At 65.3% G+C, this 111,871-nt stretch carries 104 protein-coding genes and 1 riboswitch (2 of these 105 cut by a window edge); of the genes, 48 read left to right on the forward strand and 56 right to left on the reverse strand.

Features of this window, described 5'->3' with window-relative positions:
- The 6 genes from J2X19_RS17810 to J2X19_RS17835 all read right to left on the reverse strand — a co-directional run.
- Positions 1-481 carry the 5' portion of an IclR family transcriptional regulator gene (locus tag J2X19_RS17810; protein WP_116607578.1) on the reverse strand. 296 nt of this gene lie to the left of the window's left edge, so only the first 481 of its 777 coding nucleotides appear in the window; the start codon lies at positions 479-481; its stop codon lies beyond the left edge, outside the window.
- Between the two features lie 25 nt (positions 482-506).
- A complete protein-coding gene (locus J2X19_RS17815; RefSeq protein WP_310375359.1) occupies positions 507-905 on the reverse strand; it encodes a RidA family protein in 399 nt (132 codons plus the stop codon).
- A gap of 21 nt (positions 906-926) precedes the next feature.
- Positions 927-1,697 carry an amino acid ABC transporter ATP-binding protein gene (locus J2X19_RS17820; RefSeq protein WP_310375170.1) on the reverse strand — a complete coding sequence of 257 codons (771 nt, stop codon included), beginning with the start codon at positions 1,695-1,697 and terminating at the stop codon, positions 927-929.
- A gap of 10 nt (positions 1,698-1,707) precedes the next feature.
- Positions 1,708-2,376, reverse strand: a complete 669-nt coding sequence (locus J2X19_RS17825) for an amino acid ABC transporter permease (protein WP_310375171.1) — start codon at positions 2,374-2,376, stop codon at positions 1,708-1,710.
- A gap of 5 nt (positions 2,377-2,381) precedes the next feature.
- Positions 2,382-3,044, reverse strand: coding sequence for an amino acid ABC transporter permease (locus J2X19_RS17830; RefSeq protein WP_310375172.1), 663 nt, complete (start codon positions 3,042-3,044; stop codon positions 2,382-2,384).
- 90 nt (positions 3,045-3,134) lie between these two features.
- Positions 3,135-3,971 (reverse strand): transporter substrate-binding domain-containing protein, encoded by an 837-nt coding sequence (locus J2X19_RS17835; protein WP_310375173.1) that lies wholly within the window; start codon positions 3,969-3,971, stop codon positions 3,135-3,137.
- 526 nt (positions 3,972-4,497) lie between these two features.
- Here J2X19_RS17835 and J2X19_RS17840 point away from each other — a divergent pair.
- Positions 4,498-4,947, forward strand: a complete 450-nt coding sequence (locus J2X19_RS17840) for an Lrp/AsnC family transcriptional regulator (protein WP_310375174.1) — start codon at positions 4,498-4,500, stop codon at positions 4,945-4,947.
- Between the two features lie 13 nt (positions 4,948-4,960).
- Here the strand turns inward: J2X19_RS17840 and J2X19_RS17845 are convergent, their stop codons facing one another.
- On the reverse strand, positions 4,961-5,857 hold the full coding sequence (locus tag J2X19_RS17845) for a LysR family transcriptional regulator (RefSeq protein ID WP_310375175.1): 897 nt from the start codon (positions 5,855-5,857) through the stop codon (positions 4,961-4,963).
- A 108-nt stretch (positions 5,858-5,965) separates the two neighbouring features.
- On the opposite strand from J2X19_RS17845, the gene J2X19_RS17850 reads away from it, so the two are divergent.
- The 5 genes from J2X19_RS17850 to J2X19_RS17870 all read left to right on the forward strand — a co-directional run bounded on the left by J2X19_RS17850 (position 5,966) and on the right by J2X19_RS17870 (position 15,087).
- Complete coding sequence (locus J2X19_RS17850; protein WP_310375176.1) at positions 5,966-6,400, forward strand: PACE efflux transporter; 435 nt, start codon at positions 5,966-5,968, stop codon at positions 6,398-6,400.
- A gap of 94 nt (positions 6,401-6,494) precedes the next feature.
- Positions 6,495-6,578: riboswitch (S-adenosyl-L-homocysteine riboswitch) on the forward strand.
- A gap of 25 nt (positions 6,579-6,603) precedes the next feature.
- Positions 6,604-9,351, forward strand: a complete 2,748-nt coding sequence (metH, locus tag J2X19_RS17855; RefSeq protein WP_310375177.1) for a methionine synthase — start codon at positions 6,604-6,606, stop codon at positions 9,349-9,351.
- A gap of 105 nt (positions 9,352-9,456) precedes the next feature.
- Positions 9,457-11,685, forward strand: coding sequence for an EAL domain-containing response regulator (locus J2X19_RS17860; RefSeq protein WP_310375178.1), 2,229 nt, complete (start codon positions 9,457-9,459; stop codon positions 11,683-11,685).
- Positions 11,682-12,782 (forward strand): ABC transporter substrate-binding protein, encoded by a 1,101-nt coding sequence (locus tag J2X19_RS17865; protein ID WP_310375179.1) that lies wholly within the window; start codon positions 11,682-11,684, stop codon positions 12,780-12,782. The genes J2X19_RS17860 and J2X19_RS17865 overlap by 4 nt, the downstream gene beginning before the upstream one ends.
- Position 12,783: 1 nt before the next feature.
- On the forward strand, positions 12,784-15,087 hold the full coding sequence (locus J2X19_RS17870; RefSeq protein WP_207776360.1) for an ATP-binding protein: 2,304 nt from the start codon (positions 12,784-12,786) through the stop codon (positions 15,085-15,087).
- Positions 15,088-15,167: 80 nt separating this feature from the next.
- Here J2X19_RS17870 and J2X19_RS17875 read toward each other — a convergent pair whose 3' ends face one another.
- Positions 15,168-16,700 (reverse strand): YifB family Mg chelatase-like AAA ATPase, encoded by a 1,533-nt coding sequence (locus J2X19_RS17875; protein ID WP_310375180.1) that lies wholly within the window; start codon positions 16,698-16,700, stop codon positions 15,168-15,170.
- 277 nt (positions 16,701-16,977) lie between these two features.
- Here J2X19_RS17875 and glnK point away from each other — a divergent pair, with 277 nt between their 5' ends.
- From glnK to J2X19_RS17895, 4 genes are all read left to right on the forward strand, one after another.
- Complete coding sequence (glnK, locus tag J2X19_RS17880) at positions 16,978-17,316, forward strand: P-II family nitrogen regulator (protein ID WP_092762173.1); 339 nt, start codon at positions 16,978-16,980, stop codon at positions 17,314-17,316.
- Positions 17,317-17,352: 36 nt separating this feature from the next.
- Positions 17,353-18,906 (forward strand): ammonium transporter, encoded by a 1,554-nt coding sequence (amt, locus tag J2X19_RS17885; protein WP_116607566.1) that lies wholly within the window; start codon positions 17,353-17,355, stop codon positions 18,904-18,906.
- Positions 18,907-19,045: 139 nt separating this feature from the next.
- Positions 19,046-19,945 (forward strand): SMP-30/gluconolactonase/LRE family protein, encoded by a 900-nt coding sequence (locus J2X19_RS17890; protein ID WP_116607842.1) that lies wholly within the window; start codon positions 19,046-19,048, stop codon positions 19,943-19,945.
- 78 nt (positions 19,946-20,023) lie between these two features.
- Positions 20,024-20,773: a YoaK family protein gene (locus J2X19_RS17895; protein WP_116607565.1), complete on the forward strand. Its 750-nt coding sequence runs from the start codon at positions 20,024-20,026 to the stop codon at positions 20,771-20,773.
- Positions 20,774-20,841: 68 nt separating this feature from the next.
- On the opposite strand, the gene J2X19_RS17900 is transcribed toward J2X19_RS17895, so the two are convergent.
- The gene (locus J2X19_RS17900; RefSeq protein WP_310375181.1) at positions 20,842-21,483 is read right to left on the reverse strand and encodes a glutathione S-transferase family protein; all 642 of its coding nucleotides are present in this window, start codon (positions 21,481-21,483) and stop codon (positions 20,842-20,844) included.
- Positions 21,484-21,655: 172 nt separating this feature from the next.
- Between J2X19_RS17900 and J2X19_RS17905 the strand changes: the two genes are divergently transcribed.
- From J2X19_RS17905 to xylA, 6 genes are all read left to right on the forward strand, one after another.
- Positions 21,656-22,054 (forward strand): hypothetical protein, encoded by a 399-nt coding sequence (locus J2X19_RS17905; RefSeq protein WP_310375182.1) that lies wholly within the window; start codon positions 21,656-21,658, stop codon positions 22,052-22,054.
- 254 nt (positions 22,055-22,308) lie between these two features.
- Positions 22,309-23,337 carry a D-xylose ABC transporter substrate-binding protein gene (xylF, locus tag J2X19_RS17910; protein ID WP_116607562.1) on the forward strand — a complete coding sequence of 343 codons (1,029 nt, stop codon included), beginning with the start codon at positions 22,309-22,311 and terminating at the stop codon, positions 23,335-23,337.
- 90 nt (positions 23,338-23,427) lie between these two features.
- The gene (locus J2X19_RS17915) at positions 23,428-24,615 is read left to right on the forward strand and encodes a sugar ABC transporter permease (RefSeq protein WP_310375183.1); all 1,188 of its coding nucleotides are present in this window, start codon (positions 23,428-23,430) and stop codon (positions 24,613-24,615) included.
- The gene (locus tag J2X19_RS17920; protein ID WP_310375184.1) at positions 24,615-25,403 is read left to right on the forward strand and encodes an ATP-binding cassette domain-containing protein; all 789 of its coding nucleotides are present in this window, start codon (positions 24,615-24,617) and stop codon (positions 25,401-25,403) included. The genes J2X19_RS17915 and J2X19_RS17920 overlap by 1 nt, the downstream gene beginning before the upstream one ends.
- A 33-nt stretch (positions 25,404-25,436) precedes the next feature.
- Complete coding sequence (locus J2X19_RS17925) at positions 25,437-26,603, forward strand: ROK family transcriptional regulator (RefSeq protein WP_092762156.1); 1,167 nt, start codon at positions 25,437-25,439, stop codon at positions 26,601-26,603.
- Between the two features lie 22 nt (positions 26,604-26,625).
- Positions 26,626-27,942: a xylose isomerase gene (xylA, locus tag J2X19_RS17930; protein ID WP_092762154.1), complete on the forward strand. Its 1,317-nt coding sequence runs from the start codon at positions 26,626-26,628 to the stop codon at positions 27,940-27,942.
- 69 nt (positions 27,943-28,011) lie between these two features.
- Here xylA and J2X19_RS17935 read toward each other — a convergent pair whose 3' ends face one another.
- Positions 28,012-29,187, reverse strand: a complete 1,176-nt coding sequence (locus J2X19_RS17935) for an alpha/beta hydrolase family protein (protein WP_310375185.1) — start codon at positions 29,185-29,187, stop codon at positions 28,012-28,014.
- A 113-nt stretch (positions 29,188-29,300) separates the two neighbouring features.
- On the opposite strand from J2X19_RS17935, the gene J2X19_RS17940 reads away from it, so the two are divergent.
- Both J2X19_RS17940 and J2X19_RS17945 read left to right on the forward strand, forming a co-directional pair.
- Positions 29,301-29,966 carry a response regulator gene (locus tag J2X19_RS17940; protein WP_310375186.1) on the forward strand — a complete coding sequence of 222 codons (666 nt, stop codon included), beginning with the start codon at positions 29,301-29,303 and terminating at the stop codon, positions 29,964-29,966.
- Positions 29,963-31,339, forward strand: a complete 1,377-nt coding sequence (locus J2X19_RS17945; protein ID WP_310375187.1) for a sensor histidine kinase — start codon at positions 29,963-29,965, stop codon at positions 31,337-31,339. The genes J2X19_RS17940 and J2X19_RS17945 overlap by 4 nt, the downstream gene beginning before the upstream one ends.
- 65 nt (positions 31,340-31,404) lie before the next feature.
- On the opposite strand, the gene J2X19_RS17950 is transcribed toward J2X19_RS17945, so the two are convergent.
- Together J2X19_RS17950 and J2X19_RS17955 are read right to left on the reverse strand one after the other, a co-directional pair.
- Positions 31,405-31,917, reverse strand: coding sequence for a GAF domain-containing protein (locus tag J2X19_RS17950; protein ID WP_310375188.1), 513 nt, complete (start codon positions 31,915-31,917; stop codon positions 31,405-31,407).
- Between the two features lie 148 nt (positions 31,918-32,065).
- Positions 32,066-33,070, reverse strand: coding sequence for a zinc-dependent alcohol dehydrogenase family protein (locus J2X19_RS17955; RefSeq protein ID WP_310375189.1), 1,005 nt, complete (start codon positions 33,068-33,070; stop codon positions 32,066-32,068).
- A 98-nt stretch (positions 33,071-33,168) separates the two neighbouring features.
- Between J2X19_RS17955 and J2X19_RS17960 the strand changes: the two genes are divergently transcribed.
- Positions 33,169-34,044: a LysR family transcriptional regulator gene (locus tag J2X19_RS17960; protein ID WP_310375190.1), complete on the forward strand. Its 876-nt coding sequence runs from the start codon at positions 33,169-33,171 to the stop codon at positions 34,042-34,044.
- A gap of 76 nt (positions 34,045-34,120) precedes the next feature.
- Here the strand turns inward: J2X19_RS17960 and J2X19_RS17965 are convergent, their stop codons facing one another.
- The 6 genes from J2X19_RS17965 to J2X19_RS17990 are packed head-to-tail and all read right to left on the reverse strand — an operon-like array spanning position 34,121 to position 41,202.
- Complete coding sequence (locus J2X19_RS17965) at positions 34,121-35,254, reverse strand: C45 family autoproteolytic acyltransferase/hydrolase (RefSeq protein ID WP_310375191.1); 1,134 nt, start codon at positions 35,252-35,254, stop codon at positions 34,121-34,123.
- A gap of 2 nt (positions 35,255-35,256) precedes the next feature.
- Positions 35,257-36,819: an ABC transporter substrate-binding protein gene (locus J2X19_RS17970; RefSeq protein WP_310375192.1), complete on the reverse strand. Its 1,563-nt coding sequence runs from the start codon at positions 36,817-36,819 to the stop codon at positions 35,257-35,259.
- Positions 36,820-36,849: 30 nt separating this feature from the next.
- A complete protein-coding gene (locus J2X19_RS17975; RefSeq protein ID WP_310375193.1) occupies positions 36,850-38,514 on the reverse strand; it encodes an ABC transporter ATP-binding protein in 1,665 nt (554 codons plus the stop codon).
- Positions 38,511-39,332 carry an ABC transporter permease gene (locus J2X19_RS17980; protein ID WP_310375194.1) on the reverse strand — a complete coding sequence of 274 codons (822 nt, stop codon included), beginning with the start codon at positions 39,330-39,332 and terminating at the stop codon, positions 38,511-38,513. Before J2X19_RS17980 ends, J2X19_RS17975 begins: the two co-directional genes overlap by 4 nt.
- Positions 39,329-40,273, reverse strand: coding sequence for an ABC transporter permease (locus tag J2X19_RS17985; protein ID WP_310375195.1), 945 nt, complete (start codon positions 40,271-40,273; stop codon positions 39,329-39,331). The genes J2X19_RS17980 and J2X19_RS17985 overlap by 4 nt, the downstream gene beginning before the upstream one ends.
- 41 nt (positions 40,274-40,314) lie before the next feature.
- Entirely contained in the window at positions 40,315-41,202 is an 888-nt protein-coding gene (locus J2X19_RS17990) for an alpha/beta hydrolase (protein WP_310375196.1), read from the reverse strand.
- 162 nt (positions 41,203-41,364) lie between these two features.
- Between J2X19_RS17990 and J2X19_RS17995 the strand changes: the two genes are divergently transcribed.
- Complete coding sequence (locus J2X19_RS17995; RefSeq protein WP_310375197.1) at positions 41,365-42,249, forward strand: LysR family transcriptional regulator; 885 nt, start codon at positions 41,365-41,367, stop codon at positions 42,247-42,249.
- On the opposite strand, the gene J2X19_RS18000 is transcribed toward J2X19_RS17995, so the two are convergent.
- Positions 42,246-43,160: a glutaminase gene (locus J2X19_RS18000; protein ID WP_310375198.1), complete on the reverse strand. Its 915-nt coding sequence runs from the start codon at positions 43,158-43,160 to the stop codon at positions 42,246-42,248. The two genes, J2X19_RS17995 and J2X19_RS18000, sit on opposite strands and share 4 nt — an antisense overlap.
- A gap of 262 nt (positions 43,161-43,422) precedes the next feature.
- The gene (locus tag J2X19_RS18005) at positions 43,423-44,391 is read right to left on the reverse strand and encodes a LysR substrate-binding domain-containing protein (RefSeq protein ID WP_310375199.1); all 969 of its coding nucleotides are present in this window, start codon (positions 44,389-44,391) and stop codon (positions 43,423-43,425) included.
- Positions 44,392-44,542: 151 nt separating this feature from the next.
- Here J2X19_RS18005 and J2X19_RS18010 point away from each other — a divergent pair, with 151 nt between their 5' ends.
- The 3 genes from J2X19_RS18010 to J2X19_RS18020 all read left to right on the forward strand — a co-directional run bounded on the left by J2X19_RS18010 (position 44,543) and on the right by J2X19_RS18020 (position 48,739).
- Positions 44,543-45,544 carry a TRAP transporter substrate-binding protein gene (locus J2X19_RS18010; protein WP_116607548.1) on the forward strand — a complete coding sequence of 334 codons (1,002 nt, stop codon included), beginning with the start codon at positions 44,543-44,545 and terminating at the stop codon, positions 45,542-45,544.
- Between the two features lie 202 nt (positions 45,545-45,746).
- Complete coding sequence (locus J2X19_RS18015; RefSeq protein ID WP_310375200.1) at positions 45,747-47,537, forward strand: IlvD/Edd family dehydratase; 1,791 nt, start codon at positions 45,747-45,749, stop codon at positions 47,535-47,537.
- A gap of 20 nt (positions 47,538-47,557) precedes the next feature.
- Complete coding sequence (locus tag J2X19_RS18020) at positions 47,558-48,739, forward strand: fumarylacetoacetate hydrolase family protein (protein WP_116607546.1); 1,182 nt, start codon at positions 47,558-47,560, stop codon at positions 48,737-48,739.
- A gap of 83 nt (positions 48,740-48,822) precedes the next feature.
- Here the strand turns inward: J2X19_RS18020 and J2X19_RS18025 are convergent, their stop codons facing one another.
- Genes J2X19_RS18025 through lplT form a run of 3 tightly spaced genes read right to left on the reverse strand, consistent with a single transcriptional unit; the run spans position 48,823 to position 51,531 of the window.
- A complete protein-coding gene (locus J2X19_RS18025; RefSeq protein ID WP_310375201.1) occupies positions 48,823-49,311 on the reverse strand; it encodes a glutathione peroxidase in 489 nt (162 codons plus the stop codon).
- A 33-nt stretch (positions 49,312-49,344) separates the two neighbouring features.
- Complete coding sequence (locus tag J2X19_RS18030; RefSeq protein ID WP_310375202.1) at positions 49,345-50,220, reverse strand: DMT family transporter; 876 nt, start codon at positions 50,218-50,220, stop codon at positions 49,345-49,347.
- A gap of 30 nt (positions 50,221-50,250) precedes the next feature.
- Positions 50,251-51,531, reverse strand: coding sequence for a lysophospholipid transporter LplT (gene lplT / locus J2X19_RS18035; RefSeq protein WP_310375203.1), 1,281 nt, complete (start codon positions 51,529-51,531; stop codon positions 50,251-50,253).
- A gap of 155 nt (positions 51,532-51,686) precedes the next feature.
- On the opposite strand from lplT, the gene alr reads away from it, so the two are divergent.
- Both alr and J2X19_RS18045 read left to right on the forward strand, forming a co-directional pair.
- Positions 51,687-52,808, forward strand: coding sequence for an alanine racemase (alr, locus tag J2X19_RS18040; protein ID WP_310375204.1), 1,122 nt, complete (start codon positions 51,687-51,689; stop codon positions 52,806-52,808).
- A gap of 166 nt (positions 52,809-52,974) precedes the next feature.
- Positions 52,975-54,408: a lipopolysaccharide biosynthesis protein gene (locus J2X19_RS18045; RefSeq protein ID WP_310375205.1), complete on the forward strand. Its 1,434-nt coding sequence runs from the start codon at positions 52,975-52,977 to the stop codon at positions 54,406-54,408.
- On the opposite strand, the gene J2X19_RS18050 is transcribed toward J2X19_RS18045, so the two are convergent.
- Positions 54,398-56,311, reverse strand: coding sequence for an alpha-amylase family glycosyl hydrolase (locus J2X19_RS18050; RefSeq protein WP_310375207.1), 1,914 nt, complete (start codon positions 56,309-56,311; stop codon positions 54,398-54,400). The genes J2X19_RS18045 and J2X19_RS18050 overlap by 11 nt on opposite strands.
- 461 nt (positions 56,312-56,772) lie before the next feature.
- Here J2X19_RS18050 and J2X19_RS18055 point away from each other — a divergent pair, with 461 nt between their 5' ends.
- The gene (locus J2X19_RS18055; protein ID WP_116607540.1) at positions 56,773-57,135 is read left to right on the forward strand and encodes an HPF/RaiA family ribosome-associated protein; all 363 of its coding nucleotides are present in this window, start codon (positions 56,773-56,775) and stop codon (positions 57,133-57,135) included.
- A 104-nt stretch (positions 57,136-57,239) separates the two neighbouring features.
- Here the strand turns inward: J2X19_RS18055 and J2X19_RS18060 are convergent, their stop codons facing one another.
- On the reverse strand, positions 57,240-58,205 hold the full coding sequence (locus tag J2X19_RS18060) for an ornithine cyclodeaminase family protein (RefSeq protein ID WP_310375209.1): 966 nt from the start codon (positions 58,203-58,205) through the stop codon (positions 57,240-57,242).
- A gap of 144 nt (positions 58,206-58,349) precedes the next feature.
- Between J2X19_RS18060 and J2X19_RS18065 the strand changes: the two genes are divergently transcribed.
- Entirely contained in the window at positions 58,350-58,970 is a 621-nt protein-coding gene (locus tag J2X19_RS18065) for a helix-turn-helix transcriptional regulator (protein WP_310375211.1), read from the forward strand.
- 3 nt (positions 58,971-58,973) lie between these two features.
- On the opposite strand, the gene J2X19_RS18070 is transcribed toward J2X19_RS18065, so the two are convergent.
- A complete protein-coding gene (locus J2X19_RS18070) occupies positions 58,974-59,765 on the reverse strand; it encodes a transglutaminase domain-containing protein (protein ID WP_310375213.1) in 792 nt (263 codons plus the stop codon).
- A 99-nt stretch (positions 59,766-59,864) separates the two neighbouring features.
- A complete protein-coding gene (locus J2X19_RS18075) occupies positions 59,865-60,899 on the reverse strand; it encodes an MBL fold metallo-hydrolase (RefSeq protein WP_310375215.1) in 1,035 nt (344 codons plus the stop codon).
- Between the two features lie 105 nt (positions 60,900-61,004).
- Here J2X19_RS18075 and J2X19_RS18080 point away from each other — a divergent pair, with 105 nt between their 5' ends.
- Complete coding sequence (locus J2X19_RS18080; protein WP_310375217.1) at positions 61,005-61,634, forward strand: TetR/AcrR family transcriptional regulator; 630 nt, start codon at positions 61,005-61,007, stop codon at positions 61,632-61,634.
- Positions 61,635-61,852: 218 nt separating this feature from the next.
- On the opposite strand, the gene J2X19_RS18085 is transcribed toward J2X19_RS18080, so the two are convergent.
- The 5 genes from J2X19_RS18085 to J2X19_RS18100 form a co-directional block, all read right to left on the reverse strand.
- Complete coding sequence (locus J2X19_RS18085) at positions 61,853-62,773, reverse strand: hypothetical protein (RefSeq protein WP_310375219.1); 921 nt, start codon at positions 62,771-62,773, stop codon at positions 61,853-61,855.
- Between the two features lie 566 nt (positions 62,774-63,339).
- On the reverse strand, positions 63,340-63,507 hold the full coding sequence (locus J2X19_RS18090) for a hypothetical protein (protein WP_310375221.1): 168 nt from the start codon (positions 63,505-63,507) through the stop codon (positions 63,340-63,342).
- Positions 63,508-63,637: 130 nt separating this feature from the next.
- Positions 63,638-63,862 carry a zinc-ribbon domain containing protein gene (locus tag J2X19_RS25930; protein ID WP_405048684.1) on the reverse strand — a complete coding sequence of 75 codons (225 nt, stop codon included), beginning with the start codon at positions 63,860-63,862 and terminating at the stop codon, positions 63,638-63,640.
- A gap of 192 nt (positions 63,863-64,054) precedes the next feature.
- Positions 64,055-64,369, reverse strand: a complete 315-nt coding sequence (locus tag J2X19_RS18095; RefSeq protein WP_310375223.1) for a DUF805 domain-containing protein — start codon at positions 64,367-64,369, stop codon at positions 64,055-64,057.
- 86 nt (positions 64,370-64,455) lie between these two features.
- Complete coding sequence (locus tag J2X19_RS18100) at positions 64,456-65,379, reverse strand: LysR family transcriptional regulator (RefSeq protein ID WP_310375225.1); 924 nt, start codon at positions 65,377-65,379, stop codon at positions 64,456-64,458.
- A 96-nt stretch (positions 65,380-65,475) separates the two neighbouring features.
- Here J2X19_RS18100 and J2X19_RS18105 point away from each other — a divergent pair, with 96 nt between their 5' ends.
- Entirely contained in the window at positions 65,476-66,669 is a 1,194-nt protein-coding gene (locus J2X19_RS18105; RefSeq protein ID WP_310375227.1) for an MFS transporter, read from the forward strand.
- Between the two features lie 41 nt (positions 66,670-66,710).
- On the opposite strand, the gene J2X19_RS18110 is transcribed toward J2X19_RS18105, so the two are convergent.
- Positions 66,711-68,531: an AfsR/SARP family transcriptional regulator gene (locus tag J2X19_RS18110; protein ID WP_310375229.1), complete on the reverse strand. Its 1,821-nt coding sequence runs from the start codon at positions 68,529-68,531 to the stop codon at positions 66,711-66,713.
- A gap of 20 nt (positions 68,532-68,551) precedes the next feature.
- Positions 68,552-68,827 (reverse strand): DUF4242 domain-containing protein, encoded by a 276-nt coding sequence (locus J2X19_RS18115; RefSeq protein WP_310375231.1) that lies wholly within the window; start codon positions 68,825-68,827, stop codon positions 68,552-68,554.
- Positions 68,828-69,330: 503 nt separating this feature from the next.
- Here J2X19_RS18115 and J2X19_RS18120 point away from each other — a divergent pair.
- The 9 genes from J2X19_RS18120 (at position 69,331) to J2X19_RS18160 (ending at position 77,596) form a co-directional block, all read left to right on the forward strand.
- Positions 69,331-69,903: a helix-turn-helix domain-containing protein gene (locus tag J2X19_RS18120; protein ID WP_310375233.1), complete on the forward strand. Its 573-nt coding sequence runs from the start codon at positions 69,331-69,333 to the stop codon at positions 69,901-69,903.
- Between the two features lie 43 nt (positions 69,904-69,946).
- On the forward strand, positions 69,947-71,158 hold the full coding sequence (locus tag J2X19_RS18125; RefSeq protein ID WP_310375236.1) for an MFS transporter: 1,212 nt from the start codon (positions 69,947-69,949) through the stop codon (positions 71,156-71,158).
- A 94-nt stretch (positions 71,159-71,252) separates the two neighbouring features.
- The gene (gene radA / locus J2X19_RS18130; protein ID WP_116607528.1) at positions 71,253-72,623 is read left to right on the forward strand and encodes a DNA repair protein RadA; all 1,371 of its coding nucleotides are present in this window, start codon (positions 71,253-71,255) and stop codon (positions 72,621-72,623) included.
- Positions 72,624-72,655: 32 nt separating this feature from the next.
- Positions 72,656-73,078 carry a glycerate kinase gene (locus J2X19_RS18135; protein WP_116607527.1) on the forward strand — a complete coding sequence of 141 codons (423 nt, stop codon included), beginning with the start codon at positions 72,656-72,658 and terminating at the stop codon, positions 73,076-73,078.
- Positions 73,079-73,126: 48 nt separating this feature from the next.
- Positions 73,127-74,071, forward strand: a complete 945-nt coding sequence (locus J2X19_RS18140; RefSeq protein ID WP_310375238.1) for a branched-chain amino acid transaminase — start codon at positions 73,127-73,129, stop codon at positions 74,069-74,071.
- Positions 74,068-74,274, forward strand: a complete 207-nt coding sequence (locus J2X19_RS18145) for a zinc-finger domain-containing protein (RefSeq protein WP_310375239.1) — start codon at positions 74,068-74,070, stop codon at positions 74,272-74,274. Before J2X19_RS18140 ends, J2X19_RS18145 begins: the two co-directional genes overlap by 4 nt.
- Positions 74,264-75,271, forward strand: a complete 1,008-nt coding sequence (gene waaF, locus J2X19_RS18150; protein WP_310375240.1) for a lipopolysaccharide heptosyltransferase II — start codon at positions 74,264-74,266, stop codon at positions 75,269-75,271. The genes J2X19_RS18145 and waaF overlap by 11 nt, the downstream gene beginning before the upstream one ends.
- A 191-nt stretch (positions 75,272-75,462) precedes the next feature.
- Complete coding sequence (locus J2X19_RS18155) at positions 75,463-76,485, forward strand: GGDEF domain-containing protein (RefSeq protein ID WP_116607523.1); 1,023 nt, start codon at positions 75,463-75,465, stop codon at positions 76,483-76,485.
- Between the two features lie 82 nt (positions 76,486-76,567).
- Positions 76,568-77,596 (forward strand): glycosyltransferase, encoded by a 1,029-nt coding sequence (locus J2X19_RS18160; protein WP_310375243.1) that lies wholly within the window; start codon positions 76,568-76,570, stop codon positions 77,594-77,596.
- A 35-nt stretch (positions 77,597-77,631) separates the two neighbouring features.
- Here the strand turns inward: J2X19_RS18160 and J2X19_RS18165 are convergent, their stop codons facing one another.
- Complete coding sequence (locus J2X19_RS18165; RefSeq protein WP_310375244.1) at positions 77,632-78,372, reverse strand: carbonic anhydrase; 741 nt, start codon at positions 78,370-78,372, stop codon at positions 77,632-77,634.
- Between the two features lie 190 nt (positions 78,373-78,562).
- Between J2X19_RS18165 and J2X19_RS18170 the strand changes: the two genes are divergently transcribed.
- Positions 78,563-79,057, forward strand: coding sequence for a GNAT family N-acetyltransferase (locus J2X19_RS18170; protein ID WP_310375246.1), 495 nt, complete (start codon positions 78,563-78,565; stop codon positions 79,055-79,057).
- A gap of 57 nt (positions 79,058-79,114) precedes the next feature.
- Here J2X19_RS18170 and J2X19_RS18175 read toward each other — a convergent pair whose 3' ends face one another.
- From J2X19_RS18175 to J2X19_RS18195, 5 genes are all read right to left on the reverse strand, one after another.
- The gene (locus J2X19_RS18175; RefSeq protein WP_310375248.1) at positions 79,115-80,266 is read right to left on the reverse strand and encodes a GGDEF domain-containing protein; all 1,152 of its coding nucleotides are present in this window, start codon (positions 80,264-80,266) and stop codon (positions 79,115-79,117) included.
- Between the two features lie 169 nt (positions 80,267-80,435).
- Complete coding sequence (mgrA, locus tag J2X19_RS18180; protein WP_116607519.1) at positions 80,436-81,485, reverse strand: L-glyceraldehyde 3-phosphate reductase; 1,050 nt, start codon at positions 81,483-81,485, stop codon at positions 80,436-80,438.
- Positions 81,486-81,583: 98 nt separating this feature from the next.
- Positions 81,584-82,870, reverse strand: a complete 1,287-nt coding sequence (locus J2X19_RS18185) for a sensor histidine kinase (protein ID WP_116607518.1) — start codon at positions 82,868-82,870, stop codon at positions 81,584-81,586.
- Positions 82,871-82,938: 68 nt separating this feature from the next.
- The gene (locus J2X19_RS18190) at positions 82,939-83,655 is read right to left on the reverse strand and encodes a response regulator transcription factor (RefSeq protein WP_116607517.1); all 717 of its coding nucleotides are present in this window, start codon (positions 83,653-83,655) and stop codon (positions 82,939-82,941) included.
- 293 nt (positions 83,656-83,948) lie between these two features.
- Positions 83,949-85,301, reverse strand: a complete 1,353-nt coding sequence (locus tag J2X19_RS18195) for an AmpG family muropeptide MFS transporter (protein WP_310375252.1) — start codon at positions 85,299-85,301, stop codon at positions 83,949-83,951.
- 38 nt (positions 85,302-85,339) lie between these two features.
- Here J2X19_RS18195 and J2X19_RS18200 point away from each other — a divergent pair, with 38 nt between their 5' ends.
- Genes J2X19_RS18200 through J2X19_RS18210 form a run of 3 tightly spaced genes read left to right on the forward strand, consistent with a single transcriptional unit; the run spans position 85,340 to position 87,176 of the window.
- Positions 85,340-86,152: a M48 family metallopeptidase gene (locus tag J2X19_RS18200; protein WP_405048686.1), complete on the forward strand. Its 813-nt coding sequence runs from the start codon at positions 85,340-85,342 to the stop codon at positions 86,150-86,152.
- A gap of 42 nt (positions 86,153-86,194) precedes the next feature.
- Positions 86,195-86,500, forward strand: coding sequence for an NIPSNAP family protein (locus J2X19_RS18205; RefSeq protein WP_116607514.1), 306 nt, complete (start codon positions 86,195-86,197; stop codon positions 86,498-86,500).
- A 13-nt stretch (positions 86,501-86,513) separates the two neighbouring features.
- A complete protein-coding gene (locus J2X19_RS18210) occupies positions 86,514-87,176 on the forward strand; it encodes a VOC family protein (protein ID WP_310375363.1) in 663 nt (220 codons plus the stop codon).
- Here J2X19_RS18210 and garD read toward each other — a convergent pair.
- Complete coding sequence (gene garD, locus J2X19_RS18215) at positions 87,154-88,764, reverse strand: galactarate dehydratase (protein ID WP_310375255.1); 1,611 nt, start codon at positions 88,762-88,764, stop codon at positions 87,154-87,156. The two genes, J2X19_RS18210 and garD, sit on opposite strands and share 23 nt — an antisense overlap.
- A 65-nt stretch (positions 88,765-88,829) precedes the next feature.
- Positions 88,830-89,546 (reverse strand): FadR/GntR family transcriptional regulator, encoded by a 717-nt coding sequence (locus J2X19_RS18220; RefSeq protein WP_092762056.1) that lies wholly within the window; start codon positions 89,544-89,546, stop codon positions 88,830-88,832.
- A 201-nt stretch (positions 89,547-89,747) separates the two neighbouring features.
- Here J2X19_RS18220 and J2X19_RS18225 point away from each other — a divergent pair, with 201 nt between their 5' ends.
- From J2X19_RS18225 to J2X19_RS18235, 3 genes are read left to right on the forward strand one after another with little or no spacing between them, the layout of a single operon-like run.
- Positions 89,748-90,704, forward strand: a complete 957-nt coding sequence (locus J2X19_RS18225; protein WP_310375258.1) for a Bug family tripartite tricarboxylate transporter substrate binding protein — start codon at positions 89,748-89,750, stop codon at positions 90,702-90,704.
- Between the two features lie 32 nt (positions 90,705-90,736).
- The gene (locus J2X19_RS18230; protein ID WP_310375260.1) at positions 90,737-91,705 is read left to right on the forward strand and encodes a Bug family tripartite tricarboxylate transporter substrate binding protein; all 969 of its coding nucleotides are present in this window, start codon (positions 90,737-90,739) and stop codon (positions 91,703-91,705) included.
- A 20-nt stretch (positions 91,706-91,725) separates the two neighbouring features.
- Positions 91,726-92,667, forward strand: a complete 942-nt coding sequence (locus J2X19_RS18235; protein WP_310375365.1) for a 2-hydroxyacid dehydrogenase — start codon at positions 91,726-91,728, stop codon at positions 92,665-92,667.
- A 55-nt stretch (positions 92,668-92,722) separates the two neighbouring features.
- On the opposite strand, the gene J2X19_RS18240 is transcribed toward J2X19_RS18235, so the two are convergent.
- From J2X19_RS18240 to J2X19_RS18250, 3 genes are read right to left on the reverse strand one after another with little or no spacing between them, the layout of a single operon-like run.
- Entirely contained in the window at positions 92,723-93,703 is a 981-nt protein-coding gene (locus J2X19_RS18240) for a Bug family tripartite tricarboxylate transporter substrate binding protein (protein ID WP_310375261.1), read from the reverse strand.
- Positions 93,700-95,088: a sensor histidine kinase gene (locus J2X19_RS18245; protein ID WP_310375263.1), complete on the reverse strand. Its 1,389-nt coding sequence runs from the start codon at positions 95,086-95,088 to the stop codon at positions 93,700-93,702. Before J2X19_RS18245 ends, J2X19_RS18240 begins: the two co-directional genes overlap by 4 nt.
- Positions 95,054-95,734: a response regulator gene (locus J2X19_RS18250; protein ID WP_310375265.1), complete on the reverse strand. Its 681-nt coding sequence runs from the start codon at positions 95,732-95,734 to the stop codon at positions 95,054-95,056. The genes J2X19_RS18245 and J2X19_RS18250 overlap by 35 nt, the downstream gene beginning before the upstream one ends.
- Before the next feature lie 95 nt (positions 95,735-95,829).
- Here J2X19_RS18250 and J2X19_RS18255 point away from each other — a divergent pair, with 95 nt between their 5' ends.
- Positions 95,830-96,837, forward strand: a complete 1,008-nt coding sequence (locus J2X19_RS18255; RefSeq protein ID WP_116607835.1) for a Bug family tripartite tricarboxylate transporter substrate binding protein — start codon at positions 95,830-95,832, stop codon at positions 96,835-96,837.
- Between the two features lie 73 nt (positions 96,838-96,910).
- On the opposite strand, the gene J2X19_RS18260 is transcribed toward J2X19_RS18255, so the two are convergent.
- The 9 genes from J2X19_RS18260 to J2X19_RS18300 all read right to left on the reverse strand — a co-directional run bounded on the left by J2X19_RS18260 (position 96,911) and on the right by J2X19_RS18300 (position 107,840).
- Positions 96,911-97,927, reverse strand: coding sequence for an imelysin family protein (locus J2X19_RS18260; RefSeq protein ID WP_310375269.1), 1,017 nt, complete (start codon positions 97,925-97,927; stop codon positions 96,911-96,913).
- Between the two features lie 8 nt (positions 97,928-97,935).
- Positions 97,936-99,315: an acid phosphatase gene (acpA, locus tag J2X19_RS18265; RefSeq protein ID WP_116607508.1), complete on the reverse strand. Its 1,380-nt coding sequence runs from the start codon at positions 99,313-99,315 to the stop codon at positions 97,936-97,938.
- Between the two features lie 43 nt (positions 99,316-99,358).
- Positions 99,359-100,735 (reverse strand): esterase-like activity of phytase family protein, encoded by a 1,377-nt coding sequence (locus J2X19_RS18270; protein ID WP_310375272.1) that lies wholly within the window; start codon positions 100,733-100,735, stop codon positions 99,359-99,361.
- 46 nt (positions 100,736-100,781) lie between these two features.
- The gene (locus tag J2X19_RS18275; RefSeq protein WP_310375274.1) at positions 100,782-101,570 is read right to left on the reverse strand and encodes an inositol monophosphatase family protein; all 789 of its coding nucleotides are present in this window, start codon (positions 101,568-101,570) and stop codon (positions 100,782-100,784) included.
- Positions 101,567-102,643 (reverse strand): ABC transporter ATP-binding protein, encoded by a 1,077-nt coding sequence (locus J2X19_RS18280; protein WP_116607505.1) that lies wholly within the window; start codon positions 102,641-102,643, stop codon positions 101,567-101,569. Before J2X19_RS18280 ends, J2X19_RS18275 begins: the two co-directional genes overlap by 4 nt.
- The gene (locus J2X19_RS18285) at positions 102,640-104,811 is read right to left on the reverse strand and encodes an ABC transporter permease (RefSeq protein WP_310375276.1); all 2,172 of its coding nucleotides are present in this window, start codon (positions 104,809-104,811) and stop codon (positions 102,640-102,642) included. The genes J2X19_RS18280 and J2X19_RS18285 overlap by 4 nt, the downstream gene beginning before the upstream one ends.
- Before the next feature lie 36 nt (positions 104,812-104,847).
- Positions 104,848-105,873 (reverse strand): ABC transporter substrate-binding protein, encoded by a 1,026-nt coding sequence (locus J2X19_RS18290; protein ID WP_116607503.1) that lies wholly within the window; start codon positions 105,871-105,873, stop codon positions 104,848-104,850.
- A 107-nt stretch (positions 105,874-105,980) separates the two neighbouring features.
- Positions 105,981-107,009 (reverse strand): LacI family DNA-binding transcriptional regulator, encoded by a 1,029-nt coding sequence (locus J2X19_RS18295; protein WP_310375280.1) that lies wholly within the window; start codon positions 107,007-107,009, stop codon positions 105,981-105,983.
- A 15-nt stretch (positions 107,010-107,024) separates the two neighbouring features.
- Positions 107,025-107,840 carry an exodeoxyribonuclease III gene (locus J2X19_RS18300; protein WP_116607501.1) on the reverse strand — a complete coding sequence of 272 codons (816 nt, stop codon included), beginning with the start codon at positions 107,838-107,840 and terminating at the stop codon, positions 107,025-107,027.
- A gap of 11 nt (positions 107,841-107,851) precedes the next feature.
- On the opposite strand from J2X19_RS18300, the gene pyrE reads away from it, so the two are divergent.
- Together pyrE and J2X19_RS18310 are read left to right on the forward strand one after the other, a co-directional pair.
- Positions 107,852-108,535, forward strand: coding sequence for an orotate phosphoribosyltransferase (gene pyrE, locus J2X19_RS18305; RefSeq protein ID WP_116607500.1), 684 nt, complete (start codon positions 107,852-107,854; stop codon positions 108,533-108,535).
- Between the two features lie 32 nt (positions 108,536-108,567).
- Positions 108,568-109,167, forward strand: a complete 600-nt coding sequence (locus tag J2X19_RS18310) for a DUF4124 domain-containing protein (protein WP_310375284.1) — start codon at positions 108,568-108,570, stop codon at positions 109,165-109,167.
- A gap of 111 nt (positions 109,168-109,278) precedes the next feature.
- On the opposite strand, the gene gatB is transcribed toward J2X19_RS18310, so the two are convergent.
- Positions 109,279-110,742, reverse strand: a complete 1,464-nt coding sequence (gene gatB / locus J2X19_RS18315; protein ID WP_310375286.1) for an Asp-tRNA(Asn)/Glu-tRNA(Gln) amidotransferase subunit GatB — start codon at positions 110,740-110,742, stop codon at positions 109,279-109,281.
- Position 110,743: 1 nt separating this feature from the next.
- A protein-coding gene (gene gatA, locus J2X19_RS18320) for an Asp-tRNA(Asn)/Glu-tRNA(Gln) amidotransferase subunit GatA (RefSeq protein WP_310375288.1) crosses the window boundary here: on the reverse strand, positions 110,744-111,871 show its 3' portion. Its footprint extends 345 nt past the window's final position; the window shows 1,128 of its 1,473 coding nt (coding positions 346-1,473); its start codon lies beyond the right edge, outside the window — the gene reads right to left on this strand; the stop codon is at positions 110,744-110,746.

Raw genomic sequence — 111,871 nt, forward strand, 5'->3', positions numbered from 1 at the left:
TTTCGCCGTCCGATAAATGCCCCAGCAGCAGGCGCCCGGATGCGGTCCAGGGAATCGGCATGGCTTCGCCCACGTTGGACGAGATGCGGAAAGGGCGTATGCCTTCTTTCATCAGCGCCACCGTGTATTTGTTGCCGTCCAGCATGCAGAGCTGGGCGGTTTCGCGGGTTTCCTGGGTGATGCGGACCAGCGACTTTTCGCATTCGCGCATCAGGTCGAAATGCTCTGCATACGCGCTGCCCAGGAAGTGCAGCTTGCGGCCCAGAAACACCTGGCCTTCGCTGCCGGAATATTCCAGCACCCCGTGCTTGAGCAGCAGATTGATCAGCTCGTAGACGGACGAGCGCGGCGCGCCCAGCAGCGCTGCGATTTCATTCGGCCGGGCCGGTTTGCGGTGCGATCTGAAAAAGTCGAGGATCTCGAAAGCGCGGTCCAGCCCCCTGGAGCGGCGATTGGAGAGACTGTCATCGACAACCGTCATGGATAAGGGCTTCCGTTGCTGGATTTCAGGGGTTTGTGTTGTTGCCACTTTTGAGCTTGTAGGCAACGCAATCGACTTCGACCTTGCAGTCGACCATCATCTGCGCCTGTACGCAGGCACGGGCTGGCGGATTATCCCCAAAATACCCGGCGTAGATTTTGTTGAAGGTCCAGAAGTCGCGCGGATCGTCCAGCCACACGCCGACCCGCACCACGTCTTCCACGCCATAGCCGGCTTCGGTCAGGATGGCGATGAGGTTCTCAATGGTTTTGTGGGTCTGGGCGACGATGCCGCCGGCGATGATTTCGCCACCCTCCATGGCCACTTGGCCGGAGACATGCAGCCAGCCGTCTGCCTCTACCGCGCGGGCAAAGGGCAATACCTGGCCGCCCGCGCCGCGCTCGCCGGCGCCGTATCGAATGATGCTCACAGATGTCCTTTCAATTTAGTTGAAGGCAGAGCTTTTGAGGAACTCGGCCAGCCGTTCGGTTTGGGGTTGGACGAACATCTCGCGCGGATTGCCTTCCTCGGCAATGCGGCCCTGGTTCATGAAGATCACCCGTGTCGAGACCTCGTAGGCAAAGCGCATTTCATGCGTGACCAGCAGCATGGTCATGCCCTCGCGGGCCAGGTCCTTGATGACCAGCAGGACTTCGTTCACCAGCTCCGGGTCCAGCGCGGATGTCACCTCGTCGAACAGCATCAGCTTGGGCTCCATGGCGATGGCGCGGGCAATCGCCACCCGTTGCTGCTGGCCGCCCGACAGCTGGCCGGGGTAGTGGTTGCGGCGGGCCAGCAGGCCGACGCGGTCCAGCCAGCGCTCGGCCACCGCCACCGCTTCGTCCCGGCCCATTTTTTTGACCTTGATCAGGCCCAGTGTGACGTTCTCGGTGGCGGTCATGTGCGGGAACAGATTGAACTGCTGGAAGGCCATGCCGGTGAGTGCGCGCTGGCGGGCAATCTCCAGTTCGCTCTTGCGCCGCCGCGTGCCGCCGCGCATTTCGTAGCCAATCTCTTGCCCGGCGATGCGGATCGACCCGTCGTTGAATTCCTCCAGCATGTTGATGCAGCGCAGCATGGTCGTCTTGCCCGACCCGCTGGAGCCGATGATGCAGACTACGTCGCCCTGCTGCATGGCGCAGTCCACGCCCTTGAGCACTTCCACATCGCCGAAGCGCTTGTGCAGATTGCTGATTTCCAGAATATTGCTGCTCATCAAGAGGTCCTCACGATGGAATGGTCGTTTTTCTTTCCACAAAACGCCCGAAGCGCTCGATGGAGAAATTGATGCTGAAGTACAGAAACCCGGCCAGGAAGTAGAACGGCAGGTTCATGAAGGTGCGGGCAATGATTTCCTGCGAGGCCAGCAGCAAGTCGCCCACGCCGATCACCGACAGCAGGGTCGATGCCTTGACGATTTCTGCCGCGGTGTTGACCCAGGCGGGCAGTACCTGCCGCAGGGCCAAGGGCATCAGCACCGAGGCAAAGGTTTGGCGGAATGTCAGGCCGATGGCTTTGGCGGCATCCATTTGTCCCTTGGGGATGGCTTGTAGCGCGCCGCGCACGATCTCGCCTACGTGGGAGCTGCAGAACACCGCCAGGGCCAGCACGCCGGCCTGCAGCGGGCTGAGCCCGATGCCGATGGCGGACGGCACGTAGTAGCCGGCCAGCACCAGCACCAGCACCGGTGTGCCGCGCAGAAAGTCGGTGTAGCCACGCGCCAGCCAGCGCAAGGGGCGGCCCCCATAGGTCAGCGCCAGGCCCACGCCTATGCCCAGTACCGTGCCAAGGACGATGGCGCTGGCGGCGATCGCCATGGTCACCCCGAGCCCGTAGGCAATCGAGCCGCGCGCGATCCAGAGCTGCTGGATGAATTCTGAGAATGTGAAGTCCATGGCGGTCACCGGGGGATGGAGAGTTGCCGCTCGATGCGCCGGAACACGGCGGCCAGCAGGGCGCAGGTGCACACGTAGATCAGGCTGACCACCACCCAGGTCTCAATCACGCGGAAGGATTCCACATTGATCTTGCGGGCCTGGAAGGTGAGCTCGGGCACCGCGATCACCGCCGCCAAAGAGGTGTCTTTGAACAGCGAAATCACCGTGTTGCCTAGCGCGGGCAGCACGTTTCTGAACATCAGCGGCAGGATGATGGATGTGCGGATCTGCATCTTGCTCAGGCCTATGGTCTGGCCGGCTTCGCGCAGGCCGGCCGGCACCGACAGCAGCCCTGCGCGAAACACCTCCGCCAGATAGGCGCCTGAATAGATCGCCAGCGTGGCCACGAAAGAGGGGATTTCGTCCAGCCGCAGGCCCACATTGGGCAGCGCGAAATAGGTAAACAGCACCAGCACCAGAATCGGCGTGTTGCGGATGACCGTGACGTACAGGCCGGCGGTGCGGCGCAGCACGCCCAGCTTGGAGATCAAGGCAAAGCTGACCAGCAATCCGATCAGCATGCCGATGGCAATGCTCTCAGCCGCCAGCACCAGGCTCAGGCCCAGCCCGTCCAGCAAGGGCATGAAGCTGCGCCAGACGGCGGCGAAATTCAGTGTGTAACCCATGTGCAGCCTCGGCTAAGCAGTTGGTGGTTCGCGGATCGGGCCATTGCCCTGCCTGGGCAATGGTTGCCGCGTGTCTGTTCAGACGGGGCTTTATTGGAATTCGACCGGGAAGCCGATCTTGGGCGGTGCCAGCTTCACGCCGAACCAGGTGTTGAAGGACTTGGCGTAGCTGTCGAATTCCACGCCGGTCATGGCTTCGTGCAGGGCCGTGTTGACGAAGTTCAGCCAGTCCTGGTCGCCGCGCTTGACGGCGCAGGCATAGGTTTGCGGGTTCCAGCCGTAGCCCGAGTCGATGTACTTGCCGGCGTTCTGTTTGACGAACCAGGCGATCGACGATTGGTCCGTGGCGACCGCATCCACACGGCCTGAATTCAGGGCCTGGTAGATCAGGTCTTGCGAGTCGAACTGGGCCACCTTGGCGTTGGGCAAGGCCGCGCGCACCATGGCTTCGGCATAGACGTTTTGCAGCACGCCCACCTTGACCGAAGCGTCGGCCTTTTTCAGCGCGGCGTAGTTGGCATACGGGCTCTTGGCCTTGAGCATCAGGCCCACGCCTTCGCGGTAGTAGGGAATGGTGAAGGCGACCTGCTGCGCGCGCGCGCCGGTGACGGTCAGGAACTGGCAGGTGATGTCCACCTTGCCGGTGGTGATGTTGGGAATGCGCGCGTCCGACGACTGGTTGACGAATTCCACTTTCTCGGGGTCGTCAAACAAGGCCTTGGCAATGATCTTGGCCATGTCCACGTCAAAGCCCTGCAGCTTGCCGTCCTCTCCCTTGAAGTGCCAGGGCGCGTTGGTGCTGCCGGTGCCCACCACCAGACGGCCTCGCGCAAGAGCCTGTTCCAGGGTGCCGGCGGCAAAAGCCGTTCCCGTTGCAAACACGGAGGTAGCGGCCAATGCCGCCAATGCCAGAAGTCGAAACGCCATGTTGATACTCCTAAATGCCTAAGTGATGGGTGGGTTGTGTCTGCAATAATGGACATGTATCTGCAATCGCGGACGTGCTCAATTATTGTTACTTTTTAGTGACTGTCAACAAGACGTGCGCGGGCGTTGGAATTTCCACCACGGGTGGTTTGGGGCAGCAGTGGCTGCACGTTGATGCGAGCTTGATCTGGTTGCTATGCAATCAATAGCTACTGGCGCAGATACTTCCTGCGTAAGCAGTCGATTTCTGATGAGGGCTCGGGGAGGTTCTGGCAGCGGCTGGCTGGTCGATCAGCCGGTGTGGACCAGCGCGATGAGGCTGCCGGCCGAGTGATGGCGCAATCCCAAGCACCCCGGCGGGCGGTAACCCGCAGGGGCCTTGCTAACCCGGCAGGGCTGATAAACCCCGCCTGACAGGCTAAAGTTTGCCTGCCGGGGAGCGAAAAATCTTGCTGAAGTTTTTGTGCTAGCGCGCAAATGCAGAAGATTTTTCTGTTCAATCGCAAATTGTCCATAATCCATCGCCATGGACGCCCTTGACCGAAAAATCCTTGCCGTGCTGCAGACCAACGCGCGGGCCAGCCTGCAGGAGGTGGGCCAGGCCGTGGGCCTGAGCAGTTCGCCCTGCTGGGAGCGCATCCGCAAGCTCGAAGCGGCGGGCGTGATCGAGGGCTACACCGTGCGGCTGAACGCCCAGGCCCTGGGCCTGCACGAGACGGTGCTGGTGCAGCTCACGCTGGACAGCCATACCGACAACACCTTGGAGAAATTCGGTGAAACCCTGGCGGCCATCCCCGAGGTGGTCGAGGCCTATCTGGTCTCCGGCGAGTACGACTACCTGCTGCGGGTGGCCGTGAAGGACACGCGCGACTACGAGCGCCTGCTGCGCGAGCGGCTGTACAAAATCAAGGGCATCCGCCACAGCAAGTCCAGCTTTGTGCTGCGCACCCTTAAAAAGGCCGATTTGCCGCTATAGCGCGGGCTGCCGCTCAGGTGGGCGTTTTCGCCGCGGCGATGCGCTCTATGAAGCGCCGCGCCGCCAGGCCTAACGGCCTTTCCTTGGACCAGACCACGTCCACCCACAGCTCCATGTGGTTGGTCAGGTTGTCGAACGGCATCTCCACCAGGCTGCCGGCGGCGATCTGGTTGCGCACAAAGGACTGCGGCAGCCAGCCCCAGCCTATGCCGGCCTCGATCAGGCCCAGGGCGGCGATGTGGTTGTCGGTGCGCCAGCAGTGCCGGGCATAGGCGAAGCGCCGGTCTATGGTGGCCAGGTCGCGGCTGGCCAGCACGATCTGCCGGGTGTTGGTCAAATGCTCTTCGCGCAGGCCTGTCGCGCTGGGCAGGGTGCGTGCCAGCAGCGCGGGCGCCATCACCGCCACCAGGGTTTCGCTGCTGACCTCCTGGAAGCCCTCGCGGCCGTCCAGGCTGGGCCGCTCGAACACCAGCGCCAGATTGGCCCGGCCGGCGTGCAGCATGCTGAGCGCATCGGGTTGGGGTGCGGCCAGCACCTCCACCTCCAGCAGCGGGTATTCCTGCGCCAAAGTCGCCAGCGGGCCGCGCCATTGGGCGGCCAGCAGTTCGGGGGCGATGGCCAGGGTCAGGCGGTTCTCCAGGCCCTGCGTCAGGCCCAGGGCCTGGGCTTTCAGCTGCTGCAGCTGACTGGCCAGCAGCCGCGCCTGTGGCTCCAGCGACAGGGCGGCGGCCGTGGGCCGGGGCTCGCGGCCGCTGCGGTCAAACAGCGGCAGGTCCAGCTCGGCCTCCAGCTGCGCAATCGCCATGCTGACCGCCGACGGCACCCGCCCCAGCGCCCGCGCGGCGGCCGAGAACGAGCCGTGGTCCAGCACGGCCAGAAAGACTTGCACGCTTTCGGAAGTGAATGCCATCGTTCAACCTATCAGTAAAACTGAAACAACCTGACTTTATATATCAGAGTCTAAGACATACAGTGGCGGCATTCGCAATTCAGCGGCTGCAAAGCCCAGAGGTCTGCCATGCAAGGTATCAAGCGCAAAGTGGTGTACGTAGGTTTGTTCGAAGGCATCGCCATCCTGGCGACCACCTTTGGGCTGTCCGGCATCACCGGCCACGGCATGCAGGATTCCAGTGTGGTGGCGGTTGCGGCTTCCAGCATCGCCATCGCCTGGAACCTGGTCTTCAACACCGTGTTCGAACGCTGGGAGGCGCGGCAGGCGGTGCGTGGCCGCAGCGTGGGCCGGCGCATCGCGCATGCCATCGGCTTCGAGGGCGGGCTGACGGTGTTTCTGGTGCCGCTGATGGCCTGGTGGTTCGACGTCTCGCTGCTGCAGGCGCTGGCGATGGACTTTGGCCTGCTGCTGTTCTTCCTGGTCTATGCCTTTGTTTTCAACTGGATTTTTGACCGGGTGTTTGGCCTGCCCGCGTCGGCGCTACAGGTGCAGCCCGCCTGAGCCATTTGCTATTCAATACATAGCTGCCTGCGCAGGCAGAATGTGCGCTGGAGGCGTATTTCTTTTGAATTCTGGCCGGCCCTTAAAATAATCGCCTCCCAAGGAGCGTTGCAGCGGGCTTGCCCCCGTCAGGCTTGGGAACCTCGCCATCCTGAGATTGCAACGACGCTCACCTGAACCATGCCCCTCCACAGGTGAGTCGAATGTCCGAACCCGTCGCAAATTCCGTCCCCCCCATGCTGTTGTCCGGCCTGGAGCCCGTGCTCATCGGCCCCGGCACGCTGTTCGTCAACATCGGCGAGCGCACCAACGTCACGGGCTCCAAGGCCTTCGCCCGCATGATCCTGAACGGCGAGTTTGACCAGGCCTTGTCGGTGGCGCGCCAGCAGGTGGAAAACGGCGCCCAGGTGATCGACATCAACATGGACGAAGCCATGCTGGACAGCAAGGCGGCCATGGTGCGCTTCCTGAACCTGATCGCCAGTGAGCCCGACATCGCGCGCGTGCCGATCATGATCGACAGCAGCAAATGGGAGGTGATCGAGGCCGGCCTGCGCTGCATCCAGGGCAAGGGCATCGTCAACTCGATCAGCATGAAGGAGGGCGTGGAGCAGTTCAAGCACCACGCCAAGCTGCTGCGGCGCTACGGTGCGGCCGCGGTGGTGATGGCCTTTGACGAAAAAGGCCAGGCCGATACCTACGAGCGCAAGATCGAGATCTGCGAACGCGCCTACCGCATCCTGGTGGACGAGGTGGGTTATCCGCCCGAAGACATCATCTTCGACCCGAACATCTTTGCCGTGGCCACGGGTATCGAGGAACACAACAACTACGCGGTGGACTTCATCGAAGCCACGCGCTGGATCAAGCAAAACCTGCCGGGCGCCAAGGTGTCGGGCGGTGTGTCGAATGTGAGCTTCTCGTTCCGCGGTAACGACCCGGTGCGCGAAGCCATCCACACCGTGTTCCTATACCACGCGATCCAGGCCGGCATGGACATGGGCATCGTCAACGCCGGCATGGTCGGCGTGTATGACGATCTGGAGCCGGTGCTGCGCGAACGCGTCGAAGACGTGGTGCTGAACCGCCGGCCCGACGCCGGCGAGCGTCTGGTCGAGATCGCCGAAACCGCCAAGAGCGGCGCCAAGGACGAGAGCAAGCGCCTCGACTGGCGCGGCACGCCGGACCATCCGGTGACAGTGGAGCAGCGCCTGAGCCATGCCATGGTGCATGGCATCACCGACTTCATCGTGCCCGATACCGAAGAGGCCTACCAGGCGATTCTGGCCAAGGGCGGCCGTCCGCTGCACGTGATCGAAGGCCCGCTGATGGCTGGCATGAACATCGTGGGCGACCTGTTCGGCCAGGGCAAGATGTTCCTGCCGCAGGTGGTGAAGTCAGCGCGGGTGATGAAGTCCGCGGTGGCCCACCTGATCCCCTACATCGAGGAAGAAAAGCGCCTCGACGAAGCCGCCGGCCGCGATGTGCGCACCAAGGGCAAGATCATCATCGCCACCGTCAAGGGCGATGTGCACGACATCGGCAAGAACATCGTCACCGTGGTGCTGCAGTGCAATAACTTTGAGGTGGTGAACATGGGCGTGATGGTGCCCTGCCATGAGATCCTGGCGCGCGCCAAGGTCGAGGGCGCCGACATCGTCGGCCTGAGCGGCCTGATCACCCCCAGCCTGGAAGAAATGCAGTACGTGGCCGGCGAGATGCAAAAGGACGACCACTTCCGCATCAAGAAGATCCCGCTGATGATAGGCGGCGCCACCACCAGCCGCGTGCACACCGCGGTGAAGATCGCCCACCACTACGACGGCCCCGTCGTGTACGTGCCCGATGCATCGCGTAGCGTGGGTGTGGCGCAGAGCTTGCTTGGGGATGGCGCTGCAAACTTCATAGCAGAGCTGAACGCCGACTACGACAAGGTGCGCCAGCAGCACGCCAACAAGAAGCAGACCCCGCTGTGGCCGCTGGCCAAATGCCGGGCCAACAAGACGCCGATCAACTGGACCGGCTATGCACCCAAAACGCCCAAGTTCATCGGCCGCCGCGTCTTCAAGAATTTCGACCTGGGCGAGCTGGCCAAGTACATCGACTGGGGCCCGTTCTTCCAGACCTGGGACCTGGCCGGCCCGTACCCCGCGATCCTGACCGACGAGGTGGTCGGCATAGAAGCCACCCGTGTCTACAAGGACGCGCAGGCCATGCTGAAACGCGTGGTCGAGGGCCGCTGGCTCACTGCCAACGGTGTGATCGCACTGTACCCGGCGAACACGGTGAATGACGACGACATCGTCTTCTACACCGACGAATCTCGCAGCGAAGTCGCCATGACCTGGTACGGCCTGCGCCAGCAGACCGAGAAGCAGGCGGTCGATGGTGTGATGCGCCCCAGCCGCTGCCTGGCCGATTTCGTGGCCCCCCAAGCCAGCGGCGTGGCCGATTACGCCGGCATGTTTGCCGTCACCGCCGGCCTGGGCGCCGAGAAGAAGGAAGCCCAGTTCATGGCCGAGCTGGACGACTATTCCAGCATCATGTTCAAGGCCATCGCCGACCGCCTGGCCGAGGCCTTTGCCGAATGCCTGCACCAGCGCGTGCGCACCGACCTCTGGGGCACGGCGCCGCAGGAGGCGCTGAGCGTCGAGGACATGATTGGCGAAAAGTACACCGGCATCCGCCCCGCGCCCGGCTACCCGGCCTGCCCGGACCATAGCGCCAAGCAGGACATGTTTGCGCTGCTGCAATGCCATGAGATCGGCATGGAGCTGACCGAAAGCCTGGCCATGCTGCCGGCCGCCAGCGTCAGCGGCTTCTACCTGGGGCACCCGGACAGCGTGTACTTCAACGTCGGCAAGATCGCCGAAGACCAGCTGAAAGACCTGGCCCAGCGCCGGGGCCTGAACGAGAAGGACTTGCAGCGTCTGCTGGCCCCGAACTTATAAGCGTTGTAGCAGCCCCATTTAGGGCTATTGCGGGCTTGTTACATACGGGGCTTTGTAAGAAACTAAAGTTCTACTTTGTGAGGTGCGCTTGTCGCTGGACCACTGATGGATGAAGATCTTCTAGAGTTCCTGGACGCCGCACCGGCCGCCGTGCCCGGCGCTGCGCTGCCCGAGCCGTGGCGTATTCTGATCGTCGACGACGACCCCGATGTGCACGAAAGCACGGCCTATGGTTTGCGGGGGCTGGAGATCGAGGGCCGCGGCCTGCTGCTGCTGCATGCGCATACTGCGGCCCAGGCCCTGGACACCTTGCGCCGCGAACCCGATATCGCGGTGATCCTGCTCGATGTGGTGATGGAAACCGACGACGCCGGCCTGGCCACGGTCGGCGCGATCCGCGAAACCCTGGGCCTGGCGAATGTGCGCATCATCCTGCGCACCGGCCAGCCCGGCCAGGCGCCCGAGATGGACACCATCCGCCGCTACGACATCAACGACTACAAGACCAAGAGCGAGCTCACGCGTACCAAGCTGTATACCGCGCTGACCACCGCCATCCGCTCCTACGACCAGCTGCGCCGGCTGGACGCCAGCCGGCGCGGGCTGCAGAAGATCGTCGCTGCCAGCAACCAGTTCATTGCAGAACAGGGCCTGCAGACCTTTGCCGAAGGCGTGATCACCCAGATCGCCGGCCTGGTGGGTATTGCGCCCGAGGGCCTGGTCTGCGCCTGCACCGGCAGCCGTACCGCGGGCGATGGCCTGCAGTGCCGGGTGATCGCCGCGGCCGGGCAATTCGCCCACCTGATCCAGCATGCGATCGGCGAGATCGGCGATCCACACATCGTGGCCAGCCTGCGCCAGTGCCTGACCGAGCGCCGTAATCTGCTGGGCGAACGCAGCGTGACCCTGTTCTTCCAGGGCCACGAAGGCGGCGACTTTGCGGCTTTTGTCTACAGCGCGGCACCACTGCGCGAGGTGGACATGCATCTGCTGCAGGTGTTCTGCACCAATATTGCCTTGTGCGCCGCCAATGTGGAGCTGGTGGCGCGGCTGCGCGACCACGCGTTCGTCGACCGCCTGCTGGGCCTGCCGAACCGCACCGCCTTTGTCCAGCATCTGGACGATGCGGCCCGTAGCGGCAGCCTGGGCGGCTGTGCGATTGGCCTGATGGACGTGGACCAGTTCGCCGAGACCAACGACATGTTTGGCCATGTGTATGGCGACCTGTTGCTGGCCGCGATTGCCCGGCGCCTGGGCGAGGTCCATGGCGGCGACGGCCTGCTGGCGCGGGTGGCGGGCGATACCTTTGGCCTGTTCGGCCTGGAGTCGGTGGTCAACCCTGAGGTGCTGCGGGCGGTGTTCGTCCAGCCTTTCGAGATCGAGGGCGTGCAGCGCCCGGTATCCATCTGCATGGGCTTTGCGCGCTGCGGCGAGGCCAGTAGCAGCGGCCTGGAGTTGCTGAAAGACGCGTCGATCGCCCTGAAGCGCGCCAAGGAGTTGGGCCAGGGCCGCAGCGCCTATTACTCGGCCGAAGTCGGTGTGGTGACGCGCGAGCGCACCCGCTTGCTGCACGGTCTGCAGCGCGCCTTTGACCACGAGCGCCTGTTCGTGGTCTACCAGCCGCAGATCAGCCTGCTGAGCGGCCAGACTATTGGGGTCGAGGCCTTGCTGCGCTGGCGCACCGAAGACGGCCAGTTCGTGCCGCCCGACCGGTTCATTCCGGTGGCCGAGCAGTCGGGGCTGATCGTGGCCATTGGCGCCTGGGTGCTGCGCACCTCCCTGTATGCGCTGGGGCAGCTGCGGGCCGGGGGCGCGGGCGATTTGCGCATGGCGGTCAACGTCTCGTCGGTGCAGCTGGCGCAGCCGCAGTTCCTGCAGATCGTCGACCAGGCTTTGCGGGACACCGGCATGCCGGCCGACTGCCTGGAACTGGAGATCACCGAATCGGTGGCGGTGATGGGCATGGAGCGCGTGGCCACGCTGCTGCGCGATATCAAGTCGCGCGGGATTGCGGTGGCGATTGACGACTTCGGCACCGGTTTTTCTTCGCTGTCCTACCTGGACCGTTTGCCCGCCGACCGGCTGAAGATCGACCGCGCGTTCGTGATGTCGCTGGACTCGGGCCGGCTGGGCGCGCGCATTGCCGAAATGATCGTACCGCTGGGCCACCAGCTGGGCATGAAAGTGCTGGCCGAAGGAGTGGAAAACGAAACCCAGGCCAGCCTGCTGCGCGACCTGGGCTGTGACGAAGCCCAGGGCTATCTGTACGCCAAACCCATGCCGCTGGAAGAGCTCGGCCCCTGGCTGGCGCAGCGCCGCGGATGGGCGCCATGAAGCTGCGGCCCTGGCTGGCGGGGCTGGCCTTGTTGCTGCTGCTGGGTTGCAGCCCCGACAAGCCGATCCGCATTGGCTTGCTGACCGGCTTGTCGGACCGGGTGTCGGACACCGGCGAAGCCGGGCGCAACGGCACCATCCTGGCGGTGGAGCAGCGCAACCAGGCTGGCGGCATCCATGGCCGCAATATCGAAATCGTGGTGCAGGACGACGGCCAGGAGCCCGCCAAGGCCGTGGTGGCGGTCCAGGCGCTGGTGGATGCGCGGGTCGATGCCGTGATCGGCCCGTTTACCAGCGCCATGGCCGAGGTGACGGTGCCGGTGGCCAACCAGGCTCGTCTGCTGATGATCAGCCCCACCGTCACCTCCAGGGACTTCTTTGGCCTGGACGATTATTTCATCCGCATCAACCGCACCACCAGCGAGAACGCGCGGGAATACGCGCAGCGTCTCTACCAACGCGGCCAGCGGCGGGTGGCGGTGGCCTACGACACGCGCAACAGCAACTTCACCCTGTCGTGGCTGAAGGAATTCAAGGCTGCGTATGCGGCACTGGGCGGCCAGATCGGCATTGCCGTGCCGTTTGCCTCGCAGGCCGAAACCGGGTTGGGCGACGTGGTGCGCAAGATGCTGACCGCGCAGCCCGATGGCCTGCTGCTGATCGCCAGCGCCATCGATGCGGCGCGGCTGGCCCAGCAGGCCGAAAAGCTCGCGCCCCAGCTGCCCAAGACCGCGGCCGAATGGGCGGCCAGCGAAACCTTGCTGGAGCTCGGAGGGCAGGGGGTCGAAGGTCTGCTGATCGCCCAGGCCTACGACCGGGACGACCGTTCCGAGCGCTTCCGCCAGTTTGTCGACGCCTATGTGGCCCGCTTCGCCCGCGAGCCGGGCTTTGCCTCGGTGCTGGCCTATGACGCAACCACGGTGCTGCTGCAGGCGCTGGAGCGCCAGCAGCGCGGCGAGTCGGTCAAGGACGCGGTGCTGAAGTACGGCCCGTTCGAGGGTTTGCAGCAGAGCATCCAGTTCGACCGCAATGGGGACACGCTGCACCAGGTGTACTTCACCGAGGTGCGCGGCGGCCGTTTCGTGCTGGTCAAGTGATATGGTGAATTTGCGGGTCTGGCGCTTGCGCAGCTATATGACGGCCTTGCTGCTGATCACCATGCTGGTGACCTTTGGCATTGTCGGCAGCGCGATCTTGCTGGTCAGCATTCCGTACATCGAGCAGAACAACAAGGAAGAGGTGGCGCGCGAGACCGAGGAGCTGCAGGAGCGGGTCGAGGTGCTGCTGCGTTCGCTGGAAGCGCGCATGGAGCTGCTCAGCGAGGCGCTGGAAACCATGGATCCGGCGCTGGCCAACGGTATGCTGGAGCGCGCCGCCTGGGATGGCGAGGCCATCCGCGCCATCTACCTGGCATCCAACGAGGGCACGGTGCTGGCCGCCGGCGTGGTGCCGGCGCTGCGGGTGCGACGTACCGATCTGCTGGGCAGCGACCTGTCGACCACCCCCTTGTTTCGCCGGGTCGTGGAGTCGCGCCAGATGGTCTGGGGCGACAAATACCTGTCTTCGATGTCGGGTGCGGTCACCGTGGGGCTGGCCTATCCCGTGGGCCGCCAGCACATCCTGCTGGCCGAGGTGCCGATGCGCTATCTGCTGGACACCTTCCAGATCGCCGCCGGCAAGCGCACCTCGTCCATCTGGCTGGTCGACCGCAGCGGTGAGATCGTGGCCGACACCAATGGCGGGCGGCAGGTGGGCACGGCCAATGTGCTGAACTGGCCGCTGATGCAGGCGGTGAAAAACTACCAGCTGCTGCCGGAGGTGTTTGCCTTCAACGGGCAGCGCTTCCACCCGGCGGTATCCCATTCCAACGATCTGGACTGGTATTTCATCGGCGGCATGCCGGCCGGGCTGGAGAACGAGAGCATCCGTGCCACCGTGCTGTTCGTGCTGGTCGGCTTCACCGGCTCTTTGCTGGTCGGCCTGCTGATGGCGCCGTTCTGGGCCTCGTGGCTGACCCGGCCCTTGCGCGGCATCGTGGCGCGGGCCGCGCAGATCACCCAGGGCGCACCCGCCGGGCCGTGGCCACGGGGCGCGGTGGCCGAGTTCAACAACCTGTCGGCCGACCTGGAGGCCATGGCTTCCACCCTGCAGGAGCGCGAGCAGAAATCGCTGGCGGTGTTCAACGCCTCGCCGGTGCCGATGTCGGTGACCGACATGGAGCGCTTTGCGCTGCTGGATGTCAACGACGCCTGGTGCAAGACCTTTATCCGCCGGCGCGAGGATGTGCTGGGCCGGACCTCGGTCGAGCTGAACTTCTGGCGTTCGGATGCCGAACGCGATGCCATGCGCAACCAGCTGCAGGCCACCGGCTCGGCCGAGGCCTGGATGCTGCGCGGCGATGGCCAGGAGGTGCTGCTGCAGTTCAGCCGGCAGCAGGCCCAGATCGGCAATACCCGGCTGCTGGTCTGGGCAGCGGTGGAGGTGACCCAGACGCGGCGCATCGAGCAGCAGCTGCGCGAGCTGAACGCCGAGCTGGAGGAGCGTGTGGATCGCCGCACCCAGGCCCTAGCACAGGCCAACGAGGAGCTGTCCGGGGCGCTCAGCAACCTGCAGCAAACCCAGGGCGAGCTGGTCCAGGCCGAGAAAATGGCGGCCCTGGGCAACCTGGTGGCCGGCGTGGCGCACGAGCTGAACACCCCCTTGGGCAACGGCCTGATGGCGGTCAGCGCGTTGAGCGACGACGTGCGCCAGTTCCGCCTGTCCATGCAAGACGGTGTGCGCCGCTCCGCGCTGGACGCCTTGCTGGTGAGCGCGGAGCAGGCCACCAGCATCGCGGTGCGCAATCTGCACCGCGCGGCGGACCTGGTCACCAGCTTCAAGCAGGTGGCGGTGGACCAGACCAGCGCCCAGCGCCGCCGCTTCGAACTGGCCGAGGTGGTAGACGAAATGGTCGCCAGCCTGCGCCCCTCGTTCGCCCGTTCGGCCTACAAGATCGAGGTCGAGGTGCCGTCCGGTCTGGTGCTGGACAGCTACCCGGGGGCGCTAGGCCAGGTGATAGGTAACCTGGTGAACAACGCCGTGCTGCACGGCTTCGAGGACCGCAGCTGGGGCACCATCCGCATCGGCGGCGAACGCGCCGACGATGGCAGCATCGTGATGCGCGTGGCCGACGATGGCCATGGTGTGCCGCCGGCCCTGCTGGAGCGGATTTTCGACCCCTTTGTCACCACCAAGATGGGCCGCGGCGGCACCGGCCTGGGCCTGCACATCGTCTACAACGCGGTCACCAATGTGCTGGGCGGCAGCCTCACCGTGGCCAGCGTGGTGGGCGAGGGCACGGTGTTCGAGCTGCGCCTGCCGGACGCCGCGCCGCGCGTCACCAGTCTGATGCCGCTGGTGTAAACCGCCCGCCAGATTTATAAGAAATGGGGCTCTGGCGCTGGTTCTATCAGCGCCAGAAGCTACTAAATATGTAGCATTACCTAGGCCGTGGCCCGCAGCGCGCGCCGGTACTGCATGGCCTCGGCCACATGCGCGACCTGGGTGCTGGCCGCGCCGTCCAGGTCGGCAATCGTGCGCGCCACCTTCAGGGCCCGGTGGATGCCGCGCGCCGACCAGCCGAGCCGGGCGGCGGTCAGGTTCAGGAACTTGGCGGCGGCCGCGTCCAGCGCCACATGCTGGTCGATGTCCTGCCCTTGCAGCGCCTGGTTGGTCATGCCCTGGCGGTCCATGGCGCGCTGGCGTGCCGCACTGCTGCGGCTGCGGATGGCCTGGGTGGATTCGCCGGCCGGGGCGTGCAGCAAGTCGTCGGCGGGCAGGGCCGGCACCTCGATGTGCAGGTCGATGCGGTCGATCAGCGGGCCGCTGAGCTTGCTCTGGTAGCGCAACACCTGGTCGGGGCTGCAGCGGCAGGCCTGCTGGCGCGAGCCCAGGTAGCCGCAAGGGCAGGGGTTCATGGCGGCGATCATCTGGAAGCGCGCCGGGAACTGGGCCCGGCGTGCGGCCCGGGAGATGGTGATGTGGCCGGTTTCCAGCGGTTCGCGCAGGGCTTCCAGCGCGGCGCGAGGGAACTCGGGCAGCTCATCCAGGAATAAGACGCCGAAGTGGGCGAGCGAGATTTCACCCGGCCGCGGCGGCGAACCGCCACCGACCAGGGCCACGGCGCTGGCCGTGTGGTGCGGGCTGCAGGTCGGCCGGGTCGCCCAGCGCTCCAGCGCAAAGCTGCCGCCCAGGCTGGCGATGGCCGCGCTTTGCAGGGCTTCGTCTACCGTCATCGGCGGCAGCAGGCCGGCAAAACGCTGGGCCAGCATGGATTTTCCGGAGCCGGGCGGACCAACCAGAAGTAGGCTGTGGCCGCCAGCCGCCGCGATCTCCAGCGCCCGCTTGGCCGCGGCCTGGCCTTTGACATCGGCCAGGTCGGCATAGTGGGCCGTGGCCGGCAGGGTGGTGGTGGTCAGCTGCGACCAGCCGTCGCTGGGCTCGGCCGCACCCTCGGACAGCGGCAGGAACTGCTGCACCACGTCCAGCAGATGCTGGGCGCAGAACACCTGGGCACCGGGCACCAAAGCGGCTTCCTCGGCGCTGCCCGGCGGTAGCACCAGCCGGGTGCGTACCTGCAAGGTGTGCAGGGCCAGGCTCATGGCCAGCGCGCCGCGGACCGGACGCAAGGCACCCGAAAGCGACAATTCGCCCGCAAACTCATGCCCGGCCAGCCGCTCGGTATCGATCTGTCCGCTGGCTGCCAGAATGCCCAGCGCGATCGGCAAATCGAAGCGGCCCGAGTCCTTGGGCAGGTCGGCCGGGGCCAAATTCACCGTAATTCGCTTGTTATGGGGGAATTCCAAGCCTGAATTCTGGATCGCCGAGCGCACCCGCTCGCGCGCCTCCTTGACCTCCACCTCGGCCAGACCGACCAGCGTGAAGCTGGGCAGGCCGTTGGTCAAATGCACCTCGACGGTGACTGCAGGAGCCTCCAGGCCCAGCAAGGCCCGGCTTTGCACCAAACATAAGCCCATAGTCAGATGACTCCCCATATCGGTGCATCTGTGTGGGGGGGCGAAATTTGCCTACCCACACGCACCATTTGTGTGCGATAAATATCTACCCAAACCCGTGCACTGCCGAAAAGCCGGTCTGGGCGGTGCTGGTGCCAAAGTAACACCAATTTGGCACGCTACATGCTTAAACCTTCCGCGATTCCCCTATTAATTTGGAGAAGCACATGAACCAGCCTGCGCCCAAGGCCGCCCGCCTTGCAGCCCTCTATTGCTACAGCCTACTGAAAGAGCAGCCATGAAACTTGTCACCGCCATCATCAAACCCTTTAAGTTGGACGAAGTGCGCGAAGCCTTGTCCGGCATTGGTGTGCAGGGTATCACCGTGACGGAAGTCAAAGGCTTCGGTCGCCAAAAAGGCCATACCGAGCTGTACCGCGGTGCCGAGTACGTGGTTGACTTCTTGCCCAAGGTCAAGATCGAAGCCGCCATCTCCGACGAGCTGGTCGACCGCGTGATCGAGGCCGTCGAAGGCGCAGCCCGCACCGGCAAGATCGGTGACGGCAAGATTTTTGTCTACAACCTCGAACAGGTCGTACGCATCCGTACCGGTGAAACCGGCAAAGAAGCGCTGTAAGCCGCAGCATCGTCTTTCTGAAAGAGTAAAGCAAACATGAAAAAACTAATTGCATCCTTTGCGCTGGGTTTGGGGTTGCTGTGGGGCAGTTCTTTGGCCCAGGCACAAGCACCCGCTGCGGAACCTGCCGCCAGCGCAGTAGAGGCGGCCGCTCCGGCCGAAGCCAAGCCTGCTGACGCGGCTCCGGCCCCTGCGGCTGCCGCGGCGCCTGCTGCCGCTGCCGCTTCGGCCGAAGCAGCACCTGCTGCAGCGCCCGTACCCAACAAGGGCGACACCGCCTGGATGATGCTGTCCACCCTGCTGGTCATCCTGATGACCGTGCCCGGCCTGGCCCTGTTCTACGGCGGCCTGGTGCGCAGCAAGAACATGCTGTCCGTGCTGATGCAGGTCATGGTCACCTTCTCGCTGATCGTGGTGCTGTGGTTCATCTACGGCTACAGCCTGGCTTTCACCGAAGGCAATGCCTTCGTCGGTGGCTTCGACCGGCTGTTCATGAAGGGCATCTGGGACAACGCCGCCGGCACGTTTGCCAACGGCGCGACTTTCAGCAAGGGTGTGTACATCCCTGAAATCGTGTTCGCCGCCTTCCAGGCGACCTTCGCCGGTATCACCTGCTGCCTGATCGTCGGCGCCTTCGCAGAACGTATCAAGTTCTCGGCGGTTCTGCTGTTCTCGGCCATCTGGTTCACCTTCAGCTACGCTCCTATCGCCCACATGGTGTGGTTCTGGATGGGCCCTGATGCCTACTCCTCCAAGGAAGTGGTCGACGCGATGAACGCCAAGGCGGGCTACATCTGGCAATCGGGCGCGCTGGACTTCGCCGGCGGCACCGTTGTGCACATCAACGCTGCTGTGGCCGGCCTGGTCGGTGCCTACATGCTGGGCAAGCGCGTGGGCTACGGTAAGGAATCCATGGCTCCTCACAGCCTGACCCTGACCATGGTCGGTGCCTCCCTGCTGTGGGTGGGCTGGTTCGGTTTCAACGCCGGCTCCGCTCTGGAAGCCAACGGCTTCGCTGCTCTGGCCTTCATCAACACCCTGGGTGCTACCGCGGCTGCAGTGCTGGCCTGGTGCGTTGGCGAATCGCTGATGAAGGGCAAGGCTTCGATGCTGGGTGCTGCATCCGGTGCGGTGGCAGGCCTGGTGGCTATTACGCCCGCAGCCGGCAACGTCGGTATCGGCGGCGGCCTGGTGATCGGTTTCATCGCTGGCTTCGCTTGCTTGTGGGGTGTGACCGGCCTGAAGAAGATGCTGGGCGCAGACGACTCGCTCGACGTGTTCGGTGTGCACGGCGTGGGCGGCATCATCGGTGCTCTGCTGACCGGCGTGTTCAACTCGCCTAGCCTGGGTGGCCCATCCACCGTGGCCGACTGGGTTTCCGTGGGCATGACCCCCGCAGACGCTTACTCGGTGGGCGCACAGGTGTGGATCCAGCTGAAGGCTGTGCTGATCACCATCGTCTGGTCCGGCGTTGTGGCTTTCATCGCCTACAAGCTGGTCGACCTGACCATCGGCCTGCGCGTGTCGGAAGAAGAAGAACGCGAAGGTCTGGACATCAGCTCGCACGGCGAAACTGCCTACAACCGCTAAACCAGCCCTGTGCTGCGGCCTGGGTGCCGCAGCCTGTCTGGTACAGGATCTTCCAAAGAGATTCGCCCACCCGCTCCCGCCGGTGGGTTTTTTTTCGCCCGTTCACAATACGGGCATCACAAGCTTCCCCATTTTCAGCATGACCTGGCACACCGTTACCACCGAACCCAACGCACTGGGCGAATCCCCCTTCTGGCATCCGCAGGAAAAGCGCCTCTACTGGGTCGATGTGCCCGGCAAGCTGCTGCAGCGGCTGGACGTGGCCAGCGGCGCGGTCGAGCGCTGGGCCATGCCGTCCGAGCCCGGCTGCATTGCCCCAGCGGCCAGCGGCGGCCTGGTGGTGGCGCTGCGCGACGGCATCTACCGCGCCAAGGTCTGGGGCGGTGACTTGCAGCTGCTGGCGGCCGCACCGTATGACCCGGCCACCACCCGCTTCAACGACGGCAAATGCGACCCGCTGGGCCGCTTCTGGGCCAGCACCATCTACGAGCCGCGCGATGCGCGCAAGGCCCAGCTGTATTGCCTGGAGGCCGGTGGCCTGGTCAGCAAGGCCGGCAACGCGATTACCGGCAACGGCCTGGCCTGGTCGCCGGACGCGAAGACCCTGTACTGGTCGGACACGCCGCACCACATCGTCCACGCCTGGGACTGGGATGCCCAGGCCAATCTGCTGTCCGAATACCGCGAGTTCCTCAGCATGGCGCCCAAGCCCGCCGGCTGGCAGCCCGGCATGCCCGGCTACGGTGGCCGTCCCGACGGCGCGGCAGTGGACGTGCAGGGCAACTACTACTCGGCCCAGTTCGAAGGCCAGCGCCTGTGCAAGTTCTCGCCCGATGGCGACCTGCTGAAGGCCTATGCGTTGCCGGTGCGCTGCCCCACCATGCCTTGTTTCGGCGGCGACGATCTGCAAACCCTGTACCTCACCAGCGGCCGTCATGGCCGCCCTGCGGCCGAGCTGGAGGCGCTGCCCGCCTCCGGCTGCGTGCTGTCCATGCGCGTCGATGTGCCCGGCCTGCCGGTGAATTTCTTCAAAGATTGAGCTTGCTATTGTTTATGTAGCTGCTGGTGCTGGTACTCTCTGCGCCAGAGCCTCATTTTCTTCAAACCCTCAGAGCCTATGCGCCGCCTGCGCCATCTTGCCAGCCAGCACCGCACTGCCGCCACCAATCGGCTGCTCGGCGGCCTGCTGGCGTTCAATGCGGGGGCCATCAATGCCGGGGGCTTTCTGGTGGTCGGCATGTACACCTCGCACATGACCGGCTTTGCGTCCATGCTGGCCGACAACCTGGTGCTGGGCAACATCACCCTGGTGCTGGGGGCTTTGGGCACGGTGCTGGCCTTTACCGTTGGTGCGGGCACCACGGCCATCCTGGTCAACTGGGCGCGCCAGCACCATCTGCGCAGCGAATACGCGCTGCCGCTGCTGGTCGAAGCCCTGTTGCTGCTGGTGTTCGGCCTGATCGGCGCGGCGCTGAACCGGCAGACCCCGTTTGCCGTGCCGCTCACGGTGCTGGTACTGGCCTTCACCATGGGTTTGCAGAACGCGCTGGTGACCAAGATTTCTGCCTCGCAGATCCGCACCACCCACATGACCGGGGTGATCACCGACCTGGGCATCGAGCTCGGCAAGCTGGTCTACATGAACCGGCAGGACAGCCCGCTGGAATCCCGGGTGCGCGCCAACCGCGTCAAGCTGCGGCTGTACGGCAGCCTGCTGGGGGCGTTTGTGGGCGGCGGCCTGGTGGGCGCCACCGGTTTCCGCTACGTGGGCTTCATCTGGGTGCTGCCGCTGGCCTTGCTGCTGCTGGCCTTGTCGCTGCCGCCGCTGGTGGCCGATCTGGTGCGGCCACGGCACCGGCACTTGTAGCTACTGTTTTCGTAGCTGCTTGCGCAGGTGGATACTGCGCCAACGGTCGATTTGATGCCTGATCCCGCTTAGGCGGCCAGATCCTGCGGCCGGGGGTGGCCGGGCATCAGTGCGTAGGGCGCGACCCAGCCCGGCTGGCTCTGGATGCGCTGCAGCCATGCGCCAATCGCCGGGTAATCGGCCCAGTCCACGCCGAATTCCGCCGGCCAGAACAGGTAGCCGCAGAGCGACAGATCGGCCGTGGTCAGGCGTTCGCCCACCACGTAACTGCGGTCGCCCAGGTGCTGCTCCAGGATCTTCAGTGCCGCCTGCATGCGGCCGCGCAGAAACGCCGTCACCGGGGTTTCACCGGTCTTGGCAAACTGCAGCTGGAAGCGCAGCGTGGCGATGTTGCTGGTCAGCTTGTGGTTGTCGAACAGCTGCCAGCGCAGCACTTCGCGGCGCTCGTCCTCGCCCTGCGGGCCGAACTGCGGAAACTGCCCGGCCAGGTAGTCGAGGATCACGCCCGACTGGCTGAGCCGCAGGCCGGCATGCTCCAGCACCGGCACCTCGCCCATCACATTGATCTCGCGGTAGGCGGGGGTACGGGTTTCGCCGTTGAAAAAATCGACGAAGCGCGGCGTCCAGTCGGCCCCGGCGAGCTGCAGCAGCAGCGCCACCTTGTAGGCATTGCCGGACTGGGCGAAACAATACAGTTGGTACGGGGCCATGCGGTCTCCAGGAAAGCGGTGAAAAAAAAGCGTTCGGGCCGGCCATCGTAACGGAGACGCAGGCTTAAATGGCCGGGGCAATGGCCGCTTTTCCGGCCATTGCCTGGCGGCCATCTGGCTACCCTTGAACTGTCGTGTTTGCCTGTCTGCAAGCACCTGTTGAGGGAAGCGTATGAACATCCAAGCCAGCCGCATGGCAGCATCTATGGCCCCGCCGGCCTATGCGCCTGCACGCCTGGCTGCCGGGGCTGCGGCTACCCCCGGCGCGGCTGCACCCAATGCAGCCCTGGGCGGCGACACGGTCACTATCTCCCAGGCCGCGCGCGATCTGGCCGAGCGCGATGCGCCGATCCGCCCGGTGCTGGCGGTCGGCCTGGCACCGGTGGCCAGCGAGCGCAGCGCAGCCGACGGCCCGGTGAACGCCATTGCCAGCTCCAGCCAGGACTACAAGGCCGCCATCGACCAGGCCATCGACAGCCTGGAATTCCAGCGCAACAGCAAGCTGATCACCGAAGCCCAGTTCCGCCACGACATGGCTTTTTACACCCGCGTAGCCAACGCCGTCGCCTGATCCGCAAATGCTACGGATTTGAGAGCTGCTGGCGCATATTCCATATGCGCTGAAAGCCAATTTAATCCATAAATTTTCGATTCCCTGGCAGGCCAACCTGCGCCTGCCTGCCGTCTCCGCTGCGCAGGACGATGGGGTAAGTCCCAATAAGCCAAAGCCAAAAATGTTGGATAGTTCGTGCGGAAGTCGAACTAAAGCAAAGAGCGCTGGCACTTCCTAGACCCGCCTCAAGCAGGCACCCAATGGAGACAAGCATGCAAAACACATTCAAGAAAACCCTGTCCGTCCTGGCCCTGGGCCTGGTCAGCAGCGCAGCTTTTGCGCAAATGACGGTGGGGGTGAGCTGGTCCAACTTCCAGGAGGAACGCTGGAAAACCGACGAGGCCGCCATCAAGACCCAGCTGGAAAAGCTGGGCGCCAAGTACATCAGCGCCGATGCCGGCGGCTCGCCCGAAAAGCAGCTGGGCGACATCGAAGGCCTGATGACCAAGGGCGCCAAGGTGCTGATCGTGCTGGCCATGGACAAGGACGCGATCCTGCCCGCCGTCAACAAGGCCACCAAGCAGAAGGTACCCGTCATCGCCTATGACCGCCTGATCGAAGCGCCCGGCGTCTACTACATCACCTTCGACAACAAGGAAGTCGGCCGCATGCAGGCCCGCGCCGTGTTCAAGGCCCAGCCCAAGGGCAACTACGTGATGATCAAGGGCTCGCCCACCGACCCGAACGCCAACTTCCTGCGCGAAGGCCAGCAAGAGGTGATCGACGCTGCCGTCAAGTCCGGCGCCATCAAGATTGTTGGTGAGGAATACACCGACGGCTGGAAGCCCGAAGTCGCGCAAAAGAACATGGAGCAGATCCTGACCAAGAACGGTGGCAAGGTCGATGCCGTGGTGGCCTCCAACGACGGCACCGCCGGCGGTGTGGTGGCAGCGCTGACCTCCAAGGGCATCAAGGGCATTCCGGTGTCCGGCCAGGACGGCGACTTCGCCGCGCTGAACCGCGTGGCCCTGGGCTCGCAAACCGTCTCGGTGTGGAAGGATGCACGCGACCTGGGCCGTGAAGCCGCAACGGCTGCTGTCGACCTGGCCGGCGGCAAGAAAGTGCCCGGCACCGTCAGCTGGAACGGTGGCGAAAAGAAGATCGCACTGGACTCGCACTTCCTCAAGCCCGTGGCCATCACCCGCGACAACCTCGACGTGGTGGTGAAAGCTGGCTGGATCAAGAAGGATGAGCTGTGCAAGGGTGTCGATGCAGCTGCAGCCCCGGCCGCCTGCAAGTAAGCAGCTTCTGCACACACACGCTGATGCGCACCGTCCCGGCACCGGGGCGGGCGCCAGCGTGCAGCATGTTCTCCATTCCGGACGCTTGATATGAACCCTTCTTCCCCTGCCTGGCGCAATGCCGCCATCGACTGGCGGTTGGTGCTGATGAGCCTGGTGCTGGCTGCATTGGCATCGGCCTTCGGCCTGATGACCGACGGCCTGTTTTTCTCGCCAGAAAATCTCTACAACATTGCCCAGCAGACGGCGGTGGTGGGCATCGTCTCCACCGTGATGGTGCTGGTGATCGTGGCCCGGCATATCGACCTGTCGGTGGGCTCGGTGATGGGGTTTGTCGGCGTGTTGATCGCCTATTTGCAGTACAGCGCCAACTGGTCCTGGCCCGCGGCCTGCCTGGCCGGGCTGGCCGTGGCGATGGCGGTGTCGATCTACCAGGGCTGGCTGACGGCGGTGCTCGGCGTGCCCTCGTTCGTGGTCACGCTGGGGGGACTCATGTCGTTCCGCGGCGCGGCCTTTCTGGTGGCCGACGGCAAGACCCAGCCGGTCACCAACGACTTTTTTCTGCGCCTGGGTGGCGGCTACGACGGTGGCATTGGCACCACGGCCAGCTGGGTGGTGGTCGGGCTGGTCAGCCTGGCGCTGCTGTTGCGGGCGGTGCAAAAGCGCCGCTCCCGCCAGCGCCACGGCGTGGCCACCGATCCGCTGTGGATGGAGGCGCTGCTGGTCGGCGCGCCCATCGCCCTGCTGCTGGCCTTTGCCGGCACCATGAACCATTACCAAATCTCCAGCAAGACCGAGCCGCAAGGCATCCCCGTGCCGGTGCTGATCTGGGCGGTGGTGGCCGGTGGGCTGTCGTTTCTGGTGCACCGCACCCGTTTCGGCCGCTACGTCTACGCCATGGGCGGCAACCCCGACGCGGCGGCGCTGGTGGGCATTCCTGTCAAACGCGTGACCTTGCAATTATTCGCGCTGCTGGGCGTATTGATTACGGTTGCAGCTATTGTTTCCATAGCGCGGCTGAACGCCGGCACGAATTCGCTGGGTACCGGCATGGAGCTGTACGTGATCGCCGCGGCGGTGATAGGCGGTACGGCGCTGGCCGGCGGCAGCGGCTCGATCTTCGGCTCTGTTTTGGGCGCGCTGATCATGCAGTCGCTGGACAGCGGCATGCTGCTGCTCGACGTGTCCATCGGCAAACGCATGGTCATCATCGGCCAGGTGCTGATCATCGCCGTGGTGTTTGACGTGCTGTACCGCAAATTCACGGGAGATCGCTGATGGCCGATCACTCCCAACCCCTGGCCCAACCTTTGGTCCAGCTGCGCGACATCCGCAAGGCCTTTGGCGGCGTGGTGGCTGTCGATGGCGTCAGCATCAACCTGTATCCCGGCGAAGTCGTCGCCCTGCTGGGCCACAACGGCGCGGGCAAGTCCACGCTGATGAAGATGCTGGCCGGCGCCTACCCGATCGATTCCGGCGACACCCTGGTGGCCGGCGAAAAAGTCCATATCCGCACCCCGTCCGAGGCCCAGGCCCAGGGCATAGAAACCATCTACCAGACCCTGGCCTTGGCCGACAACCTGGACTCGGTGGCCAACCTGTTCCTGGGCCGCGAAAAGCTCACGCCCTGGAACACGCTGGACGACCATTTCATGGAGGTCAACGCCCGCAAGGTGTTTGCCCGTCTCAACAAGAACTTCAGCAACATCCGCGTGCCCGTGCGCCGCCTGTCGGGCGGCCAGCGCCAGGTGGTGGCGATCTCCCGCGCGCTGTATTTCAACGCCCGCATCCTGATCATGGACGAGCCCTGTGCGGCCCTGGGCCCGGAAGAAACCGCCATGGTGGGCCGCCTGGTGCAGCAGCTGAAAAGCGAGGGCGTGGGCATCTTCCTGATCACCCACGACATGCCCGATGTGTTCGGCCTGAGCGACCGTTTGGCGGTGATGAAGAACGGCAAGCTGGTCGGCACCTACAACACCGCCGATGTGACGGAAGACGAGGTGCTGGGCATGATCATTACCGGTAAACGGCCCGAGGGGAAGGTACAGGCGGAGCGCAGCATCTAGACTGCTGCCATCTCTGTTTACAACGTGCCCGCTATGAAAACCACCGGTGACCAACAACTCGTCAAGCGCATCAACCGCAGTGTGCTGCTGCGGCTGCTGCGCGCCCAGCCCGGCCTGTCGCGGGCCCGGCTGGCGACCGAGAGCGGCCTGACCAAATCGACAGTCAGCCTGCTGGTGCGCGAGCTGCTGGACGACGGCTGGCTGACCGAAGCCGGCGAGACCGTCAACGAAGGCCTGGGCCGGCCGTCCACCCCGCTGCGCATCCACGAAGGCCGGCGTGCGCTGATCGGCGTGGAAATCGCGGTGCAGGTGGTGCGCGTGGTCTGCGTCACCCTGCAGGGCGAAATCCTGCATTCCGAAGAACAGCCGCTGGCCAGCACCACCCCAGCCCGGGCCTGCCAGCAAACCGCCCGCATGGTGGCCACCGCCTACCAGGGCATCACCGCGCTGGGCTTGCAGCTGGTGGGCGTGGGCGCCTGCACGCCGGGCGCCATCGACCACGACACCGGCAAGGTGCTGTTCGCCCCGAATCTGGGCTGGCGCCAGCTGGACTTGCTGAGCCTGCTGACCCGCGCACTGGCCGAAGTTGGCCTGCCGCCCGTGCCGGTGCAGCTGCAAAACGATGCCGACGCCGGCGCGCTGGGTGAATACGAATTTGCCGACGGCGAGGGCGAAGACCCGCTGATTTTCGTGAGCTGCGACGTCGGCGTGGGCGCGGGTATCGTGTCGAACGACCGCTTGTTCAGCGGCGCGCAAGGCATGGCCGGCGAAATCGGCCACACCATCATGCAGATCGACGGCCCGCTGTGCTCGTGCGGCCGCAAGGGCTGCGCCGAGGCCTTCATCGGTCTGCGCGCGCTCAGCGGCCAGAACGGTGCAGCGGTAGACCTGAGCCGCTCCGGCCACTACCTGGGCGTGCTGCTGCAAAACCTGTGGACCACCTTCAATCCACGCGCCATCGTGGTCGGCGGCAAGTCGTGTGACCACCACCCCGAATTTCTGCAAAGCGCCATCGACACCGTGGCCCAGTACGCGGCCAGCGCCGGCATGCCGCCGCCCAGCGTGCGCACCGCGCGCTACGGCCAGCTGGCCTCGGCCGTGGGCGCCGCCGCGCTGACCCTGCACGAATACCTGCGCCCCATGCACCCCAATTCCGAAGCCCGGCGCGCGCGCGCTGGGCAGACGGCTCCACCCCCTTAAACCCAACCCAAAAGGATCTTCCATGCCCTCCTATTTCTCCGAAATCGCCCCCGTCCAATTTGCAGGCCCTGCATCGACGGACCCGCTGGCCTTCAAGTGGTACGACCGCGACAAGCTGGTACTGGGCAAACGCATGGAAGACCATCTGCGCTTTGCCGCCTGCTACTGGCATAGCTTCTGCTGGAACGGCTTCGACCCGTTTGGCTACGACGGCACCTTCGAACGCCCCTGGCAGCATGTGGCCGACCCCATGGCCGCGGCCCGCGCCAAGGCCGATGCGGCGTTTGAATTCTTCGCCAAGCTCGGTGTGCCCTACTACTGCTTCCACGACCGTGACGTGGCCCCCGAAGGCGCGACTCCGCGCGAGAGCGTCAACCATTTGCACGAGATGGTCGACGTGCTGGGCGAGAAGCAGCAGCAAACCGGCATGAAGCTGCTGTGGGGCACAGCCAACCTGTTCAGCCACCGTCGCTTCATGTCCGGCGCGGCCACCAACCCCGATCCGGCCCTGTTCGGCATGGCCGCCTTGCAGGTCAAGGAAGCCATGGACGCCACCCTGAAACTGGGCGGCGAAAACTATGTGCTGTGGGGCGGCCGCGAAGGCTACGAGACCCTGCTGAACACCCGCATGGGCCAGGAGCTGGACCAGATGGGCCGTTTCCTGAACATGGTGGTCGAATACAAACACAAGATCGGCTTCAAGGGCACGATACTGATCGAACCCAAGCCGCGCGAACCCACCAAGCACCAGTACGACTACGACGTGGCCACCGTCTACGGCAGCCTGTGCCGCTTCGGCCTGGAAAAGGAAATCAAGGTCAACATCGAAGCCAACCACGCCACCCTGGCCGGCCATAGCTTCGAGCACGAAATCGCCACCGCCATCGACCTCGGCATCTTCGGCAGCATCGACATGAACCGCGGCGACATGCAATGCCAGTGGGACACCGACCAGTTCCCCAACAGCATCCCCGACACCGCGCTGGCCATGTATCTGATCCTGCAAGGCGGCGGCTTCAAGACCGGCGGCGTGAACTTTGACAGCAAGGTGCGCCGCCAGTCCATCGACCCGCAAGACATGTTCTACGGCCACATCGGCGGCATGGACGTGACCGCCCGCGCGCTGCTGATCGCCGAAAAGATGATCACCGACGGCCGCGTCGAGAAGGCCATCGCCGACCGCTACGCCGGCTGGAAGTCCCCCGAAGCGCAGAACATCCTGGCCGGTAAAGTCAGCCTGGACGACCTGGCCGCGCAGGTGCTGGCCGGTGGTGCCGATCCGCGCCCGGTGTCGGGACGGCAGGAATACATGGAGAACCTGCTGAACGCGTTTATTTGAAGTTGCTATTAAATTAGTAGCTTCTGGCGCAGGTAATATCTGCGCCAGAGCCCGATTTCATGCGTTTACTCAAAGCCCGATGAACTGCTGAAGAAAGGACAAGCTCTCCTGCCGCGTGGCTTGCAAGGCTTTCGATGCCTCCACGATGCCCAAACCCTGCGTAGCCAGCGCCCTGGCCGAAAGGCCAGGCGCATAAAAATGGAGCAGCCATTTCAGATCGCTGAAGTCCAGGTGCCCGGCATCTTGCACCGTGGCGCTGCGGGTGGGGCCGGTGGCCAGCCGCAGTACCGTGTCGATGCTCGGGTCCGCGACGTGGTTGGAGGCCAGCAGGAACACCAAGGGCTTTTGCCAGGGGCCTGCCGTGCCGCCGTAGACGGTGCCGTCGATATCCAGGCCGGCCTTGGCGCGTGCATCAGACCGTGCTGTCTGGACCGCGGCCGCGCCGCCTATGGAATGCCCCAGGAGCCCGATACGCGCCAGATCCAGGTGGCCAGCCAGCAGGCCCGTGTGGGGGCCCTGCAACCAGTCGAGCACATAGCGCTGGTCCGCGACCAGCGTGGCCACCGCGCCGTCCAGGAATGCCGGCAATTGCTGCGTTGGTGCAGGCCCGGCCAAGGCCTGCACCAGCTGCCCGCTGGCCGTGGACGTGACCCCGGAGATGTAGGGGTGGTCGATTGCCACCACGACGATGCCATGGCTGGCCAGGTCTTCCAGCAGGGTGGAGTAGGCTTCCACCACCATGCCATAGCCGGGCGAGAAAATGAGCACCGGGTAGACACTTCCCGGTTGCAGCGGAGTCCCCGGTTTGGCATTGGTCAGCACGTCGGCCGCTGTAGGCGGGATAGACAGTTGCGCCTTCACCAGCGGGGCGATGGCCGGCCCCAAATAGTCGGCCCGTGTACCGCCCGCGGTGGCCGCCGTGGGATACCAGACCTTGACGTTCAGCTCCCGCCGGTCGCTTTGTTCGGCCGTATAGGCCTCCGCGCGTGCGGCGTCCAGCAAGCGGAATCCGGCCTTGCCTATGCAGTGCTCCCCGGTGGGCGCCGGTAGCAGCAGGGCGTTGGACGCACCGGGTGGCAGCAGGCAGCGGCTGGCGTAGCCTTGCGGTGCCGCCGTGCTGGCGGCCTCTTCAGCGCCACCGCCGCAGCCACCCAGGCTGAGCAATGCGGCGCAGCAGGCGCTTAAAGTGGGCCGGGCCAATGCCGCTGGAATGCGCTGCGGCCATCGGATTTGGGGATGTTTCATGGCGGTGTGGATTCTGCAAAGTTGAGGAGCGAAGACGGTTCCCGTCGACCGTGCGCATTTTTGAACCACCAACCTTTGGCTTAGCCAAAGCTGGGTCGCAGACAATCCACCGCATGCACGTATTGCTGATCGAAGACGACCTGGACCTGGGGCCCGCCTTGCAGAAATCCCTGAAGCTGGAGGGCATCAGCAGCGAGTGGCGCAGGCGCGCCGCGGACGCCCCCCGTACGCTGGAGGACGAGGGCTTCGACTGCGTCCTGCTGGACCTGTCTCTGCCCGACGGCGACGGCCTGGACCTCCTCACCCGATGGCGCCGCCAGTCTGCCCGGACGGCCCAGGTGCCCGTCATCATCATCACCGCCCGAGAGGCGCTGTCGGAGCGCCTGGCCGGGCTCGACAACGGGGCGGACGACTTCATCGTGAAGCCCTTTGCCCCCGAGGAACTGGCGTCTCGGCTGCGCGCCGTCCTGCGGCGCTGTGCCAAGCAAGCCAGCGATGTCTGGTCGGTGGGCGATCTGGAGATCGAGCCGCGCAGCCACCGCGCGCGGCTGTGTGGCGAAGCCCTGGCCTTGTCGCACCGTGAATTTCAGTTGCTGCTGGAGCTGGCCCGTGAGCCCAACGCGGTGGTGGTCAAGGGCACGCTGGCCCGCCGCCTGGAACCTTTGGGCGAGCCTTTGGACTTCGGACTGATCGAGGTGCACGTGTCCAACCTGCGGCGCAAGGTCGGTGCCGAGCGCATCAAGACCGTGCGCGGCGTCGGCTACATGCTCGTTCCGTGAAGGCGCTGTGGAACCCCACCTTGGTACGCCGCATTGTGGCCGCGCTGTTGCTGGCGTTTGCGCTCGCGTGGTGCGCGGTGGCGAGCTATAGCTACCTGGATTTTCGCGCCAGGCTGCGCACCCATTCCGGTTTGCAGCAGGCGGGCCGCGGCCTGCTGGATGCGCTGGCCGGCATGCAACGCGACGAGCTTGCGATCAACGCGGTGCAGGTCACGGCCCAACAGTTCAATGCGGCACGCAGCCAAGACAGCCAGCTGCCAGGAGACTTGCTGTTCCAGCTACGCTCCATGGACGGGCAAGAGCTTTTTGCATCGCCGGAAATCGCCGGCAAGACATTGCAGGGCGCGTCCGGCCAGGTCGTGGACACCCGCTTGAACGGCCAAGCGTATTGGCTGTTTGCCGGCCCCTCCGGTCGCTGGCAGCTGTGGATCGCCGAACCGCAGGTCAGCACGCAGTGGGTGCTGCGGTGGATATTCGATTCGCTGGCGCTGCCGTTTCTGGTGGCCTTTCCGTTTGCGCTGCTCCCTGTGTGGATTGCCGCGGCTCGCGGCCTCAGACCCCTGCGCATGCTGGGCCAGTCGATAGAGCAGCGCGCGGCCGGGGACTTGTCGCCGCTGGGTGTTGTGCCCCGGTACGCCGAACTGACACCGTTGGTGAACGCGTTGGACGACATGCTGTTGCAACTGCGGGGCAAGGTGGCGCGCGAACGCTCGTTCGTGCACGACGCGGCGCATGAGCTGAGAACGCCGCTCGCGGTGATCAGTGCCCAGGCCCATGTGCTGTCCCGGACCACCGATCTGCAGGAGCGCGAAGAGGCCACCGTGCATTTGCAGCAGGCCGTGGCCCGCGGCTCGCACCTGGTGCAGCAGCTGCTGGAACTCGCAACCATGGACGCGGCCACCCACGCGCCGGCCCAGTTTGTCGACGTCGCCGATCTGACCCGGCAACACCTGGCGCAAGCCACGCCCCATGCGGCCAGCCTGGGCGTGGAACTCATTTTGGACGCGCCGGACAGCCTGCCCCTTGCGCTGCCCGTCGCCTTGTACGAGTCCGTTTTGCGCAATCTGCTGGACAACGCCGTGAAGTACGCGGGCGGCGCGGGCGAGGTCACGCTGACACTGGCTTTGCGCGACGGCGCACTGCAACTGGCGGTCGCCGACAGCGGCCCCGGCATCCCGGCGCACGAGCACGCGCTGGTGTTCGAGCGCTTCTACCGCGGCGCGGGCGCGTCTGCATCGGGCACAGGCCTGGGCTTGGCCATCGTCCGCCAGGCATGCGTGCGCATGGGCGGCGACATCGCGCTGCACAGCCACAACGGCGGCGGCTGCGTGTTTGTGGCAACGATGCCGGTAGCTGCTACGGCAGGAGGCTAAATCAATGGACTACGGGGTTCGGCGCGCAGCTTGTCTTTATCCGCTGGCGCATGCGGATACTGCTGCTAAGGTGCAACCGGCCCCGGCGCCAGCCGGGCTGCGAGCAGGCTCGCCGTATACCGCAGGCGGTCGATGTCGGCTCCTGTTCGGATGCCGCGGCTGAAGCAGCACAAGGTGCCGTACACCGTGCCTCCCGAGAGGCGCACGGGCGTACTCAGGTGGGTGCCGATGGGGAAGCCCGGGTCAGGCGCCTGTCCGGACGCAACGTAGGGAGCGGCGTCTTCCATCCGCTCGGGCAACCGGCCTTCGACAACCCGTTGGCACCAGCTCTCTTCGACCGGGTCGGACATGCCGGCCTCCAGCAGCGGGAAGTCCGGCACCTGGTCCACCGCCATGAAGGTACGGCGGTCGTTGCTGATTTGGGACACGAAAGCCACGTCCATGCCCAAGCACGTGCGCAGCAATTTCAGAACCTCGGGTACGGCTGCCGGAAGTTCGGGGTCGGCGGAGTCGCTGGTGGCGACCAGCAACTCCGAAATCTTGACGTCCACGTCGTCGGGTTCGTAATCCAAGTACATGTCCGCCAGTCTAAGCGCTCGCCCAAGCCACATCTTGTTGCGGGGGAATAGCGCGTTGGCCTGCGTAGTTTGCTATAGAAGAAATAGCTGGTAGCGCAGAAACCATCTGCGCTAGCGCCCGATTTTTTGTGGATCTTCTGGCTCTGGCTCAGTGCACGATGGCCAGCTTGCCGAAGTGGCGTCCGCCGGCGCTGAGTTCGGCATAGGCTGCGCCGGTGTCGGCGATATCGAAGATCCGGTCGATCACCGGCACGATGCGGTGGGCGGCAATGGCGCGGGTGGCTTGGGCCAGGTCGGCGACCGAACCGGTGTTGTTTCCGACGATGCGCAAGGCCTTGACGATGATGGGCATCAAGTTGATGGACGCTGCCGTGCCGGAGAGAAAGCCCACCGTGAATACCGTGCCGCCCATCGCCGCTGCGTTGAGCGAGCGGGCGATGGTGGCCTCGCCCACCGTCTCCACCACCAGGTCCGCGCCACGCCCGTCGGTGAGCTTGAGCACTTCTGCGTCCCAGCCCGGGGTGGCGCGGTAGTTGATCACGTGGTCAGCACCGAGCTGGCGTGCGCGCTCCAGCTTTGCATCGGAGGAGGAAGCGAGGATCACCGTGGCGCCCGACGCCTTGGCGAACTGCAGGGCGAATATGCTGACGGCACCCGTGCCCAGCACCACCACCACCGACCCTGGCCGCAGCGTTGCCGAGCGCACAGCGTTCCAGGCCGTGGTGGAGGCGATGGGCAGCGCCGCGCCCTGGACGAAATCCAGGTGCGCAGGCAGGGCAACCAGGCTGTGGGCGGGCACGGCCACGTAGTCGGCCAGCGAGCCCGGCAAGTTGATACCCCGCATCGCGGCTATCTTGTGCGGCGCCATGGCGCCGTCTTGCCAGCCCGGCATGAAGTGCGGCACCACGCGGTCGCCCACCGCCCAGCCGCTGACGCCTTCGCCCAGGGCCACGACTTCGCCCGCGCCATCGGCTACCGGCACCATGGGGAAAGTCACGCCGGGTATGGCGCCAAGGGCGACGGCTACGTCGAGGTAGTTCAGCGTGGCGGCGCGCATGCGCACCAGCACTTCGCCATGGCCGGCCTGGGGGTCGGGCAGCTCGGTGAGGTGAAAGGCGCTGAGGGAATGGGCGGTGAGTTGGACTGCGTGCATGGTGTTTTCTCTGGAATGAAGGAAGTCGATAGTGTTATTAATAAATTAACAGAGATAAACTGTGATTTAGTTGATAGATTTGAAATCAGGAGTGATGAATGGATGTGTTCGACAGCATGCAGGTCTATGTGCACGCCGTGGAAAAAGGCAGCCTCAGCGCGGCCGCCACGGCCTGCGGCATTTCGGCGACCATGGCGGGCAACCACCTGCGCACGCTGGAAAAGCGCCTGGGCATGCAGCTGCTGCAACGCACTACCCGGCGCCAGCATCTCACCGCCTTTGGCGAGGACTACTACCTGCGCTGCAAGGAAATCCTCCGACTGGTGGCTGAAACCGATGCCCAGGCGCAGAACCAGCAGCTCGCGCCGGCCGGCAAGCTGCGCATCACCGCACCCGTGAGCTTTGGCGCCGAAGCCTTGATGCCGGCCCTATCGGACTACATGGCGCGCTACCCCGAGGTGAGTGTGGATGTGGCCTTAAGCGACCACACGGTGGATCTGGTGGAGGAGGGTTTCGAGGCCGCCATCCGCATTGGCCCGCTGCCGGATTCGCTGATCGCCCGACCGCTGGCGCCATACCGTCTGATGGTCTGCGCATCGCCCGACTACCTGGCGCGCCGTGGCATGCCGGTCCGGCCTGAGGATCTAGCCCAGCATGAATGTCTGTCGTTTTCGCTCGCCGCCTTGCAGCACTGGCCCTTGACAGGGGAGGAGGGCACCTGCCAGGTACCGGTGTCGGGCCGTCTGCAGGTCAATAACGGGCAGGCGCTGCGGGTGGCGGCGCTGCACGGCTTGGGCATCGTGCTGCAGTCGGCCTTTCTGCTGCAGGCCGATGTACAGGCTGGTCGCCTGGTGCAACTGTTTCCCAGCTACACCCTGCCCAGCCGGCCGATGAGCCTGGTCTATCTGCCCGACCGCTACCGCTCGCCCAAGCTGCGCAGCTTTGTGGATTTTCTGGTGGAGCGCTTCGGTTAGCTCACCATCGCGCTATAGTAAATATAGCTGCCAGCGCAGTTAGTATCTGCGCTAGAGCCCGATTCTTCTTGAATTCTCAGGCCGCCAACTGCTGCGGCTCGGCTGTCAGGCTGTAGCGGGTGAACACCCGGTTCAGCGCCGGCAGCGGCGTCACGTCCATCTCGCCGACCGCCGGCTCCATGATGACCATGGCCACGGTGGCCGACAGGTTGTCGTTGCTGCCGATGCGCGGCGGGCGGCACACGGCGTACTGGCCGCCAAAGCTGTCGAAGAACGCATCTTTCAAATCCTGCCGGCCCAGCCGGTCCTTCTGGTTCAGCAGCTTGCGCACCCGCCAGTCGCGGTAGTGGCTGTCGGGCGAATTGGCGATGCCGCCGTCCACCAGCTTGCCCAGCGCCACCGGGCTCATCCAGTGGTTGGCGTGGACGATCAGCTGGTCGGCGCCCGGGTAGATCGGGAAGGCCTCGTTGGTGGTGCATTCGAAGTCGATGCCAAAGCCCTCGGCCATGCCCAGCATGATGTTGTTCGAGCAGGACTTGGGCGTGGTGGCCACGGCCTTCATCGCCAGCGAGAAATGGGTCTGCTCGAGCACCTTGCGGCGGATCAGCGACAGCGGTACGCCCAGCTGGGTGAAGTCGCGGTCGGACTCCAGGTAGTTGGCGGTGATGGAGACGCCGGCGCTGTTCATGCCGCTGCGCGCCAGGCCACCGGCCTCGACGAAGGTCAGGAAGTCCGGCCCATCGTCATTGCGCACGCGCAGCACGATGGAGGTGTCCACGCATTCGGCGCGCCAGTCCCAGTTCTGCCCATGCAGCAGGTTGCCGCTGGCCGAGCGCTCGGGCAGGATTAGTGCGCCGGTGCAGCCGTCGCCGGGCTCGGCGTCCACGGCTTGGACCTTTTCGGCCCGGGCCTTGGCCAGCACCTCGGTACGGGCGTTGACCATCACAATGTCTTCGAACGGCACATTCGCACCTTGGGCGATGCCGCGCATCTCTTCCAGATAGTGCGGCGCGAAGTCTGCTATCTGCTTTTCGAAGTAGCCGATCAGCTGGGCCCGCGCGCTGTTGCTGTAGCCCAGGTTCACCAGGGTCTGGCCGTAGAGGCGGGCGCTGCCGCGCACCCGGTCGGCGACCTGCTGGCCGTATTGCAGGCCGCGCTCAAACGGCGTGCCGGAGACCGACACGAAGGGGAATTGTTGGGGCTTCTGCATGCTTATTTGGCGGCGATCTTGGTGTTCCACAGCAGTGGCTTGCCTTCCCATACCGAGAAGCCGGTGACGCGCTTGCGCACTGCCCAGGAATCGGTGATGTTGTAGAAGACGATCAGCGGGGTTTTCTCCAGCATCACGGTGTGCAGCTGGTCGAACAGGAACTGGCGTTTCTTCACGTCGGATTCGACAAAGCTCTGGTCGATCAGCTTCTGTACGTACGGGTCGTCCCAGACCTTGCGCGGCTGCTTGGCCTTGGGGCCGGAGAACTGCTCGTAGGCCAGCGCCGGGTCCAGCCGCGACGAATACGAGAACGAGCTCATCTGGTAGTTGCCGCTGTTGTAGCGGTCCAGCTGGGTGGCCCATTCCAGCACCTCGATCTGCGCATTGATGCCCACGGCCTGCATCATGGCCTGGCTCAGCACCGCCACAGAGAAGCTGGGCACGTGGGCGCGTTTGTTGGCCAGGATGACGATGGGCTGGCCCTTGTAGCCGGCCTCCTTGAGCAACTGCTTGGCCTTGGCCGGATCGTATTTGTAGCCCTTTTTCTGGATCTGGCTGTAGAAGGCCGACGACTCGGGGATCGCCGAATTGTTGACCTTGGCCAGGCCTTCGGACGAGGCTTCGACGATCTGCTTCATGTCCAGCGACAGCGCAATCGCCTGGCGGATGCGTTCGTCCTTCAGCACCGGGTCGTTGGTCTGCATCAGCAAGGTGTTCTTGCCGGCGTCGGTCACGCCCATCACCGTCAGATTCTTATTGCTCTTCAGTTCCTGCACGTCGGAGGAGGTGATCTGGCCGGCGTCGATGGCACCCGACTGCAGGCCGGCCTTGGAGGTCGACATGTCGGGCACGACCAGGAACTTCACCTGCTCGACCAGCGGCTTCTTGTTGCCCAGGTAGCCGTCGACCTTGGCGCCGGGCGGCGACACATAGTCCTTGAAGGCGCTCATGGTCAGGTACTCGCCGCGTTTCCATTCCTCGAACTTGAACGGGCCGGTACCTATGGGTTTGTCCCAGCTGCCGTCTTCCTTCACCGACTTCTTGCTGAGGATGGCCATCATGCCGCAGTCGGTGCGGGCCAGCGTGTCGAGGAACACCGCAGACGGTTTTTCCAGTGTCATCACAAAGGTCTGCGGGTCCGGCGCCGTGGCCGATACGACCTTGGCACCCGAGCGGCCGTCCAGGTCGCTCAGGCAGCGCCAATCGGTCTTCGGGTCGGCATAGCGCTTCCAGCTCCACAGCACATCGGCCGAGGTCAACACGTCGCCGTTGTGGAACTTCAGGTTCGGCCGCAGCTTGAAGGTATAGGTCAGGCCATCGGCGCTAGTGGCCACGCTCTGGGCCAGCAGCGGGCCGACGGTGCCGTTCTGGTGGTAGCCGACCAGGCCTTCGACCATGTTCAGCACCACGCCGTCGGTAGTGTTGTCGCGGTTCACGCCGGGGTTGGTGGAGCGCACATCGGCGGGTTGGGCCACCACCATCTGTGCCGTCTGGGCCTGGGCCAGTCCGCAGACTGCCAGCAAGGCGGGTAGCAGCGCACGGGTACGCAAGGGATTCAATCGCATAGCAGTCACTCCATTGAAAAAGCTAGGGGGTTACATCAGGGCGGGTGCCGCATCCAGCAGGTCATGGCGCCATTTCAGCTGTACGCCACCGGTGTCGGTAGCTGTTAGCGCGGGAATCGCCGACAGCAATTTGCGGGTGTAGGCATGCTGCGGCTGGTCGAACACCGTGTCGCGCGTGCCTTGTTCGATGATCCGGCCGGCCTGCATCACGATGACCCGGTCGGCCACCTGCTCGACCACGCCCAGGTCGTGGCTGATGAACAGGCAGGAGAAGCCATAGCGGTCCTGCAGCTCAGCAAACAGCTCGAGCACCTGGGCGCGCACCGTCACGTCCAGCGCCGACACCGGCTCGTCGGCAATCACGAAGGACGGACGGCGCACCAGGGCGCGGGCAATCGCCACGCGCTGGCGCTGGCCGCCCGAGAGTTCGTGTGCATAGCGCTCGGCGTATTTGCCGTCCAGGCCGACTTCCAGCAGCATCTGGCTGACGCGGGCGCGCTTGTCGGCGTTGCTCATGGCGGGCAGCAGGCGCAAGCCTTCGCCGACCAGTTGGCCAATCGTCATGCGCGGGTTCAGCGAGGAATACGGGTCCTGGAACACCATCTGGCAGTTCAGCCGATAGTCCTGCCAATCTACAGAACTGGCCGCACCCCGGGTGGTGGATCTGCCGCGGAACTGGATGTCGCCGCCGGTGGGCTGCAGCAGTCCGGCAATCGCCCGGCCCAGCGTGGTCTTGCCCGAACCCGAGCCACCGACCACGGCCACCACTTCGCGCGGCCGGATCACCAGGTCGATGCCATGCAGCACGCGCTTGGCCGCGGCCTTGGCGAACAGCTTGCGCTTGCCGGGGTAGTCGAACACCAGGTTGCGCACGGCGATCACCGGTGCCTCTTCGGCCACGCTGCGGGCCGCCTGCCGGCGCGGTATCGCCTCCAGCAGCTTGCGGGTGTAGTCCTGCTGCGGCGCGGCCAGCAGCTGCGCGGTAAGGCCGGTCTCGACCACCACGCCGTGCTGCATGACGATGACTCTGTCGGTGTAGCGCGCCACCATCGGCAGGTCGTGGCTGATCAGCAGCACGGCGGTGTGGCGCTCGCGGGTCAGGCTGACAATCAGCTCCAGCACATCGCGCTGCACCACGGCGTCGAGCGCGGTGGTGGGCTCGTCGGCAATCAGCAGCGCCGGCTCCAGCAGCATCACCGAGGCCAGCATCATGCGCTGGCGCATGCCGCCGGAAAACTCGTGCGGCCAGGCGGCCAGCGCGGCCTGCGGGTCGGCAATGCCGACGCGGGCCAGCATCGCCAGCATCATCTCTTGCCGCTGCGCCGGCGTCAGTTCGCGGCGGTGCAGGGCCAGGCCTTCGTCGAGCTGCCGGCCTATGGTCATCGACGGGTTCAGCGACGTCATAGGCTCCTGGAACACCATGCCGATGCGCGCGCCGCGCAGCTCGCGCAGCCGGGCCGGGCTGGCCTGGGTCAGCTCTTCGCCTTCGAAGCTGATGCTGCCGGCGGTGCGCAGCAGAGGCAATGGCGTCAGGCCCATGATGGCGCGGGCCGCCTGGGTTTTGCCGCTGCCGGATTCGCCGACGATGCCGACGAATTCGCCGGGGGCTATCGACAGCGACACATCGCGGACGATCTGGCGGCCGGCCTGGCCCAGCGCCAGGGTCAGGTGGGAGACTTCGACCAGCGGCTTCATGCAACACCCCGCATGCGTGGGTCCAGCAGGTCGCGCACCGCGTCGCCCAGAAAGTTGATGCCCAGCAGGGTCAGCGCAATGCACAAGCCGGGGAAGATCGACAGATAAGTGGCCTGCGCCATATAGGGCCGTGCCGCGGCCAGCATATTGCCCCAGGTGGGCGCCGGCGGCGGCACGCCCAGGCCCAGGAAGGACAGCGCGCTTTCCGACAGGATGACCCAGCCGAACATCGAGGTGGCCAGCACCGTCAGCGGCGCCACGCAGTTGGGCAGCACATGGCGGAACATGGTGTACAGCTCGGAATTGCCCAGCACGCGCGAGGATTCGATGAACTCCTTTTCGCGCAGCGACAGAACCGTGCCGCGCACCACCCGGGCGACGGACGGCGTGTAGGCCAGGCCCAGCGCCAGGATGATGCCGTACTGGTTGGCGCCGAACACCGCCAGCAAGGCCAGCGCGAGCAGCAGGCCGGGAAAGGCCAGCAAGGCATTGATGAAGGCCATGACGATGTGGTCGGTCCAGCCGCGGATGAAGCCGGTGAGCACACCGATGGTCGTGCCTATGGTGACCGAGAACAGCACCGTCAGGCAGCTGATCCAGACGCTGTTGCCGGCACCGGCCATCAGGCGCGACAGCTCGTCGCGGCCGAACTCGTCGGTACCCAAGAGATACAGCGCGCTGGGCGATTTCAGGCGGGCCGAGAAGTTGATCTTCAGCGGATCAAACGGCGTCCAGAACAGGCCGATCAGCGCGGCGGCCAGGATCAGGCCGACCACCAGCAGGCCGATCAGCGCTTGGGGGGATAGAGAGCGTTTCATTCCGCGAGCACCCTTGGATCAAAGAGGGGATAGCACAGGTCAATCAGCAGATTGGTGAGCACGTAGATGACGGCGACAAACAGCAGGCAGCCCTGGATCACCGGGTAGTCGCGGGCGAAGATCGCGTCCACCAGCAGCCGGCCCAGGCCGGGGATGGTGAAGACGGTTTCGACCACCGCCACACCGCCCAGCAGATTGCCCAGCACCAGGCCGATCAGGGTCCAGGTCGGGCCGAAGGAGTTCTTGAATGCGTGGTGCAGCAGCACCGCCGATTCCGACAGGCCCTTGGCCCGCGCATGGGTGATGTAGTCGAGCCGCAGCACTTCCAGCGTGCTGGCCCGCGCCATGCGGATCAACACGCCGATCTCGTGCAGGAACAGGGTCAGTATCGGCATCACCAGGTACAGCAGGCCGTTCTGCCAGTCGCTCCACACCGAGACATAGCCAACCACCGGCAGCCATTCGAGCTTCAGGCCGAAGAACAGCAATAGCAGCAGGCCGAGCCAGAAGGTGGGTATCGACACCAGCAGGGTGGCGGTTCCGACCAGCAGCAGATCGGGCGTGCGGTTCTGCTTCCAGGCGGCGACCATGCCGGCTGGCACGGCCACCAGGGTGGCCAGCAGTACGGCGACCAGCACGATCTGCGCGCTGACCAGGAAGCGGCTCCACACCAGGTGCATCACCGGCTCGCCGGTGGTGATGGATAGGCCCAGATCGCCTTGCAGCGCATGGCCGGCCCAGAGGCCGAACTGCACCCACCAGCTCTGGTCCAGGCCCAGGCGGGCCCGCAGCTCGCCCAGGCGCACCGGGTCGGCCAGGTCGCCCAGCAGCAACTGGGCCGGATCGCCGGGGATCAACCGTATCAGCACGAACACCGCCACCGCCACGATCAGCAGGGTCGGCAAGGCCATGGTCAGACGGGACAGTACAAAACGCAGCATGGTGGGGCTCTTCCGTTTCGTTGCGCTAGCGGTGCGGCCGTTTAGCGGCGGGCCGCCCGCAGGCGGCGCAGGGTGGCGGCAAAGAAGTCCTGTACCTTGTCGACGCAGGCCAGGCCGTTGTGCGGCACGTTGTCCACCAGGTCCAGATGCACTTGCACGCCGGCGGCTTCGAAGGACTGGCGCAGGGTTTCCAGCCGCTCGGGCCGGGTACGGCCGGCGTCATTCGCGCCGGGCATGAAGAACTTGCCATCAGGGCGGTGGGTGATTTCCCAGGTCTCGATATCGGCCTTGCCAACCACCATGTGCACCGGCAGGGCTTGCAGCGCATCCAGGTTCAGCGGCTGGCCAAACTGGCTGGCAAAGTCGCGTACGCCGACCCACCAGTCCTGGTTGAAGTCCAGCAAGGTGACCGAGCCCGGCGCGCCAATCGACAAGGCCCACAGGCGATCCGGGTGCAGCAGACCGAAGCGGTTCACGAACTGGCCGCCGCCCGAATAGCCAAACAGCGCGAATCGGGAGAAGTCGGCGCCGAACTTTTTGGCGACTTCATCGACCATGTCCAGCAGGATCTGGTCGTAGCGGATCGCGCCTTCCTGCAGGAACTTGAAGCCATCGCGGTTGCCGTCGCCCTGCGGGCCGGCGGGGAACAACGGGCACAGCACGATGCAGTCGTTCCATTTGGCGAATTCGGCAAAGGCGTCGCGGTACTCGGTGAAGGCCCGGCCGGTGCCGTGCACCACGACCACCAGCGCTTTCGGGTGCTGCTCGTTGCCGGTCTGCGGCGGCGCGTAGGTGCAATAGGAAAAGCGCGGGTCGCTGCGCGACGCAAAGATGGTGCTGTGGCCCAGGTCGTAGATGGCTTCGGCACGCATCGCGCCAAAGGATGCATCTGCTGTGGGGCCGTCGGTTGGGGAGAGCAAATCAGGCATAAATCTTCGCAGTGGAATGGTCGTTGGCTTAGCACAACTGCATGTCACAGCAGTGGCTGCTGGCGAATTGTTCTCCATCCACTCTAAAAATAATATCTATATTTTGTTTTGTAATAATAAAGTTATCCTTTTGTTTTTGGACCCCCAAACCGGGGGCCTGCCATGAGCACCATCCGATTTCTCCGCACCTTTCTGGTTGTCGCGCAAGAGGGCTCGTATGCGGGGGCCGCGGAGCGCGTGGCCTTGACGCAGGCAGCGGTCGGCTTGCAGATGCGGGCGCTGGAGGCTGAGCTGAAGACCGGGCTGTTCGAGCGTTCAGGCCGCGGCGTGCTGTTGACCGTGGCCGGGCGCGCATTGATCGCCCATGCGGAAAAGATCATCGCCAGCTACGACCAGATGCGCGAAGGCCTGGAGCAGGACGGCGAGATTGCCGGCACCGTGACGGTGGGCTCGACGGTATCGGCCATGGGCCTGCTGTCGAATACCGTGGTGGCGATGAAGCCGCGCTTTCCGCGCCTCAATGTGCGGTTGGTGGTGCAGGAGTCCAGCGGTCTGGCCCAGAGCGTGATACGCGGCGCGCTGGACGCCGCGGTGCTGATCGAAGGCACGCCGCTGGAACGCCAGGGCCTGCTGTGGACGCCGCTGTATGTGGAGCCGCTGGTGCTGGTGGCGAGTGCGTTGGTGGCCAAGCCGGACAGCGACATCAAGCAGCTGCTGCGCGAGAACCCGTTTCTGCGCTTCGACCGGCGCACGCCCAGCGGTATCCGCATCGAGCAGACCCTGCGTAAGCTGGGCCTGATGCCGCAGGACTTTCTGGAGCTCAGCTCGGTGTCCAGCATCGTCGATCTGGTGCGGCAGAACGTCGGCGTCACCGTGGTGCCGCATTGGCGCAATGCCGACTGGGTGAACGACCCGACCCTACAGGTACTGCCCCTGCCGGGCCGCCCTGCGACGCGCCAGGTGGGCATGCTGGAGCACGGCCGGCGCGAGCACATCACCACCCAGATCCGGCTGCAGATGCTGGCCCTGCTGGCCCGCAAAGCCTAGAAAATCGACAGTCCCGTGCGCGCCGCAAATAGCTCCAGCGCCTGCATGCCGAGCAGCGAATTGCCGCTGGCGTCCAGCGCCGGCGACCAGACGCACAGGGTCAGCTGGTCGGGCACCACGGCGACGATGCCGCCGCCGACACCGCTCTTGCAGGGCAGGCCGATGCGGTAGGCGAATTCGCCGGCCGCGTCGTAGGTGCCGCAGGTCAGCATCAGCGCGTTGACGCGGCGCGCCTGGCTGGCGCTGACCACGGCCACGCCTGGGCGGTAGGGATGGCGGCCGTCGCGGCACAGGTAGCCGGCGGCGCGGGCCATTTGCTGGCAGCTCATGCGGATCGCGCACTGGTGGAAGTACAGGTCCAGCACGGCGGCCACGGGGTTGTCCAGCTTGCCAAAGCTCTTCATGAAGTTGGCCAGCGCGTGGTTGCGGAAACCGGTCTCGGCCTCGGATTGGGCCACCTCGGGGTCGAGGTGCACCGGCTCGTTGCACAGCGCGGACAGCAGCTCCAGCAGCTGGCCCACGCCGTCGCCGTGCGACAGCAGCCGGTCGGCCACGGCGATGGCGCCGGCATTGATGAACGGGTTGCGCGGCTTGCCATGCTCGTTTTCCAGCTGCACCAGCGAGTTGAACGGGTTGCCCGAGGGCTCGCGGCCGATGCGCTGCCACAGTGCGTCGCCCAGGTGCTGCATCGCCATGGTCAGCGAAAACAGCTTGGACATGCTCTGGATGGAGAACGGCGTGGCGAAGTCGCCGCTGGCCGCCTCCAGCCCGTCGCAGGTGCGCAGGGCGATGCCGAATTGCTGCGGCGAGACGCGGGCCAGCGCCGGGATGTAGCTGGCCACCTGGCCTTGCGCGCCGAGCTGCGGCTTCACGGTGGCAACGATGTCGTCGAGGATGGCTTGGAAGTTCACACAGGGCTCCACACAGAATAGAGCCCGGATTGTCCTGCATCCCGGTTGCTGCGTAGAAGCCTGTTTGCTATTAAATAAATAGCTGCTAGCGCAGATGGAATAGGCGCCAGGGACTGATTTTCTTCGAGTTCTCGCAACCGCTCGCCTTCGGGCGGCAGGGTGGCCTCGCCCCGCTAGATTGCAATAACCAATGGTTATCCGTGGGTGAGAGGCCGGCCCAGACGGTCGTGCGGCTGGTTGGTAGCTGGTGGGGCACCGCAGTTCACACGGTTTCGATGGCGTTGCCCGCCATGCCGTGCAGTATGTCCATGAAGGCCCGCGCCGCCGGTGCCACGGGTTCGCCCAGGCGGGTGATCAGGCCGTAGTCGGGCATGCGGTCTGGCAGGTCGATGGGGATGCGGCCCAACAGGCCTTTCTTCACGTAGCGCTCGACCAGGGCGGCGGGTTGCAGCGACAGCATGTCGGTGGTCTGCATCAACTCCAGGGCAAACAGGAAGGACGGGGTTTCAACCATGCCCGACGTGAGCGCCAGACTGGCGCTGCTGAAGAAGGCATCCGACACCTTGCGCACGGCCGTGGAGCTGGGGTAGAGGATCCAGGGCCAGCGGGCCAGTTCGACCAGGTCCAGGGCCTGGGCGCCGCGCAAAGGGTGGTTCAGCCCGGCCACCACCTGCAGCGGTTCGCTGGACAAACGCTCGTACTGGAACTGGGTTTTCTGGGCCTCGTCGGTGAAGCGGCCGATCATCAGATCGATCTTGCGCTCGGCCAGCCAGACGATCAGCTGGTCGCTGCTTTGCTCCAGAATCTTGAGCACCAGCAGAGGTCGCAGGCGCTGGATTTCCGCGACCGCGGCAATCAGCAGGTGCGCGGCCGAGCCGGTGATGGCGCCAATCGCCAGGTGGCCGTGGCCGCCTTGCCGCAGGGCATTGAATTCATCGACAAATTTGCGGTGTCCGGTCAGCGCGCTGCTCGCATACCGCAGCGTGAACAGGCCCAGTTCGTTGGGCCGCATGCCGCGCGACAGGCGGTCAAACAGCCGCGAGCCGAGGATGTCCTCGATGTCCATCAGGATCTTGGTGGCCGCCGGTTGGGTGATGTGCATTTGCTCGGCGGTCAGCCGCAAATTGCGGGTGTGGCCGAGGATGTCTAAAAACTGGAGGTGCCGGAAGCGCAGGCGCCCGCAGGCCTGTGCGATGGATAAGGGTTTACCCAGGAAATCGTCCGTACTCATAACTGTTTGGAATGGATTCTAGCGAAAAATTCAGTGGACCTCCGCAGGTGCCTGGCCTAATCTCGGCTCTGCGCCATGCCAGCTCTGGACAGGGCTGGCGAGGGGCCGATGGGCGAACCATCGCAACAAAACTATGAGATTGGAGACATTCATGAAGCTGAAATCCCTCGCCCTGGCCGCCACGCTGTTGGCCGCACTTACCGGCCCGGTGGCTGCGCAAATCAAGGAGCATGTGTTCAAGGTCGGCATCGGCCTGAGCGACGACCATCCACAGGCTTTGGCCGTCAAGTATTTCGGCGAACAACTCATGGCCAAGAGTGGCGGCAAGATGAACGCCAAGCTGTTTGCCAGCGGCTCGCTGGGCAACGACGTGAGCATGACCTCGGCCCTGCGCGGCGGCACGTTGGAGATGACCGTGCCCGACAGCTCCACCCTGGTGTCGCTGATCAAGCCGTTTGGCGTGCTCAACCTGCCGCTGACCTTCAACACCGAACAAGAGGCCGATGCCGTGCTGGACGGCCCCTTTGGCCAGAAACTGCTGGCCAAGCTGCCGGAAAAAGGCCTGATCGGCCTGGGCTATTGGGAAAACGGCTTTCGCCACGTGACCAACTCGCGCCGCCCCATCACCAAGGCCGACGACATCGCCGGGCTGAAGCTGCGCGTCATCCAGAACCAGTTGTTCCTGGACACCTTCAGTGCCCTGGGTGCCAACGCCACGCCAATGCCGTTCACCGAGCTGTATTCGGCCATGGAGAGCAGTGCCGTGGATGGCCAGGAAAACCCGCCCGCCACCATCCTTGCCAGCAAGTTCTTCGAGGTGCAAAAACACCTGGTGCTGTCGCGCCACATGTACAGCGCCTGGGTGCTGCTGATGTCCAAAAAGACCTGGGACGGCCTGAATGCACAAGAGCAAAAAATCGTGCAGGATGCCGCCCGCGAAGCCACGTTGTATGAGCGCAAAACCATCCGCGCCTTCAGTGAAAAGGCCGTGGGCGAGCTGAAGAAGGCGGGCATGCAGGTCACCGAGCTACCCGCTGCCGAGCAAGCCAAGATGCGCACCAAGCTGCAACCCGTGCTGGCCAAGTTCAGCAAAGAGTTTGGCGAAGACACCACCGCCGAGATGGCGGGCGAGCTGGCCAAGCTGAGGAAATAGGTACACCCCCAGGCTACAGCACAAGCGCTTTTCGCCAACCCCCCTCGTATCTGTTTGAAAAACAGATACGACATGCAGGGGGCAACACCAGCAGTCTGGCAAAGCCAGTTCTGCGGTGTTTCTGGAAGGTGTGCGTTCTGCCTGTAGCCGGGTGCCGCGCCCATCGACCCAATTTGCCCCACTTTTCACAAGAAGCCACGCCATGGACACGCCAGAACGTCAACCTATCCGCCCGTTCCGCTCCCGCGAATGGTTCGCCGACCCGCAACGCTCGGACATGACCGCGCTGTACCTGGAGCGCTTTATGAACTACGGGCTCACGCCCGAAGAACTGCGGTCGGGCCGCCCCATCATCGGCATTGCGCAAACCGGCAGCGACCTGTCGCCCTGCAACCGCATCCACGTCGACCTGGCGCGGCGGGTGCGCGAGGGCATCCGCGATGCGGGCGGCATCCCGATGGAGTTTCCGGTGCACCCCATCTTCGAGAACTGCCGCCGCCCCACCGCTGCGCTGGACCGCAACCTGGCTTACCTGGGCCTGGTGGAGATTCTGTACGGCTACCCCATCGATGCCGTGGTGCTGACCACCGGCTGCGACAAAACCACGCCCGCGGGCATCATGGCCGCCAGCACCGTGGACATCCCGGCCATCGTGCTGTCGGGCGGTCCGATGTTGGACGGCTGGCACAACGGCGAGCTGGTGGGCTCGGGCACGGTGATCTGGCGCAGCCGTCGCCAGCTGGCTGCGGGCGAGATCGATGAAGAAGAATTCTTGCAGCGGGCCTGCAGCAGCGCCCCGTCGGCGGGCCACTGCAACACCATGGGCACGGCCTCCACCATGAATGCGGTGGCCGAAGCCCTGGGCCTCTCCTTGCCCGGCTGCGCCGCCATTCCGGCGCCGTACCGCGAGCGCGGGCAGATGGCCTATGCCACCGGGCGGCGCATCGTGGAGATGGCCTTTGAGGACCTGCGACCTTCGCGCATCCTGACGCGCGAGAGCTTTTTGAACGCCTTGTCGGTGGTGAGCTGCGCGGGCGGCTCCAGCAACGCCCAGGTGCACATCATGGCCATGGCGCGCCACGCCAGGGTGGATTTGCGTCCCCAGGACTGGACCACCCATGGCTACGACCTGCCCCTGCTACTGAATATGCAGCCCGCGGGCAAGTTTCTGGGCGAGCGCTTCTTCCGCGCCGGCGGCGTGCCCGCACTGATGTGGGAGCTGCAACAGGCAGGCCGCTTGCACGGCGATGCCTTGAGCGTTACCGGCCAGCCCATCGCCGCCAACCTGCAAGGCCGCGAAACCAACGACCGCGAGGTGATTTACCCGTTTGCCGCGCCGCTGATGGAGAAGGCGGGCTTCTTGGTGCTGAGCGGCAACCTGTTCGACTTCGGCATCCTGAAAACCTCGGTGATCTCGGCGGCATTCCGCGCACGCTACCTGAGCCGCCCGGGTTCCGAGGGCATCTTCGAGGCGCGCGCCGTGGTGTTCGAGGGCGCCGACGACTACCACGCCCGCATCAACGACCCCACGCTGGACATCGACGAAGGCTGCATCTTGGTGATGCGCGGCGCGGGGCCGATTGGCTGGCCGGGCTCGGCCGAGGTGGTCAACATGCAACCGCCGGACGCGCTGATCCAGCGCGGCACCATGACGCTGCCGACCCTGGGCGATGGCCGCCAGTCTGGCACCGCCGACAGCCCCTCCATTCTCAACGCCTCGCCCGAGAGCGCCGTGGGTGGCGGCCTGAGCTGGCTGCTCAGCGGCGACACGATCCGCATCGACCTGAACGCGGGAAGCTGCGATGCCCTGGTGTCTGCGGAAGAAATCGCCCGCCGCCGCCGCGAGCTGCCCGCTCCGCCCATCCCGCCCAGCCACTCCCCCTGGGAAGCGCTGTACCGCGAGAAAACCGGCCAACTGGCCGATGGGGCCACGATGGACTTTGCGCTGGACTACCAGCGCATTTCCGAAAAGACACCGCGCCATAACCACTAATTAGCCATTGAAAGAACAACATGAGCGAAGCTAACAACATACTTCCCCAAGACGGTCTGGCCGGCACCCTGGTGGGTCGCGTCTGGCTGGGCGGTACCCTACCTGGCCCGGCCGTGGTGGCCCTGCGGCCTGAGGGCGTGTTCGACCTGAGCGCGCAGTACCCGACCATGAGCACCCTGCTCGATACCGCCCAACCGGCCGAGGCGGTGCGCAAGGCCCCGGGCCAGCGGCTGTGCAGCGTCGATGCCCTGCTGGCCAACAGCCTGCCTGGCAGCCGTGACACCGGCCTGCCCTACCTGCTGGCCCCTTGCGACCTGCAGGTGGTGAAGGCGGCGGGCGTGACCTTTGCCGCCAGCCTGATCGAGCGCGTGATCGAAGAGCAAGCCCGGGGCGATGCCAGCCGGGCCCAGAGCCTGCGCAGCCAGGTCACCGGCCTGATCGGGGCCAGCCTGGCCGATATGCGCCCCGGTTCACCGCAGGCCATGGCGCTGAAGGCGCTGCTGCAGGAAAAAGGCCTGTGGTCGCAGTACCTGGAGGTGGGCATCGGCCCGGATGCCGAGGTGTTCACCAAGGCTCCGGTGCTGGCCTCGGTGGGCTGCGGTGAAGACATCGGTATCCGCTCCGACTCGGCCTGGAACAACCCCGAGCCCGAGGTGGTGCTGGCCGTCAACAGCCGCGGCGACATCGTGGGGGCGGCCCTGGGCAACGACGTGAATCTGCGCGACATCGAGGGCCGCAGCGCTCTGCTGCTGGGCAAGGCCAAGGACAACAACGCCTCGTGTGCCATCGGCCCGTTTATCCGCCTGTTCGACGCAGGCTTTGGGCTGGACGCGGTGCGCAACGAGACCGTGCACCTCCACGTGGCCGGTGCCGACGGCTACCAGCTGCGCGGCATCAACACCATGGCCAGCATCAGCCGCGACCCGGTGGATCTGGTGGCGCAAACCCTGTCGGCCCACCAGTACCCCGACGGTTTCATGCTGTTTCTGGGGACGCTGTTTGCCCCCATCGAAGACCGCGACCAGCCTGGCAGCGGCTTTACCCACAAGCTCGGCGATGTGGTCACCATCCGCAGCGCCTGGCTGGGGGCATTGCACAACCGCGTGGCGCACAGCGAAACGGCGGCCCCCTGGCGTTTTGGCCTGCGCGCCTTCATCAGCAACCTGGCCCAACGCGGCCTGCTGCAAGGCCAGACGCTCTGAATTAGCATGAACTTTAATATGTGCTTGCTACATAAAAAGTAGCTGCTGGCGCAATCAGTTACTGCGCCAGGGCCTGGTTTTCTTTAAATTCCCAAGGCCGCCTCTATGTCTTTTTCCAGGCTCTTGGGCGTGTCGTTCGGGGCGTAGCGCTTGAGTACCTGGCCGTCCTTGCCGACCAGGAACTTGGTGAAGTTCCATTTGATGAACTGGGTGCCGAGCAGGCCCGGGGCTTCGGATGTCAGCCACTGGTACAGCGGATCGGCGCCGCTGCCATTGACCTCGATCTTGGCCATCATCGGAAAGCTCACGCCGTAGTTCCGCTGGCAAAAGCTGGCGATCTCGTCGTTGCTGCCCTTGTCCTGCGCACCGAACTGGTTGCAAGGGAAGCCCAGCACCGCCAGGCCCTTGGCGCCATAGCTTTGGTGCAGCGCTTCCAGCCCGGCAAACTGCGGCGTGAAGCCGCAGGCGCTGGCGGTGTTGACGACCAGCAGAACCTGGCCCTTGAATTGCGCCAGGGCGACGGGCTGGCCGTCGATGCCGGTGGCGGTGAAATCGTAGATGGAGGTGCTCATACCGCCATTGGAGCAGAAGCGCGCCGAGTTTGCTCAGTCGCTGCGTGCCGCCAATAGCGATGCCAGCAGAATCAGCGCCGCCCCGACCAGGGTGCGCAGTGACAGCGTGGCAGCGCCCAGGGCGATCGACGAGACGCTGGCGAACACGATCTCGGTCAGCATCACGATGGAGCTGTTGCTGGACGACAGCCGCGCCGCGCCGTACTGCAGCCCCATATTGCTGATGAAGAACAGCAGGCCCATCGCCAGGATGGCGCTGGCCCAGCCGGCGTGCACGGTCGGCAGCGCGCTGGCCACGCCGAACTGCCCGCCGACCAGCGCCGCCAGCCCGGCCATCAGCACGCCGCCGCCAAACATCGCCACCATGCGCTCGGTGCCGGGCACATGCTGCTGGCGCCGCAGCAGCACCGTGGTCAGCGCAAAGCTGAAGCCGCCGAACAAGGCCAGCGCGTCGGCGGCCGAGAAACCCAGGCTGGCGACACTGGCCATGCCGTCTGCCGGCCACAGCACGATCAGCACCCCGGCCAGCGCCAGGGCCAGCCGCAGCAGCGATGCGCGCGTGGGCCGCTCGCCCAGCAGCAGCCAGGCCAGCAAGACCGCCCAGCCGGGCATCAGATAGAACAGCAGCACGACGCGCACCACGTCGCCAATCGCCACCGCCCAGTTGAAGCCCACATTGGTCATGCCGGTGGCCAGCAGCAGCCACCACAGGCCGGGCCGGCGCCACATGCCTTGCCAGGCGCGCGGCCGCCAGACCAGCAGGCCGAGCAGCGCGACCGCATACAGCAGCGAGGTCGACCACAGCGGGTGCAGGCCCGCATGCTGCAGCTGGCGGAACGGCCACCAGGACACGCCCCAGATGAAGGCGTTGAGCAGCAGAGCGAGAACGGGGAGCAGGGCGGAGGGCATGCAGATGCCCTAGCTATAGGGCGCTGAGAGTCAGTGCGTGTTGTCGGTGCGGGCCAGCATGAGTAAGTGGTCGACTTCGTCCTTGTGTAGGATGCAGTTGCTGGCGTGCCAGCGCTGGATCAGCCACATGAAGCCGGCGACCACCAGGCCGAAGGCGGTGATGGCACCGAACGACGACAGCCCCATGCCGGTGGACACGCTGTAGAACGCACCCAGGCCCAGGATGCACAGTTGCTCGTTGAAGTTCTGTACCGCAATCGAGCGGCCTGCGCCCATCAGGTTGTGGCCGCGGTGCTGCAGTAGCGCATTCATCGGCACCACCATGAAGCCGCCCAGGCCACCCAGGATGATCAGAAAGGGCACGGCGATCCACACGTTGTGGATGAAGTTCATCAGTATCACCAGCAAGCCCATGGCCAGGCCCAGCGGGATCACCTTGGTAGCCGTGTCCAGCCGCATGCGCATGGAAGCGGCAACTGCACCCACGGCGGTACCAATGGCCACCACGCCCAGCAGGCTGGTCGACTGGGTGATGCTATAGCCCAGGGCGGTGGCGCTCCAGGCCAGCACGATGTACTTCAGATTGCCGCTGACACCCCAGAACAAGGTGGTGGTGGACAGGGTGATCTGGCCCAGCTTGTCGCTCCACAGCCGCGAGTTGCAGCGCCAGAAGTCGGGCAGCAAGGCCAGGAAGTTGGACGGCATGGGCCGCATCTCGACGCCGGTGTCGGGGATGCGGGTGTTGAACCAGGCGGCCAATGCGTAGACGGCGATCAGCACGCTGATGGCGGCTTCGGGTGCGGTGTCGATGCCGGTGTTGATCAGCGGGATGTCGATGGCCAGCAGCTTCATCGACAGCATCGGGCTGACCAGCTGGCCGCCGAACAGCACGCCCAGGATGATGGAGGCAATCGTCAACCCCTCGATCCAGCCATTCGCCTTGACCAGCTGCGAGGCCGGCAGCATCTCGGTGAGGATGCCGTACTTGGCGGGCGAGTAGGCGGCGGCACCCAGCCCGACCACCGCGGTGGCCAGCAGGGGGTGCACGCCGAACAGCATCATCAGGCAGCCGACCACCTTGATGCTGTTGCTGACCAGCATCACCCGGCCCTTGGGAAAGGCATCGGCCAGCGCGCCCAGCCAGGGGGCCAGGATCACATAGAACAGCGCAAACATCGGCACCAAAGCCGCCTGCTGCCATTGGGCTCCGCCCGAACCCCGGATCATGGCCACCGACGCTACGAAAAGCGCTTGGTCGGCCAGTGACGAGAAGAACTGGGCCGACATGAGGGTAAAGAAACCGCGCTTCATTAAATACTTGTGGCGGCATCAGCTGGACTGATGCAGGTTGATTTAAGACATGTCTCCAGGGACAGCGGGTTATATCACGCGCTGGAATGCCAAAATCCGCAATAACCCCGGACCTAGCCCGCAACTCCGCCCCCCGACCCGAACGGACCCACCCCATGCCCCGCCCCATCCTGGCCACCATCCACACCGAATCCTTGCGCCACAACCTGGCCCGGGCCCGTGCCGCTGCGGGTGATGCCCGGGTCTGGGCGGTGGTCAAGGCGAATGCCTACGGCCACGGCATCGAGCGGGTGTTCGACGGCCTGCGCGGCGCCGACGGCTTTGCCCTGCTCGACCTGAACGAGGCCGAACGCGTGCGCGCCCTGGGCTGGCGCGGCCCGGTGCTGCTGCTGGAGGGCGTGTTCGAGCAGCGCGATCTGGAGCTGTGTTCGCGGCTGGACCTCTGGCATACCGTGCACTGCGACGCCCAGATCGACATGCTGGCCATCCACAAGACCAATGTGCCGCACCGCATCTTCCTGAAGATGAACACTGGCATGAACCGCCTGGGCTTTGCGCCGGAGCGCTACCGCTCGGCCTGGACCCGGCTCAACCTGCTGCCCCAGGTCGACGAGATCTCGCTGATCACCCATTTCAGTGACGCCGACGGCCCGCGCGGCGTGGCCGAGGCCATGGCCATCTTCAATGCCGTCACCGAAGACCTGCCGGGCGAGCGCAGCGTGGCGAATAGCGCGGCCACCCTGCGCCACACGCCGGGCGGCCCGCTGCAGCAGCCGGCACTGGCAGCCCAGGTGGCCGGCGACTGGGTGCGCCCCGGCATCGCCATCTACGGCAGCGCGCCGGACTTTCCGGCTTATAGCGCGGCCGACTGGGGGCTGCAGCCGGCCATGACGCTTGCTGCGAAAATCATAGCTACACAAGATTTACAGCCGGGCGCCAGCGTCGGATATGGCTCCAACTTTGTGGCCGGCGAGGCGATGCGCATCGGCATCGTCGCCTGCGGCTACGCCGACGGCTACCCGCGCATCTGCCCGACCGGCACCCCGGTGCTGGTCGACGGCGTGCGCAGCCGCACACTCGGCCGTGTCAGCATGGACATGCTGGTGGTCGACCTCACCCCCACGCCCCAGGCCCAGATCGGCACACCCGTCACCCTGTGGGGCCGGGCCGCCAACGGCGCGCTGCTGTCCATCGACGAAGTCGCGCAGGCTGCGGGCACGGTGGGCTACGAGCTGATGTGCGCGCTGGCGCAGCGGGTGCCGGTGGTGGTGGAGTAGGGCGGCGGTTGTCGCACAGCAAGGTGCTGTGCGATACTTTATCGATAGCGCGAGTACCAGCCTTCATCGGTGTCCCCCGCCCTTTTGGGATGCAAAACTGGGTGCTCAGTCCGCCGTTCCCTACGCCTTTTTATAAGCTTGCGGACTATTCCAGCATGTATTGACTATGTCCACTCGCAAATCGCTGTTCTTTTCCTTTCTGGACCGCTATGCGAGTCTGGCGATTTCCGTGGGTTCTTCTATGGTGATCGCCCGGCTGCTGACGCCTGCCGAAATCGGGGTGTTCTCCGTCACCATGGTGTTGCTGACCTTGGTGGCGTCGGTACGGGACATGGGCGCCGGCCAGTACCTGGTGCAGGAGCGCGAGTTGACCACCGAGCGCATACGCGCGGTGTGGGCGGTGCAGCTGGGTCTGGGGGTGGGTCTGGCGTGCCTGGTGGTGCTGGCCAGCTATCCGGTGTCCTTGTTCTACAAAGAGCCCCGCATGCGCGACATCATGTTGGTGATCGCCTTGAACTACGCCATCAACCCTTTTGGTTCGCTCACCTATGCCTGGCTGATGCGCGAAATGCGCTTTGAGAGCGTGGCCTTGATGCGGTTTTCGTCGGCGCTGCTCGGTGCGCTGGTGTCTATGGTCTTGGCCTGGGGTGGCCATGGTCCGATCAGTCTGGCTTTTGGCTCGCTGACGGCGACCGTGGTTGGTGCCCTGATGGCCAGCCACTACCGCCCCAAGTCGTTTCCCTGGATGCCGGGCCTGGGCGAGGTGCGTCGCGTGCTGAGCTTTGGCTCCAAGCTCACGGTCAGCTCCATCATCGGCGTGGTTTCCGGCGGAGCCCCCGAGCTGCTGCTCGGCAAGCTGCAGAACTTGACAGCTGCCGGTCTGTATTCGCGCTCCAACGGGCTGGTACAGATGTTCAATCGGCTGGTGATTGATGCGGTCGGTTCGGTTTGCCTACCGTGGTTTGCCAAACAGTCGCGCGAAGAAGGCGACTTCATCGCACCGTTTCTGAAAGCCACCGCCTACGTCACCGTGGTGGGTTGGTCTTTTTGTGTGGTGATCATTTGCCTGGCCCATCCCATCGTGCGGGTGCTGTATGGCACCCAATGGGACCAGTCGGTGGACCTGGCGCGCTATCTGTCGGTGGCGATTGCCTTCAGCGTGCCCGCATCGCTGTGCAATATTGCGCTGCTGTCGTCAGGCGCTGTGGCAAAGATTGCGCGGCTGACCGTTGTGAACGCACTCCAGACGGTGGCGTTTGTGGCGCTGGGCGCTTCGCAAGGCCTGGTGGCCTTGAGTCTGGCTGTCATCGTATCTGCAGCCATTAGCGCGGCGTATGCATTGCAGGTGACGGGGAAGCACCTCAAGTTGCCTTTGCGTGGCTTGTTGCACGCCGTGCGTCTGAGCGGGCAGGTGGCCTTGCTGACCGCTGTAGGCCCGGTGCTGGTGGTCGCCGAATTCGGTCTGTATCCAGAGACTTCCTTGCTACCCCTGGCATTGGGCGGTGCCAGCGCGCTGCTGGGGTTTGTGGCGGGTGTGATGGTGTTCAAGCACCCGTTGCAAGAAGAGCTGTTGTCGATCTGGGGCAAGATCAAGCGCTAATTCTGCAGTCCAGCCATAGCACCTCGTAAGGCGCCAGCGCCAAGCCCTCGCGCAGGCTGCGCACCGTGCCGCTGAGCAGGTCCACCGCCGTCTTCGGCTGGGCCGAAAACACCAACGCGGGGCAGTGCTGCGGCTGTTCGCTGAAGTTGGCCAGCACCAGCACGTGGGCGCCCCCTTTGCCGCGCATATAGCCGAGCACGCTGGGGTTGCCGGCGCGGAAGCCGGTCAGTTGGCCGCCGGCAAATACCTCCAGGCTGGACCGCACTTCGACCATGCGGCGCAGGCCCTGGTAGATCTGGCCGGGCACGCTGCTCTTTTTATTCCGCTGGCTGTACAGGCTGGCGCTGCGTGCCGGCCGATGTACCCAGCGGCTGTCACTGGCCTTGGCCGGGTCGTCCAGATAGCTATGGTCGTTCGGCGTGCCGACCTCGTCGCCCAGGTAGATCAGCGGCATGCCGCCGGTACTCAGGGCCACGCTGTGCAGCAGCAGGATGCGCGCCGGCGCCAGCGGGTCGCCTTGCTCGATGCCGGTCAGCGAGGCGCAGGTGCCGCTGATGCGGCAGTCACCGGTCGCAGGGTTGTCCTGGAACGGCACGCCGCGGGCAAAGCTGCCCTCGAAGCGGTTCACGTAAAACCGGTTCAGAAACTGCCGGTGCGGAAAGCCGTGGATGCCGAGCTGTATCGCGTCCTCGTCGGCAAATGTCCAGCCTATGTCGTCGTGGCTGCGCACATAGTTGACCCAGCTGGTGTCCGGGTCCAGGTTGTGGCGCTGCTCCAGCGCCTGCTGCAGCAGGTTCACCTCGCGCGTCGCCAGGCTGTTCCACAGCAAGGCCATCTGCAGTGGGTTGTAGGAGAGCTGGCATTCCTGCGGTGAGATGTACTTGACCACATCGTCCGGGTGCACGATGGCTTCGCTCTTGAACAGCATGCTGGGCGCGGCAATCCGCACCAGCGCGCTGAAGGCGCGGATCACCGTGTGCGCTTCCGGCAGGTTCTCGCACACCGTGCCGAGTCGCTTCCACACAAAAGCCACCGCGTCCATGCGCAGGATTTCGGTGCCCAGGTTGGCGATGGCCAGCATCTCGCCGGCCATGGCGGTGAACACCGCGGGGTTGCTGTAGTTCAGGTCCCACTGGAAGCTGTTGAAGGTGGTCCAGACCCAGCGGCCGTCGGCCAGCTGCGAGAACGCGCCCGGGTGCTGGTCGGGGAAGATCTCGCGCACGGTTTGGTCGTAGGCGTCGGGCAGCGTGCGGTCGGGAAACAGGTAGTAGAAGTCGGCGTACTGCGGGTCACCGGCCACGCAGGCGCGGGCCCAGTCGTGCTCATCTGAGGTGTGGTTGAAGATGAAGTCCAGCACCAGGCTGATGCCCTCGGCGCGCAGTGCGGCGGCCAGGGTCTGCAGGTCGGCCATGGTGCCCAAGGCCGGATTCACCTCGCGGTAGCTGCTGACCGCGTAGCCGCCGTCGCTGTTGCCGTCCGGGCATTTGAACAGCGGCATCAGGTGCAGATAGGTCAGCCCGAGTTCCTTGAAATAGGGGATCTGCTTCAGCAGCCCTTTCAGATTGCCGGCATACAGGTCCACGTAGCAGACGCCGCCCAGCATCTTCTGCGACTGGAACCAGCGCGGGTTCTTCTCGCGCTGCAGGTCCAGCGCCTGCAGGTCGGCCGGGCGCTCCAGCCAGGCGTCGAAGCCCACGGCCAGCAGCTCGACCAGGAAGTCCAGAAAGTCGGGCCGCGCACCGTACAGCGGGGCCAGCTCCTGCAGCAGGGTGGGGAAGTGGGCGTCCAGCCGGCTGGCAAACGCCTTCCAGGCCTTGCGCGCGGCCTTGGCCGCCGGGCGGGCCGCCAGCTGGGCGGTGACGTGCTGCTGGGACAGCTGAACTTGGTGGGCAACAGAAAGCATGGTGCGGCCAGTGTGTGGATGGAAAGAACGGCCGCGAGTGTACGCTCCAAAGCGCTTTGAGGCCCCCGCCGATTGAAGCCGCAAACACCTGGGCCGCGTACAGGGGAAACACTAGGCCGGCGCGGGCAACCTGCCCGATCAGCCTGCCGCTGCGCCCGCTATCCGGCCGGAGACGGCATGGCAATTCCATCAAAAGGGCTTTTGCCCATGACACCGGCCTGGCTACTATGGGCACTGGACGGTGCCGCCGGTGGATCGCAGCGGACGACTTATTTTTAAATAGAAAATGCTTGTAGCGCAGGCAGTACCTGCACTAGCAGCTATTTAAATCATAGTAGGCAGCCATTGTTTGAACCCCCGCGGGGAACTCACAGTCCCACCGGCCCTCCATCTAGAACAGCGGTGGCGGCCGATGCGGAGCATCATGGCCACCACGACCACAACAAAACTAGGAGGCTCGCATGCAGATCCAGATCAATACCGACCACAACATCGAAGGCCATGAAGGCCTGGCCAGCCACGTCACCGGCGTGGTACAGCATGCCTTGCAGCGCCTCAGCCCCCATATCACCCGCGTCGAGGTGCACCTGAGCGACGAAAACAGCGACAAGAACGCCCACCACGACAAGCGTTGCATGCTCGAAGCCCGGCTCGAAGGCCGGCCACCGGTCGCCGTGACCCACCATGCCGACACCTTGCACAAGGCGGTAGACGGCGCCGCCGCCAAACTGACCCGCAAAATCGACGACCTGATCCACCGCCTGCACGACCAGAAGGTGCGCAGCGACACGGTGATCGCCGCCGTGGTGCCGCCCGACGCCTAGCGCGCGGCCGGCCCGGTCCGCCGGCAGATTTAGAAGAAATCGGCCTCCAGCGCATATTCCACTAGCGTCAGCAGCTATTTAAACCATAGCAATCAAACGCCTCATCATGGCCAGGCCAGCCGGCGCCCGCGGCCGTGCGCGCCGGCCAGGGTGTAGAGCGACTGGGCCACGGTCAGGTCCTGCAGCGCGATGCCGGTCATGTCGAACACGGTGATGGCCTCGGCCGGGCGCTGCCAGCCAGTATCGGGCAGCAGCGTGCCGATCTCCTGCAGCGCACAGTCGGGCGCCCATTGCGACTCGCCCAGCTGGCGCGCCTGGGCTATGTCATCCACCACCAGCAGCGCCTGCTCCAGCAGGCCTTCGGGCAGCTCGCGCTTGCCCTTGGTGTCGGCGCCGACCGCGTTGATATGCGTGCCGGGCCGCACCGCGGCGCGCGAGAACAGGGGCTGGCGGCTGGGCGTGGCGGTGACCACGATGTCGGCGCGGGCCACGGCGGTATCGGCGTCAGGTGCATGGGTGATGCTGCAGCGCGGACTGAACAGCTCTTCCAGCACCGGGCTGGGCTGGCCTTGGGCGGTGACGTAATCCACCTGGGTCAGCGAGGGGCAGACGCGTAGCGCGTAGTCCAGCTGGATGCGGGCCTGCACGCCGCTGCCGAACAGGCACAGGCGGCGGCTGTCCGGCCGGGCCAACTGCTGGATGCCGATGCCGCCGGCCGCGCCGGTGCGCATGGAGGTCACATGGTTGCCGTCGAACAGGCCCAGCGGCCGGCCGGTGGCCGGGTCCATCAGCAGGATGGTGGCCTGGTGGGCGTCCTTGCCCAGGGCCCGGTTGGCGGGCCAGAAGCCGGCGACCTTCAGCCCCAGCGCCTGGTCGGCGGCGATGTCGCCCGACTTGATGCCGAACACCGTCTGCCCGCCCAGCGATTCGCGCACCAGCGGAAAGGTGCGGCCGCTGCGGTTGCTGTGGGCCTCGAAGGCGTGCCGCACGCAGCGCAGCGTGTCGTCGTGGGTCAGCAGGGCTTGCACGTCGGCGTTGTCGAGCAGCAGCAGGTCGTGGGGTGGGGTCATGGAGGTCTTTCGCTGGGGGTGTCTAGTTCTGGAAAATATATCTAATTTTAGATAAATAGTCAATTTCCAGAAAATAAGTCCAGCACCTACGCCACTGTGGTCGGCTACGATGCGGCTTTAGACAATTTGTCCAGGCCACCCACCATGCAGCCCAGCGCCAACCAGCATTTGTTCACCCAGCTCCAGCGGATCGCCGAGGGCCTGGGCAAGACCTTTGCGCCGTTTTGCGAGGTGGTGGTGCACGACCTGACGCATCCCAAGAACGCCATCCTGGCGATTGAAAACAACCTCAGCGGGCGCAACATCGGCCTGCCAGCCACCGAGCTGGGTCTGGCCCGCATCCAGGACCCCGATTACCCCGCGGTGATCGCCAACTACGCGAACCAGTTTGCCGACGGGCGCAAGGTCAAGAGCACCTCGATCGGTATCAAGAACGAGGCCGGCGACTATGTGGCGGCGCTGTGCCTGAACGTGGACCTGACCCTGTTCGGCGGCATCCAGGCGGCGATGGCGCAGTTCACCGCTATCGAATCCAGCGCAGTGACCGAAACCCTGGACGCTGCGAATGCCGACCGTATCCGCCAGACCATCGACGACTTTGCCGCCGCGCGCGCCACCACTTCGCGTGCGCTCAAGCCGGCGGACCGCAAGCAGCTGGTGCAGGATATCAAGCGCGCGGGCTACCTGGAGATCCGCCGCGGCGCCGAGATCGCCGCCGCCCACCTGGGTGTGTCGCGGGCCACGGTGTACAACGACGCCAAGTAGGGGTCAGACGCTGGAAGCGCTGACACTGACCTGCATGTCACTGACTTCCAGCGGCGTGTCGCCATAGTCCGAGATGAAGGCTACGTCGGCTGCGTCGCGGCCATAGGCCAGCACGATGCGGCCACCGCGCGGTGCGTCCTGGGTGGCGTCAAAGGTGTACCAGCGGTCGCCCACAAAGGCCTCGAACCAGGCGTGCAGGTCCATCGGCTCCAGCCCGTGCAGATAGCCGACCACGATGCGCGCCGGGATGCGCAGGCTGCGGCACAGCGCAATCCCCACATGGGCAAAGTCGCGGCACACGCCGGCGCCATGGGCCAGGGTGTCCAGCGCGTCGGTGGTGGCCGTGCTCACGCCGTACTGGTATTCCAGGTTGTCGTGTATCCAGGCGCGGATCTGCTCGACCTGGGCATAGCCGGGGGGCGCGCCGTTGACGATGCCCAGCGCGCGCTCGGCCATCTTGTCCGACGGGCAGTAGCGGCTTTGCAGCAGGTACAGCAGCGCGTAGTCGGGCAGCTCCTGCAGCGCTGTGGCGCCGGCCTCGGGGGCTACGGCGATGTCAGCGTCCACCTCTACCGTGGCGGCCACGGCGATCTGCGTGCTGCCCGGTGGCAACACCAGCCGCTGGCACAGGTTGCCGTAGCTGTCGATGTAGTCGGCGCTGGCCACCCAGGGCTGCAGTCCGTAGCTCTCCTGCAGCACCTGCTGGGCCTGGCCGTTGCGGGGTCGCAGCATGGCCACGATGGGGCACCCGGCGGCGCTGGTGACAGACAAGGTGCAGGTAGCGGTGAGTTGCATGGTGGTGGGCAGCAGTCAAATGTCCACAGCGTAGCGGCGTACCGCGACAAAGATGTAGGAGAACAGCGGTTCCTGCGGTCCGGCACCACGCTGGCTGGATTACATATCCGCTGTGCGCCACCAGTGGGTGGACGGCGCGGGCGCCTGCAGGTCCAGCCGCTCGCCCATGCGCGGGGCCACCACCGGCACCTGGGCTGCTGCGGCCAGCGCGCTGATGCGTTCGAACGGCTCGGTCCAGACATGCAGCGCCAGGTCGAAAGTGCCGTTGTGGATGGGCATCAGGTGCCGGCCCTGTACATCGATGTGGGCCTGCAGACTTTCTTCGGGCTGCATGTGCACGTCGGGCCATTCTTCGCCGTAGGCGCCGGTTTCGATCATGGTCAGGTCAAACGGGCCAAAGCGCTCGCCGATCTTCTTGAAGCCGTCAAAGTAGCCGGTGTCGCCGCTGAAGAACACGCGGGTATCGGCCGTCATCAGCACCCACGATGCCCACAGCGTGCTGCTGCCGTCCGACAGGCTGCGGCCCGAGTAATGCTGGGCCGGCGTGGCCACCAGGCGCATGCCGCCCAGCGTCGTGCCCTGCCACCAGTCGAGCTGCTGCACCTTGGCCGCCGGCACGCCCCAGGCGATCAGCCGGTCGCCCACACCCAGCGGCGTGATGAAGTGCGCCACCTTGGGCGCCAGCTGCAGGATGGCCGTGCGGTCCAGGTGGTCGTAGTGGTCGTGCGACAGGATCACACCGGTGATCGGCGGCAGGTCGGCAATGCCCATGGGCGGCGCGTGGAAGCGCTTGGGGCCGATGAACTGCAGCGGCGACGCACGCTCGGCAAATACCGGGTCGGTCAGCCAGAACTTGCCGTCCATTTTCAGCAGCATGGTCGAGTGCCCGAAGCGCCACAGGCTTTTGTCCGGCGCGGCCAGCAGCTCGGCCTGGGTCAGTGCCTGCACCGGCAGCGGCTGGGCCGGGGAGGCCAGCGCCGGCTTGTCCACCATGAAGCGCCACAGCAGGGTCAGCGTCTTCCAGGTGCCGATGGCGTGGCGTGGCACCGGGTTGCGGAATTTACCGTCGCTGAATTGCGGCGATGCGGTGTAGGTGGCGGTAGGCAGGGCGGGGGAGCAGAGGGTGTAGGCCATGGTGGTCAAGCCGATAAGGGCAATTTACGGGGTGAAGTAAAAAGTACACTGCACAGTGTAGTGCAATTGACAAAAAAAGTAAACTACGCGGTGTAAAATTTAGCCATGCTGTCTGAACCGTCTTTACCCACCCTGCTCACGCACCGCAAGCGCGAGGCCATCCTGCAGGCCGCCATCAGCGAATTCCGCGCCCATGGTTTTGCCGGCACCAGCATGGACCGCGTGGCCGCCGTGGCCGAGGTGTCCAAGCGCACGGTCTACAACCATTTCCCCAGCAAGGACGAGCTGTTCGCCGCCATCCTCACGCAGCTGTGGCAGCGCGCCCAGGGCCTGTCGGCCGTGGCCTATGAGCCCCAGCAGCCCCTGCGCGCGCAGCTGCTGCAATGCCTAGAGCAGAAGATGCGACTGCTCAACGACAGCAGTTTTCTGGACCTGTCGCGCGTCGCCATCGCCGAAATGATGCAGTCGCCCCAGCGCGCCCAGGCCATGGTGGCTCGCCTGGCCGAGAAGGAAGAAGGCCTGGTCACCTGGATACGCGCCGCCCAGCTCGACCAGCGGCTGCGCGCAGGCGTGGACCCGCAGTACGCGGCCGACCAGCTGCAAGGCATGGTCAAGTCCTTCGCCTTCTGGCCGCAACTGGCCTTGGGCCAGCCGCCGCTGGAGGCCGCGCAGCAGCAGCGTGTGCTGGCGGATTGCGTGGATATGTTTTTGGGGTTCTACGCTAGCCACGCCTAGGCTGCGCTGTTGATTGTGAAAGTGCTTGGGGAGGCAGACGGTTCACAGTGTGGGAGCCTGCGGTCAATCCACAGTGGAGCAGACGCAATGTCTGCGAGGGGCTCATTGCGGAAATTCAGAGCTCCTTAAAGCGGGCCACTACGGCGTCAGGTAGTATGTTGAACTGCAATACGGTAATTATCAGGCATGACAAATAAGGATAATAGCTGCAAACGAATTCACGCAGGCTGATGCAATTTTTCCTCGCTCTGCTTTCGTAATAATTCCGTCAAGAATTCCCGTAGAGTGGTGTTCAGCTCAATTCTAAGCCGCTGGGTTTGTTCGCGCCAGCGAGGAAGATCGACGCTAATTCCAAGCTCACCTCTCATCAACATCGCAAGTTCGTCCATACCTTCGGTCATTATTTCTATATCTGATTTAATGAATTCGCTATACGAAAACTGTAATTGCGACAATTCCTGCATTGTTTCTTTTAATTTTTCAAATGCCTTATCCGATATTTCTAATTGTGCATCGCACTCTCGTTGCAAGCGTCTAAATGCCTCAATGTCATTATCGCCTCGCAGGTTGTACTCTTTCATGGCGATAAGTAACTCAGTAATCTCCTTTTGTGCTTTTTCGCTTTCTTTTTCATGCATGCTTCTTTTTGAATGAAGATGTGCGTTGGGACTAAGATAAGCAATAGCACGCAAATAACCGATAGTAAATTTATTTGCGACGTCTCGCGCTTTCTCCGCTGTATCTAGATCGCTTATTAAAGTGACTTTTGCGACTGCAGCGAGAAATCCACTTAGACTCGACATGGGGTCAATTTCAGCAATGTTTAGCTTTGCGAGCGAGCCATAATAAACTTGCGCCTTCACTAGTTCGTCAACTGCTGATAGGTAAATCTCGCGCCGTGCAGCCGTAATTCGCGCTACGTGACCTTCACTTACCTTGTGTGCTATATCCTCTTTTTGACGGTCAGCATTCCCCGCAAGTGTCTGTCGAACACCTGACAACGTGATACGTGCCACCGTAACCGTGACGATAGCCGCGATCCCGCTACCAATAATCAAAGGATTGGCTAGAAGATAAGTGCTAACGGCAGTCAGAAGGGGAAGCACAAGTTCTGTGAAATGTTGGATTGACTCTTGCATCTGTGAACCTGTTATTTGATCGATAGACTCTGTAATCGTAGGTCCAATATAGCCAAGATTTTTGAGTCTTCGGAAGCTGGTGTGCGCTGCAGCGCACTTATCCCGATTTCCCCCAGACTTATACACCGCTTACCCCCAGACTTGCCCCTTTCACTTGGTGGATTTAGCTAGGACAATTGAGGCATGCTTAAATTACCGACACTTCCGGACCCTCTGAAGCACTTTTTTCATGATGGCCCGCTTGTACGACTGTGCGCGCTAATAATTGCACGTGCACCTTTTATTCTGATCAGCGCAGCCGCACTGGTGACTGCCTTGCACAAGGTCCCGTGAGTTTGAGATTTCTACGTCTTCTTTTGGCAGTTTCTACAGAACTATCCGCCTAATGTTTGAACAAAAGTGCCACAGCCAGAATCGCCGGTGAATTTTGAACAACCCTGACACGGAGTTGCTTGAGTCGCATCTTTTGTTTTACGGAAAAAAAGCACTGAATCTTTCGATTTTCAACCGATGTAGAGCTCATAAGCAATAGTTTTAAAAATTTAGATGGGTGTTGGTAGAAGTCGTTATTCTTTTCCCCCATCTTGGGGGGACTTTGCAGCATGTTCAATTTCTTGCAACTCATAAATCATTGCCTTTGCCAGAGTCTGATTTTCTTCATCCTCTTGTACAGCTTCGTGACCACCTTTGTGATGTGGTTCAATAAAAAATCGACTTGACTCATGGCGTGGCATCAAGCGTGTGACGGAGCGCCTCAAGTTTCTTTGCTCTATCAAAAAACGAGCCATCTCGTAAAAGAAGCCTGGGTCCAGTATTCATCTAAAGGGGCTCGTTGAATGACTACTGTTGACCGACTTCTGCTGATTATTCAGAATTCAAGCAATCCTTACAGAACTTCGGAAGATATTGGACAAATCGCTTTTCAATTTCATATGCGGCCTGCTGCTCCTCCGCGGTAAACACAAATGAGCGAGTACATTTTCTGCATTGGTAACGAATTCCCTCGTACTCCACCGCCTGTTCATCGTAGTGCCCAGTTGTACGCTGGCTACGCTTGCACCATTGCGAACGGTCTATTTGGATCCCCATGTGATGTAAGCGCTGTTTAACAACACCCCTTATGTTCGCTTCTGTCCGATAGCAGCCAGAAGCAGCCGGCTACATCTCTAGCTCAGTCAGCCATCCCGACTTCGCTCTAGCCTGTACAAAAAAGGCGGTCCGACGCATATTTAATCTGCGCTGAAAGCTATCAGATATAGAGCAAAAATTAAGTTCAGGACATCAATAGCGCACGGTGTTTTCGCTGGGTTGGACCAACCAATACAGCATCACCAACCAGCCAATCACCGGCAAGAAGAACAGCAGCTGCCACCAGCCGCTGCGGTCCGTGTCGTGCAGCCGGCGCGTGGTGACGGCGATGTAGGGCAACAGGGTGGCCAGCGAGAAGGCGGCCGACAGCTTGTCGCTGATGACGCCTAGCACCAGGGTGGCGATCAGGCAGAACAGCGCCCACCACCAGAATTCCGGCCGCGATGCGCGGCCGCCGAAGCTGGCGTATTGGGAGAAGCAGGTGCGCACGGATTCAGTGAACTGCATGGGACGACCTTTGGATGGACAAGGGGCCGAGGTTAGCGGGCTTCGGTGGCCGGCTGGTCCGCTCCATCCCCCATTTGCGGTAAATCCTAGGCCGCCTCAGCCACCCGGTCCAAGCCTTGCAGCAGATCGGCACGCAGCACCTCGGCAAAGCGGCGCAGCTTGGCCGGGTAGAACTGGGCATACGGGTATAGCAGGTACATCGGCAGCGGGGCGGCATGCCAGTCTGGCAGCAGGTGCAGCAGCCGGCCGGCGCGTACGTCGTCGGCCACCGCCCAGGCGGAGGCCACGCAGACGCCCAGGCCCATCAGCGCCGCGTTGCGCATGGCAAACAAACTATCGGTACTGATGCGCGGCTGCAGTGGCAGGCGCAGCTGCTCGCCGCCGCTGTGCTGCAGCGTGATGTCGTTGCGGTAGAAGGTGCGCAGGGCCAGCCAGGGCAGGGCGGCCAGCTGGGACGCGTGGCGAGGCAGTGGGCCATCGCCCAGCAGCGCGGGTGCGGCCACCACGATGCGCGGGATCTCGGCCATCTTCACCGCCACCACAGCCGGGTCTTCCACCGTGCCGACGTGGATCGCGCAGTCGATGCCGTCGGAGATGAAGTTGGGCGTGCCGTCGTGCAGCAGCCACTCCACCGCCACGCGCGGGTATTGGCGCAGGTACTGGGCCAGCGGCGCGATCAGCTGCTGCTGGCCAAACGCATGCGGCGCCATCACCCGCAGTGTGCCCTCGGGCAGGTCGTGGCTGCCGCGCAGGTCGGACTCGAAGGCCTCCCAGCGGCCCAGCAGCTCTTTGGCGCGGTCAAAGCAGCGCGCGCCGTCTTCGGTCAGCTGCATGGCGTGGGTGGAGCGCTGCAGCAGCTTGATGCCCAGCGAGCGTTCCAGCGCCTGCAGCCGGCGGCTCACCGTGGGCTGGGTGGCGCCCATCTGCGCGGCAGCGGCCGACAGGCTGCCGGCCTCGACGATGCGCACAAAGGTTTGCATCAGCTCGATGCGGTCGGGGGCTGTCTTCATACGCACAGCGTATATCAATTCTGCCTAGCACGGGCGTTCCCAGGGGATCGGGATTCCGGGACACTCAGGCCATTCCAAGATCCAAGGGTTTTCACCATGTCTTCTACCGTTATTACGCATAACCAACCCACCGCCGTCCTGCCCGGTGCGCTGGTGCTACTGCTGGCCGCCGGCGCCGGCCTGGCGGCGGCCGCGCTGTACTACGCCCAGCCCATGCTGGGGGTGCTGGGCAGCGAATTCAACGCCACGCCCGGCGCCATCGGCCTGGTGCCGACCTTGACCCAGCTCGGCTACGCGCTGGGCCTGATCCTGCTGGCGCCGCTGGGCGACCGCTTCGACCGGCGCCGCATCATCCTGGGCAAGGCGGCGGTGCTGACCCTGGCCCTGCTGCTGGCGGCGGCCGCGCCGAGCATCCAGGTGCTGCTGGTGGCCAGCCTGGTGATCGGCGTATCCGCCACGCTGGCGCAGGACATCGTGCCGGCCGCTGCCACCCTGGCGCCCGAGGCCAGCCGCGGCAAGACTGTGGGCACGGTGATGACCGGCTTGCTGCTGGGCATTCTGCTGTCGCGCGTGGTGTCGGGCTTTGTGGCCGAGCATGCGGGCTGGCGCGGCATGTTCGTGGTGGCGGCGCTGAGCATCGCGCTGCTGGGCCTGGCCATCTGGCGCGGCCTGCCGCGCTTCAAGGCCACCACCCAGATGCCGTATCTGGCACTGATGGCCAGCCTGTTCACCCTGCTGCAGCGGTACAGCGGCCTGCGCCGCGCCGCCCTGGCCCAGGGCCTGCTGAGCGTGGCCTTCAGCGCCTTCTGGTCGACCCTGGCGGTGATGCTGCATGCGGCGCCGTTCCACCTGGGCAGCGCGGCCGCCGGCGCCTTTGGCCTGGCCGGCGCCGCCGGGGCGCTGGTGGCGCCGATGGCCGGCCGGGTGGCCGACCGCAAAGGCCCCGAGGTGGTGACGCGCCTGGGTGCCGGCCTGGTGGTGATTGCCTTCCTGGCCATGGCGATGGGTGATGGCCCGCTGTGGCTGATCGCCGCCGGTGCTGTGCTGTTCGACTTGGGCGTGCAGGCCAGCCTGATCGCCCACCAGACCATCGTCTACGGCCTGGAGCCTGCGGCGCGCAGCCGGCTGAATGCGGTGCTGATGGGCAGCATGTTCATCGGCATGGCCAGCGGTGCCTGGCTGGGCAGCCAGGCGCTGGCCCAGTGGGGCTGGCAGGGCGTGTGTGGCCTGGCGGCCCTGGCCGGTATGGCCGCGCTGGCGGTACGCCTGTGGCCTGCGACCAAAATATAAGAAAAATAAGCCTCTAGCGCAGACAGTACCAGCGCCAGTAGCTACATTTTTTGTAGTGCATCGGCGCGCGCCTGGTCCAGCAGCGCGCAGAGCACCGGGTTGTCAATGCCGCAAGACAGCAGTTGCGCGGCGGGCCGGCTTGCAGGCTGGCCCAGTGCGCCGCGGTGCAGGTGCGAACGCACCGAGAACTCGCGCATGCCGCTACGCGCCGCCAGGGTTTGCAGCTCGTCGATCCAGCCCATGGCGCGCGTAGGCGCATGCTGCACCGCCAGGCCGCACAGCACGTCCAGCGTATAGGCCTTGCCCCACAGGTAGGCGTCGGGCAGGCGCACGCAGCGCGCGGCGGCGTCCACCAGGATGTCCATGGCCTGCTGCACCTCGCCCCGCGCGATCGCCACCAGGCCCAGGCCGCGCCCGGCAATGCCCTCCCAGCACGGGTCGCGCAGCTGGCAGCCCAGTGCAAACGCGTGCTCGAACCGGTCCGCCGCGGCCGCCACATCGCCCCGCAGCAGGTCGGCCTCGGCGCGCAGCGACTGCGGCCAGGGCAGGAACGCGGTCCAGCATTGCTGTGCCAGCGCGACGGACTGGTCCAGTGTTGCAATGGCAGCGGCCAGTTCACCCTGCAGCAGCAGGCAACGCCCGCGCATCGACAGCGCATAGGCGTGCTGCTTGGCGTCGCCTTGCGCGTGCGCCAAGGCCACGGCCGTGTCCAGCAGGGCCAGCGCCGGCGCATAGTGCGCGGTGTCGCTGAGCACTGCGCCATGCACGGTGGCAATGCGCGCCTGCTCGGCCGGGTCGTCGCGGGCCAGCGGTGCAGCCCGCTGCAGCCACACCAGCGCCCGCTCGTAGCGGCCACGCAGAAATTCCACATAGCCCAGTTCGCGGCATGCCGCGGCGGCCAGGCTGGGCGATGCATCCAGGCCCACGGCCAGCACCTCGTGCAGGGCTACCGCGCCTTCTTCGTCGCGCCCGCGGGCCGCGTGCACCAGGGCGCTGCCCAGTGCCAGCCTAGCGCGCGCCCGCAGCACGGCGTCGCCGGTGGCATCGGCTTCCACGATGGCGTGGCGCAAGCACTGCAGGCCGGCGTCCAGCGCGCCGGCCCCGATCGCCGCCTCGCCGGCGTTGATCTGCGCGATGGCGGCGGCGCGGCCGGTGGCGGGGCGCGCCGTGGGGGCGGCGGTCATGGTGGCCATCGCCGCATCCAGCGCGGCACCGGGCGGCACACCCAGTTCCCGCATGAACAAGGCACGGCAGGACGCCGCCTGGCGCGCCGCCCCCAGGCCATCGCCGGCGGCGGCCAGGCTGCGCACCAGCAGCGCCTGGTAGTTTTCATCCAGCGGGTTCAGGCCGACCAGCCGGGCCGCCAGGTCGGCCGCGTCGGGGGCACTGCCGGCGGCCAGGCGCGCCAGCGTGGCCTCGCGCAGCACTTCTTCGGTGGTGGCCCGCAGGTGCCGGCGCTCGGTGGCCAGCCACACATCGAATGATGGGCTTTTGCTGAACGCCAGGCCTTCGAGCAGCGGCCGGTCCAGGCCGGGTACACGCAGCGCGTCGGCCCAGCGGCCGCGGGTGACGACCTGGATGTCCACATACACCGTCGGCGGCAGGCGCAGCGCCAGGGTTTCGCCACGCAGTTCGTCCAACCCAAGCATGCGGCGCAGCTCGCTGAGGTTCCAGCGCAGTGTGGCCAGCGGGTCTTCGGCCTCTTCAAACAGCAACTCGGCCAGCCGTTGGCGGCTGGCCGGTGCGGTGTTGCACAGCAGGTAGGCCAGCAGGCCCCATACCTTGCGGCCGCGCGGGCTGGGCAGGGCCTGGCCGTCCCGCTCGATCCGGGGCACGCCCAGCAGATGGATGGCCAAACCCATGGCGGGTACCTGCTGCGGCCCTAAGCCTCGGCCGTGGTCGGGTCGATGGTGCCCACCACCTGCGCCACGCTGTCCGCCGGGAAGCCACCGCGTTGCGCATGCTCGCGCACCAGCGCCTCGTTGGCGGCGTTGTAGACGCAGTACATCTTGCCGTCGGTGACATAGCTGTGCACCCACTGCACGTCCGTGCCCATGGCCTGCAGCACGCCGCAGGATTTTTGGGCGGCGGCCTGCAGCTCGCCGAGCGCCCAGGTGCCGAGGCCGGGGATGTTGCGTTCGATGACAAATTTAGGCATGTGCGTGTCCTTTCAAAGTGGATAGGGACCCCGAAGCTAAGGTGTCTGCGTGTGAGCCAGCGTGTGAACCCGTGGGTGCCGGCGGCAGTCCTTCGCAGGCCGGCTGGGTGCCCTGTACATTGGCCACGCGGCGGCGGGTGGGCTCGGCCCATCCGAGGGCCTCTGCGGCGTAAGAATCCAGCTCGGACCGGTCCAGCCCCAGGTCGCGCAGCGCATGCGCATCCAGAAGGTGCTGTGCGCTATATTGTTGGCGACGCTGGCGCCGGTACGCAAGCCTGTCGGCCCACCAGAGCCAGAAAGACCGTGCCAAGCGGGGCAGGCGGGAGGGTGTAGCAGAGGCAGCCATACAGAACTCCGTGGAAGTGGATGTAGGCCGCTACCGTAGGCCGCGCCAGTGTGAGCCAGCGTGTGAGCCCGGCGCAGGGCTTGTATATAGAGAAATAGGCTTCCAGCGCTTGCTTACTCTGCGATAGCCGCTCTATTTTTAATAGTAAAGAACCACCATGTCACATTCCAGCCAGGTCACCGTGTCGCTGCCCTCGTTCGGCCAAAGGCTGAAACGCCTGCGCCGCAGCAAGGGCTGGAAGCAGGCCAGCATCGCCGCGCTGGCCGGGGTGAACCAGGCCACGGTGTCGCGCTGGGAGGCGGGCACCGTCCTGCCATCGGAAGACACCATGCAGGGTCTGTTGAGCGCGCTGGCCTCGGCACCGGCGCAGGATGCCGCCTTGCAGCGCCTGGTGCAGCACTGCAGCCAGCCCGCGCATCTGGTCACCGACGTGGACCACCGGCTGCTGGCCGCATCCCTGCCGCGGCAGCAGATCTGGGGCGTGCCGGTGGCCGGTTTGCTGCACACCTCGCTGTGGCGCTTTGCCACCGAAGACATTGCCCAGGCCGAGGCCCAGCTCGGCGCCAGCGGCTGGTGGGAGCAGCATGCGCCCGCGCCGGTGCTGGTACAGGTACGCACCGCGCAAACCGTGGGCCTGCAGATCCGCCCCAGCACCATGCTGTGGGAGCGGGTCTGGCTGGCCAACGGCTTGCCGGCCCGGCTCTGCACCACGCTGAGCAGCCACGCATAAGTTATGCGTTGACGGGGGTCTGGCCGGCCGGCACCATCGGCCGATGCCCGCAAGTTCCGCCTCCCTCGCTCCCGCCCCCACCATCACCACCCACTGGCCGCGCATCACCACCCTGTGGCTGTGCGGCGTGCTGGCGGCGATGCAGTTTTCCAAAGTCTCGTTCGCCTTCCAGGCCTTGCAGGCCGCCTATGGCGCCACGCCGGCTGCCATGGGCTGGATTCTGTCCACTGTCGGCATGGTTGGCCTGGTGTTTGGCGTCACCGTCGGGCTGGTGGCGCCGGCCATCGGCTACCGGCGCCTGCTGCTGGCCGGCATGGGCCTGGGCGCGGTGCTGGCCCTGCTGCAGTCGCTGGCGCCGCCGTTGCCGCTGCTCTGGCTGACGCGCTTGTTCGAAGGCGTGTCGCAGCTGGCGGTGGTGGTGGCCGCGCCCACCCTGGTGATGCAGCACAGCGCGCCGCGCCACCGCTCGATCGCCATGGGGCTTTGGAGCACCTTTGTCGGCGTGGCGTTTGCGCTGACCGCGGCCGGCGGCGGCTGGGTGCTGGCGCGCTTCCAGCTCAGCGGCCTGCTGCTGGTACATGCGGTGGGTATGGCGGCGATGTGCGTGGCCGTGCTGTTCCTGGTGCCGGCCGACGGCGCGCGCAGCCAGCCCTGGCCGGCGCTGGCCAGCCTGCCGCAGCTGCATGCGCGCATCTACAGCCAGTGGGCGACGGCGCTGCCCGGTGGCTGCTTCTTCTTCTACACCGCCAGCGCGATTGCCTTGTTGACCTTTGTGCCGCAGCACGCGGGGGCGGACCGGCCTTGGCTGGCCGTGCTGCTGCCGCTGGTCAGCATTGCCGGCACCTTTTCCGCCGGCTGGCTGGCCCAGTCGCTGGTGGCCCCGGCGCGGTTGGTGCGCGCGGCCTTTGCCGGCGTGGCCCTGGCCGGGCTGGCGCTGGGGGCTTGCCTGACGCTGGGTTTGGCGATCGCACCGGTGGCGTTGCTGCTGCTGTACCTGGTGGGCCTGGCCGGCGGGGCCTCGTTCGGGCTGATTCCCTACCTGAGTCCGCTGCCCGCGACTCAGGCCCGCGCCACCGGCGCCGTGGCCCAGCTGGGCAACCTGGGCTCTACCCTGGGTCCGCCGGTGTTTGCCTTGGCGACCATGGCGTTGGGCGCTTGGGGCTTGGTGCTGCCGCTGCTGGGCTTTGCATTGCTGGGCTGTGCCCTGGCCAGCGTGGGCACGCGCCGGCACCAGGCAGCGCTGCAGAAATCTTAGCCAAATCTGCCTCTGGCGCAGGTACTGCTTGCGCAAGCAGCTATAAAATCAATAGCTACTGTGTTTTTACACAGTTTACGGCTATATTCCCCGCATGGCCAAAGACAAAACCATCTACACCTGCAATGAATGCGGCGGCACCACGCCCAAATGGCTGGGCAAGTGCCCGCACTGCCAGGCCTGGAACACGCTGATCGAATCCATCGCCGAGCCGGCCGCGTCCAGCAAGAACAACCGCTTCGCCGCACTCGCCAAGACCGCCGAGGTGATGGCCCTGGCCGACATCGAAGCCAGCGACTTCGAGCGCACGCCCACCGGCCTGGACGAGCTGGACCGGGTGCTGGGCGGCGGCATCGTTGAAGGCGGCGTGGTGCTGATCGGCGGCGACCCGGGCATCGGCAAATCGACCTTGCTGCTGCAGGCGCTGGATGCCTTGCAGCGCTCGGGCCAGAAGACGCTGTACGTGACCGGCGAGGAGAGTGGTGCCCAGGTGGCACTGCGTTCGCGGCGTCTGGGCATCGTCAACAGCCAGGTGCAGGTGCTGGCCGAGATCCAGCTGGAGAAAATCCTCGCCACCCTGCAAACCCACCGGCCGCAGATCGCGGTGATCGACTCGATCCAGACCGTGTATTCGGACCAGCTGACTTCCGCCCCCGGCTCGGTGGCCCAGGTACGCGAATGCGCAGCGCATCTGACGCGCGCCGCCAAGTCCAGCGGCGTGGCCATCGTGCTGGTCGGCCATGTGACCAAGGAAGGCGCTCTCGCCGGCCCGCGCGTGCTGGAGCACATGGTGGACACGGTGCTGTATTTCGAGGGCGACACCCACAGCAGCTTCCGCCTGGTGCGGGCCATCAAGAACCGCTTTGGCGCGGTCAACGAGATCGGCGTGTTCGCCATGACCGAGCACGGCCTGAAGGGCGTGAGCAACCCCAGCGCCATCTTCCTGAGCCAGCACCCCGAGCCGGTGCCCGGCAGCTGCGTGATGGTGACGCTGGAGGGTACGCGGCCGCTGCTGGTGGAGATCCAGGCGCTGGTCGACAGCGGCGGCCCCAGCCCGCGCCGCCTGAGTGTGGGGCTGGACAAGGACCGGCTGGCGATGCTGCTGGCCGTGCTGCACCGCCACGCCGGCATTGCCTGCATGGACCAGGACGTGTTCGTCAACGCCGTCGGCGGCGTGCGCATCAGCGAGCCCGCGGCCGACTTGGCGGTGCTGCTGGCCATCACCTCCAGTCTGCGCGGCAAGCCGCTGCCCAAGGGCTTTATCGCTTTTGGCGAAGTCGGACTGGCTGGCGAGGTACGGCCCGCGCCGCGCGGCCAGGAGCGGCTGAAAGAAGCCGCCAAGCTGGGTTTCAGCGTGGCCATCGTGCCCAAGGCGAATGCGCCCAAGAAACCCATCGAGGGCCTGACCATCCACGCGGTGGAGCGGGTCGAGCAGGCGATGGAGGTGGTGCGCGGCCTGGCTTGAGGTGCGCTGGCCGAGGCTGCGAAAATACCGGGATGCAAATTCAAAAAATCCTGGTTCCCGTCGGCGTTGTGCTGCTGTTGGTGGTGGCTTACCGTGAATATTCCTGGGCTGGTGTGGCGATGGCGCTGAGCCTGGTCGTCACCTGGATACTGCTGCACTTCACCCGCATGCTGCAGGTGATGAAGCGCGCCACGAATCGGCCCATAGGCTCGGTGGCCAGCGCGGTGATGCTGAACGCCAAGCTGAAACCCGGCGTGACCCTGCTGCACGTGGTGGCCATGACCAAGTCGCTAGGCTTGTTGCAGTCGCCCAAGGACAGCCAGCCCGAGTTCTACCGCTGGACCGACGGCACGCAATCGCATGTCACCTGCGAGTTCAAGGACGGCAAATTGGTCCAATGGACGCTGGAGCGCCCGGTCCAGCCCGACACCGACAGCCCCGTCTCCGGCGCCTGAGCAGCCCGTAAAATCTCCCCCACCCCACCTAAAGCCCAAGGAAACGCAATGTCCCCGCAACCCCCTTCGATGTCTGACCGCGACGGCAAAATCTGGATGGACGGCCAGATGGTCGAATGGCGCGATGCCAAGATCCACGTGCTGACGCACACCTTGCACTACGGCTGCGGCGCGTTCGAAGGCGTGCGGGCCTACAACACGGTCAACGGCCCGGCGATCTTCCGCCTGCAGGAGCACACCGAACGCCTGTTCAACAGCGCCAAGATCCTGCGCATGAAGATCCCGTTCACCCAGGAACAGGTGAACGAAGCGCAATGCGCGGTGATCCGTGAAAACAAGCTCGAATCCGGCTACCTGCGCCCGCTGACCTGGATCGGCGACAAGAAGCTGGGCGTCTCGCCCAAGGGCAATACCGTGCACCTGATGGTCGCCGCCTGGCCCTGGGGCGCGTACCTGGGCGAAGAAGGCATGCAGCGCGGCATCCGCGTGAAGATCAGCAGCTACACCCGCCACCACGTCAATATCACCATGACCCAGGCCAAGGCGGTGAGCAACTACACCAACTCCATCCTGGCCAATATGGAAGCCACCGACGACGGCTACGACGAAGCCATGCTGCTCGACGCCAATGGCTTTGTGTCCGAAGGCGCAGGCGAGAACCTGTTCGTGGTCAAGGGCGGCGTGGTCTACACCCCCGATCTGTCGGCCGGCGCGCTGAATGGCATCACCCGCAACACCGTGTTCCACATCTGCAAGGACCTGGGTCTGGAAGTGGTGCAAAAGCGCATCACCCGCGACGAGGTCTATATTTCCGACGAGGCCTTCTTCACTGGCACCGCCGCCGAAGTCACGCCGATCCGTGAACTCGACCGCATCGAGCTGGGCAGCGGTTCGCGCGGCCCGATCACCGAAAAAATCCAGTCGGCCTTCTTTGACATCGTCAACGGCCGCAACCCCAAATACGCCCACTGGCTGACGAAGGTTTCCGCATGAGCAACGCCAACATCGAACTCCTGGCCAAAGACCTGAACCCCCAAGGCGGCGTGTTCTGCCCCAGCCCCAAGGCCGACATGAAGCTGTGGAACAGCCACCCCAAGGTCTACCTGGACGTGGCCCACACCGGCTCGGCCAAGTGCCCGTACTGCGGCACGGTCTACGCGCTGAAAGCCGGCGAACACTTCGGCGGTGGCCACTAACTCCCTGGTCATCGCCCCCCAATGGATTGGGGACGCGGTGATGACCGAGCCGCTGATGCGCCGGCTGCAGGCGCGCGGCGAGCGGCTGACCGTCGGCGCGCTGCCCTGGGTGGCGCCGGTCTACCGGGCCATGCCGCAGGTGGCCGAGGTCATCGACTTTCCGTTCCAGCACGGTGGCCTGCAGTGGCAGGCGCGGCGCGCGATGGCGGCCCAGCTCAAGGCCCGCTTCGACGCCGCCTATGTGCTGCCGAACTCGCTGAAGAGCGCGCTGATCCCGTTTTTGGCGCGCATTCCGCGCCGCGTCGGCTACTTGGGCGAGGCCCGTCTGGGCCTGTTGACCCAGCGGCTGAAGAACCCGCCGCGCGACGAGCGCCCGCCGATGGTGGCGTTTTATTCCGCGCTCAGTGGCGAGTCCGGCCTGGAGCAGGACCGGCCGCAGCTGCAGATGGACGCCCAGGTGGTGGCCCAGGCGCTGGCCGATTTAGGCCTGCAGCGCGGCGGCTATGTGGTATTTGCACCGGGTGCCGAGTACGGCCCGGCCAAGCGCTGGCCGGCCGCGCACTTTGCGGCGCTGGCCCAGCAGCTCGATGTGCCGGTGGTTTTGCTGGGCTCGGGCAAGGAGCGCGCTTTGTGCGAAGAGATCGCCGCGCCGGTCAACGCTGCGCGCCCTGGTTGGGCCTTGAACTTTGCGGGAAAAACGACTCTGGAGCAGGCCCTGTCTGCGATAGCAGCTACGAAAAGCATAGTAAGCAATGATTCCGGCCTGATGCATGTGGCGGCGGCCTTCGGCGTGCCCCAGGTGGCGGTGTTCGGCTCCAGCAGCCCGTTGCACACCCCGCCGCTGAACGACCGCGCCCAGGTGCTGTGGCTGAAAAACGATCCGGCCTACCAGCCGCCGCTGGACTGCGCGCCCTGCTTCCAGCGGACCTGCCCGCTTGGGCATACGCGCTGCCTGGTGGATGTGACGCCGCAACGGGTGCTGGCCGCCCTGGCTTGAAGCTTGCGTAGGTTTGCATAGCGGCCACGGCCGAATTGCAATATCCTGCGGCCAAATCGGTAGTTTCGCACCGTGCGTTGGCCGAAGAAATGTTACATTGCGCGGCTGCAGCGCTTTCGACATCGGCTGCATCGATGCCCAGACGTATACCGGGCGGATCGCAGAAAAACACGGACACGCGCCACACACCGATGACCGCCAAGAACCAAACCCCGATCCTGCAGCATCTGGTGGATATTACCGGCCACCGCGACCACTCGCGGCTGGAGTTGTCGGTGGTTTCGGCGCTGCGCCAGCTGATGGACATCCGCCGCGTCCGCAAGCTTGAGTTTTCCACCCACAACGGCGCAACCTCGGTGCGCCCCATGCTGCTGCTCGACGAAGGCCAGGTGCTGGCCGAGAGCGAACACGCAGGCCCCGAGCACGGCGAGCCCCTCAGCGCCTACCCCGAGCTGCTGGACTGCATCGAAGAAAACACCAACAGCACCCAGCGCATCGACGCCGATGGCACGGTGACCCTGTGGCTGCCGGTGCGGCTGGACCAGAAGGTGGTGTCCTGCATCGAGATCACCAACGACAAGGCCTATAGCGCCCAGACCATCGAGGTGATCCACGGCATCATCGAGGTCTACCGCAACTACCAAAGCCTGCTGGACTACAGCGAGCGCGACGCGCTGACCGGCCTGTTCAACCGCAAGACCTTTGACGAGCAGTTCGCCCGCTATGCGCGCGGCAGCACGCCGCCTGGCGAGCGGCGCGGTGCCGACACCCAGTGGTTGGCGGTGGTGGACATCGACCATTTCAAGCAGGTCAACGACCGCTTCGGCCATGTGTACGGCGACGAGGTACTGATCCTAGTGGCCAATCTGCTGCGCTCCTCGTTCCGCGCCAACGACCGCATCTTCCGCTTTGGCGGCGAGGAATTCGTGGTGCTGCTGCGTTCGGCCGACCTGGACAGTGCGCGCAGCATCTTCGAGCGCTTCCGCCAGAACATCGAGGAGTACGACTTTCCCCAGGTGGGCCGCGTCACCGTCAGCGTGGGCTTTACCGGTACCAGCCAGGGCGCGCCGGTGGAGATCCTCGGCCATGCCGACCAGGCGCTGTACTACGCCAAGCAGCATGGCCGCAACCAGGTCTGCTTCTACGAAGAGCTGATGTCCAGCGGCGCCCTGCAGGTCGCCGACGTGGCACACAACGACGTCGAGCTGTTCTAGCACACCGCTGTCTGCCCGGTACGGGGCATTGCGGGTACGCTCATGGCAGTATCGAGATGGAAAAGATGGGATGCCTTCAAGAATGAGAATACTTGCCTTTCCTTACCGGGGGATTGCGTACAACGATGGGTTTTACGATGCGCTCAGCGCCCAAGGGGCGGAGGTCATCAGCGGTGAATGGGCTGGCAAATGGCTGCTGCAAAACCTCCGAAAGCAAGATGCCGTACATATCCATTGGCCGTCTTTTCTGTATGCATCGTCAGGCACATCAGGTGCTGTTCTGGCTTCCTTTCTAAGATTTGTCGTACTGCTTGCCGTCATGCGGATGCGGACGAAGAAGATCTACTGGACTGCCCACAACCTCATGCCGCATGACCGCTGTGTCTTGCCATGGTTGGATACGCTGGCCCGGCATTGCATGATCGCAATGGTGTCCAAGATTTTTGTGCATGGGGCCTCTGCGCAAAAGGTTTTGGTGGACCGCTTTCCGCGTGCAGCACCTAAATGCATCACCATCCCCCACGGAAACTGGATCGGCCATTACCCACCAGAGCAAACCCGGGAAACGGCGCGGGCGGCATTGGGGTTGCCCCCGGATGCGTTCATTTATCTATTTTTTGGACAATGCAAGCCGTATAAGAATCTGGATGGCTTGATGCGGATTTTCTTGAAGCAAGCCTCCCGCAACGATGTGCTTTTGGTCGCCGGAGGGTTTTCGGACAAGCAATACCTCGCTTCTATCCGGGAGATAGCCGGCAATGACGCCAGAATCAGGCTCGATGCGCGTTTTATTCCCAATGAAGAGGTTTCATCGTATGTGATGGCCAGTGATGCCATGTGTGTGCCCTACCGGGAGATACTGACCTCGGGCACTGCGATGCTGGCATTGGGCTTTGGCAAGCCCGTGATCTCCATCAACCGTGGATTTCTCCGCGATGTCATTCCGTCCCAGGCGGGGATACTGATCGAACCCGACAATGCAGAGCAGCTTGCACAGGCGCTACGCACAATCCAGGAAAAGCCTTGGCAGAGCGACGCAATCATCCGCCATGCAAAGCAATTTACCTACGAAGACGCTGCCGCTATTTTCCTGAAAGAAGCAGCTTCTTAAACGTCCAAGCGATTGGTTTTAGCAGGCTTGGGGCGTCACTCCAGCACGGTGCGCCCATTGACGGCTTGTACAGGCCGGTTGTTCGGGTGGTGCATAACGTGGGTAAATGCCTCGATCTGTTCGGCGGAAGCCGAGACCGGGGCTTTCATCACCAGCCAGCGCACGCCCTCGGAGCAGGGCGGCGTGGTCAGCGAGCCACTGAAGCGGTAGTAGGCGCGGTTGGCCGGCAGCAGGCCGGCGGCGGCGAAGGCTTGTGGCAAGGCCATCTTGGCGCCGGCCTCGGTCGGCATCAGTGGCCAGATCTTGGCCAAGGCCTTGTTGGCCGCGCCCTCGCGGAACATAACCGCCACCACCGCCAGGTTGCCATCCTTGTCGGCGTGCACCAGATGTCCTTCCAGGGCGTAGGATTTGCCGCGGATCTGGTTTTCGCTGGGCGCATGGAAGTGGAACTGCTTCAGCTCGAAGACGGTGCCGTCCAGGGTGATGCTGCTGCCTGGTGCGTAGTTCACCTGCACGGTGTGGCCGTTATTGAGTATTTCGGTGCCGCCGGCCTGATAGGCGAAGTGGATCGGCTTGAGCTGCGCATGGATGAAGCCGACCAGATTGATGGGCGACTGGTTCCTGCCCGCACAGGTCGCGTTTTCCGGTGTGAGCCGGGCCCACTCCGCAGGGCCGTCTTCACCGGCGTAGGACCAGTGCGGCACATCGGCCGCCCATGCACCCATGCAGGCCCACAGGACGCTGCCCACTACAACGGAAGTCCAGGTTTTGCGCATTGTTTGCTCCAGAAAATGATGGATACCAAAGAATTGCAGGGGCGGCATTTGGCCGGTCCATGGCATTTTTTCAGCCGTAAATGTAACGGGTTGTTCGTGGGTTTTGGGGCTGCGCGCCAAGGTTTACAAAGCCTTTAACATCGTGGCCCGATACCGCCCGATGCGTGCCCACCTTCCCATCCCGTAAGCCATGTTCTCCATCCGCCGCTACCAAGACTCCGACTGGCCCGCCATCTGGGCCTTGCTGCACGCCACCTTCCAGACCGGCGATACCTATGCCTACGCGCCGGACAGCAGCGAGGCCGCCATCCACACCGCCTGGGTCGAGCTGCCTATGGCCACTTATGTGGCCTGCGCACCCGATGGGCAGCTGCTGGGCACCTATGTGCTGAAGCAGAACCAGCCAGGCCTGGGCGCGCATGTGTCCAACTGCGGCTACGTGGTGGCACCGGCGGCGCAAGGACAGGGCGTGGCTTCGGCCATGTGCGAGCATTCGCAGCAGGAGGCCCGGGCCATGGGTTTTCTGGCCATGCAGTTCAACCTGGTGGTCGCCACCAACCAGCGGGCGGTGCGGCTGTGGCAGCACCTGGGCTTTGCGGTCGTGGGCCGGCTGCCACGCGCCTTCCGGCACCAGCGGCTGGGTCTGGTCGATGCGCTGGTGATGTACAAGGAACTCGGTGTTTAGTTTTTGCTATTGTTTATGTAGCTACTGGCGCAGGTAGTTCCTGCGCCAGAGGCCTGTTTAGCCCTTGGTGTTATCGCTTTCGACCCGGTTGCGGCCCGCGCTCTTGGCGGCATACAGCGCCTGGTCGGCCCGGTGCAGCACGGCCTGCCACTGCGTGTCCTGGGGGTGGGCCATGGCCACGCCCATGCTGGCCGAGACCGGCACGCGCTGGCCCTGGTGCTCGCAGACCAGGGTGGCGATGCCCTGGCGCAGGCGGTCCGCCACCTGCAGGGCCTCGGCGCTGCTGACCTCGGGCAGATACAGCACGAATTCCTCGCCGCCATAGCGGGCAAACGCGTCGTGCTCGCGCAGCATGCCTTGCACATACTGGGCGCAGGCGACCAGCACCTCGTCGCCGGTGGCATGGCCAAAGCGGTCGTTGATTTGCTTGAAGTGGTCCAGGTCGATCAGCACCAGGGCCGCGTCCGCGCCGGGCTGCGGCGGCAGCTGCGACAAAAACCAGCGCCGGTTGCCCACGCCGGTCAGCGGGTCGGTCTGGGCCATGCGCTGCAGGCGCCGCTGCGAACGTTCGTTGACCAGGGTGACGGTCAGCAAGGCCATGCCGAAGTTGCACAGGATTTCGATGAAGAACACCTCGGCCACGTTCACCAGCCAGTCGCTGCCGCTGAGCAGGCCGGCCAGCCGCACCGCGTAGAACAGCGCGCCCAGGCCCATGCAAATGGCCAGCGGCCTGCGTGAGGGCAGCGGTTCGATGCGGGCGTTGCGCAGCACCCGGTAGCCGGCCACCGCCAGGGCCAGGCTGGCGAACACGTAGTAGACCGCGCCGCGCAGCATGGGGTCGTAAGGGAAGCCGCTGGCGATGCCCACCAGGGACAGCCCCAGCGGCAGCACCAGTACCAGCCGGTTCTGCTGCCAGCGCCGGCGGCCGGCCAGCTCGATAAAGCCCGCCCACAGCAGGCTGTAACCCAGCGCGGCAAAGAGCATGGTGGCGTGGGGCCGCACCAGGGCCGGCAACTCGATGTGGCCGGCATGCGCGCTGGACGCGGTGAAGGTGTAGGCGGCGGCCAGGAAGGCAAATGCCAAGGCCAGCAGGCCCAGGCCGCGGGTGCCCGACGACTGCCGGCGCAGCTGTACAAACACCAGGGCCCCGAGCATGAACGAGGTCTGGTGCAGGAACAGCACGGTGGGCAAATGGATGTCTAACGCCATGGAAACTTTTCAAGCGGGGTTTTTCTAGCCCCCGATTGTGGTTCACAAAAATGACGTATCCGGGCGGGCTGTCGCCAGGCGCAACCCCCGTCAGCTATGCTTTATATAGCTGGTGGCGCTGATGGAATAAGCGCCAGAGGCCGATTTGGCTCTGACGCTGCGGCCTGGGTCAGGCCAGGCGCTGGTCGGTGGACGGGCGCTTCCACAGGTTGATGCCGCCGTCCACCGCGTGCTGGTCGATGGCGGCCAGCTCTTCGGCCGAGAAGCTGGGCTGCTTGAGCGCACCGACCAGCTCCACGATCTGCTCGGGCCGGCTGGCGCCGATCAGGGCCGAGGTCACACGCGGGTCGCGCAGCACCCAGGCGATGGCCATCTGCGCCAGGCTCTGGCCGCGGGCCAGGGCCATCTCGTTCAGTGCGCGCACATGGGCCAGGTTCTGCGGGCTCAGGTGCTCGCTCTTGAACGAGCCGCCGCCGGGCTGGTTGATGCGGGCGCTGGCCGGGATGCCGTTCAGGTATTTGTCGGTCAGCAGGCCCTGGGCCAGCGCGCTGAAGGCGATGCAGCCCATGCCGTTGTCTTCCAAAGCGTCCAGCAGCTCTTCCTCGATCCAGCGGTTCATCATGCTGTACGACGGCTGGTGGATCAGGCAGGGCACGCCCATCTGCTTCAGGATGGCCGCGGCTTCGCGGGTCTTGCCGGCCGAATAGCTGGAGATGCCGACGTACAGCGCCTTGCCCTGCTGCACGGCCGTGGCCAGCGCGCCCATGGTTTCTTCCAGCGGGGTATCGGGGTCGAAGCGGTGCGAGTAGAAGATGTCCACATAGTCCAGGCCCATGCGTTTCAGGCTTTGGTCCAGGCTGGACAGCACGTATTTGCGGCCACCGCCACCCTGGCCGTAGGGGCCGGGCCACATGTCGTAGCCGGCCTTGCTGGAGATCACCAGCTCGTCGCGGTAGGGCTTGAAGTCGCGGCGCATGTGCTCGCCGAAATTGGCTTCGGCGCTGCCGTAGGGCGGGCCGTAGTTGTTGGCCAAGTCGAAATGGGTGATGCCGTGGTCAAAGGCCGTGGTCAGCATCGCGCGCTGGGTGGCCATGGGCGTGGTGTCGCCAAAGTTGTGCCACAGGCCCAGGGTGATGGCGGGCAGTTTCAGGCCGCTGGTGCCGGTGCGGCGGTAGGGCATCTTGTCGGCGTAGCGGTCGGCAGCGGCGTGGTAGCTCATGTCTTGTTGTCTCCAGGGGAATAAGGGGGTGCGCAAGGCATTCTAGGGAACAACGCCGCCCTTTGTGCGCTGTCCGCACTATCCCCCACAGCGCGGATTCAGCAGGGCAGCTCAATCACAAAACAGGCGCCGCCGCCGTCGCGGCCTTCGCAGCGCACGCTGCCGCCATGCCGCTCGGCGATGGACTTGACCAAGGCCAGGCCCAGGCCGACGCCGCCGTCGCGTTCGCTGGCGCCGGGCAGGCGGTAGAAGGGCTCGAAGATGCGTTCGCGCAGCTCGACCGGCACGCCCGGGCCGTGGTCGAACACCCGCAGCACCGCAAACGCCCCGCGCTGCTGCAGGCTGACGCTGACCTCGCCGCTGGTGTAGCGGCGCGCGTTTTCCAGCAGGTTGCGGATGGCCCGGCGCAGCAGCTTGGCCACGCCTTGCACCACAAAGGCCTGCTCGGCGTCGTCCTCGCCGCTGCCGACCTCAAGGGCCGCGTCCAGCCGCGCGCATTCTTCGGCGGCCAGGCCGATCAGGTCGACTTCTTCCACCGTGCCCAGGTCGGCCTCCTTGGCGTCCAGCCGGCTGGCCAGCAGGATTTCGTCGACCAGCTGGTCGAGCTCGGCGATGTTGCGGTTGATCTCGTTCTTGAAGCTGGGCGAGGGCGAGGAGCCCATCAGCTCGATGCCCATGCGGATGCGCGTCAGCGGCGAGCGCAGCTCGTGCGAGGCATTCGCCAGCAGCGATTTTTGCGACTGGAGCAGGGTCTTGTGGGAGGCCACCAGGGTTTCGATGCGCTCGGCCGCGGTGTTGAAGCGCTGCGCCAGCAGGCCGGCTTCGTCGCGCCCGTGTATCGGCACGCGCACCGACAGATCGCCTGCGCCCCATTGCTCGACGCTGCGCTGCAGCGACTCGAGCCGCCGGGTCAGCCGGCGGATGATGGGGTACATGGCCAGCGCCATCGCCAGGCCGACCAGGCCCAGGGTCCAGAAGAAGCCGAACGGCGGCTTCATCCACCAGGTGCGCTCGGGGCGGGGCAGGTGGATCAGCACCCGCTGGCCGTCGTGCATGCGGACCACGAATTCCGGGCCGCGGATGACGGTGCCGTCGGCGATCGGCGGCGGTAGCTCGGCCAGGTCGTCGGGGCCGTCCGGCGCTACCGGGGCGCTGGCAGGGGGCGCAATCTGCACGCCATCGGGCGAGATGCGCAGCTGCCGGGTCGTGCCCTTGCCGATGATTTCACCCGCCTTGTTGCGTATCACCAGTTCGTGCAGCGGCGGGTCGGAGGCCACGCGCCAGGCCCAGCCGACCAGCAGGGTCAGCACCGCCACGGCCAGCAAGACTGCCAGCCAGATGCGCACGTACAGGCGCTGTAGCAGCGCGGGGAGAGTGGGTTGCATACAGCGTGTTATTCCATTTCCAGTTACACCCAAGTGTAGACAAGGGAATGGGGGAAACCGGCGTGGAATCAATCCTGCTGTTTGGCGAACACGTAGCCGGCGCCGCGCACGGTGACGATGCGGCGTGGGTTTTTGGGATCGGCCTCGATGGCGGCGCGGATGCGGCCCATGTGCACGTCGATGGAGCGGTCAAAGGCTTCGAGTTCGCGGCCGCGCACGGCTTCCATGATCTGGTCGCGGGTCAGCACCCGGCCGGCGCGCTCGGCCAGCGTGACCAGCAGGTCGAACTGGTAGGCCGTCAGATCGCAGGGCTGGCCGCCGACGGACACCGAGCGCGCGTCGCGGTCGATCTCCAGCGTGCCGAAGCGCAGCACCTTGTGCGGTGTGGCCGTGCCGTCGATGCGGCGGCGCAGGATGGCGCGGATGCGGGCCAGCAGCTCGCGCGGTTCGAAGGGCTTGGGCAGGTAGTCGTCGGCGCCGAGTTCCAGGCCGATGATGCGGTCCAGCGGGTCGCCCTTGGCGGTCAGCATCAGGATAGGGATCTGCGAGATGTCGCCCGAGGTGGTGCGGATGCGGCGGCAGACCTCCAGGCCGTCCATGTCGGGCAGCATCAGGTCCAGTATCACCAGGTCGGGGGTGCTGGTGCTGGGCTGGCCACCCAGCATGTCGAGCCCGCCATTGGCGGTGGGCGAATGGGCGACGGTAAACCCGGACTGGCCCAGGTATTCGCCGACCATGCCGGCCAGGCGGGTGTCGTCTTCGATCATTAGCAGGTGTGCGCTCATGGGGTGCCAGTCTTGTAGTCAGGTGGAGGAAACAGGGTTGGAGGGGGTTTGTAAAGACGATGGTGCGCCTTTGCAGCCAAGCCCGGTTGAAGCCACCGTAAAGTTAAGTAAAACACTTTACAGAACTGCGCACACCCCCAGGCTACAGTGCTGCGCACTTTTCGCCAACCCCCTTGCTGGGGGCAACACCTGCAGCCTGGCGGAGCCAGTTCTGCGGTGTTTCTGGAAGGCTTGTCTTTCGCCGTGAGGCATGGCGATTCAATGTTTGCTATCTAGTTTATAGCTGCTTGCGCTTATTCTGCTTGCACTGCAGGTGTTTTTACTCTGGATGCCAAAGCCACCAGCAGCAGCACCGGCACGCCCAGCAGCGCGGTCGAGGTGAAGAACTGGCTATAGCCGTAGGCGTCGACAAACTTGCCCGAGAAGCCGGCCAGCCATTTTGGGGCAAGCAGCATCATCGAGCTGAACAGCGCGTACTGGGTGGCCGAGTAGTTCACGTTCGTCAGGCTGGAAAGATAGGCGATGAAGGCCGCCGAGGCAACGCCGCCGGCCAGGTTGTCGGCCGACACCACCCAGATCAGCGCCTGCAGGTCGTGGCCGCGCGTGCCCAGCCAGGCGAACAGCAGGTTGCTGGCGGCGCTGAGCACCGCGCCCAGCATCAGCACCCGCATCACGCCCAGGCGCATCGACAGCACGCCGCCGATGAAGGCGCCCACCAAGGTCATGATGACGCCGAACACCTTGGTCACCGCCGCCACCTCGTCCTTGGTGTAGCCCATGTCCACATAGAACGGATTGGCCATGATGCCCATCACCACGTCGCTGATGCGGTAGGTGGCGATCAGCGCCAGGATCAGCAGGGCCTGGCCGCGGTAGCGGCGCAGAAAGTCGGCAAACGGCTCGACCAGCACCTCGCGCAGCCAGGCCCGGGCATTGCGGGCCGGCGGCAGGATACGGCGCACCGGTTCGCTGGACAGCAGCACCGTCAGCACCCCGACCAGCATGGATGCGGCCATTACCCCGTAGGCGGTCTGCCAGGCGCCCGGCTGGTAGCTGACCACGGCGCCGGCCACTTCGGCCCGGGCGGCAATCCACAGCACGCCGGCGCCGGCCCAGATCATCGCCAGCCGGTAGCCGGTCTGGTAGGCGGCGGCCAGCGCGGCCTGGCGCTCGGTATTGGCCGACTCGATGCGGAATGCGTCCAGCGCAATGTCTTGCGTGGCCGAGCAGAACGCCACCGCCAACGCGCACCAGACGATGCGGTCCAGCGCCAGCTGCGGGTCGCTGCTGGCCATGCCGAACAGGCCGAGCATGATGCCGGCCTGGGCCAGCAGCAGCCAGCTGCGCCGGCGCCCCAGCAGCCGGGTCAGGATGGGAATCGGCAGCCGGTCGACCAGCGGCGCCCAGGCCCATTTGAAGCCGTAGGCCAGGCCCACCCAGCTCAGGTAGCCGATGGTGGTGCGGTCGATACCGGCCTCGCGCAGCCAGAAGCCCAGCGTGCCCAGTACCAGCAGCAGCGGCAGGCCGGCCGAGAAGCCCAGCGACAGCATGCGCAATGTGGCCGGCTCGCGGTAGACCTTCAGGGTGTCAATCCAACGGACGGGGGCAGGGGCATTGGCGGCCAGGGCCGGGGTGTGAGGGTTCATGCGGGAATAATACGTGGAGTATTCAAGGGGGAACCAGGATGGCTGCGATGCGTGGATTAGGACCTGTGGTGTTGGGCATGGCGCTGCTGGCCGCCCCGGCGGCGTGGGCCCGGGATGGCGTGGAGGTCGGCGGCAACTCGGCCTTCTCCAAGCTGGTGCCAGCCGAAAGCGTGGAGCAGACCGCCAAGACCCAGTACCTGCAGACCCTGCAGCAGGCCAAGCAACAAGAGGCCCTGGCGCCGGCGAACCACCCGCAGCTGGTGCGCCTGCGCCGGATTGCCCAGCGCATCATTCCGCACGCCGCGGCCTGGAACCCGCGCGCCCGCGACTGGCAGTGGGAGGTCAACCTCATTGGCAGCAAGCAGATCAACGCCTGGTGCATGCCCGGCGGCAAGATCGCCTTCTACACCGGCATCCTGGAGACGCTGAAGCTCAACGACGACGAGGTGGCTGCCGTGATGGGCCACGAGATCGCCCACGCGCTGCGCGAGCATGCGCGCGAACGCATGGGCAAGTCGGCTGCCACCAATCTGGGCGCCAATCTGCTCAGCCAGCTGCTGGGCGCCGGCCAGTTGGGCCAGACGGTGATCGGCGGCGGCGCACAGCTGCTGAGCCTGCAGTTCAGCCGCGATGACGAAACCGAGGCCGACCTGGTCGGCCTGGAGCTGGCCGCGCGCGCCGGCTTCGACCCGCGTGCCGGCATCACCCTGTGGCAAAAAATGGGCGCCCAGAACAAGGGCGCACCACCCCAGTGGCTCAGCACCCACCCGGCCGGCAAGAACCGCATCGCCGAGATGGAGAAAAACCTGCCCCGGGTAATGCCGCTGTACGAACAGGCGAAGAAGAGCTGAGCCTTCCGCGTTCCTTCCACTACCCCTTCACGGATGCCACCCATGGTCACCTGCTATCTGCGCTACGTCATCGACCCCTACAAGCTCCCCGAGTTTGAGCACTACGGCAAGCTGTGGATTCCGCTGGTCGAAAAGTTCGGCGGCCAGCACCATGGCTATTTTCTGCCGTCGGAAGGGGCGAACAATATTGCGCTGGCGATGTTTACTTTCCCGTCGCTGACCGACTACGAGGTCTACCGCATCGAATCGATGCAAGACCCCGCATGCCAGGCCGCCTTCCGCTACGCCGAGGAGACGCGTTGCATCCTCAGCTACGAGCGCAGCTTCTTTAGGCCGGTATTTGCCTGAGGCCGGTGGCTCGATGCGGCGCTGCTGTATTGACCACATCACCGTCACGGCGCCTACGCTGGATGCAGGTGCCGCGTGGGTACAACAGGCGCTCGGTGTGGCGCCGCACATGGGCGGAGAGCATCCGCGCATGGCGACCCACAATCGGCTGTTGCGGCTGGGCGATGCGCTGTTTCTGGAGGTGATTGCGCCCAATCCGCTGGCGAGCCCACCGGCCCGGCCACGCTGGTTTGCGCTCGATACTTTGCAGCCCGGTACCGAACCGGCCTTGGCGACCTGGGTCGCCCGCAGCCCCGACATCCAGGCGAGCTTAGCCGCATCCACCGAAGCGCTGGGTGCGGTGGAGCCCATGCAGCGCGGCGCTCTGCATTGGCTGATCACCATTCCTGCGGATGGCGCGCTGCCGCTGCAAGGCATTGCGCCTGCCTTGATCGAATGGCAGACGCAGGAACACCCCGCGGCCAAGCTGCCGGATCTGGGCTTGTCGCTGCTTCAGCTCGAGCTACTGCACCCCGAGCCGCAGCGCATTGCGCGGTTGCTGGGCTCGCTGGAGATCGACGACGGCCGGCTGCGGGTGGGCCTGCTCGCGCAGGGGTCACCGCGTCTGGTTGCGCATATCCAGACGCCGCAGGGGCTGCGCCAGTTGCCCCTGCTCAGGTCACCGGCGCCGGGTTGAACAGCACCAGGGCGTTGTGCAGCTTCCAGTGCTCGGCCCAGGTTTTCTTGCGGCCGCTGGCCACGTCCAGCATCAGCTGGAACAGCTCCCAGCCCACGTCTTCGATGCTGCAGCTGCCGTCGGCGATGGTGCCGGCGTTCACGTCCATCAGGTCATGCCAGCGGCGCGCCAGGTCGCTGCGCGTGGCCACCTTGATGACGGGTACCTGGGCCAGGCCGTAGGGCGTGCCGCGTCCCGTGGTGAACACATGCAGGTTCATGCCGGCGGCCAGCTGCAAGGTGCCGCAAATGAAGTCGCTGGCCGGGGTGGCGGCGTAGGTCAGCCCTTTTTGCTTGAGCTTTTCGCCCGGGGCCAGCACGCCGGTGATGGGTACCGAGCCGGACTTGACGATGGAGCCCATGGCCTTTTCGACGATGTTGGACAGGCCGCCCTTTTTGTTGCCCGGCGTGGTGTTGGCGCTGCGGTCCACCTGGCCGCGCTGCAGGTAGGCGTCGTACCAGGCCATTTCCTTGATCATGGCCGCGGCCACTTCGGGCGTGGACGCGCGCGAAGTCAGCTGGTCTATGCCGTCGCGCACCTCGGTGGTTTCCGAGAACATCACGCTGGCGCCGGCGCGCACCAGCAGGTCGGTGCAAAAGCCCACGGCCGGGTTCGCGGTCACGCCCGAGAACGCGTCGCTGCCGCCGCACTGCACGCCGACCACCAGCTCGCTGGCGGGCACGGTTTCGCGGCGGCGCGCGTTCAGTCGTTCCAGGTGCTCCTCGGCCTGGCGCATGATGGATTCGACCATGGACATGAAGCCCACATGGGCGTCGTCCTGCAGACACACCACGTCGAGCTTGGTTTCGGCGCTGGTACCCACATCGGCCACATTGCGCTCGTCGATCAGAGGGATGCTGCCGGGCGGCAGCAGGCGCTCGGGTTGCAGCTTTTCGCAGCCCAGGCTGACCACCATCACCTCGCCGCCGAAGTTCGGGTTCAGGCTGATGTTGCGCAGGGTGCGGATCGGGATGATGGCGTCGGGCGCGTCGATCGCCACGCCGCAGCCGTAGCCGTGCTCCAGCGCCACCACGTCGTCCACGTTGGGGAACTTGGGCAGCAGCTCGGCCTTGATGCGCTGCACCGCAAAGTCGGTGACGCCGGCCACGCACTGCACGGTCTGGGTGATGGCCAGGATGTTGCGCGTGCCCACCGAGCCGTCGGCGTTGCGAAAGCCTTCAAAGCTGTAGCCCTCCAGCGGCGGCAGGGGCTCGGGCTTGACGGTGGCGATGGGCAGGTTGTCCAGCCCGCGCGCGTCGGGCATTTGCAGCAGGCGCTCGTGCACCCAGCTGCCGGCCGGAATGTCTTGCAGCGCGTAGCCGATGGGAATGCCGTAGCGCAACACCGGCGCCTGGGCGGCCAGGTCCACCAGCGCCACCTTGTGGCCTTGTGGCACCCGGTCGCGCAGTACCAGGCCGCTGGGCAGGATGCTGCCAGGTGGCAGGCCGCCGTCGTTGGCCACGATGGCGACGTTGTCGCGCGCATGCATGCGGATGGTGAGCGGGGCCTGGGCGGGGGCGCTGGCGGAAAGTGGGGCGGCGTCGGACATGGGTGTCTCCTTGTGGCCGCAATTATCTGACAACTTGAAAAGTTGTCAAGCAAACTAAGCTGTTGTCAGGGCAGCTGGGTGCTCTCGAAGATCCGCCGTTTGGCGTTCAGGATGTGGATACGGATGGCTTCGGCCGCGTCGCCGGGCGAGCGCCGGGTGATGGCGTCGACGATGGCCTGGTGCTCGGCCTGCGTGGTGCGTACCCGCTCCAGGCTCTTCTTGTCGGTGATGTTGCGGGCCAGCTCGATGAACTGCCGGATCGGCGCCACGCTGGTGTCTATGGTGGTGACGAAGAACGGGTTGTGCGATGCCCGGGCGATCGCCAGGTGGAAGCGCACGTCCTCGTCGGCACCCGAATGGCCGGCTTCCATGGCAGTGTTCAGCGCGTCGAAGGCTTGGCGCAGTGCCTCCAGGTCGGCTTCCTCCCGGAATTCGGCAGCACCCGCGGCCGCGCCCATCTCGATACAGCTGCGGAAGGCGTAGTAGCGCTCGATGTCGGCCAGGCTCTTGATCGGCGTGGCCACCACCACCGGCGAGCCGGGCGCGCGTATCACCGTGCTGCCGGCACCGCGCTTGGAATCGATGATGCCGTCGGAGCGCAGCCGGGCCAGCGCCTCGCGCACCGTGGGCCGCGACACGCCGAACTGGCTGGCCAGCGCGCCCTCGGTGGGCAGCTTGTTGGACGGTGCGAAGTCGCCGCGCAGGATGGACTCGACTACATGGGCGTAGATGCGGTCGGGCAGGGAGCCCACGCCGACGTTGTGCAACAGGGATTCGTTCATGGAGGGCCGGGTGGATGGGCAGTACGGAGGATGCTGGATTCTGACAGGTCTGCCTTGGCTTGTTTAGCAGATTGCGGAGGTTTCTCTAAAGTTGTTTGACATACAAGCGTTATTAAATAGAATGCCTGACATTCAAGCCCGTCCGCATGGCCTGCAATGCACGCCGGCGGCACCCCCCACGACAACGACACGGAGACCCCCATGAAATTCCGCCTGGCCTGCATGGCCGCCGCCTTGGCACTCTCGACCAGCGCATTCGCCTGGCCCGACAAGACCGTCACCCTGGTGGTGCCGTTCCCACCCGGCGGTGCCACCGACACCCTGGCCCGCACCCTCACGCCCAAGCTGCAAGAGCGCTTCAAGCAAACCGTCATCGTCGACAACAAGGCCGGCGCCACCGGCACCATAGGCGCCACCTTTGTGAAGCGCGCACCGGCCGACGGCTACACCCTGCTGGTCACCTCGCTGGGCCCGCTGGTCATGGCGCCGCATCTGCTGTCCAAAGTGGCCTATGACGCGGGCAAGGACTTCGACTACCTGACGGTCGCGGTGCAGGCGCCGAATGTGCTGGTTGTGCCGGCGGCCTCGCCCTACAAGTCGGTGGCCGAGCTGATCGCCGCCGAAAAGGCCCAGCCCGGCAAGCTGACCTTTGCCTCGGCCGGCAACGGCACTTCCGACCACCTGAGCGCCGAGCTGTTCTGGCTGCAATCCGGCACCTCGGGCCTGCACGTGCCCTACAAGGGCGCGGCCCCGGCCATCACCGACCTGCTGGGTGGGCAGATCGACGCCGCCTTCCAGAACATCAACAACGTGATCCAGTACATCCACGCGGGCAAGCTGCGGGTGCTGGCGATTGCCAGCGCCAAGCGTTCGCCATTGCTGCCCGGCACGCCCACGCTGGCCGAGTCCGGTGTCAAGGATGCCGAGGTCAATTCCTGGCAGGGCGTAGTGGCTCCCAAGGGCCTGCCGCCCGAGGTCAAGGCCCAGATCCATGCGGCCCTGATGGAAGCCCTGGCCGACCCGCAGGTCAAGCAGAAATTTGTCGACATGGGCTTTGAGCTGGTGGGCAACACGCCCGAGCAGTTCAGCGCCTACCAGGCCAGCGAATCGGTGCGCTGGAAGAAGCTGATCGAGACGCGAAAAATTTCTGCGGACTGATTGCATTCCAAAAAATACGCGGAGACAAAACCATGCGATTCACCCAGCTGGCGCTTGCCACACTCACGGCTTTGTCCACCAGCCTGGCGCTGGCGCAAGGCGCGTTCCCCAGCCGGCCGGTCACCCTGGTCGTGCCCTTCGCCCCGGGTGGCGGCACCGACACCGGAGCCCGGCTGGTGGCGCAGAAGCTGTCCCTGAAGTGGGGCCAGCCGGTGGTCATCGACAACAAGGGCGGCGCGGCCGGCATGATCGGCGCCGACCTGGTGGCCAAGGCCAAGCCCGACGGCTACACCTTGCTGATGGGCAACATCGGCACCCAGGCCATCAACCCGGCGCTGTACAAGAAGATGCCCTACGACGCCGACCACGCGTTCGAGCCGGTGTCGCTGGTGGCCGAGCTGCCGCTGGTGATGATGGTGAACCCGCAGGTGCCGGCCAAGACGGCCAAGGAATTCATCGCCTACGCCAAGACCCAGCCCGGCAGGCTCAGCTACAGCAGCTCGGGCGCGGGCGGCTCCATGCACCTGGCGGCCGAGATGTTCAAGAGCGGCTCCAGCACCTTTGTGCTGCACGTGCCCTACCGCGGCGGCGGCCCGGCGATGGCCGACCTGATCGCCGGCCATGTGCAGCTGGCGTTTGCCACCGTGCTGGAATCCAGCGGCCACATCAAATCGGGCACGGTGCGGGCCCTGGCCGTCACCGGCGACAAGCGGGTGCCGGCGCTGCCCGATGTGCCCACGCTGGCCGAGGCCGCGCTGCCCGGCTTCAACTCCATCTCCTGGATCGGCATCCTGGCGCCTGCCGGCACGCCCAAGGACACCGTGGACAAAATCTCCGCCGATGTGCGCGAGGTGCTGGCCGCCGACGAAACCCAGCGCAAGCTCACCGACCTGGGCGCCCTGCCCAAGGGCAGCACGCCGGCGCAGTTCCAGCAGCTGATTGCCAACGACCGCAAGCGCTACACGCAGATCATTCTGGACAAGAAAATCGGCATCGACTGAACAAGGAACCACCTATGAGCATCCGCCCTCACATCCTGCAAAACGGCGCCTTGACCCCCGCCCTGGAGGCCGCGCTGGCCACCGCATTCGAGGTGCGGCGCCTGGCCGACCAGGCCGATCCCCAGGCCTTTCTGGCCGAGCACGGCGCCCGCTTCACCGGCCTGGTGACCTCGGCCCCGGCCGGTGCCTCGGCGGCGTTGCTTGCGTCCCTGCCGGCGCTGCGGGTGATTTCCAGCCACGGCGTCGGCCTGGACCAGATCGATGTGGCCGGCGCCGCCCAGCGCGGCATTGCCGTGGGCTACACGCCCGAGGTGCTGAATGACTGCGTGGCCGACCTGGCCATGGCCTTGCTGCTCGACGTGGCGCGCGGCACCAGCGCAGCCGACCGCTTTGTACGCCGTGGCGACTGGACCCAGGGCAAGTTCCGCCTGGCGCGCAAGGTCACCGGCCAGCGCCTGGGCATTCTGGGCCTGGGCCGCATCGGTCGGGCCATCGCCCAGCGCGCGGCCGGCTTCGAGATGCAGATCCGCTACACCAACCGCAAGCCGGTGGCCGACGTGGCCTGGACCTTCGAGCCCTCGGTGGTGGAGCTGGCGCGCTGGGCCGACACCCTGGTGGTCATCACCGCCGGCGGCGCCGCCACCCGGCATCTGGTGAACGCCGAGGTGCTGGAGGCGCTGGGGTCGGACGGCTTCCTGGTCAATGTGGCGCGCGGCTCGGTGGTCGACCAGGCGGCGCTGGTGCAGGCCCTGCAGCAGGGCCGCATCGCCGGTGCCGGCCTGGACGTGTACGCCGACGAGCCGAACGTGCCGGCCGAGCTGATGGCGCTGGACAACGTGGTGCTGCTGCCGCACATCGCCAGCGCCACCCGCGAAACCCGCCAGGCCATGGAGGCCTTGACCGTGGACAACCTGCGGGCCTTTTACGCTGGCGGCAAGGTGTTGGCCTCGGCTTTGGCATGAAATTGGCCTCTGGCGCATATTCCACCAGCGCAAGCAGCTATTGATTCAATAGCGATTACGGTATCCGGCGGGCCAGGCCGAACTCGGCCGCCAGCCGCTGGTACTCGGCAGTCTGGCGCGCCACCAGCGCGTCCAGCGCCGGGCCGCTGACCCAGCCGGGTTGCAGGCCGGCCTGCACCAGTTGCTGGCCCAGGGCCGGGTGGGCGGCGGCCCGGGCCAGCGCATCGTTCCAGTCGCGGGCCTCGCGCTCGCTGACCTGGGGGCCGAGGTAGACGCCGCGCACGATGGGCCACTGGATGTCGAAACCCTGTTCCTTGGCGGTCGGCACCTGGGCCCAGCGCCCGGGCAGGCGCTGGCTGGACAGCACGGCCAGCACCCGCACGGGAACCCCTTGTTCGATTTGCCGCCCCACCTCGGCCGCATCGCCGGCCAGCACCTGCACATGGTCGCCGCGCAAGGCGGTCAGCGCCTCGCCGCCGCCTTCAAAGGCCACGAAGCGCATGGACTTGTGGCTGACACCTGCGGCCCGGGCCAGCAGCGCAGCCTTCATCCAGTCCTGGCTGCCGATGGCGCCGCCCGCGCCAAACACAATCCGGTTCGGGTCGCTGCGCAGCGCGTCCAGCAGCTGGCGCAGGCTGCGGTAGGGCGCGTCCTGGCGCACCGCCACCACGCCGTAGTCCATGCCCAGGGCGGCCAGCCAGCGCACATCGCGCGCGCTGTAGGGGCCAAACCGGCCCTGCGCCAGATTCAGCAGCGAGCCCGAGGAAAACGCCACGATGGTCTGGCCGTCGGCCGGCCGCTGCGTCACCGTGCTGTGGAAGGCCAGCGCGCCTATGCCGCCCGGCTGGTAGGCAATCGCCAGCGGCACGCGGGTCTGGCCCGCGGCCTGCAGCATGTCGCGCACCAGCTGGCAGGTCAGGTCAAAGCCGCCACCGCCCTTGGCCGGGGCGATGCAGCGCGCGCCTTCGGGCAGGCCGGCCTGGGCAGTATTTGCCAGCAGGCAGGCCAACAGCAGCCAGCGGTGTAGGCGGCTCATGGTTTGGGCCAGGATAAAACGGCGCAGACGCCCGTGCCCTGTGGCTGGGGCTCCAGCCGCAGCTGGCCGCCATGCCGCTCCAGTACCGAGCGCGCAATCGCCAGGCCCAGGCCCGAGCCGTGGCTGCCCCGGCTTTTGACGAAGCGCTGGCCGAGCTTTTGCGCCACGGCAGGGTCCAGGCCCGGGCCGTCGTCGCTGACCTGCAGGCGGTAGGCCTGCGGATCGGCGAGCACCTGCAGCGTCACCACGCCCTGGGCCCGGCCGTGCTGCAAGGCGTTGTGGGCAATGTTCAGCAGCGCCTGCTGCAGCAGGCCGCGGTCGCCCTCGGCCCGCACCGGCTCGGTGGGGGCGTCGACCCCCAAGTCGATGCCGCGTGCGCGGGCCACGGGCAGCAGCTCCATCGCTACTTCGCGTGCCAGCGCGCCCAGGTCGAACGGCTCCCACTGCGGCTGGGCCGCATCGCTGCGGGCCAGGGTCAGCAGCTGGTTGGTGGCGCGGATTGCATGGCTGAGCGCATCCGACAGGGCTTGCAAGGCCTGCTGGTGTCGCACCGGATCGGTTTCGCGCAGCAGGTAGTCGAGCTGGGCGCGCAGCACCGCCAGCGGGGTGCGCAGCTGGTGTGATGCATCGTCGATGAAGCCGCGCCGCTGCGCCACCAGGGCCTCGGTGCGGGCGATCTGCTGGTTCACCGCCTCGACCAGCGGCTGGATGTCGCGCGGCAGGTCTTCGGCGTGCAGCGGGCGCAGGTCGTCGGGCTCGCGGTCCCGGGTCTGGCGTGCCAGCCGGGCCATGGGGCGCAGGGCCAGGCTCAGGCCCAGCACCACGGCAATGCCCATGAGCAGCACGAACAGCGCATCGCGCTGGGCCGCGCGGCGCACAAAGCTGGCGGTGAACTGTTCGCGCGAGGCGGTGCTTTCGGCCACCTGGATCACCAGCAGCGGCTGGCCGCTGGCCGGCTGCGAGGCCTCGAAGGGCCGCATGAAGGCGCCGACGCGCACCGATTCCTGGAAGTAGGTGGCGTCGTAGAACAGCGGCTGGCCGACCTTCAACTGGCTGGGTGGCGGCGGCAGGTCGGTGTGGCCGATCTCCACCCGGCCATCGGCCGTGGCGACACGGAAGTAGACATTGCCGGTGGCGGTGAGCTGGAAGAATTCGAACAGCCGGTAGGGCAGCTCCACCGCCAGGCCACCCGAGGCGGTGGACACGTTCAGGTCCAGTGCCTTGATCGCGCCCAGCAGCGAGCGGTCGTAGGCCGCATTCGCCGAGGCCACGGCGTCGACCCGGGTCAGCCACAGGCTGGTGGCCGTGGCCACGGCCATGGTCGGCAGCAGCAGGGCCAGCAGCCGCAGCTTAAGGCTGGCTTGGCGAATCCGCTTCCAGAACATAGCCTAGGCCTCGGTAGGTGTGGATGCTGACACCGCTGTGCTCCAGCCGCTTGCGCAGCCGGTGCACCAGCACATCGATGGCGCTGGCCTGGACTTCCTCGTCGTCGGTGAAGACGCGGTGGATCGCCTGCTGGCGCGACAGCGGTTCGCCGCTGCGCTGCACCAGGGCTTTGAGCAGCGCGTGTTCGCGTGGCGACAGCAGCAGGCTGTCGCCACCCAGGGTGAACTGGCGCGTCACCGCGTCAAAGGCCAGCGGGCCGCAGGCCAGGCGCGGGTGATCGCTGCCGCGCGCGCGGCGCACCAGGGCGGTGAGCCGGGCCTCCAGCTCGGCCAGCGCAAACGGCTTGGCCAGGAAGTCGTCGGCGCCTTGGTTCAAGGTGTCCACGCGTTCGGCCAGCGAGTCGCGGGCAGTGAGTATCAGCACCGGCAGGCGCCGGTCCTGGGCGCGCAGGCGGCGCAGGATGTCGCTGCCGCTGCGGCCCGGCAGGCCCAGGTCGAGCACCAGCACGTCGTAGTCGCAGTCGGCCAGCGCGCGCTCCACCAGCCGGCCGTCGTCGCGCCAGTCGACCCGGTGGCCGCTTTGCTCCAGGGCTTTGGCCAGCCATTCGCCGAGCGCGTGTTCGTCTTCTGCCAACAGGATGTGCATGCCGGCCATTATCCGGGCGGGGCGGGCTGAAAGGTGTTTGATAGATTGGCCCGTGCATGATGGCGGCCCATCTGTTCCACAACAAGAGACAAGCCATGACGCAATTACAGAACCCCACCCTGGCGCGCCGCCGCGTGCTGCTGGCCGCCACCGCCGCGGCATCCACCCTGCTGCTGCCGCCGGCCCGCGCGCAGGCCGCCTGGCCGAGCAAGCCGCTGCGCCTGGTCGTGCCGTTTGCGCCGGGCGGCAGCTCGGAGATCGTGGCCCGCGCCATCGCTGGCGAGATGGCCAAGACCATAGGGCAGAACGTGTTCGTCGACAACAAGCCGGGCGCGGCCGGCAATATCGCCATGCAGGAAGTCGCCAACAGCACCGACGACCACACCCTGGTGCTGGGCCACATCGGCACCCTGGCGGTGAACCCCTACATCTTCGCCAAGCTGCCCTATGACGCGGCGCGCGACTTTGCGCCCATCACCCTGGTGTCCAAGGTGCCCAGCCTGTACGTGGTGCACCCCGACCTGCCGGTGAAGAACCTGGCCGAATTCATTGCCTACGCCAAGTCCAAGCCCGGCCAGCTGAACTACGGCTCGGCCGGCAATGGCAGCGCTGGCCATCTGGCGTTCGAGTACCTGAAGATGGTCAGCAATACCTTCTTGCTGCACGTGCCCTACCGCGGCACCGGCCCGATGCTGACCGACCTGATGGCCGGCCGCCTGCAGGCTGCCTCGGTGGGCGCACCCGCGCTGCTGGCCTTCATCAAGGCCGGCAAGCTGCGCTGCATCGCCACCGGCACGGCCCAGCGCCTGCCCCAGCTGCCCGATGTGCCGACCGTGGCTGAGCAAGGCTTCAAGGGCTTCGAGATGACCCAGTGGTACGGCTTGATGGCGCCGAGCAAATGGCCTAAGGCGAACCTCGCCAAGCTGGAAGCCGAAGCCATCAAGGCCGCGCGTGGCCCGGTGGTGATGGAAAAGCTGTCGCACGAAACCGCCCTGGCCGTGGGCAGCACCAGCGCCGAGTTCGACGCCTTCATCAAGACCGAGCAGGCGCGCTGGAAGCCGGTGATCGCCCGCGCCCAGATCAAGCCCGAAGGCAACGGCTGAGCCCGAATTTAGATAAAAAGTGCCTGTGGTGCAGGTAGTGCCTGCGCGAGCAGCTATTGATTAAATAGCAAGCTCAGTCGCCGTCTTCGTCGAAGAAGTTGATGGTGAACTGCAGCGTGTGGCCGAGGTCGGTTTCGGTGAAGTGCTGCAAGGCCTTCAGCGCGCGTATGGTTTCGGCCATGGGCACGCTGGCGGCGGTGGGTTGGCGCTGGGCCAATAGCCGGCCCAGCGCATGGTCGACGCCGGCCACGGCCTGGGCCAGCTGCTCGGCCTGCGCGCCATGCTGCTGCGCCAGCAGGTAGGCGTGCAGTGACACATTGCCGCCATGGCCCATGGCCAATTCGCGCAAGGCCTGCCAGTGGATGCGCCAGGCCCCGGCGCTGTGGCCGCTGCTACTGCGGCTGAAGCTGGCGAAGCGCCCGGCCTGCAGCTTTTGCAGCACGCTGTCCAGGTCTTCGCGCCAGAGCTTTTGCAGCGCGCTGTTCCACAGGTTCAGGAACTCGTACATCGCGTACTCGGCTTCCTTGTCGTCCCAGCCGGCTTGCAGTGCGCTGGCGTAGGCGGTTTGCAGGGCCAGCGCTTCGGCCAGGATGTCGGCGGCCACCTGCTCGGCGTAGCGGCAGGCGGGGGTCTGCGGGCGCAGTTGGCCGGGCCAGAGCAGCCATTCGAGTGCCGGCAAGCCCTTGGCCGGCGCGCGGATCGCGTCCATGGCTGCGGCGTCGGCCGGGGCGCTGCGCACGGCCTCGGCAATCGCTTCGGGCCGGGTCGGCATGAAGTCGATGGCGCGCGGTGAACGCCGTGCCAGCAGGGCGCCACCACGCACCGCCGAAAACCGCTCCCAGGCCGAGACGCTGCGCAGCCACTGCTGGCGCGGCGGCTCTATGGGCGCCGTTGGATCGGCCGCGCAGAACTGCTGCAGGCTGCCAACCAGTGCCTGGCTTTGCGCCGCGAAGTCTTGCGCGCCCGGCAGATACCACTGGGCGTAGACACCGCCCACCAAGCCGGCATAGGCATCAAACGGTTGCGCGTCGGCGGCTGCCGCTGGGGGCGCTGCCAGGCAGCAGAGCAGCGCCAGCCAGGTAGTGCGCATTGCCGGGTTCAGAACTTCAAGGCCTTGGCCAGGCTGTTGGCCTTGGCGTCGCGGCTGCCCAGCGGTGCCAGGCCGAAGCGGTCTTCGATCAGCTTGAGGATGGAGACGGTTTCGTACTGCGTGTGGTCGATGCGCCCGCCTTCGCTGAAGGGCGAGACGATGATGGCCGGGATGCGCGAACCCGGGCCCCAGCGGTCGCCCTTGGGTGGCGCGGCGTGGTCCCAGAAGCCGCCGTTTTCATCGGTGGTGACGATGACCACGGTGTTCTTCCACTGCGGGCCGGCCATCACCGCGTTGACGATCTCGGTGGCTTCGGCATCGCCCTCGGCCACGCTGCCGCGGCCTGGGTGCATGTTCTTGCCGCCCGTGGGTTTGTAGAACGACACCGGGGGCAGGGTGCCGCCTTGCGCATCGGCCATGAAGTCGGCGCGGTCCTTCAGATGCGCCTTGCGCTGGGCCTCGCTGTCGATGAAGCGCTTGAAGGCGATGAAGGGCTGGTGGTGGTAGGAGAAGGTGGACAAGCCCTTGCCCGCCTGGGTGGCGGCCACCGCGCGGTTGAAGTCCTGGCCGTAGTAGGCCCAGGGGATGCCTTTGTCGCTGAGCCGGTCGCCGATGGTCGGCGCGGTCTGCGGCGGCAGCAGGGCCTGCTTCTTGGTGGGGTCATACAGCCAGCTGCCTTGCATGGTGTTGACAGCATAGCCGTCCTGCGTGACATAGGCCTCGGGCTCGTCGGCTTCGGCCGAGCGGCCCTGGGCGTCCAGCGCCACGATGTGGTGGGGCGCGTTGGCATACACCGGGGTGCAGGCGCAGACCAGCCAGAAGTGGTTGAGGAAGGAGCCGCCAAACGCCGACTGGAAGAAGTTGTCGGCCAGGGTGAAGCGCTGGGCCAGCTTCCACAGGCCCAGCGAGCTGCCGTCGTAGGTGCCCATCAGCAGGCCGCCGCTGTTGCCGTCGGCCACGAAGCGGTCGTTGCGGCCGCCGTTGATCTGGCGCTGGTTGGCCCAGAACGCATGGATGGGGCTGAACAAGGTGTCGCCGAGGCCGATCTTCGGGTCGAGGCGGAACGGGCCGTTGGGGATCGGCCCGGCCAGGCGCGCATCGGGCTTGCCGGTCTTGTCGGCCAGGGGCGGGGGCAGCACGGGGTACGGCTGGTTGTTGGCATCGACCTGCACGCCCAGGCCCTGGGCCAGCGCATTCGGCACGCCGTTAGCACCCGGGTACAGGCCGAACAAATGGTCGAAGCTGCGGTTCTCCAGGTAGACCACCACGATCTGGCCGATCTGCGCCAGCTGCGGGTCGGGCGCGCTGGCCTGGCGGGTGGGGGTGCTGCAGGCGGTGAGCAACAGGGCGGCGGCCGCCAGGGCCGAAGGGCGGAAGAGCATGCGCATGGAGGGGGCTCCTAGAAGGTCAGGGGGCGGGTGTGTGGGGGGCTTACTTGGCATCGACCAGCGCCTGGATGTCGAGCAGGGTCAGCTCGTTGTCGTCCGGCTGGCCGATGCTGCGGCCCGAGGAGAAGGGGAAGTTGTCGTCGTTGACCACCACGATGTGGTGCGAGTCGACAATGGCAAAGCCCTCCAGGCCCAGATGCGGCAGGGCAAAGTTGGCCTCGTTCGGGCCGCGCTTGGCCAGCCGCTGGGGGTTGCTGATCTTGGTCAGGTCGATGAAGGCGACCTTTTTCACAAAGCCATTGGCATCCAGCTGGTTGAAGTCGATCTTGTAGATGCGCTTGAACTTGGCGGGGCGGGTGAAGCAGTCGACCCGGGGCTCGTTCGGGCAGTTCGGTCCCGCGCCTTCGGTGGTGTCGTCGCGTTCTATGACCAGGCCGGTGGTGGCATTCAGCATCTGGAAGTCGGCCGCCACATTGCCGGTTTCTTCAAGCGCGTATTTCCATTGGCGTTCGCTGTAGCGCTGGCTGGCCACATCCAGTTCCAGAATGCGGGCGTAGGGCTTGCCGTTGAGGCTTTCCGGGGCCTTGGCCTGCGCGTCCCACAGCGGCCATTCGAACATCGGGTAGAGGGTCTTGCCGTCCGGTGACTGGGCCATGGCCTCAAAGCCGCCGGAGCGGCGCACGTCAAATGCCGCGTCGCCGGGGTAGTTGGGCAGGCGGCCGTTCAGGTAGTGGTCCGGGCCCCGGTAGGCCCGGCCGGCCACCGTGGTTTCCAGCACGCCCAGCACCTTGCCCTGCGGTGTGACGCGCAGCACATAGGGGCCGAATTCATCGCCAATCCACCATTCGCCGCCCACCACCTGGATCGATTCGGGATCGAAGTCGGTGCCGGTCAGGTAGCGGGCGCTGGTGTTCTCGTTCTGGATAAAAAACGGTACCTTGCGGTCCGGGTCTTGCAAGAAGATGGTGCTGTTATGCGTGACCGTACCTTTGGCCCAGTCGGCCTTGACCTGGTGCACCATCAGCAACGCGTCTTGCGAGTTGATCTTGTTGCCAAAGCCGTTGTCGGTCAGGGTCAGGAACTGGTTGTTACCCAGCGGGACGATGCCGGAAAAGCCCTGTACCGATTGCCCTTGCATGGGCAGGCTACCGCCCGACTTGCGCGGGTACTTGGGGTCGCCGACGAAGCTGATGCCGGGCACGCTGCCGAGGGTGTCGCTGCGCAAGCGGTTAGCGGCGGTGAATTTGCCCGAGGTGGCAAACAGCGGCCCGGCATTCTCCGGGGCTGCGACGCTGGTGCTGGCGGGCAGGGCGGCATGGCCGGCCAGCACGGCCGTGACTTCGGTTTGGGCCTGGGCTGCGCCTATGGCCAGGGTCAGAGCCACAGCCGACGCGCACGCGGAGAACGGGAAATGCAACATAGGACACCTTGTGATGGAGCGGGGTTTTCGGGCAGTTCGCAGTGGTTCAGGTCGGCTGGATCAGCGCCAGCAGCGGCGCATACAGCTGGGCGCCAGCGGCGATGATCGGATTGCCGTCGTGCAGGCCGTTGTTGGCCAGAAAGTCGTTCACCGTGCCGCCGGCTTCCTGCACCAGCACGATGGCGGCCAGGCAGTCCCAGGAGTTGATATGCGGCTCGTAGTAGCCGATCAGGCGACCAGCCGCCACGTAGGACAGCATCAGCGCACCGGAGCCGTTGCGGATGAACATGCCGCCGTTGGACAGCACGCGGTCCAGAAACGGCACAAAGCTGCTGACCGGCACGCGGTGCGAGAAGCCCACGCCCAGCACGCCCTCGGTGATGCTGCTGGCGCTGTGCGCACGCATGGCCTGCTGGTTTACGTAGGCACCCTGGCCCGCACAGGCGTGGAACATCTCGTCGCTGTTTGGGTCATAGACCACGCCGATCACCGGCTTGCCCTGGTAGGTGACGGCGATGGACAGGCACCAGGCGTGCATGCCGTTGACAAAGCAGGCCGTGCCGTCGATAGGGTCGATCACCCACAGGTAGTCGGCGTCGGCATGGTCGAGGCCACCTTCTTCGCCCAGGAAGCCGTCATCGGCAAAGCGTGCCAGTACCTGGGCGCGGATGTACAGCTCGGTGTCCTTGTCGGCGGCGCTGACCATGTCTTGCAAGCCCTTGGATTCGATCACCAATTGGTCGCGCTTGCGGAACCATTCGAGGGCCTGCAGTCCGGCCTGGCGGGCAATGCTCTGGGCTAGCGCGTAGCGCGCGGCTATCGCAGCGGTGCTCATGCCTGTCCCCCTACGATGCACACGCCGTGGTCGGCGAAGCCTATGCCTACCGACGAACCGACAGCCAGCGGCTGCTGCACATCGGTCTGGCGCACAAACAGCTCCCCCAGTGGCGACTCCACCGCGTACTGCATTTCGGTGCCCAGAAAGGCTGCGTGGCGCACCTGGCCGACCAGGATGTGCTGGCTGTTGGCCGGGGTCAGGTTCACCGCGTCGGGCCTTACCGCAATGCGGATCTCGCCACGGTAGGCGCGCGGATTCGCCAGCTGCACCGCCAGACCGCCGACCCTGCAGTCGGCCTTGCCCGCGGCGACCTGGCCAAGGATTTCGCCGCTGACGCGGTTCGCGTCGCAGATGAAGTCGGCCACGAACTCGTCGGCCGGGGTGTCGAACAGTTCGCGCGGCGTGCCCTGCTGGGCAATGCGCTGGTTGTTCATCACGATGATCTGGTCGGACACGGCCAGGGCTTCTTCCTGGTCGTGGGTCACATAGACCGCGGTGAGCTGCAGGCGCTGCTGGATCTCGCGGATTTCCTCGCGCACGCGGCGGCGCAGCTTGGTGTCCAGGTTGGACAGCGGCTCGTCGAGCAGCAGCACCTGGGGCTTGAGCACCAGGGCCCGGGCCACGGCCACGCGCTGTTGCTGGCCGCCCGACAGCTCGCTAGGCAGGCGTGGGCCGTAGTCGGTGAGTCCCACCAGGCGCAAACCTTCGAGAGCCTGTTCACGCGCATCGGCCTTGCGGGCGCCGCCGACTTCCAGGCCGTAGGCCACGTTTTCCAACACCGTCATGTGTGGGAACAGCGCGTACGACTGGAACACCATGCTGACGTTGCGCTCAATGGCCGACTGCTGGGTCACGTCCTGGCCGGCGATGAAGATGCGGCCCTGGCTCACGTGCTCGAGCCCGGCAATCAGCCGCAGCGTCGAGGTTTTACCGCAGCCGCTGGGGCCGAGCAGGGTGACCAGCGTGCCCTGCGGAATGCTGAAAGACACATCGTTGACGGCGACGACCTTGCCGTATTGTTTGGTGACGCGCTCGAAGACCAGCGCGCCCTGCGTGGTGGCAGTACTCATGATTCAACCTTTAAGGAAAAGACGGGGGCGGGTGCCGCCCCTTCGACGCGTTCGACCCGGCGCAGCCGCCGTTTGCCGACCAAACTCTGTGCGGCCAGCACGATCACCAGCATGACCACGATGAGGGCGCTGGAGTAGGCGATGGCGATGCCATACGAGCCGTTCTCCACCAGGCCGACGATGTAGGCCGTGGCCATGTTGTACTTGGCGCTGACCAGGAACACCACCGCACTGATCGAGGTGATGGAGCGCACAAAGCTGTACACCAGGGCTGCGCTCAGCGCCGGCCGCATCAGCGGCAGGATCACGCGCCGCGCGGTGGTGAAGCTGTTGGCGCCCAGCATGGTGGATGCTTCGTCCAGGCTGCGGTCCAGCTGGCTCATGGCCGCCATGCCGCCGCGCAGGCCGACCGGCATGTTGCGGAACACAAAGCACAGCACCAGGATGGCGGCGGTGCCGGTGAGTTCGATCGGTGGCATGTTGAAGGCCAGGATGTAGCTGATGCCGATGACGGTGCCGGGGATCGCAAAGCTCAGCATGGTGGCGAACTCGAACGCCGCCTTGCCGGCAAAGCGCTGGCGCACCAACAGCCAGGCGGCAGTCAGACCCAGGGCGGCGGTCAGCGGAGCCGAGACGCCGGCAATCATCAGGCTGGTGAACAGCGAATCCCAGGCGGTGCCCACCCAGCGCAGGCCGTGCTCGCCGGATTCGATGCCGAAGGCGCTGGCGTAGTGGCGCAGCGTGAAGCTGTTGTCGCGGCCCCATTGGTTGACGAAGCCGCCCGCCAGGATCATGCCGTACAGCACCAGGGTGAAGCTGGTCCACAGCGTGGCGATGACCGCCAGCACCGCGGACAGGCGCCGGTCCAGCCCCACATGCTGGCCGTTGTCGGCCTTGCCGGTGACCGTGGTGTAGGACTTGTTGCCCAGCCAGTGGCGCTGGGCCAGGAAGGCGCTGACCGCGAACACCAGCAGGATCAGCCCGAGCCCGGCCGCGCGGCCGCCGTCGTTCTGCGCGCCGACGATGGCGAAATAGATTTCGGTGGACAGCACACCGTAGTTGCCGCCCAGCACCATGGGGTTGCCGAAGTCGGCCATGCTCTCGATAAAGGCCACCAGGAAGGCATTCGCCAGGCCGGGCCGCATCAGCGGCAGCGAGACGCGCCAGAAAGTGGTCCAGCGGTCGCCACCCAGGGTTTGCGAGGCTTCTTCTACCGAGGGGCTCACGCCTTCGACCACGCCAATCAGCACCATGAAGGCGATGGGCGTGAACGACAGCAGTTGCGCCAGCCAGACGCCATAAAAGCCGTACAGGCCGCGCCCGGCGGGCACGTCGAAGGCTTGTGACACCCAGGCCGAGACTACGCCGCTGCGGCCAAACAGCAGGATCAGCGCCAGGCCGATGACGAAGGGCGGGGTGATGATGGGCAGTACCGTCAGCGCGCGCAGGATGCGTTTGAAGCGGAAGCTGGTGCGGGTCACCACCAGCGCAAAGCACAGGCCCAGCAGGGTCGCGCCGGCGGCGGTGCAGAGCGCCAGGAACAAGGTGTTCCAGGCCACGCCGCAACGCCGGGTACCGCTGATGCAGCCCAAGGACCAGATGCGGCCGTCGGCGACCCGTGCCCAGGCGGCTTGCAGGCTGAAGCCCGTGCCCTGCTCAAAAGCGCTGGCCAGCACCCGCAGTACCGGGAACATCACAAACAGCCCGACCAGCGCGACCAGCATGCCGATCACGCCGCAGACGAAGACATCGCCACGGCAGGCGCCCATCCAGGCGGCGCCGGTGGTCAGCACAAATACCGCGCTGGCGCTGAACAGCAGCGCGCCCCAGCCCAGGCCGGGCAGGCCGGTGCCCGCAGGGCCCCAGCCTAGCCAGGCCAGCCAGCCCAGGGCCGCCAGCGCCAGCGCGCACAAGGCGCCCCCCTGGGTGCGGCGCGGCAGCGGTGCCAGGCAGACCAGGCCGACGGCGACCGGCCAGAGCAGCAGCGGCAGCAGGCCGAAGCGCTGCAGGCCCAGTACCTGCCATAGCGCGGCGGCGGTGGTGTCGTTGCCGGGCCAGCCGGCGTGCAGCCATTCGCCGCCCCAGAACCCGGCTTCCTGGGCATGCCAGGGCAGCAGCACGCTGGCGGTCAAGGCCAGCATCAGCCAGCCACGTAAAGACTTATTCACAAGCCATATCTCTCTGTTGGGTGGTGTTTAGGCGGCTTAGCGGGGCAGCGAGAAGATCTCGTCGTCCCAGCGTTTCAGCAGGCGCTTGCGCACCTCGTCGCTGCCGTACTTGGCAAAGTCGTAGCTGATGGTTTTCACGCTTTCCAGCCGCGGCGCCTTGGCCGGGATGGTGGCGGTCTTGTTCGACGGCACCTGGAAGGCGCTGGCCTTGGCGCCCAGGGACTGCACGTCGGCGCGCAGCGCGAATTCGTAGAAGCGCTTGGCCACCGCCATGTTCTTTGCGCCCTTGATCAGGCTCATGGAGCCGATCTCGTAGCCCGTGCCTTCGCAGGGCGACACCACTTCTACCGGGAAGCCGGCCACGGTTTCCTTCAGCAGATCGTGCTGGAAGGTGATGCCGACAGCGGTTTCACCGCGCGCCAGCGCCTTGGCCGGGGCCGAGCCGCTCTTGGTGTACTGGCTGACGTTGTCGTTCATCTTCTTCATGAAGGCGAAGGCTTCGTTCTCGCCTTGCAACTGCACCAGGGTGGCGATGGTGGCGTAGGCGGTGCCGGAGGAGTTCGGGTTGGCAATCTGCACCTCGCCCTTCAGGGCCGGGTTCAGCAGGTCTTTCCAGCACTGGGGCGGTGCAATCTTCTTTTGCTTCAGCACTTCGGGGTTGTAGCCAATGCCCAGCAGGCCGGCGTATATGCCGACGGTGCGGAAGCCGGAGATTTCGGCCTGCTTTTGCGCCCAGGGATGCAGCTTGTCGAGCTGCGGCGATTTGTAGACCTCGGTGAAGCCGTCGGCGGCGGCCTGCAGGTGCGGATCGCCGGTGCCGGCCCACCAGATGTCGGTCTTGGGGTTGCTGGCTTCGGCGCGGATCTGGGCAAAGATTTCGCCCGCGCTCTTGCGCACCATGGAGACTTCGACCTGGGTTTCTTTTTCAAACGCATTGCGCATCACCTCGCACCAGTCGTTGTCGGCGGCGCACAGCACGTTGAGGCGGTCGGCGGCCTGGCTGGCCAGCGGTAGCAGGAGCAGTGAGGACAGGATAAGTTGGGGGCTGAGTTGGCGCTTCATGTGTGTCTCCAGGGTGTGTTCTTGGATTTGTGCAAACGCTTTGCACACGTGTGCAATGTAGGTCAAATGCAGCGGCTTGCGCTCTAGGGTCTTCCCTGAGCCGCGGCTTATTTGCGGGAGGTGGCGCGGGTGACCAGCGCGACCGGCAGCTGCAGCGTGCGGCTGGGCATGTCGGGCTCGGCCATGCGTTCGGCCAGGCAGGCGACCGCGCTCTGGGCCAGTGCATCAACATTCTGGCGCAGCGTGGTGAGCCCATAGGCGGACAGGCCGGCCATGGGGATGTCGTCAAAGCCGATCACCTGGAAATCTGCCGGCACCTGCAAGCCGTATTGGCGGCGTGCGCCGTCGACCAGGCCGCAGGCGAGTACATCGTTGGCGCAGAACACGCCGTCCGGCCGGTTGTGTGTATCGGCGAGCAGGGTCTGCGCGGCTTCGAATCCGCCCGCGTAGGTGGCTCCGCTGGCGTCGAAGTGGCGCAGGCTGGCCGCGCCGCGTTGCACCGCGGCCGCCAGGGCCTGGACGAAGCCTTCGCCGCGCACGCGGGCGCTGTAGGTGGTGGAGGCGGAGCTTAAAAATACCAGCTTGCGCGCGCCGCTGGCCAGCAGGGTACGGGCGGCCAGTGCACCGCCTTCGAAGTGGTCGCTGTTGACCACGTCCACGCCTTCCAGATCGGGGGCGCGGTTGATCATGGCCACCGGTACGCGCAGGCGCAGGTATTCCTGGGCCAGCTGGATCGGCGGTGTGCCCGAAGTCAGGATCACGCCGGCAATCCGGTACTGCAGCAAATGCCGCAGCGACTTGGCCAGCTGCGCCGGTTCGCTGGCGTCCATCAGCAGCGGCGCCAGCGAGCGCAGCGCCAGATGGTGGGTGATGGGGCCGAGCAGGCTTTGCAGAAACGGGTCGTCAAAACCCTTGACCACCACGCCCACCAAGTTGCTCTGTCGCTGGATCATGCTGCGCGCCAGCATGTTCACCTGGTAGCCCAGGGCCTCGGCCGCGCGCTGCACTTTTTCGCGGGTCTCGGGCGATACGCTGGCCCCCTCGGTAAAGGTGCGCGACACCGCCGAGCGCGAAACACCGGCCTTGCGGGCGACGTCGGCGGCGGTAATCCAGCCGCTGGGGTGGTCTGTGCTCATGGTGGGGAAGGGGGCTTACAGAGTCAGCTCGTAGTCCACCGTGATGGGCGCGTGGTCGGAGAACTTCACGTCCTTGTAGATGTGCTCGCTGCGCGCCAGGGCCGCCAGTGCTGGCGTCGCCAGGTGGTAGTCGAGCCGCCACCCGACGTTGTTCGCATAGGCCTGACCGCGGTTGCTCCACCAGGTGTAGGCGGTGTCGGTGGCCGTGGGCTGCAGCAGGCGGTACACATCTACCAGGCCCAGGCCGGCGGCTTCGGCGGCCTCGGGATGGGCCAGCACATAGCTCATCCAGGCGCGCTCTTCGGGCAGGAAGCCGCTGTTCTTTTGGTTGCTGCGCCAGTTTTTCAGGTCGATCTGCTGGTGGGCGATGTTGACGTCGCCACACAGAATGAATTCACGGCTTTGCTTCAGGGCCGCCAGGTAGGGGCCCATTTCTGCGAGGAAGCGGAACTTGGCCTGCTGCCGCTCTTCGCCCGAGGAGCCGCTGGGGAAGTAGCAGCTGATGATCGACAGCTTGCGCTGAGGTGTGTCAAAGCGCAGTTCCACGTAGCGGCCTTCGGTGTCGAATTCCGTCGAGCCGTAGCCTATGACGACGTCGCTGGGTACGTGCCGGGAATAGACCCCCACCCCCGAATAGCCCTTTTTCTCAGCGAAGTGAAAATAGCCTTGCAGGCCCGCCATTTGCTCGAATTTGCCCTGCACATCGGCGGCCTGGGCCTTTACTTCTTGGACACAAATACAATCCGGCGCGGTGGCAGCGATCCAGGCCTCTACGCCCTTGCTGGTGGCCGAGCGGATGCCGTTGAGATTCAGGCTGGTTAATTTGAACAAGGATTTCCCCCATGGTGATTAGCAAAGCGCCAGACAGCTTAGCGCAGGATTTTGTGCAGTTCGCAGTCGATGCAGGGGTGCTGCGGTTTGGTGAATTCAAAACCAAAGCCGGTCGCATGAGCCCCTATTTCTTCAATGCCGGGCTGTTTGACGACGGCGCCCGCATGCAGCGCCTGGCCGAATTCTATGCACAGGCTCTGCTGCACAGCGGCATCGAGTTTGACATGATTTTTGGCCCGGCCTACAAGGGCATTCCGTTGGCGGCCACGGTGGCGGTCGAGCTGGCCCGCCAAGGCCGCAATCTGCCGTTTGCCTACAACCGCAAAGAAGCCAAGGACCACGGCGAAGGCGGCACCCTGGTGGGCGCGCCGCTCAAAGGCCGGGTGCTGATCGTTGACGACGTGATGTCGGCCGGCACGGCGGTGCGCGAATCCATCGCCATGATCCAGGCCGCAGGCGCAACACCTTATGCGGTGGCGATTGCACTGGACCGGCAGGAGATGGCAACCGAGAACGGCCGTGATGTACCGCACAGTGCGGTGCAATATGTGCGCGATCAGCTCGGCTTGCAGGTCTGCGCGATCGCCAAGCTGGCGGATTTGCTGCAATACTTGGAAAGCAATGGCACGGACGCCATGCGTGCCCACCACCTTCGGGTGCTGGATTACCGGCAACGTTATGGCGTAAATGCATGAACCATGTGATGGCTTGGGCAAGATGGTGTGGGGTGGCAGCTGTGTGTGGCGGTCTGCTCGGCGCCGCCAGTGCCCAAGGCATCTTTACCTGTACGGATAGCCGCGGCAAGAAGATCACCTCCGACCGGCCGATTCCCGAGTGCCTGGACCGGGAGCAAAAAGAACTCAACGCCAGCGGCACCGTCAAGCGCAGCATGGGCCCGGTGCTGACCGCCCAGGAAGCCAGCGAGCAGGAACTCCGCGACAAGAAAGCCGCCGAAGAACGGACCCGCATCAACGACGAGCGCCGCCGCAACCGCGCCATGCTGCTGCGCTACAAAGACCAGGCCGCCCACGATGCCGAACGGGCCAGCGCCCTGACCCAGGTGGATGCCGTGATCCAGACCGCCAACAAGCGCATGGAGGAGCTGGCCCAGCAGCGCAAAGCGCTGGACAGCGAGCTCGAGTTCTACAAGAACGACCCCTCCAAGGCCCCAGCCCACTTGCGCCGCCGGGTCAACGAGTTCGAGGAAAACCTGGTCGCCCAGCAGCGTTTCATCGCCAACCAGCAGCTGGAGAAGAAGCGCGTCAACGACCGGTTCGACGAGGAACTGGCCCGGCTCAAGCCGCTATGGGCCGGCACAGTCAAGTAGTTTGCTACTTATTTGATAGCTTCTGCTGCAGACTCTATCTGCGCTAGAGGCCTAAAAAGCTTAAAAACACTCTGCCGACTCCATCGGTTGTGCGAACCGATGGAGTGAAGCCTATGCTGCCGCCAGCTTGGCTTTGAGCAGCGCGTTGACCTGGCCCGGGTTCGCCTTGCCGGCACTGGCCTTCATGATTTGGCCGACCAGCGCGTTTAGCGCTTTCTCGTTGCCTGCCTTGAACTCGGCCACGTTCTTGGCGTTGGCGGCAATCACCGTGTCGACGATGGCTTCCAGCGCGCCGGTGTCGTTCATCTGCTTCAGGCCCTTGGCTTCAATCACCGTGTCGACCTGCGCCTCGGTATCGGTCCACAGCGCATCGAACACCTGTTTGGCGGCGTTGTTGGAGATGGTGTTGTCGGCGATACGGGCGAGTATCTGGGCCAGCTTTTCGGCGGGCAGCGGGGCTTGCTCTATGCCCAGGTCCTGGGTGTTGAGGCGCCGGGCCAGCTCGCCCATGATCCAGTTGGCGGCCAACTTGGGCGGCGCGCTGGCGGCGATGGCAGCTTCGAAGTAGCGGGCGATCTCCTTGCTTTGGGTCAGCGCGCTGGCGTCGTATTCGGACAGGCCGTAATCCTCGGCAAAGCGCGCCGCCATCACGCGCGGCAGCTCGGCCATCTCGGAGCGCACGCGTTCCACCCACTCGGGTGCCACCACCAGCGGCGGTAGATCCGGGTCGGGGAAGTAGCGGTAGTCGGCCGCATCTTCCTTGGTGCGCATAGCGCGGGTCTCGCCGGTGTCGGGGTTGAACAGCACGGTGGCCTGCTGGATTTCCAGGCCGTCTTCGATCTGCTCGATCTGCCAGCGGACTTCATAGTCGATGGCCTGCTGCATGAACTTGAAGCTGTTCAGGTTCTTGATCTCGCGGCGTGTGCCCAGCGGGCCGCCGGGTTTGCGTACCGACACATTGGCGTCGCAGCGGAACGAGCCCTCTTGCATGTTGCCGTCGCAGATGCCGATCCAGGTGACGATCTTGTGCAGCTCTTTGGCGTAGGCGACGGCTTCGGCGCTGGAACGCATATCGGGCTCGGTAACGATCTCCAGCAGCGGCGTGCCCGCGCGGTTCAGGTCGATGCCGGTCTGCCCGATGAAGTCTTCGTGCAGCGATTTGCCCGCATCTTCTTCCAGATGCGCGCGCACCAGGCGCACGCTCTTTTTCTCGTCGCCCAGGAAGAACTCGACGCTACCGCCTTGTACCACCGGAATCTCGAACTGGCTGATCTGGTAGCCCTTGGGCAGATCGGGGTAGAAGTAGTTCTTGCGCGCAAACACGCTGCGCGGCGCGATGTGCGAGCCCAGTGCCAGGCCGAGCTGGATGGCGCGCTCGACCGCGCCCTTGTTCATCACCGGCAGCGTGCCGGGCAGGGCCAGGTCGACGGCGCAGGCCTGGGTGTTCGGTTCGGCGCCGAAGGCCGTGGAGGCACGGCTGAAGATCTTGCTCTGGGTCGACAGCTGGGTATGGGTTTCGAAGCCGATGACGACTTCATAGCCCTGTACCAGCAGGGAAGGGGTTGCTTTGCTCATATCAGAAGCCCGCGGGTTGGCGTGTGTGGAAGTCGGTAGCCTGCTGGAAGCGGTGGGCCACGTTCAGCAGCTTGGCTTCCTGCAGGTAGTTGCCGATCAGCTGCAGGCCAACCGGCATGCCAGCCTCGCCAAAACCGGCGGGCACGCTCATGCCGGGCAGGCCGGCCAGCGAGGACGACAGCGTGAAGATGTCGGCCAGGTAGGCGGCCACCGGGTCGGCCGATTTGTCGCCCAGCTTCCAGGCCACGGTGGGCGCCACCGGGCCGGCAATCACGTCGCACTGCTGAAATGCCTGCTGGAAGTCGTTGGCGATCATGCGGCGGATTTTTTGCGCCTGCAGGTAGTAGGCGTCGTAGTAGCCGTGGCTCAGCACATAGGTGCCGATCATGATGCGGCGTTTCACCTCGTCGCCAAAGCCTTCGGCGCGGGTCTTCTTGTACATGTCGACCAGGTCGGTGTAGTGGGCGGCGCGGTGGCCGAACTTCACGCCGTCGAAGCGGCTCAGGTTGCTGGATGCCTCGGCCGGGGCAATGATGTAGTACACCGGGATCGACAGCTCGGTGCGTGGCAGGCTGATGGGCACCAGCTTGGCGCCCAGCTTGGTGTATTCCTGCAGGGCGGCGTCGACGGCGGCGCGTACGTCGGGCGCCAGGCCTTCGCCGAAGAACTCCGCCGGTACGCCGATGCGCAGGCCGTCAATCGAGTCATTCAGCTGGCGGCTGTAGTCTTCGGCGGGCATGTCCAGCGAGGTCGAGTCGCGGTCCAGATCCGGGCCGCAGATGGCGCTCAGCAGCAGCGCGCAGTCTTCGGCGCTGCGCGCCATCGGGCCGGCCTGGTCCAGGCTGGAGGCAAAGGCCACCATGCCGTAGCGCGAGGCCCGGCCGTAGGTAGGCTTGATGCCGGTGATGCCGCAGAACGAGGCTGGTTGGCGGATCGAGCCGCCGGTATCGGTGCCGGTGGCCGCCGGTACCAGGCGTGCGGCCACGGCTGCGGCGCTGCCGCCTGACGAGCCGCCAGGAATCCGCGTGCGGTCCCAGGGGTTCAGCACCGGCTGGAAGGCCGAGTTCTCGTTGGCCGAGCCCATGGCGAATTCGTCGCAGTTCAGTTTCCCCAGCGTCACCACGCCCTG

This window comes from Rhodoferax ferrireducens (genome assembly GCF_031458075.1).
GTDB lineage: Bacteria > Pseudomonadota > Gammaproteobacteria > Burkholderiales > Burkholderiaceae_C > Rhodoferax_B > Rhodoferax_B ferrireducens_A.

Bases quoted from the DNA above. Each gene is read 5' to 3' on its own strand.
- J2X19_RS18090 (WP_310375221.1), bottom strand. From the start codon at position 63,507: ATGCCACGCCATGAGTCAAGTCGATTTTTTATTGAACCACATCACAAA.
- J2X19_RS18175 (WP_310375248.1), bottom strand. From the start codon at position 80,266: ATGGCGTTAGACATCCATTTGCCCACCGTGCTGTTCCTGCACCAGACC.
- J2X19_RS17905 (WP_310375182.1), top strand. From the start codon at position 21,656: ATGAACATCCAAGCCAGCCGCATGGCAGCATCTATGGCCCCGCCGGCC.
- J2X19_RS17900 (WP_310375181.1), bottom strand. From the start codon at position 21,483: ATGGCCCCGTACCAACTGTATTGTTTCGCCCAGTCCGGCAATGCCTAC.
- J2X19_RS18030 (WP_310375202.1), bottom strand. From the start codon at position 50,220: ATGCCCTCCGCCCTGCTCCCCGTTCTCGCTCTGCTGCTCAACGCCTTC.
- J2X19_RS18195 (WP_310375252.1), bottom strand. From the start codon at position 85,301: ATGAACCCTCACACCCCGGCCCTGGCCGCCAATGCCCCTGCCCCCGTC.
- mgrA (WP_116607519.1), bottom strand. From the start codon at position 81,485: ATGAGCTACCACGCCGCTGCCGACCGCTACGCCGACAAGATGCCCTAC.
- J2X19_RS18110 (WP_310375229.1), bottom strand. From the start codon at position 68,531: ATGGGTTTGGCCATCCATCTGCTGGGCGTGCCCCGGATCGAGCGGGAC.
- J2X19_RS18015 (WP_310375200.1), top strand. From the start codon at position 45,747: ATGGACACGCCAGAACGTCAACCTATCCGCCCGTTCCGCTCCCGCGAA.
- J2X19_RS17830 (WP_310375172.1), bottom strand. From the start codon at position 3,044: ATGGGTTACACACTGAATTTCGCCGCCGTCTGGCGCAGCTTCATGCCC.
- J2X19_RS18270 (WP_310375272.1), bottom strand. From the start codon at position 100,735: ATGTTGCATTTCCCGTTCTCCGCGTGCGCGTCGGCTGTGGCTCTGACC.
- J2X19_RS25930 (WP_405048684.1), bottom strand. From the start codon at position 63,862: ATGGGGATCCAAATAGACCGTTCGCAATGGTGCAAGCGTAGCCAGCGT.
- J2X19_RS18185 (WP_116607518.1), bottom strand. From the start codon at position 82,870: ATGCAACCCACTCTCCCCGCGCTGCTACAGCGCCTGTACGTGCGCATC.
- J2X19_RS17980 (WP_310375194.1), bottom strand. From the start codon at position 39,332: ATGAAACGCTCTCTATCCCCCCAAGCGCTGATCGGCCTGCTGGTGGTC.
- J2X19_RS17875 (WP_310375180.1), bottom strand. From the start codon at position 16,700: ATGGGCTTATGTTTGGTGCAAAGCCGGGCCTTGCTGGGCCTGGAGGCT.
- J2X19_RS18210 (WP_310375363.1), top strand. From the start codon at position 86,514: ATGCGGCGCTGCTGTATTGACCACATCACCGTCACGGCGCCTACGCTG.
- J2X19_RS18255 (WP_116607835.1), top strand. From the start codon at position 95,830: ATGACGCAATTACAGAACCCCACCCTGGCGCGCCGCCGCGTGCTGCTG.
- J2X19_RS18070 (WP_310375213.1), bottom strand. From the start codon at position 59,765: ATGCAACTCACCGCTACCTGCACCTTGTCTGTCACCAGCGCCGCCGGG.
- J2X19_RS18240 (WP_310375261.1), bottom strand. From the start codon at position 93,703: ATGAGCCGCCTACACCGCTGGCTGCTGTTGGCCTGCCTGCTGGCAAAT.
- amt (WP_116607566.1), top strand. From the start codon at position 17,353: ATGAAAAAACTAATTGCATCCTTTGCGCTGGGTTTGGGGTTGCTGTGG.
- J2X19_RS17915 (WP_310375183.1), top strand. From the start codon at position 23,428: ATGAACCCTTCTTCCCCTGCCTGGCGCAATGCCGCCATCGACTGGCGG.
- J2X19_RS17955 (WP_310375189.1), bottom strand. From the start codon at position 33,070: ATGCACGCAGTCCAACTCACCGCCCATTCCCTCAGCGCCTTTCACCTC.
- J2X19_RS18290 (WP_116607503.1), bottom strand. From the start codon at position 105,873: ATGAAGCGCCAACTCAGCCCCCAACTTATCCTGTCCTCACTGCTCCTG.
- J2X19_RS17970 (WP_310375192.1), bottom strand. From the start codon at position 36,819: ATGCGATTGAATCCCTTGCGTACCCGTGCGCTGCTACCCGCCTTGCTG.
- J2X19_RS18085 (WP_310375219.1), bottom strand. From the start codon at position 62,773: ATGCAAGAGTCAATCCAACATTTCACAGAACTTGTGCTTCCCCTTCTG.
- metH (WP_310375177.1), top strand. From the start codon at position 6,604: ATGTCCGAACCCGTCGCAAATTCCGTCCCCCCCATGCTGTTGTCCGGC.
- J2X19_RS18105 (WP_310375227.1), top strand. From the start codon at position 65,476: ATGTCTTCTACCGTTATTACGCATAACCAACCCACCGCCGTCCTGCCC.
- J2X19_RS17925 (WP_092762156.1), top strand. From the start codon at position 25,437: ATGAAAACCACCGGTGACCAACAACTCGTCAAGCGCATCAACCGCAGT.
- J2X19_RS18280 (WP_116607505.1), bottom strand. From the start codon at position 102,643: ATGAGTACTGCCACCACGCAGGGCGCGCTGGTCTTCGAGCGCGTCACC.
- J2X19_RS18155 (WP_116607523.1), top strand. From the start codon at position 75,463: ATGACCGCCAAGAACCAAACCCCGATCCTGCAGCATCTGGTGGATATT.
- radA (WP_116607528.1), top strand. From the start codon at position 71,253: ATGGCCAAAGACAAAACCATCTACACCTGCAATGAATGCGGCGGCACC.
- J2X19_RS18275 (WP_310375274.1), bottom strand. From the start codon at position 101,570: ATGAGCACCGCTGCGATAGCCGCGCGCTACGCGCTAGCCCAGAGCATT.
- xylA (WP_092762154.1), top strand. From the start codon at position 26,626: ATGCCCTCCTATTTCTCCGAAATCGCCCCCGTCCAATTTGCAGGCCCT.
- J2X19_RS18165 (WP_310375244.1), bottom strand. From the start codon at position 78,372: ATGCGCAAAACCTGGACTTCCGTTGTAGTGGGCAGCGTCCTGTGGGCC.
- J2X19_RS18120 (WP_310375233.1), top strand. From the start codon at position 69,331: ATGTCACATTCCAGCCAGGTCACCGTGTCGCTGCCCTCGTTCGGCCAA.
- J2X19_RS18050 (WP_310375207.1), bottom strand. From the start codon at position 56,311: ATGCTTTCTGTTGCCCACCAAGTTCAGCTGTCCCAGCAGCACGTCACC.
- J2X19_RS17935 (WP_310375185.1), bottom strand. From the start codon at position 29,187: ATGAAACATCCCCAAATCCGATGGCCGCAGCGCATTCCAGCGGCATTG.
- J2X19_RS17965 (WP_310375191.1), bottom strand. From the start codon at position 35,254: ATGCAGAAGCCCCAACAATTCCCCTTCGTGTCGGTCTCCGGCACGCCG.
- J2X19_RS18245 (WP_310375263.1), bottom strand. From the start codon at position 95,088: ATGTTCTGGAAGCGGATTCGCCAAGCCAGCCTTAAGCTGCGGCTGCTG.
- J2X19_RS18125 (WP_310375236.1), top strand. From the start codon at position 69,947: ATGCCCGCAAGTTCCGCCTCCCTCGCTCCCGCCCCCACCATCACCACC.
- J2X19_RS17870 (WP_207776360.1), top strand. From the start codon at position 12,784: ATGGTGAATTTGCGGGTCTGGCGCTTGCGCAGCTATATGACGGCCTTG.
- J2X19_RS18140 (WP_310375238.1), top strand. From the start codon at position 73,127: ATGTCCCCGCAACCCCCTTCGATGTCTGACCGCGACGGCAAAATCTGG.
- glnK (WP_092762173.1), top strand. From the start codon at position 16,978: ATGAAACTTGTCACCGCCATCATCAAACCCTTTAAGTTGGACGAAGTG.
- J2X19_RS17920 (WP_310375184.1), top strand. From the start codon at position 24,615: ATGGCCGATCACTCCCAACCCCTGGCCCAACCTTTGGTCCAGCTGCGC.
- J2X19_RS17950 (WP_310375188.1), bottom strand. From the start codon at position 31,917: ATGTACTTGGATTACGAACCCGACGACGTGGACGTCAAGATTTCGGAG.
- J2X19_RS18095 (WP_310375223.1), bottom strand. From the start codon at position 64,369: ATGCAGTTCACTGAATCCGTGCGCACCTGCTTCTCCCAATACGCCAGC.
- J2X19_RS18010 (WP_116607548.1), top strand. From the start codon at position 44,543: ATGAAGCTGAAATCCCTCGCCCTGGCCGCCACGCTGTTGGCCGCACTT.
- J2X19_RS18250 (WP_310375265.1), bottom strand. From the start codon at position 95,734: ATGCACATCCTGTTGGCAGAAGACGAACACGCGCTCGGCGAATGGCTG.
- J2X19_RS18160 (WP_310375243.1), top strand. From the start codon at position 76,568: ATGAGAATACTTGCCTTTCCTTACCGGGGGATTGCGTACAACGATGGG.
- J2X19_RS18045 (WP_310375205.1), top strand. From the start codon at position 52,975: ATGTCCACTCGCAAATCGCTGTTCTTTTCCTTTCTGGACCGCTATGCG.
- J2X19_RS17835 (WP_310375173.1), bottom strand. From the start codon at position 3,971: ATGGCGTTTCGACTTCTGGCATTGGCGGCATTGGCCGCTACCTCCGTG.
- J2X19_RS17995 (WP_310375197.1), top strand. From the start codon at position 41,365: ATGAGCACCATCCGATTTCTCCGCACCTTTCTGGTTGTCGCGCAAGAG.
- J2X19_RS17850 (WP_310375176.1), top strand. From the start codon at position 5,966: ATGCAAGGTATCAAGCGCAAAGTGGTGTACGTAGGTTTGTTCGAAGGC.
- J2X19_RS18295 (WP_310375280.1), bottom strand. From the start codon at position 107,009: ATGAGCACAGACCACCCCAGCGGCTGGATTACCGCCGCCGACGTCGCC.
- J2X19_RS17990 (WP_310375196.1), bottom strand. From the start codon at position 41,202: ATGCCTGATTTGCTCTCCCCAACCGACGGCCCCACAGCAGATGCATCC.
- J2X19_RS17975 (WP_310375193.1), bottom strand. From the start codon at position 38,514: ATGAAGCCGCTGGTCGAAGTCTCCCACCTGACCCTGGCGCTGGGCCAG.
- J2X19_RS18200 (WP_405048686.1), top strand. From the start codon at position 85,340: ATGGCTGCGATGCGTGGATTAGGACCTGTGGTGTTGGGCATGGCGCTG.
- J2X19_RS18005 (WP_310375199.1), bottom strand. From the start codon at position 44,391: ATGAGTACGGACGATTTCCTGGGTAAACCCTTATCCATCGCACAGGCC.
- J2X19_RS18075 (WP_310375215.1), bottom strand. From the start codon at position 60,899: ATGGCCTACACCCTCTGCTCCCCCGCCCTGCCTACCGCCACCTACACC.
- J2X19_RS18055 (WP_116607540.1), top strand. From the start codon at position 56,773: ATGCAGATCCAGATCAATACCGACCACAACATCGAAGGCCATGAAGGC.
- J2X19_RS17845 (WP_310375175.1), bottom strand. From the start codon at position 5,857: ATGGCATTCACTTCCGAAAGCGTGCAAGTCTTTCTGGCCGTGCTGGAC.
- J2X19_RS18145 (WP_310375239.1), top strand. From the start codon at position 74,068: ATGAGCAACGCCAACATCGAACTCCTGGCCAAAGACCTGAACCCCCAA.
- J2X19_RS18135 (WP_116607527.1), top strand. From the start codon at position 72,656: ATGCAAATTCAAAAAATCCTGGTTCCCGTCGGCGTTGTGCTGCTGTTG.
- J2X19_RS18220 (WP_092762056.1), bottom strand. From the start codon at position 89,546: ATGAACGAATCCCTGTTGCACAACGTCGGCGTGGGCTCCCTGCCCGAC.
- J2X19_RS18020 (WP_116607546.1), top strand. From the start codon at position 47,558: ATGAGCGAAGCTAACAACATACTTCCCCAAGACGGTCTGGCCGGCACC.
- J2X19_RS18170 (WP_310375246.1), top strand. From the start codon at position 78,563: ATGTTCTCCATCCGCCGCTACCAAGACTCCGACTGGCCCGCCATCTGG.
- alr (WP_310375204.1), top strand. From the start codon at position 51,687: ATGCCCCGCCCCATCCTGGCCACCATCCACACCGAATCCTTGCGCCAC.
- J2X19_RS17895 (WP_116607565.1), top strand. From the start codon at position 20,024: ATGCGCCGCCTGCGCCATCTTGCCAGCCAGCACCGCACTGCCGCCACC.
- J2X19_RS18190 (WP_116607517.1), bottom strand. From the start codon at position 83,655: ATGAGCGCACACCTGCTAATGATCGAAGACGACACCCGCCTGGCCGGC.
- gatB (WP_310375286.1), bottom strand. From the start codon at position 110,742: ATGAGCAAAGCAACCCCTTCCCTGCTGGTACAGGGCTATGAAGTCGTC.
- J2X19_RS18080 (WP_310375217.1), top strand. From the start codon at position 61,005: ATGCTGTCTGAACCGTCTTTACCCACCCTGCTCACGCACCGCAAGCGC.
- J2X19_RS17985 (WP_310375195.1), bottom strand. From the start codon at position 40,273: ATGCTGCGTTTTGTACTGTCCCGTCTGACCATGGCCTTGCCGACCCTG.
- J2X19_RS17865 (WP_310375179.1), top strand. From the start codon at position 11,682: ATGAAGCTGCGGCCCTGGCTGGCGGGGCTGGCCTTGTTGCTGCTGCTG.
- J2X19_RS17840 (WP_310375174.1), top strand. From the start codon at position 4,498: ATGGACGCCCTTGACCGAAAAATCCTTGCCGTGCTGCAGACCAACGCG.
- garD (WP_310375255.1), bottom strand. From the start codon at position 88,764: ATGTCCGACGCCGCCCCACTTTCCGCCAGCGCCCCCGCCCAGGCCCCG.
- J2X19_RS17825 (WP_310375171.1), bottom strand. From the start codon at position 2,376: ATGGACTTCACATTCTCAGAATTCATCCAGCAGCTCTGGATCGCGCGC.
- J2X19_RS17960 (WP_310375190.1), top strand. From the start codon at position 33,169: ATGGATGTGTTCGACAGCATGCAGGTCTATGTGCACGCCGTGGAAAAA.
- J2X19_RS17890 (WP_116607842.1), top strand. From the start codon at position 19,046: ATGACCTGGCACACCGTTACCACCGAACCCAACGCACTGGGCGAATCC.
- J2X19_RS18025 (WP_310375201.1), bottom strand. From the start codon at position 49,311: ATGAGCACCTCCATCTACGATTTCACCGCCACCGGCATCGACGGCCAG.
- J2X19_RS18230 (WP_310375260.1), top strand. From the start codon at position 90,737: ATGCGATTCACCCAGCTGGCGCTTGCCACACTCACGGCTTTGTCCACC.
- xylF (WP_116607562.1), top strand. From the start codon at position 22,309: ATGCAAAACACATTCAAGAAAACCCTGTCCGTCCTGGCCCTGGGCCTG.
- acpA (WP_116607508.1), bottom strand. From the start codon at position 99,315: ATGCGCATGCTCTTCCGCCCTTCGGCCCTGGCGGCCGCCGCCCTGTTG.
- J2X19_RS18260 (WP_310375269.1), bottom strand. From the start codon at position 97,927: ATGCGCACTACCTGGCTGGCGCTGCTCTGCTGCCTGGCAGCGCCCCCA.
- J2X19_RS18205 (WP_116607514.1), top strand. From the start codon at position 86,195: ATGGTCACCTGCTATCTGCGCTACGTCATCGACCCCTACAAGCTCCCC.
- J2X19_RS18060 (WP_310375209.1), bottom strand. From the start codon at position 58,205: ATGACCCCACCCCACGACCTGCTGCTGCTCGACAACGCCGACGTGCAA.
- J2X19_RS18065 (WP_310375211.1), top strand. From the start codon at position 58,350: ATGCAGCCCAGCGCCAACCAGCATTTGTTCACCCAGCTCCAGCGGATC.
- J2X19_RS18225 (WP_310375258.1), top strand. From the start codon at position 89,748: ATGAAATTCCGCCTGGCCTGCATGGCCGCCGCCTTGGCACTCTCGACC.
- J2X19_RS17860 (WP_310375178.1), top strand. From the start codon at position 9,457: ATGGATGAAGATCTTCTAGAGTTCCTGGACGCCGCACCGGCCGCCGTG.
- J2X19_RS17940 (WP_310375186.1), top strand. From the start codon at position 29,301: ATGCACGTATTGCTGATCGAAGACGACCTGGACCTGGGGCCCGCCTTG.
- J2X19_RS17820 (WP_310375170.1), bottom strand. From the start codon at position 1,697: ATGAGCAGCAATATTCTGGAAATCAGCAATCTGCACAAGCGCTTCGGC.
- J2X19_RS18100 (WP_310375225.1), bottom strand. From the start codon at position 65,379: ATGAAGACAGCCCCCGACCGCATCGAGCTGATGCAAACCTTTGTGCGC.
- lplT (WP_310375203.1), bottom strand. From the start codon at position 51,531: ATGAAGCGCGGTTTCTTTACCCTCATGTCGGCCCAGTTCTTCTCGTCA.
- pyrE (WP_116607500.1), top strand. From the start codon at position 107,852: ATGGTGATTAGCAAAGCGCCAGACAGCTTAGCGCAGGATTTTGTGCAG.
- J2X19_RS18115 (WP_310375231.1), bottom strand. From the start codon at position 68,827: ATGCCTAAATTTGTCATCGAACGCAACATCCCCGGCCTCGGCACCTGG.